Source organism: Enterobacter sp. BWH64, assembly GCF_001037645.1.
Lineage (GTDB): Bacteria > Pseudomonadota > Gammaproteobacteria > Enterobacterales > Enterobacteriaceae > Enterobacter > Enterobacter hormaechei_C.
In genome coordinates, this window is record NZ_KQ089922.1 from 1,433,694 (window position 1) to 1,548,528 (window position 114,835).

General features: G+C 54.8%; 110 protein-coding genes and 1 tRNA gene (2 of these 111 only partly in view). 70 read left to right on the top strand and 41 right to left on the bottom strand.

Annotated elements, in window-relative coordinates; genetic code table 11:
• A protein-coding gene (locus tag SK50_RS06785) for a gamma-glutamyltransferase family protein (RefSeq protein WP_017383118.1) crosses the window boundary here: on the top strand, nt 1–1,146 show its 3' portion. It extends 456 nt beyond the left edge of the window; 1,146 of the gene's 1,602 nt are visible here — the last part of the coding sequence; its start codon lies beyond the left edge, outside the window; it ends in the stop codon at nt 1,144–1,146.
• A gap of 85 nt (nt 1,147–1,231) precedes the next feature.
• Here SK50_RS06785 and SK50_RS06790 read toward each other — a convergent pair whose 3' ends face one another.
• Nucleotides 1,232–2,002 carry an amidohydrolase gene (locus SK50_RS06790; RefSeq protein ID WP_017383119.1) on the bottom strand — a complete coding sequence of 257 codons (771 nt, stop codon included), beginning with the start codon at nt 2,000–2,002 and terminating at the stop codon, nt 1,232–1,234.
• 107 nt (nt 2,003–2,109) lie between these two features.
• The gene (fadE, locus tag SK50_RS06795) at nt 2,110–4,554 is read right to left on the bottom strand and encodes an acyl-CoA dehydrogenase FadE (protein ID WP_023295961.1); all 2,445 of its coding nucleotides are present in this window, start codon (nt 4,552–4,554) and stop codon (nt 2,110–2,112) included.
• Nucleotides 4,555–4,793: 239 nt separating this feature from the next.
• On the opposite strand from fadE, the gene lpcA reads away from it, so the two are divergent.
• Together lpcA and SK50_RS06805 are read left to right on the top strand one after the other, a co-directional pair.
• Nucleotides 4,794–5,372, top strand: a complete 579-nt coding sequence (gene lpcA / locus SK50_RS06800; RefSeq protein WP_003863232.1) for a D-sedoheptulose 7-phosphate isomerase — start codon at nt 4,794–4,796, stop codon at nt 5,370–5,372.
• Nucleotides 5,373–5,420: 48 nt separating this feature from the next.
• Complete coding sequence (locus tag SK50_RS06805) at nt 5,421–6,188, top strand: class II glutamine amidotransferase (RefSeq protein ID WP_017383120.1); 768 nt, start codon at nt 5,421–5,423, stop codon at nt 6,186–6,188.
• On the opposite strand, the gene dpaA is transcribed toward SK50_RS06805, so the two are convergent.
• Nucleotides 6,159–6,899: a peptidoglycan meso-diaminopimelic acid protein amidase gene (dpaA, locus tag SK50_RS06810; protein ID WP_006810008.1), complete on the bottom strand. Its 741-nt coding sequence runs from the start codon at nt 6,897–6,899 to the stop codon at nt 6,159–6,161. The genes SK50_RS06805 and dpaA overlap by 30 nt on opposite strands.
• Nucleotides 6,900–7,199: 300 nt before the next feature.
• Between dpaA and SK50_RS06815 the strand changes: the two genes are divergently transcribed.
• The 8 genes from SK50_RS06815 to dinB all read left to right on the top strand — a co-directional run bounded on the left by SK50_RS06815 (nt 7,200) and on the right by dinB (nt 14,405).
• Entirely contained in the window at nt 7,200–8,543 is a 1,344-nt protein-coding gene (locus SK50_RS06815; protein ID WP_032647337.1) for a Na(+)-translocating NADH-quinone reductase subunit A, read from the top strand.
• Nucleotides 8,544–8,545: 2 nt separating this feature from the next.
• Nucleotides 8,546–9,781 (top strand): NADH:ubiquinone reductase (Na(+)-transporting) subunit B, encoded by a 1,236-nt coding sequence (locus SK50_RS06820; protein WP_023303122.1) that lies wholly within the window; start codon nt 8,546–8,548, stop codon nt 9,779–9,781.
• A complete protein-coding gene (locus SK50_RS06825; protein ID WP_017383124.1) occupies nt 9,774–10,568 on the top strand; it encodes a Na(+)-translocating NADH-quinone reductase subunit C in 795 nt (264 codons plus the stop codon). Before SK50_RS06820 ends, SK50_RS06825 begins: the two co-directional genes overlap by 8 nt.
• Nucleotides 10,561–11,199: an NADH:ubiquinone reductase (Na(+)-transporting) subunit D gene (locus SK50_RS06830; RefSeq protein ID WP_003863219.1), complete on the top strand. Its 639-nt coding sequence runs from the start codon at nt 10,561–10,563 to the stop codon at nt 11,197–11,199. Before SK50_RS06825 ends, SK50_RS06830 begins: the two co-directional genes overlap by 8 nt.
• Before the next feature lie 6 nt (nt 11,200–11,205).
• A complete protein-coding gene (gene nqrE, locus SK50_RS06835) occupies nt 11,206–11,802 on the top strand; it encodes an NADH:ubiquinone reductase (Na(+)-transporting) subunit E (protein WP_003863217.1) in 597 nt (198 codons plus the stop codon).
• A gap of 10 nt (nt 11,803–11,812) precedes the next feature.
• Nucleotides 11,813–13,036: an NADH:ubiquinone reductase (Na(+)-transporting) subunit F gene (gene nqrF / locus SK50_RS06840; RefSeq protein WP_015571374.1), complete on the top strand. Its 1,224-nt coding sequence runs from the start codon at nt 11,813–11,815 to the stop codon at nt 13,034–13,036.
• 2 nt (nt 13,037–13,038) lie between these two features.
• The gene (nqrM, locus tag SK50_RS06845) at nt 13,039–13,239 is read left to right on the top strand and encodes a (Na+)-NQR maturation NqrM (RefSeq protein WP_003863212.1); all 201 of its coding nucleotides are present in this window, start codon (nt 13,039–13,041) and stop codon (nt 13,237–13,239) included.
• Nucleotides 13,240–13,346: 107 nt separating this feature from the next.
• Nucleotides 13,347–14,405, top strand: coding sequence for a DNA polymerase IV (gene dinB, locus SK50_RS06850; RefSeq protein WP_032652654.1), 1,059 nt, complete (start codon nt 13,347–13,349; stop codon nt 14,403–14,405).
• Between the two features lie 55 nt (nt 14,406–14,460).
• Here dinB and pepD read toward each other — a convergent pair whose 3' ends face one another.
• On the bottom strand, nt 14,461–15,918 hold the full coding sequence (gene pepD / locus SK50_RS06855) for a cytosol nonspecific dipeptidase (RefSeq protein WP_048229221.1): 1,458 nt from the start codon (nt 15,916–15,918) through the stop codon (nt 14,461–14,463).
• 258 nt (nt 15,919–16,176) lie between these two features.
• Here pepD and gpt point away from each other — a divergent pair, with 258 nt between their 5' ends.
• The 3 genes from gpt to crl all read left to right on the top strand — a co-directional run bounded on the left by gpt (nt 16,177) and on the right by crl (nt 18,442).
• Nucleotides 16,177–16,635 (top strand): xanthine phosphoribosyltransferase, encoded by a 459-nt coding sequence (gene gpt / locus SK50_RS06860; RefSeq protein WP_003863205.1) that lies wholly within the window; start codon nt 16,177–16,179, stop codon nt 16,633–16,635.
• A gap of 104 nt (nt 16,636–16,739) precedes the next feature.
• Nucleotides 16,740–17,984, top strand: a complete 1,245-nt coding sequence (gene frsA / locus SK50_RS06865; RefSeq protein ID WP_017694464.1) for an esterase FrsA — start codon at nt 16,740–16,742, stop codon at nt 17,982–17,984.
• A gap of 56 nt (nt 17,985–18,040) precedes the next feature.
• Nucleotides 18,041–18,442 carry a sigma factor-binding protein Crl gene (gene crl, locus SK50_RS06870; protein ID WP_006809999.1) on the top strand — a complete coding sequence of 134 codons (402 nt, stop codon included), beginning with the start codon at nt 18,041–18,043 and terminating at the stop codon, nt 18,440–18,442.
• A gap of 131 nt (nt 18,443–18,573) precedes the next feature.
• Here the strand turns inward: crl and phoE are convergent, their stop codons facing one another.
• Nucleotides 18,574–19,626, bottom strand: coding sequence for a phosphoporin PhoE (phoE, locus tag SK50_RS06875; RefSeq protein WP_017383128.1), 1,053 nt, complete (start codon nt 19,624–19,626; stop codon nt 18,574–18,576).
• A gap of 305 nt (nt 19,627–19,931) precedes the next feature.
• Here phoE and proB point away from each other — a divergent pair, with 305 nt between their 5' ends.
• The 6 genes from proB to SK50_RS06905 all read left to right on the top strand — a co-directional run bounded on the left by proB (nt 19,932) and on the right by SK50_RS06905 (nt 26,329).
• A complete protein-coding gene (proB, locus tag SK50_RS06880; protein ID WP_015571369.1) occupies nt 19,932–21,035 on the top strand; it encodes a glutamate 5-kinase in 1,104 nt (367 codons plus the stop codon).
• Between the two features lie 11 nt (nt 21,036–21,046).
• Nucleotides 21,047–22,300 (top strand): glutamate-5-semialdehyde dehydrogenase, encoded by a 1,254-nt coding sequence (proA, locus tag SK50_RS06885; RefSeq protein WP_017694463.1) that lies wholly within the window; start codon nt 21,047–21,049, stop codon nt 22,298–22,300.
• 111 nt (nt 22,301–22,411) lie between these two features.
• Nucleotides 22,412–22,487: transfer RNA gene (locus tag SK50_RS06890), tRNA-Thr, on the top strand.
• A gap of 163 nt (nt 22,488–22,650) precedes the next feature.
• Complete coding sequence (locus SK50_RS06895) at nt 22,651–23,820, top strand: tyrosine-type recombinase/integrase (protein WP_048229222.1); 1,170 nt, start codon at nt 22,651–22,653, stop codon at nt 23,818–23,820.
• 141 nt (nt 23,821–23,961) lie between these two features.
• Nucleotides 23,962–25,398 carry an AAA family ATPase gene (locus tag SK50_RS06900; protein WP_048229223.1) on the top strand — a complete coding sequence of 479 codons (1,437 nt, stop codon included), beginning with the start codon at nt 23,962–23,964 and terminating at the stop codon, nt 25,396–25,398.
• A 7-nt stretch (nt 25,399–25,405) separates the two neighbouring features.
• Nucleotides 25,406–26,329, top strand: coding sequence for a DUF4435 domain-containing protein (locus SK50_RS06905; RefSeq protein ID WP_048229225.1), 924 nt, complete (start codon nt 25,406–25,408; stop codon nt 26,327–26,329).
• A gap of 483 nt (nt 26,330–26,812) precedes the next feature.
• Here the strand turns inward: SK50_RS06905 and SK50_RS06910 are convergent, their stop codons facing one another.
• From SK50_RS06910 to SK50_RS06920, 3 genes are read right to left on the bottom strand one after another with little or no spacing between them, the layout of a single operon-like run.
• Nucleotides 26,813–27,379, bottom strand: coding sequence for a phage polarity suppression protein (locus tag SK50_RS06910; RefSeq protein ID WP_048229227.1), 567 nt, complete (start codon nt 27,377–27,379; stop codon nt 26,813–26,815).
• Between the two features lie 18 nt (nt 27,380–27,397).
• Entirely contained in the window at nt 27,398–27,625 is a 228-nt protein-coding gene (locus SK50_RS06915) for an ogr/Delta-like zinc finger family protein (RefSeq protein WP_045141904.1), read from the bottom strand.
• Entirely contained in the window at nt 27,622–28,356 is a 735-nt protein-coding gene (locus SK50_RS06920; RefSeq protein ID WP_048229229.1) for a hypothetical protein, read from the bottom strand. The genes SK50_RS06915 and SK50_RS06920 overlap by 4 nt, the downstream gene beginning before the upstream one ends.
• 41 nt (nt 28,357–28,397) lie before the next feature.
• Here SK50_RS06920 and SK50_RS24000 point away from each other — a divergent pair, with 41 nt between their 5' ends.
• From SK50_RS24000 to SK50_RS06945, 6 genes are all read left to right on the top strand, one after another.
• Nucleotides 28,398–28,577, top strand: a complete 180-nt coding sequence (locus tag SK50_RS24000; protein WP_163373971.1) for a hypothetical protein — start codon at nt 28,398–28,400, stop codon at nt 28,575–28,577.
• Between the two features lie 341 nt (nt 28,578–28,918).
• Nucleotides 28,919–29,185 carry a helix-turn-helix transcriptional regulator gene (locus SK50_RS06925; protein ID WP_048229231.1) on the top strand — a complete coding sequence of 89 codons (267 nt, stop codon included), beginning with the start codon at nt 28,919–28,921 and terminating at the stop codon, nt 29,183–29,185.
• Nucleotides 29,182–29,733 (top strand): host cell division inhibitor Icd-like protein, encoded by a 552-nt coding sequence (locus SK50_RS23100; protein WP_082197596.1) that lies wholly within the window; start codon nt 29,182–29,184, stop codon nt 29,731–29,733. The genes SK50_RS06925 and SK50_RS23100 overlap by 4 nt, the downstream gene beginning before the upstream one ends.
• Nucleotides 29,730–29,957, top strand: coding sequence for a hypothetical protein (locus tag SK50_RS06935; RefSeq protein ID WP_048229235.1), 228 nt, complete (start codon nt 29,730–29,732; stop codon nt 29,955–29,957). Before SK50_RS23100 ends, SK50_RS06935 begins: the two co-directional genes overlap by 4 nt.
• The gene (locus SK50_RS06940) at nt 29,954–30,274 is read left to right on the top strand and encodes a DUF5375 domain-containing protein (RefSeq protein WP_048229237.1); all 321 of its coding nucleotides are present in this window, start codon (nt 29,954–29,956) and stop codon (nt 30,272–30,274) included. The genes SK50_RS06935 and SK50_RS06940 overlap by 4 nt, the downstream gene beginning before the upstream one ends.
• Nucleotides 30,275–30,288: 14 nt before the next feature.
• Nucleotides 30,289–32,622 carry a primase-helicase zinc-binding domain-containing protein gene (locus SK50_RS06945; RefSeq protein WP_048229239.1) on the top strand — a complete coding sequence of 778 codons (2,334 nt, stop codon included), beginning with the start codon at nt 30,289–30,291 and terminating at the stop codon, nt 32,620–32,622.
• Between the two features lie 59 nt (nt 32,623–32,681).
• On the opposite strand, the gene SK50_RS06950 is transcribed toward SK50_RS06945, so the two are convergent.
• From SK50_RS06950 to SK50_RS06980, 7 genes are all read right to left on the bottom strand, one after another.
• Nucleotides 32,682–33,140: a hypothetical protein gene (locus SK50_RS06950; protein ID WP_048229240.1), complete on the bottom strand. Its 459-nt coding sequence runs from the start codon at nt 33,138–33,140 to the stop codon at nt 32,682–32,684.
• Between the two features lie 781 nt (nt 33,141–33,921).
• Nucleotides 33,922–34,668 carry an SAM-dependent methyltransferase gene (locus SK50_RS06955; RefSeq protein WP_045344611.1) on the bottom strand — a complete coding sequence of 249 codons (747 nt, stop codon included), beginning with the start codon at nt 34,666–34,668 and terminating at the stop codon, nt 33,922–33,924.
• 10 nt (nt 34,669–34,678) lie between these two features.
• Nucleotides 34,679–34,936, bottom strand: a complete 258-nt coding sequence (locus tag SK50_RS06960) for a YjhX family toxin (protein ID WP_017694448.1) — start codon at nt 34,934–34,936, stop codon at nt 34,679–34,681.
• A 259-nt stretch (nt 34,937–35,195) separates the two neighbouring features.
• Complete coding sequence (locus SK50_RS06965) at nt 35,196–37,133, bottom strand: putative bifunctional diguanylate cyclase/phosphodiesterase (RefSeq protein ID WP_017383137.1); 1,938 nt, start codon at nt 37,131–37,133, stop codon at nt 35,196–35,198.
• A 17-nt stretch (nt 37,134–37,150) separates the two neighbouring features.
• Nucleotides 37,151–37,645, bottom strand: coding sequence for a putative pterin-binding protein (locus tag SK50_RS06970; RefSeq protein ID WP_023303170.1), 495 nt, complete (start codon nt 37,643–37,645; stop codon nt 37,151–37,153).
• A 383-nt stretch (nt 37,646–38,028) separates the two neighbouring features.
• A complete protein-coding gene (locus tag SK50_RS06975; protein ID WP_048229241.1) occupies nt 38,029–39,813 on the bottom strand; it encodes a diguanylate cyclase in 1,785 nt (594 codons plus the stop codon).
• A 114-nt stretch (nt 39,814–39,927) separates the two neighbouring features.
• Entirely contained in the window at nt 39,928–41,037 is a 1,110-nt protein-coding gene (locus SK50_RS06980) for an AI-2E family transporter (protein WP_017383139.1), read from the bottom strand.
• Nucleotides 41,038–41,194: 157 nt separating this feature from the next.
• Between SK50_RS06980 and mmuP the strand changes: the two genes are divergently transcribed.
• The 6 genes from mmuP (at nt 41,195) to tauD (ending at nt 47,149) form a co-directional block, all read left to right on the top strand.
• Nucleotides 41,195–42,595 carry an S-methylmethionine permease gene (gene mmuP / locus SK50_RS06985; RefSeq protein WP_023303171.1) on the top strand — a complete coding sequence of 467 codons (1,401 nt, stop codon included), beginning with the start codon at nt 41,195–41,197 and terminating at the stop codon, nt 42,593–42,595.
• Nucleotides 42,582–43,514, top strand: coding sequence for a homocysteine S-methyltransferase (mmuM, locus tag SK50_RS06990; protein ID WP_045344608.1), 933 nt, complete (start codon nt 42,582–42,584; stop codon nt 43,512–43,514). The genes mmuP and mmuM overlap by 14 nt, the downstream gene beginning before the upstream one ends.
• 222 nt (nt 43,515–43,736) lie before the next feature.
• A complete protein-coding gene (tauA, locus tag SK50_RS06995) occupies nt 43,737–44,699 on the top strand; it encodes a taurine ABC transporter substrate-binding protein (protein ID WP_017383142.1) in 963 nt (320 codons plus the stop codon).
• 10 nt (nt 44,700–44,709) lie between these two features.
• Entirely contained in the window at nt 44,710–45,477 is a 768-nt protein-coding gene (tauB, locus tag SK50_RS07000; protein ID WP_048229242.1) for a taurine ABC transporter ATP-binding subunit, read from the top strand.
• The gene (tauC, locus tag SK50_RS07005) at nt 45,474–46,301 is read left to right on the top strand and encodes a taurine ABC transporter permease TauC (RefSeq protein ID WP_045344606.1); all 828 of its coding nucleotides are present in this window, start codon (nt 45,474–45,476) and stop codon (nt 46,299–46,301) included. The genes tauB and tauC overlap by 4 nt, the downstream gene beginning before the upstream one ends.
• The gene (gene tauD, locus SK50_RS07010; RefSeq protein ID WP_017694443.1) at nt 46,298–47,149 is read left to right on the top strand and encodes a taurine dioxygenase; all 852 of its coding nucleotides are present in this window, start codon (nt 46,298–46,300) and stop codon (nt 47,147–47,149) included. The genes tauC and tauD overlap by 4 nt, the downstream gene beginning before the upstream one ends.
• A 79-nt stretch (nt 47,150–47,228) precedes the next feature.
• Here the strand turns inward: tauD and SK50_RS07015 are convergent, their stop codons facing one another.
• Nucleotides 47,229–48,929 (bottom strand): bifunctional ornithine lipid synthase OlsF, encoded by a 1,701-nt coding sequence (locus tag SK50_RS07015; protein WP_045344605.1) that lies wholly within the window; start codon nt 48,927–48,929, stop codon nt 47,229–47,231.
• Nucleotides 48,930–49,057: 128 nt separating this feature from the next.
• Nucleotides 49,058–50,032 (bottom strand): porphobilinogen synthase, encoded by a 975-nt coding sequence (gene hemB / locus SK50_RS07020; protein ID WP_015571323.1) that lies wholly within the window; start codon nt 50,030–50,032, stop codon nt 49,058–49,060.
• Between the two features lie 440 nt (nt 50,033–50,472).
• On the opposite strand from hemB, the gene SK50_RS07030 reads away from it, so the two are divergent.
• Both SK50_RS07030 and SK50_RS07035 read left to right on the top strand, forming a co-directional pair.
• Nucleotides 50,473–53,247, top strand: coding sequence for an autotransporter outer membrane beta-barrel domain-containing protein (locus SK50_RS07030; protein ID WP_032652677.1), 2,775 nt, complete (start codon nt 50,473–50,475; stop codon nt 53,245–53,247).
• 89 nt (nt 53,248–53,336) lie between these two features.
• Nucleotides 53,337–53,963: a helix-turn-helix domain-containing protein gene (locus SK50_RS07035; RefSeq protein WP_048229244.1), complete on the top strand. Its 627-nt coding sequence runs from the start codon at nt 53,337–53,339 to the stop codon at nt 53,961–53,963.
• Nucleotides 53,964–53,965: 2 nt separating this feature from the next.
• On the opposite strand, the gene ampH is transcribed toward SK50_RS07035, so the two are convergent.
• Complete coding sequence (gene ampH / locus SK50_RS07040; RefSeq protein ID WP_003859164.1) at nt 53,966–55,126, bottom strand: D-alanyl-D-alanine-carboxypeptidase/endopeptidase AmpH; 1,161 nt, start codon at nt 55,124–55,126, stop codon at nt 53,966–53,968.
• Nucleotides 55,127–55,477: 351 nt separating this feature from the next.
• Here ampH and sbmA point away from each other — a divergent pair, with 351 nt between their 5' ends.
• Complete coding sequence (gene sbmA, locus SK50_RS07045; protein WP_003859162.1) at nt 55,478–56,698, top strand: peptide antibiotic transporter SbmA; 1,221 nt, start codon at nt 55,478–55,480, stop codon at nt 56,696–56,698.
• Nucleotides 56,699–56,710: 12 nt separating this feature from the next.
• Nucleotides 56,711–57,808 (top strand): DUF1615 domain-containing protein, encoded by a 1,098-nt coding sequence (locus tag SK50_RS07050; RefSeq protein WP_017383149.1) that lies wholly within the window; start codon nt 56,711–56,713, stop codon nt 57,806–57,808.
• Here the strand turns inward: SK50_RS07050 and SK50_RS07055 are convergent, their stop codons facing one another.
• On the bottom strand, nt 57,809–58,111 hold the full coding sequence (locus SK50_RS07055) for a DUF2755 family protein (RefSeq protein ID WP_003859159.1): 303 nt from the start codon (nt 58,109–58,111) through the stop codon (nt 57,809–57,811).
• Between the two features lie 247 nt (nt 58,112–58,358).
• Between SK50_RS07055 and SK50_RS07060 the strand changes: the two genes are divergently transcribed.
• Nucleotides 58,359–58,580 (top strand): DUF2754 domain-containing protein, encoded by a 222-nt coding sequence (locus SK50_RS07060; RefSeq protein WP_015571318.1) that lies wholly within the window; start codon nt 58,359–58,361, stop codon nt 58,578–58,580.
• Nucleotides 58,581–58,583: 3 nt separating this feature from the next.
• Here the strand turns inward: SK50_RS07060 and ddlA are convergent, their stop codons facing one another.
• Nucleotides 58,584–59,681: a D-alanine--D-alanine ligase gene (gene ddlA / locus SK50_RS07065; protein ID WP_017383150.1), complete on the bottom strand. Its 1,098-nt coding sequence runs from the start codon at nt 59,679–59,681 to the stop codon at nt 58,584–58,586.
• A 103-nt stretch (nt 59,682–59,784) separates the two neighbouring features.
• On the opposite strand from ddlA, the gene SK50_RS07070 reads away from it, so the two are divergent.
• From SK50_RS07070 to adrA, 5 genes are all read left to right on the top strand, one after another.
• On the top strand, nt 59,785–60,468 hold the full coding sequence (locus SK50_RS07070) for an extensin-like domain-containing protein (RefSeq protein WP_017383151.1): 684 nt from the start codon (nt 59,785–59,787) through the stop codon (nt 60,466–60,468).
• Nucleotides 60,469–60,637: 169 nt separating this feature from the next.
• Nucleotides 60,638–61,852: a multidrug efflux MFS transporter gene (locus SK50_RS07075; protein WP_015571317.1), complete on the top strand. Its 1,215-nt coding sequence runs from the start codon at nt 60,638–60,640 to the stop codon at nt 61,850–61,852.
• 208 nt (nt 61,853–62,060) lie between these two features.
• On the top strand, nt 62,061–62,321 hold the full coding sequence (gene iraP, locus SK50_RS07080; RefSeq protein WP_003859148.1) for an anti-adapter protein IraP: 261 nt from the start codon (nt 62,061–62,063) through the stop codon (nt 62,319–62,321).
• A gap of 295 nt (nt 62,322–62,616) precedes the next feature.
• Nucleotides 62,617–62,937 carry a phosphate starvation-inducible protein PsiF gene (gene psiF, locus SK50_RS07085; RefSeq protein ID WP_015571316.1) on the top strand — a complete coding sequence of 107 codons (321 nt, stop codon included), beginning with the start codon at nt 62,617–62,619 and terminating at the stop codon, nt 62,935–62,937.
• Between the two features lie 102 nt (nt 62,938–63,039).
• A complete protein-coding gene (gene adrA / locus SK50_RS07090) occupies nt 63,040–64,143 on the top strand; it encodes a diguanylate cyclase AdrA (protein ID WP_023296005.1) in 1,104 nt (367 codons plus the stop codon).
• A gap of 16 nt (nt 64,144–64,159) precedes the next feature.
• Here adrA and proC read toward each other — a convergent pair whose 3' ends face one another.
• Nucleotides 64,160–64,969, bottom strand: a complete 810-nt coding sequence (gene proC, locus SK50_RS07095) for a pyrroline-5-carboxylate reductase (RefSeq protein ID WP_048229246.1) — start codon at nt 64,967–64,969, stop codon at nt 64,160–64,162.
• A 97-nt stretch (nt 64,970–65,066) separates the two neighbouring features.
• Here proC and SK50_RS07100 point away from each other — a divergent pair, with 97 nt between their 5' ends.
• The 5 genes from SK50_RS07100 (at nt 65,067) to ppnP (ending at nt 67,703) form a co-directional block, all read left to right on the top strand.
• The gene (locus SK50_RS07100) at nt 65,067–65,525 is read left to right on the top strand and encodes a YaiI/YqxD family protein (RefSeq protein WP_003859141.1); all 459 of its coding nucleotides are present in this window, start codon (nt 65,067–65,069) and stop codon (nt 65,523–65,525) included.
• Between the two features lie 144 nt (nt 65,526–65,669).
• Nucleotides 65,670–66,194 (top strand): shikimate kinase AroL, encoded by a 525-nt coding sequence (aroL, locus tag SK50_RS07105; RefSeq protein WP_017383154.1) that lies wholly within the window; start codon nt 65,670–65,672, stop codon nt 66,192–66,194.
• Between the two features lie 44 nt (nt 66,195–66,238).
• On the top strand, nt 66,239–66,430 hold the full coding sequence (gene yaiA, locus SK50_RS07110; protein WP_003859135.1) for a protein YaiA: 192 nt from the start codon (nt 66,239–66,241) through the stop codon (nt 66,428–66,430).
• A gap of 236 nt (nt 66,431–66,666) precedes the next feature.
• A complete protein-coding gene (locus tag SK50_RS07115) occupies nt 66,667–67,344 on the top strand; it encodes an AroM family protein (protein ID WP_045344604.1) in 678 nt (225 codons plus the stop codon).
• A 71-nt stretch (nt 67,345–67,415) separates the two neighbouring features.
• A complete protein-coding gene (ppnP, locus tag SK50_RS07120) occupies nt 67,416–67,703 on the top strand; it encodes a pyrimidine/purine nucleoside phosphorylase (protein WP_003859131.1) in 288 nt (95 codons plus the stop codon).
• 47 nt (nt 67,704–67,750) lie between these two features.
• Here ppnP and rdgC read toward each other — a convergent pair whose 3' ends face one another.
• Nucleotides 67,751–68,665: a recombination-associated protein RdgC gene (gene rdgC / locus SK50_RS07125; RefSeq protein WP_006809928.1), complete on the bottom strand. Its 915-nt coding sequence runs from the start codon at nt 68,663–68,665 to the stop codon at nt 67,751–67,753.
• Between the two features lie 123 nt (nt 68,666–68,788).
• Here rdgC and mak point away from each other — a divergent pair, with 123 nt between their 5' ends.
• Nucleotides 68,789–69,694, top strand: coding sequence for a fructokinase (mak, locus tag SK50_RS07130; protein ID WP_023303177.1), 906 nt, complete (start codon nt 68,789–68,791; stop codon nt 69,692–69,694).
• An 83-nt stretch (nt 69,695–69,777) separates the two neighbouring features.
• Here mak and sbcC read toward each other — a convergent pair whose 3' ends face one another.
• Both sbcC and sbcD read right to left on the bottom strand, forming a co-directional pair.
• A complete protein-coding gene (gene sbcC / locus SK50_RS07135; RefSeq protein ID WP_045331384.1) occupies nt 69,778–72,909 on the bottom strand; it encodes an exonuclease subunit SbcC in 3,132 nt (1,043 codons plus the stop codon).
• Nucleotides 72,906–74,111, bottom strand: coding sequence for an exonuclease subunit SbcD (sbcD, locus tag SK50_RS07140; protein ID WP_017694432.1), 1,206 nt, complete (start codon nt 74,109–74,111; stop codon nt 72,906–72,908). Before sbcD ends, sbcC begins: the two co-directional genes overlap by 4 nt.
• Nucleotides 74,112–74,298: 187 nt before the next feature.
• On the opposite strand from sbcD, the gene phoB reads away from it, so the two are divergent.
• From phoB to SK50_RS07175, 7 genes are all read left to right on the top strand, one after another.
• The gene (gene phoB / locus SK50_RS07145; RefSeq protein WP_023303179.1) at nt 74,299–74,988 is read left to right on the top strand and encodes a phosphate response regulator transcription factor PhoB; all 690 of its coding nucleotides are present in this window, start codon (nt 74,299–74,301) and stop codon (nt 74,986–74,988) included.
• A 21-nt stretch (nt 74,989–75,009) separates the two neighbouring features.
• Nucleotides 75,010–76,305, top strand: coding sequence for a phosphate regulon sensor histidine kinase PhoR (gene phoR, locus SK50_RS07150; protein WP_023303180.1), 1,296 nt, complete (start codon nt 75,010–75,012; stop codon nt 76,303–76,305).
• A gap of 409 nt (nt 76,306–76,714) precedes the next feature.
• Entirely contained in the window at nt 76,715–78,034 is a 1,320-nt protein-coding gene (gene brnQ / locus SK50_RS07155; protein ID WP_003859118.1) for a branched-chain amino acid transporter carrier protein BrnQ, read from the top strand.
• An 81-nt stretch (nt 78,035–78,115) separates the two neighbouring features.
• Nucleotides 78,116–79,489: a proline-specific permease ProY gene (gene proY, locus SK50_RS07160; RefSeq protein ID WP_017383160.1), complete on the top strand. Its 1,374-nt coding sequence runs from the start codon at nt 78,116–78,118 to the stop codon at nt 79,487–79,489.
• A 163-nt stretch (nt 79,490–79,652) separates the two neighbouring features.
• Nucleotides 79,653–81,470 carry a maltodextrin glucosidase gene (malZ, locus tag SK50_RS07165; protein WP_048229247.1) on the top strand — a complete coding sequence of 606 codons (1,818 nt, stop codon included), beginning with the start codon at nt 79,653–79,655 and terminating at the stop codon, nt 81,468–81,470.
• Between the two features lie 91 nt (nt 81,471–81,561).
• Nucleotides 81,562–84,171, top strand: coding sequence for a DUF2339 domain-containing protein (locus tag SK50_RS07170; RefSeq protein WP_048229249.1), 2,610 nt, complete (start codon nt 81,562–81,564; stop codon nt 84,169–84,171).
• Nucleotides 84,168–85,547: a DUF3999 domain-containing protein gene (locus SK50_RS07175; protein ID WP_040117263.1), complete on the top strand. Its 1,380-nt coding sequence runs from the start codon at nt 84,168–84,170 to the stop codon at nt 85,545–85,547. Before SK50_RS07170 ends, SK50_RS07175 begins: the two co-directional genes overlap by 4 nt.
• 49 nt (nt 85,548–85,596) lie before the next feature.
• Here SK50_RS07175 and SK50_RS07180 read toward each other — a convergent pair whose 3' ends face one another.
• Both SK50_RS07180 and acpH read right to left on the bottom strand, forming a co-directional pair.
• The gene (locus SK50_RS07180; RefSeq protein WP_003859113.1) at nt 85,597–86,199 is read right to left on the bottom strand and encodes a peroxiredoxin C; all 603 of its coding nucleotides are present in this window, start codon (nt 86,197–86,199) and stop codon (nt 85,597–85,599) included.
• Nucleotides 86,200–86,326: 127 nt separating this feature from the next.
• Nucleotides 86,327–86,908 (bottom strand): ACP phosphodiesterase, encoded by a 582-nt coding sequence (acpH, locus tag SK50_RS07185; protein WP_015571305.1) that lies wholly within the window; start codon nt 86,906–86,908, stop codon nt 86,327–86,329.
• Nucleotides 86,909–87,000: 92 nt separating this feature from the next.
• Between acpH and queA the strand changes: the two genes are divergently transcribed.
• The 7 genes from queA to SK50_RS07220 all read left to right on the top strand — a co-directional run bounded on the left by queA (nt 87,001) and on the right by SK50_RS07220 (nt 93,659).
• Nucleotides 87,001–88,071 (top strand): tRNA preQ1(34) S-adenosylmethionine ribosyltransferase-isomerase QueA, encoded by a 1,071-nt coding sequence (queA, locus tag SK50_RS07190; protein ID WP_006809916.1) that lies wholly within the window; start codon nt 87,001–87,003, stop codon nt 88,069–88,071.
• A gap of 53 nt (nt 88,072–88,124) precedes the next feature.
• Nucleotides 88,125–89,252, top strand: a complete 1,128-nt coding sequence (tgt, locus tag SK50_RS07195; protein WP_015571303.1) for a tRNA guanosine(34) transglycosylase Tgt — start codon at nt 88,125–88,127, stop codon at nt 89,250–89,252.
• A 22-nt stretch (nt 89,253–89,274) separates the two neighbouring features.
• Complete coding sequence (yajC, locus tag SK50_RS07200; protein WP_003859109.1) at nt 89,275–89,607, top strand: preprotein translocase subunit YajC; 333 nt, start codon at nt 89,275–89,277, stop codon at nt 89,605–89,607.
• A gap of 27 nt (nt 89,608–89,634) precedes the next feature.
• Nucleotides 89,635–91,482, top strand: a complete 1,848-nt coding sequence (gene secD, locus SK50_RS07205; RefSeq protein ID WP_017383164.1) for a protein translocase subunit SecD — start codon at nt 89,635–89,637, stop codon at nt 91,480–91,482.
• 10 nt (nt 91,483–91,492) lie between these two features.
• Nucleotides 91,493–92,464 (top strand): protein translocase subunit SecF, encoded by a 972-nt coding sequence (secF, locus tag SK50_RS07210; RefSeq protein WP_003859105.1) that lies wholly within the window; start codon nt 91,493–91,495, stop codon nt 92,462–92,464.
• 138 nt (nt 92,465–92,602) lie between these two features.
• Complete coding sequence (locus tag SK50_RS07215; RefSeq protein ID WP_017383165.1) at nt 92,603–92,968, top strand: VOC family protein; 366 nt, start codon at nt 92,603–92,605, stop codon at nt 92,966–92,968.
• A gap of 10 nt (nt 92,969–92,978) precedes the next feature.
• Nucleotides 92,979–93,659 carry a helix-turn-helix transcriptional regulator gene (locus SK50_RS07220; protein ID WP_045344601.1) on the top strand — a complete coding sequence of 227 codons (681 nt, stop codon included), beginning with the start codon at nt 92,979–92,981 and terminating at the stop codon, nt 93,657–93,659.
• Between the two features lie 88 nt (nt 93,660–93,747).
• On the opposite strand, the gene SK50_RS07225 is transcribed toward SK50_RS07220, so the two are convergent.
• Together SK50_RS07225 and SK50_RS07230 are read right to left on the bottom strand one after the other, a co-directional pair.
• Nucleotides 93,748–94,632: a nucleoside-specific channel-forming protein Tsx gene (locus SK50_RS07225; protein WP_026080602.1), complete on the bottom strand. Its 885-nt coding sequence runs from the start codon at nt 94,630–94,632 to the stop codon at nt 93,748–93,750.
• A 268-nt stretch (nt 94,633–94,900) separates the two neighbouring features.
• Nucleotides 94,901–95,440 carry a SadB/YajI family lipoprotein gene (locus SK50_RS07230; protein ID WP_003859100.1) on the bottom strand — a complete coding sequence of 180 codons (540 nt, stop codon included), beginning with the start codon at nt 95,438–95,440 and terminating at the stop codon, nt 94,901–94,903.
• Between the two features lie 152 nt (nt 95,441–95,592).
• On the opposite strand from SK50_RS07230, the gene nrdR reads away from it, so the two are divergent.
• The 5 genes from nrdR (at nt 95,593) to thiL (ending at nt 99,199) form a co-directional block, all read left to right on the top strand.
• Nucleotides 95,593–96,042 carry a transcriptional regulator NrdR gene (gene nrdR / locus SK50_RS07235; RefSeq protein WP_003859099.1) on the top strand — a complete coding sequence of 150 codons (450 nt, stop codon included), beginning with the start codon at nt 95,593–95,595 and terminating at the stop codon, nt 96,040–96,042.
• Nucleotides 96,043–96,046: 4 nt separating this feature from the next.
• Nucleotides 96,047–97,150: a bifunctional diaminohydroxyphosphoribosylaminopyrimidine deaminase/5-amino-6-(5-phosphoribosylamino)uracil reductase RibD gene (gene ribD, locus SK50_RS07240; RefSeq protein WP_032102871.1), complete on the top strand. Its 1,104-nt coding sequence runs from the start codon at nt 96,047–96,049 to the stop codon at nt 97,148–97,150.
• A gap of 87 nt (nt 97,151–97,237) precedes the next feature.
• Complete coding sequence (gene ribE / locus SK50_RS07245; RefSeq protein WP_003859098.1) at nt 97,238–97,708, top strand: 6,7-dimethyl-8-ribityllumazine synthase; 471 nt, start codon at nt 97,238–97,240, stop codon at nt 97,706–97,708.
• A 21-nt stretch (nt 97,709–97,729) separates the two neighbouring features.
• The gene (gene nusB, locus SK50_RS07250) at nt 97,730–98,149 is read left to right on the top strand and encodes a transcription antitermination factor NusB (protein WP_006809908.1); all 420 of its coding nucleotides are present in this window, start codon (nt 97,730–97,732) and stop codon (nt 98,147–98,149) included.
• 78 nt (nt 98,150–98,227) lie between these two features.
• A complete protein-coding gene (thiL, locus tag SK50_RS07255) occupies nt 98,228–99,199 on the top strand; it encodes a thiamine-phosphate kinase (RefSeq protein WP_015571296.1) in 972 nt (323 codons plus the stop codon).
• 90 nt (nt 99,200–99,289) lie between these two features.
• Here the strand turns inward: thiL and SK50_RS07260 are convergent, their stop codons facing one another.
• The 4 genes from SK50_RS07260 to xseB all read right to left on the bottom strand — a co-directional run bounded on the left by SK50_RS07260 (nt 99,290) and on the right by xseB (nt 103,356).
• Nucleotides 99,290–100,264 (bottom strand): aldo/keto reductase, encoded by a 975-nt coding sequence (locus SK50_RS07260; protein WP_048229250.1) that lies wholly within the window; start codon nt 100,262–100,264, stop codon nt 99,290–99,292.
• A 62-nt stretch (nt 100,265–100,326) separates the two neighbouring features.
• Nucleotides 100,327–102,189, bottom strand: a complete 1,863-nt coding sequence (gene dxs / locus SK50_RS07265; RefSeq protein ID WP_048229252.1) for a 1-deoxy-D-xylulose-5-phosphate synthase — start codon at nt 102,187–102,189, stop codon at nt 100,327–100,329.
• 24 nt (nt 102,190–102,213) lie between these two features.
• A complete protein-coding gene (gene ispA / locus SK50_RS07270) occupies nt 102,214–103,113 on the bottom strand; it encodes a (2E,6E)-farnesyl diphosphate synthase (RefSeq protein ID WP_017383172.1) in 900 nt (299 codons plus the stop codon).
• Complete coding sequence (gene xseB / locus SK50_RS07275; RefSeq protein ID WP_015571292.1) at nt 103,114–103,356, bottom strand: exodeoxyribonuclease VII small subunit; 243 nt, start codon at nt 103,354–103,356, stop codon at nt 103,114–103,116.
• Nucleotides 103,357–103,534: 178 nt separating this feature from the next.
• On the opposite strand from xseB, the gene thiI reads away from it, so the two are divergent.
• Both thiI and SK50_RS07285 read left to right on the top strand, forming a co-directional pair.
• Complete coding sequence (thiI, locus tag SK50_RS07280; RefSeq protein WP_006809903.1) at nt 103,535–104,983, top strand: tRNA uracil 4-sulfurtransferase ThiI; 1,449 nt, start codon at nt 103,535–103,537, stop codon at nt 104,981–104,983.
• Between the two features lie 69 nt (nt 104,984–105,052).
• The gene (locus SK50_RS07285; RefSeq protein ID WP_017383174.1) at nt 105,053–105,787 is read left to right on the top strand and encodes a GntR family transcriptional regulator; all 735 of its coding nucleotides are present in this window, start codon (nt 105,053–105,055) and stop codon (nt 105,785–105,787) included.
• Between the two features lie 26 nt (nt 105,788–105,813).
• On the opposite strand, the gene SK50_RS07290 is transcribed toward SK50_RS07285, so the two are convergent.
• The 5 genes from SK50_RS07290 to panE form a co-directional block, all read right to left on the bottom strand.
• Entirely contained in the window at nt 105,814–106,536 is a 723-nt protein-coding gene (locus SK50_RS07290) for a glucosamine-6-phosphate deaminase (RefSeq protein ID WP_017383175.1), read from the bottom strand.
• Nucleotides 106,533–107,858, bottom strand: a complete 1,326-nt coding sequence (locus SK50_RS07295) for a 6-phospho-beta-glucosidase (protein WP_048229255.1) — start codon at nt 107,856–107,858, stop codon at nt 106,533–106,535. The genes SK50_RS07290 and SK50_RS07295 overlap by 4 nt, the downstream gene beginning before the upstream one ends.
• A 12-nt stretch (nt 107,859–107,870) precedes the next feature.
• Nucleotides 107,871–109,139: a PTS sugar transporter subunit IIC gene (locus SK50_RS07300; protein ID WP_032670497.1), complete on the bottom strand. Its 1,269-nt coding sequence runs from the start codon at nt 109,137–109,139 to the stop codon at nt 107,871–107,873.
• 300 nt (nt 109,140–109,439) lie between these two features.
• The gene (yajL, locus tag SK50_RS07305; RefSeq protein ID WP_015571288.1) at nt 109,440–110,033 is read right to left on the bottom strand and encodes a protein deglycase YajL; all 594 of its coding nucleotides are present in this window, start codon (nt 110,031–110,033) and stop codon (nt 109,440–109,442) included.
• Nucleotides 109,996–110,907: a 2-dehydropantoate 2-reductase gene (gene panE, locus SK50_RS07310; RefSeq protein ID WP_045327572.1), complete on the bottom strand. Its 912-nt coding sequence runs from the start codon at nt 110,905–110,907 to the stop codon at nt 109,996–109,998. Before panE ends, yajL begins: the two co-directional genes overlap by 38 nt.
• A 125-nt stretch (nt 110,908–111,032) precedes the next feature.
• On the opposite strand from panE, the gene SK50_RS07315 reads away from it, so the two are divergent.
• On the top strand, nt 111,033–111,524 hold the full coding sequence (locus tag SK50_RS07315) for a YajQ family cyclic di-GMP-binding protein (protein WP_017383179.1): 492 nt from the start codon (nt 111,033–111,035) through the stop codon (nt 111,522–111,524).
• Between the two features lie 32 nt (nt 111,525–111,556).
• Here the strand turns inward: SK50_RS07315 and SK50_RS07320 are convergent, their stop codons facing one another.
• From SK50_RS07320 to SK50_RS07335, 4 genes are all read right to left on the bottom strand, one after another.
• Entirely contained in the window at nt 111,557–112,918 is a 1,362-nt protein-coding gene (locus SK50_RS07320; protein WP_045344600.1) for an MFS transporter, read from the bottom strand.
• A gap of 114 nt (nt 112,919–113,032) precedes the next feature.
• Nucleotides 113,033–113,680, bottom strand: coding sequence for an L-fuculose-phosphate aldolase (gene fucA, locus SK50_RS07325; protein ID WP_017383181.1), 648 nt, complete (start codon nt 113,678–113,680; stop codon nt 113,033–113,035).
• A 28-nt stretch (nt 113,681–113,708) separates the two neighbouring features.
• On the bottom strand, nt 113,709–114,704 hold the full coding sequence (locus SK50_RS07330; RefSeq protein ID WP_015571284.1) for a LacI family DNA-binding transcriptional regulator: 996 nt from the start codon (nt 114,702–114,704) through the stop codon (nt 113,709–113,711).
• 61 nt (nt 114,705–114,765) lie between these two features.
• On the bottom strand, nt 114,766–114,835 hold the 3' end of the coding sequence (locus SK50_RS07335; protein ID WP_017694416.1) for an FGGY-family carbohydrate kinase. The gene runs 1,520 nt beyond the window's last position; only the last 70 of its 1,590 coding nucleotides appear in the window; the start codon falls outside the window, past its right edge — the gene reads right to left on this strand; its stop codon occupies nt 114,766–114,768.

Here is a 114,835-nt window from a genome sequence, read left to right on the forward strand (position 1 = left end):
CTGATTGGTCATCTCTGGCAGCGAGGCTATAGCAAGCTGAAAGATCAGCCGGGCTTCAGCGCCTGCTTCGCGCCGGAAGGCCGCGCCCCGCGCGTGGGGGAAATCTTCCGTAACCCGGCGCAGGCGAACTCGCTGGAGCTGATTGCCAAAACTAACGGTGACGCGTTTTACCGCGGCGAGCTGGCGCAGAAAATCGCTGCTTTTGCCAAAGAACACGGTGCGCATCTGACGGCAGAGGATCTGGCAAACCACCGCGTGGACTGGGTTGACCTGCTGTCGCGCGACTTCGCGGGCGGTTCGGTGCAGGAGCTGCCGCCTAACGGTCAGGGGATCGCCACGCTGATTGCGCTCGGCATTCTTGAGCAGTGCGGCATTGAGAAGCATCACCCGGATTCCGTGCAGTCTCTGCACCTGTCCATTGAGGCGATGAAGCTGGCGCTGGCGGATCTCGACCGCTACGTTGCGGATGAAGAACACATGGCCTTCGCGGCGAAAGAGCTGCTGAGTGACCATTACCTGAAGTCGCGCGCGGCGCTTATTAACCACGATAGCGCCTCTGATTTTGTCTACGGTTCCCCGACGCAGAGCGGTACGGTTTACATCAGTACCGCGGACGCCAGCGGGATGATGGTCTCGTTTATTCAGTCCAACTATATGGGCTTCGGTTCAGGCATTGTGGTGCCGGATACCGGGATCAGCCTGCAAAACCGGGGCTGCGGCTTTGTGCTGGATCCTGCGCACCCGAACGCGCTGGCGGGCAGCAAGCGCCCGTTCCACACCATCATTCCGGGATTTGCGATGGACGGCAACGGCAAGCCGCTGATGTCCTTCGGCGTGATGGGCGGGCCGATGCAGGCGCAGGGGCACATGCAGATGGCGCTGCGCATTATGCTGCACGGGCAAAACCCGCAGGCGGCAATCGATGCCCCGCGCTGGCGCGTGGTGCAGGGCAGGGAGGTGATCGTCGAATCAACGTTCGATCGCAATACTATCGCGGCGCTGCGCGAGCGCGGGCATCAGATCGTGGTGGAAGATCCGCTTCAGGATTATAACTTCGGCGGTGCGCAGGTGATTTACCGTATGCCGGAAGGGCACTACGTGGCCGCGACGGAAAGCCGCAAAGACGGGCAGGCGCTGGTGAGTTAATTAACGCCCGGTGGCGCTGCGCTTACCGTGCCTACGCTGTGCTTTTTGTAGGCCGGGTAAGGCGCAGCCGTCACCCGGCTTTTTTTCAACCAATGCTAAACGGATCTGCATCCTGCCAGGCCGGAAACTTCTCCCGATACTCCTTTAACGCCGTTAACGAGATCTCAGCGTCAATTCGTGTTGCCTGATGCGGCTCGGCGGTGGCAATAATCTCACCCTGCGGACTTATCACCCGGCTGTCACCGCGATAGTGATGCCCGTTGCCGTCCGTTCCCACGCGGTTACAGCCAACGACATAAGCCTGATTTTCAATCGCGCGCGCGGTCAGTAAAGCCTGCCAGTGCAGGGAGCGTGGGGCGGGCCAGTTGGCGACGTACAACGCCAGGTCATAATCGTTGCGGTTGCGCGACCACACCGGGAAGCGCAGGTCATAGCAGACCAGCGGCAGAATACGCCAGCCGCGCCATTCAAATACCACGCGTTCGCTTCCGGCTTCATAATGTTGATGTTCGTCCGCCATGCGGAACAGGTGGCGCTTATCGTAGAAATGGACTTTTCCTTCCGGCTCAACCAGCAGGAAGCGGTTGACCGGTCCGCGCCCGGTCTGGAGTGCGACGCTACCGGCAATCAACGCATTTGTTTCCTGCGCCCTGGCGTGCATCCAGGCCACCACCTCGTCCTGCGGCATGGACTGTTTTGCTGCCTCCATCGCGAAACCTGTGGTAAACATCTCCGGCAGGACAATCACATCGCGTCCGGTAATCTCTTCCAGCTGGCGATCAAAATGGCGAAGGTTGGCGGGGCCGTCCATCCACACTAAAGGTTGCTGCAAAACAGAAATCTTTAAACCAGGCACGATACAGGCTCCTTAATAAACACTTTTTGACACTGTAGCACGTCATTACCAGAAAATGTGGCAATAAAAAACCCCGCGCGGGGCGGGGTTTGTGGGAGCAAAAGGCCTTATGCCGCTTCAGGTTTGCGGTGTTTCTCTGGCAGCTTTACCGGCTGTGTCGCCAGCTCTTCAGGTTCGAAATCATCCACATTAATACTGCGCAGACGGCTCTCTTCGGCTTTCACCAGAATCGCAGCTTCGCTGTTGTCGATGATGCCACCTGCCAGCGCCTGTTTTGCCAGCTCATCCAGTCGTGTAAACGGCAGGTTTTTGCCCAGCTGTTTGCAGATCTTCTGATGAATCGGGTCGGCGGCCATCACGTCAAGCAGCGCCTCTTCCAGCAAACCTACCGGGTTATGCGGGGTAGGTGCCAGATATTGACCCCGACCAATACGAGAGCGGGTTGCGCTCGGTACCTGGAGGATCTTCGCTACCTTGTGATCCAGCTTGTCGGACGGCGCCAGGTGATGACGACCGGTCGGGAAGATCACCACGCGCAGGGCACCCGCTACGAAGCGGTTCGGGAAGTTCGCCAGCAGATCGTCAATCGCCTGTTCGGCCTGATACATCGCATCCTGCACGCCCCAGTGCACCAGCGGCAGATCCGCTTCCTGACGGCCTTCATCGTCGTAGCGTTTCAGCACCGCAGAGGCCAGGAAGATCTGGCTCAGCACATCACCCAGACGGGCGGAGATGCGTTCGCGACGCTTCAAGCTACCGCCCAGCACCGCCATGGAAACGTCAGACAGCAGGGCCAGGTTGGCGCTCAGACGGTTCAGATGCTGGTAGTAACGTTTGGTCGCATCGCCGGTTGGCGTCGCGCTGGTCAGCCCGCGCGTCAGGCCCAGCCAGAAGCTGCGCACCTTGTTGCTACCGACGTGACCGATATGTTTGAACAGCAGTTTGTCGAAGGCATCCACATCATTATTCTGCGCGGCAGCCATCTCTTCCAGCACGTACGGATGGCAACGAATCGCACCCTGGCCGAAGATCATCATGCTGCGGGTCAGGATGTTTGCCCCTTCCACGGTGATGGCAATCGGCGCACCCTGATAGCCGCGCGCCAGGAAGTTGCCTTCGCCGAGCATGATACCTTTACCGCCTGCGATATCCATTGCATCAATAATTGACTGCTGTGCGCGGTGGGTACAGTGATACTTCACAATCGCCGACAGCACGGCGGGTTTTTCGCCCAGCATAATGCCGTAGGTAATCAGCGAGGCTGCGGCGTCCATCACGTAGGCATTGCCCGCAATACGCGCCAGCGGCTCTTCGATACCTTCCATCTTGCCGATGGAGATTTTGAACTGACGGCGGATATGCGCGTAAGCCCCAATCCCCATCGCCACCGATTTCAGACCGCCGGTTGAGTTCGACGGCAGGGTAATGCCGCGGCCCACAGACAGACATTCCACCAGCATACGCCAGCCCTGCCCGGCCATTTTCGGGCCACCGATGATGTAGTCAATCGGAACAAAGATATCCTGACCGCGGGTTGGACCGTTCTGGAAGGGTACGTTCAGCGGGAAGTGACGGCGACCAATTTCAACGCCCGGAGTCGAGGTTGGGATCAGCGCACAGGTAATACCCAGCTCTTCTTCACCGCCCAGCAGTTTTTCCGGGTCAGAGAGTTTGAACGCCAGGCCCAGCACCGTGGCGATAGGTGCGAGGGTGATATAACGTTTGTTCCAGGTCAGGCGCATGCCCAGCACCTGCTGGCCCTGCCATTCGCCCATGCAAACCACGCCGGTATCAGGAATTGCGCCGGCATCGGAGCCTGCCTCCGGGCTGGTCAGCGCGAAGCACGGAATTTCCTGACCACGCGCCAGACGCGGCAGGTAGTGATCTTTCTGCTCTTCTGTACCGTAATGCTGTAACAGCTCGCCCGGGCCTAAGGAGTTTGGCACGCCAACGGTGATCGCCAGGATCCCGGAGACACCCGCCAGTTTTTGCAGCACGCGAGCCTGAGCGTAAGCGGAGAATTCCAGACCGCCATACTCTTTCTTAATGATCATCGCGAAGAAGCGATGCTCTTTCAGGTATGCCCACAGCTCAGGCGGCAGGTCGGCCATTTCGTGAGTGATGGCAAAGTCGTTTGCCATGCGGCACGCTTCTTCTACCGGACCATCAATAAAGGCTTGTTCTTCGGCGGTCAGACGCGGCTGCGGATAGTTGTGAAGCTTTTTCCAGTCGGGGTTGCCCTGGAACAGATCGCCTTCCCACCAGGTTGTACCGGCGTCAATCGCTTCTTTCTCTGTACGCGACATCGGCGGCATCACTTTACGGAATCCCCTGAACACCGGCGCAGAGATCATTGACTTACGCATCGGCGTCAGGTTGAACGGCAGCAAAATGATGGCCAGGGGAACAAGGACCCAGATATTCCACAGGCCAGCGACGCCAAGTGCAGCCGTCCAGGCCAGAAGAATCAGGCTACTCAGGAATAAACTGACACGGTGATAGAACAACACACCGAGCAGCACAACGGTTGCGAAAATGCTCAAAATCATCATAAAGAAAAGCTCCCTTGCTTGTAGGAGGTCTGACCACTTGTGATGATATGGTTGTAGTTGATGTCATTTCCTTTAGCAATGTGCTTACAAAATAATTACAACCTGGTTCACATTGTTCGCGTTTTAGCCGGCACAAAAAATCAAAACGCCGGACGATTCGCATGGCTTTAGCTTCTCGCTTTTACTGCTATCCGGTACACTCCACTGTGTTATTTCATCAATACTGAAGGATTATCCTCATGTACCAGGATCTTATTCGTAACGAACTGAACGAAGCGGCGGAAACGCTGGCGAATTTTCTGAAAGATGATGCCAATATTCACGCTATTCAGCGCGCGGCGGTCCTGCTTGCCGACAGCTTCAAAGCCGGCGGTAAAGTGCTCTCCTGCGGTAACGGCGGTTCCCACTGTGACGCCATGCACTTCGCCGAAGAGCTGACCGGACGCTATCGCGAAAACCGTCCGGGCTACCCGGCGATTGCGATTTCCGACGTGAGCCACATCTCCTGTGTAGGCAACGACTTCGGTTACGACCATATCTTTTCCCGCTACGTTGAAGCCGTAGGCCGTGAAGGCGACGTGCTGCTGGGTATCTCCACGTCCGGTAACTCTGCTAACGTGATCAAAGCGATCGCCGCCGCGCGTGAGAAGGGCATGAAAGTGATCACCCTGACCGGGAAAGATGGCGGTAAGATGGACGGTACAGCGGACATTGAAATCCGTGTACCACACTTCGGTTATGCGGATCGCGTTCAGGAAATTCACATCAAAGTGATCCACATCCTGATCCAACTGATCGAAAAAGAGATGGTTAAGTAAGACTTCGCTGGGGGGCGCCGGTGCCCCCCGCTGTTGTGGAGGTGATCTATGTGCGAACTGCTCGGGATGAGCGCCAATGTGCCAACCGATATCTGCTTTAGTTTTACCGGGCTGGTTCAGCGCGGTGGAGGAACCGGGCCGCATAAAGACGGCTGGGGTATTACCTTCTACGAAGGCAAAGGATGTCGCACGTTTAAAGATCCACAACCCAGCTTTAACTCACCCATTGCCAGACTGGTGCAGGACTATCCTATTAAATCCTGTTCGGTGATCGCCCATATCCGCCAGGCAAATCGCGGCGAAGTGGCGCTGGAAAATACCCATCCGTTTACCCGTGAACTGTGGGGCCGTAACTGGACCTATGCGCACAACGGGCAGCTTTCGGGCTATAAGTCGCTGGAAACCGGCAATTTCCGTCCTGTCGGTGAAACGGACAGCGAAAAAGCATTTTGCTGGCTGCTGCACAAGCTGACCGAGCGCTACCCCCGTACGCCCGGCAACATGACCGCCGTTTTTAAGTACATAGCGTCACTGGCGTCTGAGTTACGCGAGAAGGGCGTCTTTAATATGCTGCTGTCTGACGGGCGCTACGTGATGGCGTTCTGCTCGACGAATCTGTTCTGGATCACCCGACGTGCGCCGTTTGGCGTCGCCACGCTGCTCGATCAGGATGTGGAAATTGATTTTCAGAAGGAGACCACACCGAACGATGTGGTCACTGTCATTGCAACGCAGCCGCTGACCGGCAACGAAACCTGGCAAAAGATTATGCCAGGCGAGTGGGCGCTATTTTGTCTCGGGGACCGCGTAATTTGACGCCAGCTGCGGCTGAACCACTTCATGGCTGAGCGGTTTACTCACCACGTAACGGCCATTGACGATGGACACCACCGGCGGCTTATGGGTCTGCTCGAAGTAGTCATAGCCCGGTTTTAGCTGTTTCCAGAAATCTGTGTAAACAGAGTATTTATGGCGCGCCATGTTCGCATCCGTCATACGGAACGGATAGATGCTGACCTGAACATTCGGCTGGCCGAAGACCAGTGCGCCCGTGACAAACTGGAAGATTTCATCAATGCCGGAATCCGTCATCGCATAACAACCGACAGACACGCAGGCACCGTGAATCATCAGGTATTTCCCTTCGTAACCGTGCGCACGGTCGAAGGCATTGGGGAAACCGATGTTAATCGCTTTATAGAAGCGGCTGTCCGGTTTTAGCTGGTTACGCTGAACGTTGTAAAACCCTTCCGGACTTTTGAAGTCACCCTGGCGCTGTTTCGGCCCCAGCCCGCCAGAATAGTTACAGATTTTGTAGCTATCGAGCAGCTGATACGTCTCGCCCATTTTGACAAACAGATCGAGTGTGCGCTCTTCCTTGAAGATTTGAATATAAACCGGGGATCCCATCAACTGCTGTTTATACTCTTTGCTGACCGGCGTCGTTGAACTATTACTGCCAAGCAGCCCGGCAAACGACATGCACGGTATCAGAAGCATCGCAATGAACAATGCGATTTTACGCATACTACTGGTTCCTTGATAAAACAATGACCAACTTGCCAGAACGGCAAAAGACACCCGAAATCAGACTAATCTGGACAGGAGCGCTCACATTAGCACCGATGGAGATTTTCGCAAGAGCCAACCTTTGCGTTTACAAATTAGTTTTACTTTATAACCCATTCATAATGTCCTGACTCCAGGAACTTTGCGCAATAGCTCGCATTTCGGCGCGCCAGACGGCGGATTTGCTGCCCCTGGCAGGGCCGAAAATGGTACACTCCGGCCTCTCTGGATTGTTGTTCATGGATACCTGCTAACCACATGTTTAGAATCAGAAAAGGACTCGATCTGCCAATCTCTGGCGTGCCTGAACAGCACGTCACCACCGGCGCCAGTATTCATCATGTCGCTATTGTAGGTGATGATTACGTGGGCATGCGTCCCGCGATGCTGGTACAGGAAGGCGATCGCGTAATAAAAGGTCAGGCGCTCTTCGAGGATAAAAAAAATCCTGGCGTTATGTTTACAGCCCCAGCCAGCGGCACCGTTGTCGCCATCCATCGTGGTGAGCGTCGCGTCCTGCAATCGGTTGTTATTCAAATTGAAGGCGATGAGAAACGCGAATTTGCGCGTTTTGACGCCGCCGATCTTGCCACCCTCAGCCACGACGCGGTGCAGACGCAACTGCTGGAGTCGGGACTGTGGACGGCGCTTCGCACGCGCCCCTATAGCAAAACGCCCGTGCCTGGCACTGTGCCGGCCGCTATCTTCGTCACGGCCATCGACACCAACCCGCTCAGCGCAGATCCGCAGCCTCTTATCCTGGCGGAACGAAACGCTTTCGATGCCGGCCTCACCGTGTTAACGCGCCTGACGCCGGGCAAAGTGCATGTCTGTCAGGCCAGCGGCGGTAAGCTGGGCGGGCATCCGCAAGGGCAGGTAGCCTTTAATGAATTTGCCGGCCCGCATCCGGCCGGGCTGGTGGGAACGCATATTCATTTCCTGGAGCCGGTAAGCCTGACGAAACAGGTCTGGCATCTTAATTATCAGGACGTGATCGCTATCGGTAAGCTGTTCACCACGGGTGAGCTGTGCGCAGAACGCATTATTGCCATCGGCGGCCCTCAGGCAACCCAACCGCGTCTGGTTCGCACGCTGCTTGGGGCAGACCTGACGGCGCTGTTGGCTGGCGAAACGAAAGAGGGTGAAAACCGTATTATTTCCGGTTCGGTGCTGAGCGGCAGGCACGCGACAGGCCCGATGGCCTGGCTGGGTCGTTTCCATCTTCAGGTGAGCGTTGTGCTTGAAGGACGCGAGAAAGAGCTGTTCGGCTGGGTGCTGCCTGGTGCAGAAAAATACTCGGTAACGCGCACCACGCTCGGCCACTTCCTGCGTCGTAAGCTGTTTAACTTCTCCACCAGCACCAACGGCGGTGAGCGCGCCATGGTTCCGATTGGCAACTACGAACGCGTGATGCCGCTGGATATTCTGCCCACCGTGCTGCTGCGCGATCTCCTGGCCGGCGATACCGACGGTGCCCAGGCGTTGGGCTGTCTGGAGCTGGACGAAGAAGATCTGGCGCTGTGTACCTATGTGTGTCCAGGTAAATACGAATATGGACCCGTATTGCGCGAGGTGTTAACCCGCATTGAGCAGGAAGGATAACCATGGGCTTGAAACACCTCTTTGAAAAAATTGAGCCGCACTTTACCGAAGGGAAGCTCAAAAAGTACTACCCGCTGTATGAAGCGACCACGACCATTTTCTACACGCCGGGTCTGGTGACGAAAGGCGCGGCGCACGTTCGCGACGCCATCGACCTCAAGCGAATGATGATTCTGGTCTGGTTTGCGGTCTTCCCGGCCATGTTCTGGGGGATGTATAACGTTGGGTTGCAAACTATTCCGGCGCTGCACCATATGCACGATGCAGAGCAGCTGGCGCAGGTGATTCAGTCTGACTGGCACTATCGTCTGGCGCAGTCGCTGGGGGTGAGCTTTGCGGCAGATGCCGGCTGGGTCAGCATGATGACGCTGGGCGCTGTCTTCTTCCTCCCTATCTATATGACTGTCTTTATCGTGGGCGGTTTCTGGGAGGTGCTGTTCGCTATTATTCGCAAACATGAGATCAACGAGGGCTTCTTTGTTACCTCTATTCTGTTTGCGCTGATTGTTCCGCCAACGCTGCCGCTCTGGCAGGCGGCGATGGGGATCAGCTTTGGCGTGGTGATTGCCAAGGAGATCTTCGGCGGGACCGGACGCAACTTCCTCAATCCGGCGCTGGCAGGGCGCGCGTTCCTGTTCTTTGCTTATCCGGCGCAAATCTCGGGCGACCTGGTGTGGACGGCAGCAGACGGATTCTCCGGCGCGACGCCACTTTCACAGTGGGCGGCTGGCGGCGGCGAAACGCTGGTCAATAATGCAACCGGACAGCCTGTCACCTGGTTTGATGCGTTTATCGGCAATATTCCGGGCTCCATCGGTGAAGTGTCTACCCTGATGATTTTGATCGGCGGGGCCATCATCCTCTTTGGCCGCGTGGCGTCCTGGCGCATTGTCGCAGGCGTCATGCTCGGGATGGTACTCACCGCCACGCTTTTCAACTTCATTGGTTCAGACACAAACCCGATGTTCTCCATGCCGTGGTACTGGCACCTTGTGCTGGGAGGCTTTGCGTTTGGCATGATGTTCATGGCCACCGATCCGGTCTCGGCTTCGTTTACCGACAGAGGTAAATGGTGTTACGGCGCGCTCATTGGGGTGATGTGTGTACTGATTCGCGTTGTCAACCCGGCTTATCCGGAAGGGATGATGTTGGCCATTCTGTTTGCCAATCTGTTTGCGCCGCTGTTCGACTACCTGGTCGTGCGCGCCAACATTAAGCGGAGGAAGGCGCGTGGCTGAGATCAAAAATAACGACAGCATCAGCAAAACGCTGCTGGTGGTGCTGGTACTGTGTCTGGTCTGTTCCATTGTCGTGGCCGGTTCTGCCGTAGGGTTAAAGCCGCTACAGCAGGAGCAACGAGCGCTGGATAAACAGCGTAACATCCTGGCCGTGGCCGGGCTGATGCAGGAAGGCATGACGAAGGATGACGTCGCAGCGGTGTTTGCCGAACGTATTACCGCACGGCTGGTGGATTTAAAAACCGGGGAGTTAATGGATAAAGACCCGGCGAAATACAACCAGGCGCTGGCGCTAAAAGATCCGCAGATGAGCACCACGCTTGACGCCTCGCAGGATCCGGCAGGCATTAAGCGCCGCAGCAATGTCGCGGAGATTTACCTCGTCCGTGACGAGCAAAAGCGCATCCAGGAAATCGTGTTGCCCATCTATGGCAACGGTTTATGGTCAATGATGTACGCCTTTGTGGCGTTGGAAACCGATGGTCGTACGGTCAAAGGCATTACTTATTACGATCAGGGCGAAACACCAGGGCTGGGAGGCGAAGTTGAGAACCCTAACTGGCGGGCACAGTTTGTTGGTAAAAAAGTGCTCGACGACAACGGCCAGCCTGCGCTGAAGGTGGTGAAAGGGGGCGCGCGTCCCGGCGATGAATTTGCCGTTGATGGCCTTTCCGGTGCCACGCTCACCTCTAACGGTGTGCAGCACAGCTTTGATTTCTGGATGGGTGAACTGGGCTTTGGTCCCTTCCTGAAGAATGTACGTGAAGGAGCGCTGAATAATGGCTGATACGGGTGAACTGAAAGAAGTTAAAAAGGTGCTGATTGGCCCGCTGTTAGCCAATAACCCGATAACGTTACAGGTGCTGGGGGTGTGCTCGGCGCTGGCGGTGACCACCAAGCTGGAAACGGCGGTGGTCATGACGCTGGCGGTAACGCTGGTGACAGCGTTTTCCAGCATGTTTATCTCAATGATCCGCCACCACATACCCAACAGCGTGAGGATCATCGTGCAGATGGCGATTATCGCCTCGCTGGTGATCGTGGTCGATCAGCTCCTGCGCGCCTTCGCCTATGAAACCTCGAAGCAGCTTTCGGTGTTTGTCGGTCTGATAATCACCAACTGCATCGTGATGGGGCGTGCTGAAGCCTATGCGATGAAAATGCCACCGCTGGCGAGCTTTATGGACGGTATTGGCAACGGCCTGGGTTACGGCGTGATCCTGTTGACGGTTGGTTTCCTGCGCGAACTTATTGGCAGCGGCAAGCTGTTTGGCATTCCGGTGCTGGATACGGTACAGAACGGCGGCTGGTATCTGCCGAACGGCCTGTTCCTGCTGGCCCCAAGCGCATTTTTCATTATCGGTTTGCTGATCTGGCTGATTCGTACGTTGAAGCCTGAACAGCAGGAAAAGGAGTAACCGACAATGGCTCATTACCTGAGTTTATTTGTGCGCGCGGTGTTTGTTGAAAACATGGCGCTCGCTTTCTTCCTGGGCATGTGTACGTTCCTTGCCGTTTCTAAAAAGGTATCGACGGCATTTGGTCTGGGCGTGGCAGTTACCGTTGTGCTGGGGCTTTCCGTTCCGATTAACAACCTGGTATTCAACTTCGTGCTGCGCGATGGCGCGCTGGTGGAGGGGGTTGATCTTAGCTTCCTGAACTTCATCACCTTTATCGGAGTGATTGCGGCGCTTGTTCAGATCCTGGAGATGATCCTCGATAAATACTTCCCGTCGCTGTACAACGCGCTGGGGATCTTCCTGCCGCTGATCGCCGTGAACTGCGCCATCTTCGGTGGCGTCTCGTTTATGGTTCAGCGCGATTACAACTTCAGTGAATCGGTTGTGTATGGCTTCGGTTCCGGTATCGGCTGGATGCTGGCGATTGTCACCATGGCGGGGATCCGTGAAAAAATGAAATATGCCAACGTACCTGCGGGGCTTCGTGGCTTAGGGATCACCTTTATCACCACCGGCCTGATGGCGTTGGGCTTTATGTCCTTCTCCGGTGTGCAGCTATAAGGGCTAACAGATGGAAATTATTCTTGGCGTGGTGATGTTCACGCTGATAGTACTGGTGCTGTCAGGGCTGATCCTGGCGGCGCGTGCGAAGCTGGTCAATTCCGGGGATGTGATCATTGATATCAATGACGATCCGCAGAATCAGATCCGTACCCCGGCAGGGGATAAGCTGCTTAACACGCTCTCCGGCAACGGGATTTTTGTCTCGTCTGCCTGTGGCGGCGGTGGCTCCTGTGGCCAGTGCCGTGTGACGGTCAAAGAGGGCGGCGGTGATATTCTGCCAACGGAACTGTCGCATATCACGAAGCGTGAAGCGAAAGAGGGATGCCGTCTGGCGTGCCAGGTCGCTGTGCGCCAGAACATGAAGATTGAGCTGCCGGAGGAGATCTTCGGCGTGAAAAAATGGGAGTGCGAAGTTATCTCTAACGATAACAAAGCCACGTTCATCAAAGAGCTCAAGCTGCGTGTCCCTGAAGGGGAGAGCGTCCCGTTCCGTGCGGGTGGGTATATCCAGATTGATTGTCCGGCACACACCGTCGCGTATGCTGACTTCGATGTGCCTGAGGAGTACCGGGCAGACTGGGATAAATTTAACCTCTTCCGCTTTGTTTCCGAGGTAAAAGAGCCCGCGCTTCGCGCCTATTCCATGGCTAACTATCCGGAAGAGAAGGGCATTATTATGCTCAACGTGCGTATCGCCACGCCGCCACCGAATGTGCCTGATGCCCCTCCTGGCGTCATGTCGTCGTATATCTGGTCCCTCAAGCCTGGCGACAAAGTAACGATTTCCGGCCCGTTCGGCGAATTCTTTGCCAAAGATACTGACGCGGAGATGGTCTTTATCGGCGGCGGTGCGGGTATGGCGCCGATGCGTTCGCATATTTTTGACCAGCTCAAACGACTTGGCAGCAAGCGTAAGATCAGCTTCTGGTACGGGGCGCGTTCACTGCGCGAAATGTTCTATGACGATGAGTTTGAACAACTGGCGCGTGATAACCCTAACTTTACCTTCCATGTGGCGCTATCCGATCCGCAGCCGGAAGATAACTGGACAGGCTATACGGGCTTCATCCACAACGTGCTGTATGAAAATTACCTCAAACAGCACCCGGCACCGGAAGACTGCGAGTTCTATATGTGTGGTCCACCAATGATGAACGCCGCCGTGATTAAGATGCTAAAAGATCTTGGCGTGGAAGATGAGAACATCATGCTTGATGATTTCGGAGGCTGATTATGCTGACTTTTCTGGCGACCTTTGCGGTGTTTGTGCTGGTGATCTTCGGCATGTCCTTAGGCTGGATCATCAAGCGTAAAAGCATTCAGGGCAGTTGCGGAGGCATCTCTTCCATCGGAATGGAAAAAGTGTGCGATTGTCCGGAACCGTGCGATGCGCGGAAAAAGCGGATGGCTCGCGAGCAGCAACGCATTATTTAGTCTTCCAGGTCGGGTAAGGCAACGCCGCCACCCGACAATTCCTGCGCGCACTTCTCAACCCTCATTTGTTTACTGTATACTTATCCAGTAATAAGTGAGGGCTTACTATGCGCAAAATAATCCATGTCGATATGGACTGCTTTTTTGCCGCAGTGGAGATGCGTGACAACCCGGCGCTGCGGGATATTCCGATCGCCATTGGCGGCAGCCGGGTTCAGCGCGGTGTCATCAGCACCGCCAACTATCCTGCTCGCAAATACGGTGTACGCAGCGCCATGCCGACAGCGATGGCGCTGAAACTGTGCCCGCATCTCACTCTTTTGCCCGGACGTTTTGATGCCTATAAAGAAGCATCGAGCCACATTCGGGAGATCTTCTCCCGCTACACCTCACTGATTGAACCGTTATCGCTGGATGAAGCCTATCTGGATGTCACCCACAGCGTGCACTGCCACGGCTCCGCCACCCTGATGGCGCAGGAGATCCGCCAGACTATTTTTAACGAGCTGAACCTGACGGCATCGGCAGGCGTCGCGCCGGTCAAATTTCTCGCCAAAATCGCCTCCGATTTAAATAAGCCCAACGGCCAGTACGTCATCACTCCGGAAGAGGTTCCGGCGTTTTTAAAGACGCTGCCGCTCAGCAAAATCCCCGGCGTGGGCAAAGTCTCCGCCGCGAAGCTGGAAAATATGGGGCTACGCACCTGCGAAGACGTTCAGCGCAGCGATCTGGCGCTGCTGCTTAAGCGTTTTGGCAAGTTTGGCCGCGTACTGTGGGAACGCAGTCAGGGCATTGATGACCGGGATGTGAACAACGAACGGCTGCGTAAATCGGTCGGCGTTGAACGCACGCTGAGCGAAGATATCCATGACTGGACCGAGTGTGAAACCATTATTACGGAACAGCTTTATCCTGAGCTTGAACGACGCTTACTGAAGGTCAAACCGGATCTGCTTATTGCCCGACAGGGCATCAAACTGAAATTTAACGATTTTCAGCAGACGACGCAGGAGCACGTCTGGCCACGCCTCAACAAAGAGGATCTTATCGCGACGGCGAAAAAGGCGTGGGAAGAACGGCGGGGCGGACGAGGGGTGAGGCTGGTGGGGCTGCACGTCACCTTGCTGGATCCGCAGCTGGAGCGTCAACTGGTGTTGGGACTGTAGATTACGCTAATCGTAGGCCCGGCAAGCGTAGCGCCACCGGGCATCAAACGGCTAATTACTTAACAGGAATTGCTTTCAGCAGCTCAGTCAGCAGCGTCCAGTAGTGACCGACGCTTTCAATGTGAACCTGCTCATCCGGGGAGTGTGGCCCGGTGATGGTTGGCCCGATGGAGACCATGTCCATATCCGGATACGGTTTCTTGAACAGACCACACTCCAGACCCGCATGAATAACCTGAATATTCGGGGTGCTGTTGAACAGACGCTGATAAGTTTCAAGCACCAGTGCCATGACCGGAGAACTTGCATCCGGCTGCCAGCCCGGGTAGCTGCCTTTTGCAGACGTTTTCGCGCCCGCCAGGGTACCCAGAGATTCCAGCATGCTCACAACGTACTCTTTACCGCTGTCGATCAGGGAACGGATCAGGCAGATGATCTCTGCGCTGTCGTCACCCATGGTCACCACGCCCACGTTCAGGGAGGTTTCCACCACGCCTTTCGCCACGTCAGAGTTGCGAATAACGCCGTTTGGCGTTGCGTTCAGCAGCTGGACGAACGTGTCACGAGACTGTGCGGTCAGCGCGGCTTTATCCGTCGTAACGGACTCCAGCACCACCGTCAGGTTTTTCTCTTTTGCAGACAGTTCGTTTTTCAGGATCTCCAGATACACGCTGGAGAGGTTTTTCAGCTCGTCCGCTTTCGACGCAGGCACCGCCACGGTAGCGAAGGCTTCGCGAGGGATCGCGTTACGCAGAGTACCGCCGTTGAAGTCCACCAGACGCAGATCCAGTTCAGCGGCATGGCCCGCCAGGAAACGCGCCAGCAGTTTGTTGGCGTTGCCCAGGCCCAGGTGAATATCACCGCCGGAGTGACCGCCTTTCAGCCCTTTCAGCGTCAGCTTAAAGGTCTCGAATCCGGCAGGGATCGCTTCGCGGGACAGCGGCAGGGTAGAGATAAAATCGATCCCGCCTGCGCAGCCCATGTAGATCTCACCCTCTTCTTCGGAGTCGGTGTTGATCAGAATGTCCGCTTGCAGCCAGTTTGCCTGGAGACCGAACGCGCCATCCATGCCCGCTTCTTCAGTCATGGTCAGCAGCACTTCCAGCGGACCGTGTTCAACGCTGTCGTCAGCCAGCACGGCCAGCGCGGAAGCCATACCAATGCCGTTATCTGCGCCCAGAGTCGTGCCGCGCGCCTTCACCCACTCACCGTCGATGTACGGCTGGATCGGGTCTTTTGTGAAGTCGTGAACGGTGTCGTTGTTTTTCTGCGGAACCATATCCAGGTGCGCCTGCAATACCACTGGCTTACGGTTTTCCATACCTGCGGTGGCAGGTTTGCGGATAAGAATATTGCCAACCTGGTCGCGCTCAGCGTGCAGACCTTTTTCCTTCGCCCAACCCATAATATGTTCGGCAAGCTGTTCTTCGTGATAGGAAGGGTGCGGAATGGAGCAGATTTTGGCAAAAATATCCCACAGCGGCTGTGGAGATAATTGAGACAGTTCAGACACGATAGGTCTCCTTGTCGTTGCGCTGCAAAACAATGTTGCAGGTCACAGGGTTAGCAGGTTAATCGTTACCACAAGTCAGGCTTGCGAGATGCAACTGAGAATACCACTTTCTCCCGTGGCTGGTAGCATTAAGCATGTAAAAACTCAGGCTCATGGCGCGTAACACTGGTTTTTAGTGCGTCAGATCTCTATAATCTCGCGCAACCTGGTTCACCCTCATTTTTTTAAGCCGTATATAAACAGGCTGGGACACTTCACATGAGCGAAAAATACGTCGTCACCTGGGACATGTTGCAGATTCACGCACGCAAACTGGCTGCGCGTCTGATGCCTTCCGAACAGTGGAAAGGCATTATTGCCGTCAGCCGTGGCGGTCTGGTACCGGGGGCGCTGCTGGCTCGTGAGCTGGGTATTCGTCATGTCGATACCGTATGTATCTCCAGCTACGATCACGACAACCAGCGCGAACTGAAAGTGCTGAAACGCGCGGAAGGCGACGGTGAAGGCTTTATCGTTATCGACGATCTGGTGGACACCGGCGGTACCGCGGTGGCTATCCGCGAAATGTATCCAAAAGCGCACTTCGTCACGATCTTCGCGAAACCAGCGGGTCGCCCACTGGTTGATGATTACGTCATTGATATCCCGCAGGATACCTGGATTGAACAGCCATGGGATATGGGCGTGGTCTTCGTACCGCCTATCTCTGGCCGTTAATTTCAGTACGTAACTTTACACGCCCGGTTATGCCGGGCGTTGTTCTTTTTACCCTGCCACGCGTTACAATGGTCTTCATATGACGTATCCATGGAGGCAACGCAATGACGCAGGCGAATCTTACCGAAACTCTCTTCAAACCCCGTTTCAAGCACCCTGAAACGTCGACGCTGGTGCGTCGGTTTAATCCGGGGACAATGCCTGCCGTTCAGTCAGCGTTAGACGGTAAGAACGTGCCCCACTGGTATCGAATGATTAACCGCCTGATGTGGATCTGGCGCGGCATCGATCCGCGTGAAATCCTCGACGTGCAGGCGCGTATCGTGATGAGTGAGTCCGAGCGTACCGACGGCGATCTCTACGATACGGTGGTGGGCTACCGTGGTGGAAACTGGATCTACGAATGGTCAAAGCAGGCCATGCTCTGGCAGCAAAAAGCGAGCCAGGAAGAAGACGCCACTCTCAGCGGAAAGCACTGGCTGCATGCGGCAAATCTGTACAGCATCGCTGCATATCCGCATCTTAAAGGCGACGAACTGGCAGAGCAGGCCCAGGCGCTGGCAAACCGGGCTTATGAAGAGGCCGCGCAGCGGTTGCCTGGCCGGATGCGTGAAATTGAGTTCGCCATTCCCGGTGGCAGCCCGGTGACCGGATTCCTGCATATGCCGGAGGGGGAAGGGCCGTTCCCGACGGTTCTGATGTGCGGTGGACTGGACTCGTTACAAATTGACTATTACAGCCTGTATGAGCGCTACTTTGCCCCAAACGGAATCGCCATGCTGACGCTTGATATGCCTTCCATTGGTTTTTCATCCAAATGGAAACTTACGCAAGACTCCAGCCTGCTGCACCAGCATGCTTTAAAAGCGCTGGAGAATATCCCTTGGGTTGACCACACCCGGGTTGGCGCGTTTGGCTTCCGCTTTGGCGCTAACGTCGCGGTACGGCTTGCCTACCTTGAATCTTCACGCCTGAAGGCCGTCGCCTGTCTTGGCCCGGTGGTGCATGCTCTGTTAAGCGATCCTGCGCGTCAGGGTAGCGTTCCTGAGATGTATCTGGACGTGCTGGCGAGCCGACTTGGCATGCATGATGCTTCAGACGAAGCGTTGCGCATTGAACTTAATCGTTATTCATTAAAAACGCAGGGCTTACTCGGCCGCCGCTGCCCAACCCCGATGATGTCCGGTTTCTGGAAGAACGATCCGTTTAGCCCGGAAGAGGAGTCACGCTTAATCACGTCGTCATCTTCTGATGGTAAATTGCTGGAGGTACCCTTCAGCCCGGTGTACCAGAATTTTGACAAAGCGCTGAAAGAGATCACACGCTGGATCACGCAGAGATTGTGTTAATAGTTTGCTAAATTTCGTTGGTTTGGTAAAACAGTGCTTCACAAAAGGAGATCGCAATGACGTTACCGAGTGGACACCCGAAAAGTAGACTGATTAAGAAGTTCATGGCTCTTGGCCCGTATATTCGAGAAGAGCAGTGTGAAGAGAATCGCTTTTTTTTCGACTGCCTGGCTGTTTGCGTCAACGTGAAGCCTGCACCCGAAAAACGTGAGTTCTGGGGCTGGTGGATGGAAATGGAAGCACAGGAAAACCGTTTTACCTATAGCTATCAGTTTGGCCTGTTTAATAAAGACGGGCACTGGCAGGCGACGAGCATCAAAGATCAGGAAGTGATCGATCGTCTGGAGCATACGCTAAAAGAATTTCACGGCAAAGCTCGTGACCTGCTGGCAACGCTGGATCTGAAGCTGGAGCCTGCGGACGATTTTTCCAGCGAAGCGGTGAAACTGAGAGCCTGATGATGTCACAGCGCCGGGTGGCGGCTACGCCTTACCCGGCATGAAAAATGTACTATCCCGTACGCCCGGTAAGCACAGCGTCACCGGGCACAAAAAAACCGGCACAGCGCCGGTTTTTTATTACCACAACATCAGAACTGGTAGGTCATGCCCAGCGCAACGATATCATCGCTGCTTACGCCCAGTTTATTATCGTCATCGATCTGGTTGATCTTATAATCAACAAACGCAGACATATTTTTGTTGAAATAATATGTCGCACCTACGTCGATGTATTTCACGATATCTTCATCGCCGATACCTTCGATATCTTTGCCTTTAGACTGCACGTAACCCAGAGATGGACGCAGACCAAAGTCAAATTGATATTGTGCGACCACTTCGAAGTTTTGCGCTTTATTTGCAAAGCCACCGGAAATAGGGGCCATATTGCGGGTTTCGGAATAGATAGTGGCCAGATAAATATCGTTGGCATCATATTTCAAACCGGTTGCCCAGCCTTCTGCTTTTTTACCTTCGCCGCGTGCCTGAAGGTTTTGATCGTTAGTGCGATCGGAGCTGGCATACGCACCAATCACAGAAAAATCGCTGCCGCCGAAGTCATAGCTCAGGGAGGTACCGAAGCCGTCACCGTTTTGCTTCTTCACGTCGCGGTTTTCATTTTTGCCCTGGTATTGCAGGGTCATGTTCAGGCCGTCAACCAGGCCAAAGAAATCGGTATTACGGTATGTGGCCAAACCGGAGGCGCGTTTCGTCATGAAGTTATCGGTCTGTGCCAGGCCGTCACCGCCGAACTCCGGGAACATATCGGTGTATGCGGCGACGTCATACAGCGCGCCCAGGTTACGGCCGTAATCCAGTGAGCCGAAGTCTTTCAGTTTCAGCCCGGCAAATGCCAGACGTGTTTTTTGAGAAGAGTCGCTCTCAGCTTTGTTACCTGCGAACTCAGCTTCCCAACGTCCGTAGCCCGTCAGCTGATCGTTAATCTGCGTTTCACCCTTAAAGCCGAAACGAACGTAAGTCTGGTCACCATCCTTAGCGTCATCATCACTGATGTAGTGCATTGCTTTTACTTTGCCGTACACGTCCAGTTTATTCCCGTTTTTATTATAAACTTCTGCTGCCTGAACAGATGCGGAAGCAACTACGCCCATTACCACTAATGCCAGAGTGCTCTTTTTCATTTTCAATCCTGATTTTATAAAAACGCGCTAATATTCGCTGAGTAATAAGATTCGACTTATTACCCCGTGAAAAACAGGAAGGGTTTTATCGTTCGTGGGTGAAAGTTTTATGACAAAGTAAGAATATGTCTAAAAAAGTATGTTTTAATTTTTCGGTAATAAAATTGTCAAAATCTGCCGCTACGCTTCCTGATCCCGCGCAACAAAGTGACGGGTCATGCGCTAAGGCAGTTGGCAACGGAGCTGACACCTGTTAAAACGTCTGACTGACATCATTTTCCCTTATTGTTGAACGGCAGAGAATCATGAGTGACAGCCAGACGCTGGTGGTAAAACTCGGTACCAGTGTGTTAACAGGCGGATCGCGCCGCCTGAATCGTGCCCATATCGTTGAGCTTGTACGTCAGTGCGCTCAGTTGCATGCCGCAGGGCATCGTATTGTTATTGTGACTTCCGGGGCGATTGCCGCCGGGCGTGAACACCTGGGGTACCCCGAACTCCCCGCGACGATCGCCTCCAAACAGCTGCTGGCCGCCGTGGGACAAAGCCGACTCATACAGCTCTGGGAACAACTGTTCTCCATCTACGGCATTCACGTCGGGCAGATGCTGCTGACGCGTGCGGATATGGAAGACAGAGAACGTTTCCTGAACGCCCGCGATACGCTGCGTGCGCTGCTGGATAACCATATCGTTCCGGTCATTAACGAAAACGACGCTGTTGCCACCGCTGAAATCAAAGTAGGCGACAACGATAACCTCTCTGCGCTGGCGGCGATCCTGGCAGGGGCCGATAAGCTGCTGCTTCTGACCGATCAGCAGGGGCTGTTTACCGCTGACCCGCGCTCTAATCCACAGGCTGAACTGATCAAAGACGTTCACGGCATTGACGATGCGCTGCGTGCCATTGCGGGTGACAGCGTTTCTGGTCTGGGGACCGGCGGCATGGGCACCAAGTTACAGGCCGCGGACGTGGCGTGCCGGGCCGGTATCGACACCATCATCGCCGCGGGCAGCCGTCCGGGTGTGATCGGTGATGTGATGGAAGGCATCTCTGTGGGCACACGCTTCCACGCCCAGGCGTCCCCGCTGGAAAACCGAAAACGCTGGATCTTTGGTGCGCCCCCGGCTGGCGAATTGACCGTGGATGAAGGCGCGACCGCCGCTATTCTGGAAAGAGGAAGCTCGTTACTTCCAAAAGGAATTAAAAGCGTGACAGGCAACTTCTCGCGTGGTGAAGTGATCCGAATCCGTAACCTTGAAGGTCGCGACATCGCTCATGGTGTAAGTCGTTATAACAGCGACGCGCTGCGTCGGATTGCTGGTCACCATTCCCAGCAGATCGACGCCATCCTGGGCTATGAATATGGCCCGGTTGCCGTGCATCGTGACGACATGATTATTCGTTAAGGAGCCAGAACATGCTGGAACAAATGGGCGCAGCCGCGAAAGCCGCCTCTTATAAACTGGCGCTCCTTTCCAGCCGCGAGAAAAATCGCGTGCTGGAAAAAATCGCTGATTATCTGGAATCTCAGTCGCAGGAAATTTTGCTCGCCAACGAGCAGGATCTGCTGGAAGCGCGTCGCAACGGCTTGAGTGAAGCGATGCTCGATCGTCTGGCGCTGACCCCGGCGCGTCTGAAAGGTATTGCCGACGACGTCCGTCAGGTGTGCAACCTCGCCGACCCGGTAGGGCAGGTGATTGACGGTGGGGTGCTCGACAGCGGATTACGCCTTGAGCGTCGCCGCGTGCCGCTTGGCGTCATTGGGGTGATTTACGAAGCGCGTCCAAACGTGACGGTGGATGTCGCCTCCCTGTGCCTGAAGACCGGTAATGCCGCGATCCTGCGTGGCGGGAAGGAGACCTGGCGCACCAACGCCGCGACGGTAAACGTCATTCAGCAGGCGCTGGAGGAGTGTGGTTTACCGGCGGGTGCCGTGCAGGCGATTGAAAGCCCCGACCGTGCGCTGGTCAACGAGATGCTGCGCATGGACAAATACATCGACATGCTGATTCCACGCGGCGGCGCGGGCTTGCACAAGCTGTGCCGTGAGCAATCTACCATTCCGGTGATCACCGGTGGTATTGGCGTATGCCATATCGTAGTGGATGACACCGCGGAGGTAGAACCTGCGCTGAAGATTATCGTCAACGCTAAAACACAGCGTCCAAGCACCTGTAATACGGTGGAAACGCTGCTGGTGCATCAGGGCATCGCCAGTACCTTCCTGCCAGCGCTGAGCAAGCAGATGGCGGAAAGTGGCGTCACGCTGCATGCGGATGAGAAGTCTCTCGCCCTGCTGAAAGACGGTCCGGCGAAGGTCGTTCCGGTTAACGCGGAGCAGTACGACGATGAGTATTTGTCGCTGGATCTGAACGTGAAGGTAGTTGCGGATCTTGATGACGCTATTGCACACATTCGTGAACACGGAACCCAGCATTCTGACGCGATCCTGACGCGCACCCTGCGCAATGCCGATCGGTTTGTGAATGAAGTGGATTCGTCTGCGGTTTATGTGAATGCCTCGACGCGCTTCACCGATGGCGGCCAGTTTGGTCTGGGCGCGGAGGTGGCTGTGAGCACTCAGAAGCTGCACGCCCGCGGTCCGATGGGGCTGGAAGCACTGACCACCTACAAGTGGATCGGCTACGGTGATGATACGATTCGTGGGTAAATAATCGCGGGTGATGCAAAAATAGCCGTTTGATTCAAAAGGGCATTGACGCATCACCCGGTTAGATCTACTCTTTTGCCCCGTGGTTACGCTCGTAACCGGCCTTTCAGGGCCGATATAGCTCAGTTGGTAGAGCAGCGCATTCGTAATGCGAAGGTCGTAGGTTCGACTCCTATTATCGGCACCATCTTAACTTCCTTAAGCGTCCGTATTCATCCATAAACGCCCTGATTTATAACGATTTTACTGCTTTTTAGTCCATCATCGTCCGTAACCATCCAGTAGAATCCGATACGGAATGTGTATAGGATTGTGTATATATTCCTGTTCGGTCTTGGATTTCTATACACATGCCTTTAAACGATATGCAGATTCGCCGCGCTAAGCCTGAAGATAAACCCTATACGCTTGCGGATGGGCAAGGCTTGTCATTGCTTATAGAACCTAATGGAAGCAAGAGCTGGCGTTTCCGCTATCGCTATGCCGGGAAACCCAAAATGATTTCGCTTGGGGTTTACCCAACGATCACCCTTGCCGATGCTCGCTTCCGTCGTGATGAAGCTCGAAAACTTGTGGCAGAAGGAAAGAACCCTAGTGAGGTTCGAAAAGACCAAAAGCTGGCTCTGCAAACAGAGTCAGAGAACGCCTTCGAAAAGATAGCCAGAGAGTGGCATCAACTGAAATCTGCCAAATGGTCTGCGGGATATGCATCAGACATCATGGAAGCGTTTAAGAACGACATTTTTCCTTATGTGGGAACAAGGCCAGTGGGAGAGATTAAACCGCTAGAGCTGCTGAACGTTCTGCGTAAAATTGAGAAACGTGGTGCGTTGGAGAAAATGCGCAAAGTGCGGCAGCGTTGCTCCGAAGTGTTTCGCTACGCAATTGCAACGGGCCGGGCGGAGTACAATCCTGCGTCTGATCTCTCCAGCGCTCTCGAAGTGCATCAATCAAATCATTTCCCGTTCCTAAAAGCTGATGAAATACCTGATTTTCTACGCGCTTTAAACGGTTACACCGGAAGTCGGCTTGTCTTGATTGCTACAAAATTACTTATGATTACGGGTGTTAGAACCATTGAATTACGTGCGGCCTTATGGTCGGAATTTGATCTGGATAACGCTATTTGGGAAATCCCAGCAGAAAGGATGAAAATGCGTAAGGCACATCTTGTGCCATTGTCTACTCAAGCGTTAGATTTACTCAATGAAATAAAGGTCATGACAGGGAGCTATCGTTATGTTTTTCCGGGGCGGAACGATCCGAACAAACCTATGAGTGAAGCCAGCATAAATCAACTAATCAAACGGATTGGGTATGCAGGGAGAGTGACGGGACATGGTTTTAGGCATACTTTATCTACAATATTGCATGAAAAAGGGTATGCGTCCGCATGGATTGAAACTCAGTTGGCACATACTGATAAGAACAAAATCCGTGGTACTTACAACCATGCCCAGTATGTTGATGATAGAAGGGATATGATGGATTGGTATTCGAGCTTCATTTTAAAATATTAACTGGATGGAATTTAAAAAATATGATAACCATAAGTGATAATTTTAATAATATTTATATACTTTTGAAAGGTACTTAACCAAAATAAAATGTTTTTGTTAGCTGTATTGATATAAATGTACACAATAGAAAGGAGTCTCACAATGATTGTTGAGTTAAAGAAATTTCAAATTAATAAACTGTATGGTTACAAAGATATCCAGTTGATTTTTAACGAAAAAAGCACCGTTATTATTGCTGAGAATGGGGCAGGAAAAACAACATTAATTAATGCCCTAAAATCAACCTTGAAAGGTGAACTTGATGAGCTTAGAAAAATAAAATGCGAAAGCATTGAAATTGAATTCACGGATAAAAAGTTTTCTCTGAATATTGCAGAGTTAAGTTATTCTGATTTTTTGAATAATGCCTTATTGCCATCACGCTTTCATGAGTTAACAAGAAAGTTGAAATCTAATCAAATTGAGGACTCATTAGCTTATCTTATCCATAAAAATATTAGGGATGCTCGGCAAACAGAATGGTACAAAAAAATGTATCATTCAAGTCCTTATAACTTTAGTGATATAGATTCTGTTTTATCTGAAGTTAAGGTATTATTGAAAAATTATTATTCCTCGTTTGATAAACCTGAGTTATTTTCAACCAGTAAACCTGAGAGATCAAAAACAATTCAAGCTATTGAAGAAATAAAGCAAAAAACTAAGGATATCGAGATTATTTATCTTCCAACCTATAGGCGTATTGAAAAGTCAACTTTGCGAGACAAATTTACAAGGGATGAGAATGAAAAGCTTGTGGTTCAAGATGGTGAGCTAATAAGGGTGAGGGAAGAGTCAGAGTTAGGTTCTAATATAGAGTTTGGATTATTTGATGTTGAGTCAAAATTAAAAGATTTGAGCTCGTCTATTGAACGACGATCTAGCTTAGGTTATAGAACCTTAAGTGCTACAATCATAGAAGATATGATGACTGGAAAAGCAAATGCGCCAACAAAGCCTAAGCTTCCATCTGTCTCAGAATTGTCACGATTTTTAGGTAGAGTCGTTAATAAAGATAAAGAAAGTAATAAAAGAATAATTCAAGAAGTCACAAATATAATGGAGAATAAAGAAGTATTAGCCTCAAATGATATGTTGAGTTATTTTTTATCCAAATTAAAGGCGGTTATAGACTCTACTAAAGAACTTGAGTTGAAAATAGAAAGTTTTGTTGTTATCTGTAATAAATATTTGCAATTATCCGATGATTCTAAATCACTAAATTTTGATATTGAAACTTTACAGGTTATCGTTAAAGATTTGCATACAAATAATACTATTGAATTAGAAGACCTATCTTCAGGTGAAAAGCAAATAATTTCGCTCATGGCTCATATGTATTTAGATCATACAAAGAAAAAAATTGTATTGATTGATGAACCGGAACTATCTCTGTCGCTTGAATGGCAAGAGCATGTATTAGTTGATATTGTTAATAGCCCATCAGTTACTCAAATGCTTGCAATAACTCATTCTCCGTTCGTTTTTAATAACGAACTGAAATCCCAGGTTAAATCATTGAAAGTTGTTAAGCATTGAGGGTGAAATGGACGATTCTCGTTTTAACATGATGATGGATGCAATCAAGAAGCCATGCGTCCTGAGGTTGAGATTAATAAAAAATAAAGAAGCTGAAAAGCCTCTTTTTGTCTTTGAAGGTGATGATGATTATGACTTTTATCATCATGCTTTGGTTATCTCTGGATATGATAAAGCTTATGCTCATATAAATGGAGCAGGAAAGGATCAATCTATTTCTTTATATAAAGAGCTTGATGAGGAAGGCGGTGAGTATTTAATGAATACTTATTTTTTTGTTGATCAAGATTATTCAAATTACTGTCATTGCAACAAAAATGTTTTCACTCTTCCATTTTATGCGATTGAAAATCCTTTATCCAATGAGAGAGTAATCAAACATTTCATTGTGTCAAACTTTAAATTTGATGAACGCCATAAAAAAATTATTGATAGTGTTATGAGCAATTATGAAAAAGCCAAGGCTAGTTTTTATCAAGAGATTAAAGAGATTTCAGTGCAATTGTACATGTCAAGAATACTTAAGTTGGGTGTAGAATTTCCAAAGAGTAGCGATATTTTTGATAAGATTGAAAAAGACAAGGTGATTCTAAAAGTTAAGGAGGTTAGTGTTATTTCTGAAAGGTTGCGTAATCTTTCAGATGACGAGAGGAAATACTATGAAGTTATAAAGACCTTAGATGATGATAAACTTATTCGAGGAAAATATGTCTATTATTTTGTTAGTGAGTGGTTGATGAGAATTAAAAAATACATTAACTCAAGAATCGATAGTTTAAATGCCGAGCAAAACTCTAATGATGATATTGCTCCAGCTAATGATAAGAAATTGTCTAAGCAGCAATATGACTATACTGATTTATCAATAGCAAGGCTCGTTCCAGCTTGTATGAAAATAAATCGTCTCGATGATTTCCTCAAGAATATTTGAATATCCTTACTACCAATTTAACTCTATCCCCACTTAGTATTCTGACTTCGTGGGGTGTTTTTAATTATTGAGTAAGGATAAACTCGGCTCACTACAAAAAATAAATACCATAGTTCAACTCCTTTGCAGAACAGTTTTATTGAGGGGGCCTCTTATTGCTAGTCCGGGCACCTTAGGAACTTTTATATTATTGAAAGCTACAACACTATGCAATATTTTGCATTTGAGTCCACGCAATATAGCAATCTGAACAGACGGTGAATGTAATAAACTCCTTTGCGCTTGCGCGCAATGCTCTCCCCGCCACGCCTGCCCGCTTAAGGGGCCTCTTTCAATGCAGGTGCAAGAGCAGCCTCAGACCGCACCAGAGCTGGCGCTGGCGGGGGAGGCCGGGACGTGAAAACGCATGCAAAACCATGCACCTTACGCATGCATGGCTTAATTCGGGAAAAATGGCGGGATTTACGGGGATTTTTTGACGGGCTACTGCGAGGCCAGTTCTGCGCGTTTATTCACGTAATTCTGGTTTTGTGCAGGTGTGAATTTCTCACGATTATCATCCCGCGAAGCCGCATCAGGCCTGAATCCGATGTCCGTTAAAATGTCATTATCCTGTGCGCAATAATTAATTTTTTCACCGGCGGCCAGCCACACCGACAGCGCCTCGCGCAGGTAATCGACGGAGTGCTGCATCGCGCAGTGTCTGACGGCGGGATTCTGGCTGTTATAGTCCATTAATTCAGGCGCAAGCGCGGCGGCCAGCTCTGCGCCGTGCGCCTGCATAAAATCATTCAGCCGGTCACGGATACTGATGCGCTGCACGCTCTCATGTGCGCGAATATAACGACCGGCCGCCTGATTAATTTCCCATTTTTTCACGTCGATAATATCGCGCAGGGTTTGCAGACTCCGGGTGCGGCTGTCATCACCGGTGGCGATGAGTTCCCGGTATTCCTGTTCGGTGTCGGCCAGCTCCTGTTTGCGGGTCAGCCAGGCGGTTTTAGTGTTCTGACAGACTTCAAAGGCCTGCTCCAGCGTTAAGGGTGTCATCAGGTGTCTCCGTATGGGTTACAGGCGTTGTTTTCGGGTTTTACCGGCCTGAGTGCAGATTAAATGGTCGTCTGTTTCTGTCGTGGCCGAGGGCGGCTGAATCACTTTGTCGACTGACTCCACCGTTCTGAACGTGGCGGAGCACAGGACGTTGGTGCACTGGTAATAAATCTGCTTGATCGTCCCGGACAGATAGCGGCTGGTACGGGTGTGCGCCGGGCACTGACAGAACGGGCAGTGCATCACTCCAGCAGTCCCCGCGCTTTCAGGTCAGCTTCACGCTCACGCAGTTTGTTAAAGAAGGCCTGACGCTGACCGTTGGTCACTGCCACGCCGTAATCCATATGGGGCAGCGTCTCAGCCGACAGCCCGGTTTTAAACAGCACCGGCTCATCCGCCAGACGGATATGACAGTCATTCACTGCACGCTTGAGCCACGCCTGCACCTCCTGCATGACGGCTTTATCCGGTTCGACATAACCCTGAATCCCGACGGTGTTTGCGAGCGGGTTCCCCAGCGTCAGCATTTTCAGTTTCATCGCCCGGACAAGGGCCCCGCACGTATCACGCAGCGCGTTATCCAGCTCTTTCCCGGCGTACTGGCTGAGCACGCTATGATGCGCCTGACGATAATCTCTGGCCGTGCCGTCACAGAGGGCTTTCAGCCGGTCGCTGTCATAGGCCAGAACCTCAGCCAGCCTGTCGCATTCCTGCACCAGCTCGCGGGAGGCCACGCGTGCCAGATGCTGTTGTTTCAGCTCATCCGTCAGCACTGCTCCACCGGCACGGAATGCCCTGCGCCATACGCTGGCATCGCTGCCGTTTTCCTTTTCAATCTCAGCTTTCTGTTCGGCGGTTCGGGCAATGGCCGTGGTGGTGTCATCCATCTGACGGGCGCTCTCGAGGTGGGCGGCTCTGGCCGCGTCCAGTTGTTGAAATGCGGGTGTCAGGTATTCAGGGATAGCGGTGGTGGTCATGGTGTGTCTCCTCAGTCATGTCAAGTTGAGGAGATTCTGCCGTGCGCCACACAACAACTCGACTCATTGCCGTTGTGGCAGGAATGGCACAGACGGGACTTTCAAAAGCAGGCTTGCCAGAGAAAGGTCGCAGGAAAATCACCCTCTCTGTTTGTTTTTTTACTGTTTACTATTCACCACTGTTCACCTTAAATAAAAATATAAGTAATACAGTATCTTAAATGGTGAACAGTTGATGGTCTGACTGTTCACCGTCTGTTCACCACTGTTCACCCTGAGCATTTATTGACCACTGACTGAGTTTCAGCTGGTTAGATTCATTCGGAATAAAAGTGTGTATATATATTTCATTTTTAACTTATCGACTTTGCCAACAATGGCCAATAAAGGCCAATAACGGCCAATATAGGCCAGCAGTGTTTACGGTATAAAATTCAGTCAGTTGTGTGGTGGGCTGATATGAAAAGACTTGTTGCCCTGAGAGAAAATATTCACAAAATAGAGAGCTACCCGAGGCCGGACGGACACGACCGGCACTGTATGGACTTTATGAGGTAGCCCGATGCACACCGCTTTTTCTTCCCCGTCTTCTGCGCCTGTCGCCCCGCCAATGCCGTTTTCTGACGCCGTTCAGGAGCGCTTTATTCGCCTGCCCGAAGTGATGCACCTGTGTGGCCTGTCCCGTTCGACGATTTATGACCTCATCAGCCGGGAGGCTTTCCCGAAACAGATCTCACTTGGCGGTAAAAACGTGGCGTGGGCGCAGTCAGAAATCGCCGCATGGATGGCCGAACGGATCGCCGATCGTAACCGGAGCTGTGACGCATGATGATGGCCGTTCTTCTGAAAGCCCCTTTTTCTGGCTTGCTTCCGTTCGCCGTTTCCAGGTATAGTTTTCCCGCTGTCGCAAAATCGACAGCCGGGCGTGGAAACCCGTGTTTAACTATGGCGACATTAGACGCGCCTTGCGTCTTTTTTTATGTCTGTGCCTTGATGCACCCGTTATCTGCGCAACGGTTTAGAAACCTGTGCGCTGTTATAATAATGGTGGCTCAGGCGGGGCCGACTTCGGTCGGGCCGGTTCCCATAGTTACCGGTATTTCCACCCCCGTCTGGGCTACCACCCATAAGTGTGGAAACTTCGGTGGTAGCTGTAACCAGCTAACTATGGAGGTTGCCCTTATGGCTACGATCCTCACCCCGTCACACCCGCAATTTGTCTTCCTGTTTGCCGCCGTTCGTCGCGCAGACCGTAAACCCCGTATCTGTATGCTTCGCACCGTGGCCGGTGACGAGCACGCCGCACGTCTTTCCCTTGTTCGCGATTACATCCTCTCGTTTGCTGGCCGTCTGCCGGTTGCAGAGGTGCGCGCATGAAACACACCACCCTCAGCATTAAAGAACTCGAATGCCTTGAGCACCTGCGCAACGTCGGCCACTTTGTCAGCGCGATGATGCAGGAGCAGGACTGCACCACCCTCCACCGCGACCCCGCGCAGCAGTCGCAGCTTAACTCCGTGATTTACCTGATGACCGCCCAGCTCGACGGCGTGGTCGAACGCTGCAATCAGCGCTGGCTGGCCGGGGAGGGTAGCGTATGAAAAAGCCGTTACCGCCGGTATTACGCGCCGCCCTGTATCGTCGTGCCGTGGCCTGTGCCTGGCTGACCCTGTGCGAACGTCAGCACCGCTACCCGCAACTCACCCTTGATGCGCTGGAAAGTGCTATTGCCGCCGAGCTGGAAGGGTTTTATCTGCGCCAGCATGGCGAGGAAAAAGGCCGTCAGATTGCCTGTGCGCTGCTGGAGGATTTGATGGAAGCCGGACCACTGAAAGCCGCGCCGTCGCTGTCCTTTCTGGGGCTTGCCGTAATGGATGAACTCTGCGCCCGTCATATCGACACGCCGGTTGTGCACTGAGGGAGAAAATAACGATGAAAATGAACGTAACGGAAACCGTAAAACAGGCATGCGGCCACTGGCCGCGCATTCTCCCGGCGCTGGGTGTGAAAGTGAGTAAAAACCAGCATCAGGCCTGCCCGGTGTGCGGCGGCTCTGACCGCTTCCGCTTCGATGATAAAGAGGGGCGCGGGACGTGGTTCTGCAACCAGTGCGGCGCGGGTGACGGACTTAAGCTGGTCGAAAAGGTGTTCGGCGTGTCGGCTTCCGAAGCCGCCGGGAAGGTGAGCGCCCTGACCGGCAGTCTGCCGCCGGTTGCTGAGGACATTATTACCGCCGCCGAGGCCGAAAGCGATGCCAGCCGGAGAGCCGCTGCCACGCTTGCCGCAAAGCTTCTGGAGAAAACCCGCCCGGGCACCGGCAACGCCTACCTGACCCGGAAGGGCTTTCCTGCGCTCGAATGCCTGACGCTGACCACCACACACAAGACCGGCGGCGTGACCTACCGCGCCGGTGATGTCATCGTGCCGCTGCAGGACGATACCGGCTCGGTGGTTAACGTTCAGCTTATTAATTCTGACGGCCTCAAACGCACCCTGAAAGGCGGAGCGGTAAAAGGGGCGTATCACCTTATCAAGGGGAAAAAAGAGGCGGGAAAACGCCTGTGGATAGCGGAGGGCTACGCGACCGCGCTCACCGTGCATCACCTGACCGGTGAAACCGTCATGGTGGCGCTCTCGTCCGTGAACCTCCTTTCTCTGGCGAGCCTTGCCCGTCAGAGGCACCCGGCCTGTCAGATTATCCTCGCCGCTGACCGTGACCTCAGCGGGAACGGCCAGATCAAAGCCGCAGAGGCCGCACAGGCCTGTGAGGGCACGGTTGCCCTCCCGCCGGTGTTCGGTGACTGGAATGATGCGTTTATGCAGCAGGGCGAGGACACCACACGCAAAGCGATTTACGATGCCATCCGGCCAGCGGCGCAAAGCCCGTTCGACACCATGAGCGAGGCGGAATTTACCGCCATGAGCACCAGTGAAAAGGCGATGCGGGTGCATGAGCATTACGGCGAAGCGCTGGCTGTGGATGCGAACGGCCAGCTCCTGTCCCGGTATGAAGCCGGGACATGGAAAATCATCCCGCCCTCAGACTTTGCGCGCGACGTGGCCGGGCTGTTCCAGCGCCTGCGTGCCCCGTTCTCATCGGGGAGAATTGCCTCGGTGGTCGATACCCTGAAACTCATTATTCCGCAGCAGGCCGCCCCGGCGCGTCGTCTGATTGGCTTTCGCAACGGTGTGCTCGATACCCTCACCGGCGTATTCAGTCCGCACAGCAAATCACACTGGCTGCGCACCCTGTGCGACGTGGACTTTACCCCTCCGGTGGAGGGTGAAACGCTGGAAACCCATGCGCCGAATTTCTGGCGCTGGCTCGACCGTGCGGCCAGTGGTAATTCGGCTAAACGTGACGTGATACTCGCCGCGCTGTTTATGGTGCTGGCGAACCGCTACGACTGGCAGCTTTTTCTCGAAGTCACCGGACCCGGCGGAAGCGGGAAAAGTATTCTGGCCGAAATTGCGACCCTGCTCGCCGGGGAGGACAACGCTACGTCAGCGACCATCGAGACGCTGGAATCACCACGTGAGCGTGCCGCGCTGATTGGCTTCTCGCTGATACGCCTGCCTGACCAGGAGAAATGGAGCGGGGACGGCGCAGGACTTAAGGCCATAACCGGCGGCGATGCCGTGTCAGTTGACCCAAAATACCGCGACGCCTATTCGGCCTATATCCCGGCGGTGATTCTGGCCGTGAACAATAACCCGATGCGCTTCACCGACCGCAGCGGCGGCGTGTCCCGTCGGCGGGTGATAATCCACTTCCCGGAGCAAATTGCCCCGGAGGAGCGTGACCCGCAGCTTAAGGACAAAATCGCGCAAGAGCTGGCCGTCATCGTGCGCCAGCTTATGCAGCAGTTCAGCGACCCGATGACGGCGCGTGCATTGCTCCAGTCACAGCAGAACTCTGACGAGGCACTCAGCATCAAACGCGACGCTGACCCGACGTTTGATTTTTGCGGCTATCTGGAAGCGCTGCCGCAGACGAACGGAATGTTTATGGGGAACGCCAATATCATCCCGCGACAGCCCCGTAACTATCTCTATCATGCCTATCTGGTTTATATGGAGGCCAACGGTTACAAGCATGTGCTGAGCCTGAAAATGTTCGGGCTGGGGCTGCCGATGATGCTGAAAGAGTACGGGATGAACTACGAGAAGCGGCACACCAAACAGGGGACGCAAACCAACCTGACGCTCAGGGAAGACAGCAACGGCGACTGGCTGCCGAAGTGCGATGAAACCGCAGCGACATAACCCACTCAGACCGGCAATCGCCGGTCTTTTTATCTAGAGCAATGGCACATGGTTCAGAATTAAGCCACCGTCTTTCGTAATATCCTTGGCTCCGAAATAATTTTATTCTCTCTTTTACCGTGGAAAGTAGCCATGCCAACCATTGTCGTACCATCGTTGTAGACAGTGAAAACATAGGTTCCTGTGTCAAAACCAACACCCCGTGCATCTTCGAAAACCAACGTTACCTGATTACCATTGATTAAACCGTGGTAATTGAATTTCCTATCTGAATTTTTACCATCACGAGTTTTGGTTCTTGAGCTTATGCCGGTTAGGCGGCATCCACGCTGTTTTAGCTCTAGCCTCCCAACTTTTAAAGATCTGCCACTACGCTCTTCCATCACATCCCACACACCTTCAACACGAACGCCTTTGTAGAGACATTTGTCAGTAAGATTTGGCCAAATAATTTTTAGGATGAAAACAACCACACCTGCGACAAGGCTCGCAAGAACCCCCAGAAGAAACTCACTCATATCTGATTAATATTCCGGTTAAGTTATGAATAATGTTACGTGGCCATTCACGGAGATAGATACATGATGCCAACTATTTGGACATTATCTCATTAAGTTCTGGGTCTTAACAAAATAATGAATTTTTTCCTCAGTGGCCGTAGGCGCGCGGTGAGCCTGCTGCAACTTCACTTTCCTCAGACCGGCAACGGCCGCTCTTTTTATACATAAATATCTTGTCGGAAGAACGATCGACTCTTCACTGTCTAATTGCCCAGTAACCAATTGAAATTATTATAAAATTAAACTTGAACAGAGTGAGCAGTAAAACCTAAATAAACTTTTTACCCCCGCGTAGCCTGACCCGGTGCATCCTGAGCGTACAAAATCATAAAGGTGAAGAGTCGACTGTTCACTCTTCACCAACTCATCACCACTTAACGTCATGATTTAAAATGGGAAATAATCGAGGTGAACAGTGTGAACAGTTAAATGCAAAAAAAGATTTTTTCTGACAGTTTTTCAGTATAAAAAATGAACGCTACCGCCAATGTGTATAGTGATGTGTATAGTTTTATTCTTCGATATTAAATTTTGTTTTAAAATCAGTGTCATGTATTCGTTTGTTGGTTCCTATTATCGCACCATCTAAATCAAATAGTTACCCTACATTCCAGTAAATCTCATTCTCAGATCATGGCAGCAAATGTTGCTAATGGCTGCACATTTTCGCGTCATCGTTTTGTACCTCAAAGAAGTTGATCGGCGGCATAACCCTAAAGGCTATACCGCCAGCGCCATGTTATCGCGCCATTAACGCAAACACTCCCCAGCCAAAGTACTCCCGCGTGTACGTCACATGACGTTCAGGCGCTATCGTCAGCTCCGCCCGAACTTCCTGCGCGAAGTCATCGTCTGGGTTTTCCTCCAGCCAGCGCCGCATGGTCATCCATTTTGCGGCTTCGTACCTGTCCCAGCCTTCCTGATCAGCCAGCACCATTTCAACCAGGTCATAGCCCTGTTGATCGAAAGACGCAACCAGACTGGGCAGAGTGAGAAAGTCTGCGATCGACGAGACGCCGCAGGCCTGGGCTGTCTCCTCCGTCGCAGGTACCTGACGCCAGTACGGTTCGCCGATGAGCATTATTCCCCCGGGCTTGAGGCTTTTTGCCAGCAGATCCATTGTCCCGGCTACGCCCCCCGCAATCCAGGTTGCGCCAACGCAGGCCGCCACGTCACATTTTTCATTCGCGACGTAGCCGGCCGCGTCGTTATGAATGAAATGGACGCGTTCGCTGACGCCGAGTTCCTCTGCGCGCCGCGTGGCCTGCGCGGTGAAGAGCGGGCTCATGTCGATGCCGGTACCGGTAATACCGTAATCACGTGCCCAGGTACAAAGCATCTCTCCCGAGCCGCTGCCGAGATCGAGAATGCGTGTGCCTGGCTTCATGCGTAACACGCGGCCCAGCGTCGCGTACTTCTCTGGTGTAAAGGGGTTATGAATGCGGTGTTTGCTTTCGCTAACAGTAAAAATACGTGGGATATCCATCATCCTCTCCTTAACGATTATCAGGCTGAGCGCGAACATTGTTCAGCCCCGTAGTGTTAATGCGGTAGGGCTGACCGTTAACGGATTTGATCAGCTTTTTGGTTTTGAGCTTTTTGAAAACGGCGAGCGTGCAGTCAGCCAGCAGTAGCCCTTCGCGGCTATAGCATTCAACGGCGGTGACGCGGCCAGAGTTATCGCGGACGTGCACAATACGGCCACCTTTGGCGAGAACGTGTAAGGTACGTTGTTCCTGACGGGATAAATTCATACTGGAAAACCTGTTTAATCATCATGTGCAAAACGTGCAAACACACAGTGGTGTCCGCATACGATTTCGGCGCATTGATAATCAGTCCGGCCTGGAAAGGTCGGGAAGCTGATTATCGGATGATTACATTCTCCAGCATCAAAGCCTCGGTTTGAGTTGATAGGTATTTACGGGGTGAATGATAACACCTGGTTATTGTCAGTGAATACCCAGGGGTGAAAAATGTGATCCCGGTTGGTATCGGGCTGAGGAGAGGGGATCATTCCTGGCCGCTCTTAATTTTGCTGTCGACCTGAGGCTGTGGTTTGCTGAAAAGATATCCCTGCACAAGCTCGCAACCCAGAGCCTGAAGCCGCTCAAGCTGCTCTTCGGTCTCAACGCCCTCGGCAATAACGCCCATATTAAGGCTTTTAGCCATACCGGTAATCAGCTTCACAATATTAAGCGCATCTTCCTGCGTAGATATCGGATTGACGAAAGATTTATCGATCTTGATTTTATCAAAATTCAGTTCGCTGAGTCTGGAGAGCGACGAATAACCCGTGCCAAAATCATCAATAGAAATTCTTACGCCCAGTGAGCGTAGTTTTTTGAGGATCGCAATGGGGTTATTTCTGTCACTGAAGAGGGAAGACTCTGTGACCTCTAACTCAAGACGGTTAGCCGGGAGCCCGGTCTCAGCCAGAACGGACTGCACCGTATTAATAAATGATTTGCTGCCTAACTGAACAGGCGAGACGTTGACGGAGATCCTGGCCGGAACAGCCCATGAGACCGCTTCCCTACAGGCCAGTTTAAGTACAGTTTTACCTATCTCGTTGATCATGCCTGTTTTTTCAGCGGCGAAAATAAAGCTATCAGGGGAGAGCATCCCCTTGACGGGGTGCATCCAGCGAATAAGCGCTTCATAGCCGTAAATTTCCTTGCTGACGGAATTCACAATAGGCTGGTAATAAACAATAAACTCATCATTCTCTATTGCTCTTGCCATATCATTTTCAAGGGTTCTGCTTTCCTGCAACTTCTGTAGCATTCGCTGGCGGAAGACTTTGATTTGCTGAGAACCTTCTTTCTTGGCTTCATAGAGCGCCAGATCGGCAAATTTATAAAGGTAATCTGAACGTCGTTCGTTATCCGATAAAACAATACCCACACAGGTGGCTATTTTGATGAGTTGATTATTAATTGTATAGGGCTTGCTGATGCTATCACTGATTTCTCGCGCGCGTGAAACGGCTGCGGCTTCGGTTAAGCCACTGGAGAGAAACGCAAATTCGTCGCCGCCCAAACGATAAAATGTCTCTGAAAAGCGGCTCAAAGCGTTAAGGCGCGTGGATACCTCACGTAACAGTAAATCGCCAGCATCATGACCGTAGGTATCATTCACCTCTTTGAACCGGTCTAAATCGAATAACATCACCGTGACCGAAATATGTTTTTCCTCAGCCTGTAGATTAAGTTTATTGAGATCATCCCAGAAGAAAAGACGGTTTTTCATGCCGGTAAGGGAGTCATGATAAACATCGTATTCCAGTTTTGTATTCTGGATTTGCAGGGTTTCTTTGGACAGCTGAAGTTCTTCAGCCAGCGTTTTAACCTGTGTATGTGCTTTGAGAATGTTTTTATTTTGATAGATAATCAAAAAGCCCAGTATGAAGCTTAAAATAACCAGTAACAGCGAAAGTGCTGAATAAATATAATACAGAACCTGTATTTTTAGGTTAGTTTCATTGATTGTATTAACATCTTTTGTTAAAGCCGTTGATGAAAGCTGGCTTAGCGGGGCATCCAGTGAATGCATATTTTTCAGATAGAGCTTTAACTCTGAACGGCTCATTTTCTCAAGATGACCATCCAGATAGTTCAGTATATTTTCCAGGCGTAAGGCGAGCACCTGATGCGCTTTCGCGCTGTTTATATAACGACCCAGGCCGCCCTCTTTCAATAAATCATTCTGGCTCAGCATGATTTCCAGGCGCATGCGAACCTGGTCTACCGTAACGTCATCAGTCTCGGTTGCGTACAGTCCAATCCATGATTCAAATCGGTAATATTCAGATACCAGTTGGGCTACAGACCAGGACTCAGTGTAGTGAGTCAATTTTTGCAACTCCTGCTGACGGTCGTAGACAAGAAAGGCTATATATCCCGTAGTGATAAAAAGAGAAAAAATGATACCAACCAGTATCCTGTTCATTATGTTCTCCTGAACTACTATTCAATCTTCATTTTGCTGACCTGCCAGGCCGATCGCGAGTAATAAATCTGATTATTGAGTTCAGGAAGACTGTCATAAGGGTAGACGATGAATGACGGACCTTTATCGCGGATGCGCATATATTCGCCATTGACCTTTAAAGCCAGGATGGCGTTGTATTTCTGGAAGTCGCTGAGAGGGATGACGGTCGTGTAATCATTGAGTGCAACCACATTCAGGACCGAACCCTTTGCACCCACATACTCCATGAGTTTGCGCATCGGGATACCCTCAAACTTCGTGCGGCCATTATACCAGGGAGAGGTCGTCTGGAAACTCACCATCCCCAGTTTTTCAAGGCTGGCAATATCAAAAACGGCTTTTCCATTTTCGTTCGTATTTTCTATATTACCGGTAATGGTTAAAATGGGTTTGCCCACAGGCTTTGGCAGTTCGCCAGCCCAGCTTAAACTTTGTACCAAAAAGCAGCACAGCATTAGGATTATTCGCATATTGGCCTCCTCTTTTTATCAGAAGTATAAGAATTATAAGTTAATTATCCTATAAGTTTGTCTATTTTGTTGAACGCCACGGCTTTTTGCAAACGATACTTCATTAAATGTATTAAAATCAAATGGATAATCGTTGTTTGCCCCGTGATTGCAGACCTCTGGCTGGAGCTTACGTTTTTTAAAACATATAAACTCAGTGTAATTAGCCACCCGGGTTTAAAAAATGATCGCTTTGATTTATTGATATATTTACGCACCCCCATTTTTTATCAATGGTGGCATCGTTAAGATTGATTTATTTGTACAAAGAATGATAACGCACCCTCAATGTGAGGGAATAAGAGAGTGCGCATACCTCTGACGTCGTTGGCAGGGATTTTCGGTTAACCCGTCTCCAGCATACTGAAACTGACGATCCGCGAGCGCCCCAGCTCTTTCGCCCGGTAAAGCGCCACATCTGCTGCGCGCAGCAGGTCGTCGCTTTGGGCGTGCTGCGGGTAACTGGCGATCCCGATCGACACATCCACTGGGCCAATCTCAGCAAGCCCATAGCGCAGCGACAGCGTATGGACGCCGTTATAAATCTCCGTTGCGCAGGCGTGAGCCGCTTCCTCATCCGCACCCGTTAGCAGCACCAGAAACTCTTCGCCACCAAAGCGGAAGGCCAGGCCGGCATCGTGCACGGCACGCTGAACAATTGTCGCCACGCTCTTAATCACATGATCGCCAGCCTCATGGCCGAAGCGATCGTTAATGCTTTTAAAGTGATCGATGTCGATCATCATGCAGCTCACCGGCTCATCATTGCGCATTGCCTGAGCTATCTGAGTGCGCAGGGTATCTTCCAGGTGGTGACGGTTACGCAAGCCGGTGAGCGGGTCGAATAGCGCTTTTTCCAGCAGGGCATCGCGCAGACGCTGGTTGGCCAGCGCCAGACCCAGGGCTTCCGCCATTAATTCGAGATATGCGCGGGACGGTGCCGTTTCAGGCGTGATGTTCTGAAACGACAGCAAACCAATGGCTTCCCCCTGCGCAATGAGCGGCACGCACAGTGAGCTGTCTTTTTGTGATTCAGGCAGATGCTGGCAACCGATATCCGGCTCGCCGTTGACCGGTGGGTGGCTCTGACCACGGCGTATGGCCCAGCATTGATCGGGGTGGAAAGCATTTTTTTCTCCCTGTGGAGATAACCATTCCGCCGCACAGCGCATCTTCCACGGGTTTCGATCCAGAATATACAGACGTCCGGCGATACCCGGCGCAATGTTGGGAGCAAACAGCTCTGCCACCTCAATCACGTCGCTGACGTTCTCGCACCCCTGCAAGCGCTGGGTCATTCGCGCGAGCAGCTCGCGGATGGCCCAGTCTGCGTCGCGTTCTTTTTCAAGCCGCTGCCTTGCCAGCCCGTTCTCGCGGAAAATGCGAATGGCCTGCGCCATATCGCCTATCTCATCGACCTGGTTGAAATTGGGCGTTTCGACGCCGTAATCCTGTGAGGCCAGGCGGTGAACCACATCGCTGAGGCGCACTACCGGCCGCAGCACGCGGTGCTTGAGAATAAAGCCCATCACGAATAAGAAGAGCAGGGCGGTCAGGCCGACCATCACCTCTGAGGCGGTACGCAGCGTTTTCGACGTGTTGGTCGCTGCCTGGACATCGGCAATAATGCGCTTATCCAGCAGCATACGAAAATGGTCAATCTTGCTCTGGGCGCGTTCCGTTTCAAGTTCGTAGCTTTTGCCGAAGAGTAACGCAATGGCCTGTTGTTCCTCACCCCGGGCGACGCTGGCAATTGCTGCCTGCTGTTCATCCTGTAGGCCATCAACAATCTTCAGCCCTTCATACAGCAGCGCCAGCTCTTCGCCCGTTGCGCCCGTATCTTTTAACTGTCCCACTTTGTGTTCAATATTCTTCAGTTCACCTTCTTTCGCCTGGTACGCTTTCAGCACATCGGGCTCTTTTTTGATGGCGTAAAGGCGCGCTAAATCGGAGAGCATCCAGGTTTCTGCTTCAATCTCTTCCGTAAGCTGGTCAAAAATTTGTCGTTGCTTAACAGCCTGACGCTCTACGTTGTCGGCATGGGAAGCCATCAGCATGACGATACCGGAGGCAATGGTCAGGCACACCGTGACACCATAGGCCCAGTTTGTGATCGTGGCGATTCGCACCTGTTGGATCCTTCTACGACAAATGTGGAAGAGCGTTCATTTCAGATTATAGAAAACCCCTGATTTATCGCGAAAAAAAAGGCGGCACAGGGCCGCCTGACAAAACGCGTTTCGTTAGAGATCCGGAGGGTTTTTTCCCTCTTCGATAAAGTCTGCGTCCAGCTCCTCGGCGTTGCCTGCGTGGTCGCGGCCGGAGAAGAGGTTCCAGCAGGCGATAAACAGGGCGGCAATCAGCGGCCCAATAACAAAACCATTAATGCCGTACAGCTCCATACCGCCGAGCGTGGTGATCAGTATCAGGTAGTCCGGCATTTTGGTGTCTTTGCCCACCAGCAGCGGACGTAAAAGGTTGTCCACCAGCCCGACGATAATGACAAAAAAGCCCACAATGAACAGACCCTGCCACAGCTGGTGAGTGGCAAACAGGAAGATCGCGGCGGGAACCCAGACGATAGCCGAGCCGACGGCGGGCACCAGGGAGAGGAACGCCATCAGCGCTCCCCACAGTACGCTACCGTCAATACCGACGATGGCAAAGGCGATACCGCCAAGCGTACCCTGAACCACTGCCACGACCGCCGTACCTTTTACCGTGGCTCGTGAGACGCCGACAAACTTAGCGAACAGGTGCTGTTTGGCGAAGTCAGACAGCGGCAGCGAGTCGAGGATCTGGCGCACCAGATAGGGCCCGTCTTTGAGCAGGAAAAACAGCAGGTACAGCATAATGCCGAAGCTAATAGCAAAGCCGAACGTCCCTTTACCAATCAGGAACGCGCTTCCCGCCAGATACTGTCCACCCTGTAACGCGACATCGGAAAGCTTTTTCTGAATCTGCGCGGCGTTGGTCAGGTTGTGATCCGCCAGGAAGCCGCTGGCCCAGTCCGGCAGTCGGTTGAAAATACCGGCGATGACTTCCGGGAACTGCGTGTTGTTCTGTTGCAGCTTGGTGTAAACCATGTTCAGTTCCACCGCGAGCGAGGAAAGGATCACCATCAACGGAATAAACACGATCAGGCAGATAATGCCGAGTGTAAGGAGGGAAGCCAGCCCGTTGCGATCGCCCAGCGCGGTACGCAATTTGTTTTTCACCGGGTTGAAAATGATGGTCAGGATCGCGGCCCACAGAATCGCCGAGAAATAGGGTGACAGCACGTCAAAGAAAGCCCAGGTAACAAGGGCCAGGATGAGAATAAAGAAACCTTTGGTCAGTCCGTTAAATCGCATAGTGAGTCCTGGTGAAGAAGAAACTGTGTCGACTATAGAACTGATTTAAAGATTTACCAATAATTGCGCCGAAGTCGTGCCGGGTGGCTTTTTGTTAACAATCGCGGTATAACACCCTTCTTTGGATGTTTAGATGTCCATACGTTTAGAAGGTAATATGCAAACAGAACAACAAAACGGGCAGCTTAAGCGCACCATGAAAACCCGTCACCTGATTATGCTCTCGCTGGGGGGCGTTATCGGCACAGGGTTATTCTTCAATACCGGATACATCATTTCGACAACCGGCGCGGCGGGCACGCTGCTGGCGTATCTTATTGGTGCGCTGGTGGTCTGGCTGGTTATGCAGTGTCTGGGCGAGCTTTCCGTAGCAATGCCGGAAACCGGCGCGTTCCACGTCTACGCCGCTCGTTATCTTGGCCCGGCGACAGGGTATACCGTGGCGTGGCTCTACTGGCTTACGTGGACAGTGGCGCTGGGATCGAGCTTTACCGCAGCCGGGTTCTGTATGCAGTACTGGTTCCCGCAGGTTCCCGTCTGGACGTGGTGCGTCGTCTTTTGCGTGGTGATTTTTGCTCTTAACGTCATTTCCACGCGCTTCTTCGCCGAAGGGGAATTCTGGTTCTCGCTGGTGAAAGTCATCACCATCATCGCCTTCATTATTCTCGGCGGGGCGGCGATCTTCGGTTTTATCCCGATGCAGGACGGTTCACCGGCGCCGGGCTTAAGCAACATTACTGCCGAAGGCTGGTTCCCGCACGGCGGTCTGCCGATCCTGATGACCATGGTGGCGGTCAACTTTGCCTTCTCCGGAACGGAGCTTATCGGCATCGCGGCAGGAGAAACGGAAAACCCACACAAGGTTATTCCGGTTGCTATTCGCACCACCATCGCCCGGCTCATCATCTTCTTTATTGGCACCGTGTTTGTGCTGGCGGCGCTGATCCCGATGCAGCAGGCTGGCGTGGAGAAAAGCCCGTTCGTGGTGGTGTTTGAAAAGGTCGGCATTCCGTATGCGGCGGATATCTTTAACTTCGTGATCCTGACGGCGATCCTCTCGGCGGCGAACTCGGGTCTGTACGCCTCTGGCCGTATGCTGTGGTCTCTGTCTAACGAGAAAACGCTGCCGCGCTGCTTTGCCCGCGTCAACAAAAACGGCGTGCCACTGACGGCGCTCTCCGTTTCCATGCTGGGTGGCGTGCTGGCGCTGTTCTCCAGCGTGGTCGCGCCGGATACGGTGTTTGTGGCCCTGTCAGCTATTTCCGGTTTTGCGGTGGTGGCGGTGTGGATCAGCATCTGCGCGTCACACTTCGTGTTTCGTCGCCGTCACGTGCAGTCCGGGCAGCCGCTTTCGGCGTTGCAGTATCGCGCGCCATGGTATCCGCTGGTGCCCGTGCTTGGCTTTATCCTCTGTCTGGTGGCCTGCGTCGGCCTGTGGTTTGACCCCAGCCAGCGTATTGCCCTTTATTGCGGGCTTCCGTTTGTCGCCCTGTGTTATGGTGCGTACTACCTGACCCGAAACCTGACCACGCAGGAGCCTGAACATGTCGCAGAATAATCCGCTTACCGGCCTCCTTGAAAACCAGCCGTTTGTCGTGCTGGATGGGGCGATGGCAACGGAGCTGGAAGCGCGCGGTTGTAACCTTGCCGACAGCCTCTGGTCGGCCAAAGTGCTGATGGAAAACCCGGAGCTGATCCGGGATGTGCACCTCGACTATTACCGCGCGGGGGCACAGGTGGCGATCACCGCCAGCTATCAGGCCACGCCTGCGGGCTTTGTCGCACGCGGGCTGGACGAGGCGCAATCCCGGGCGTTGATTGGCAAAAGCGTAGAGCTGGCACGCAAAGCGCGGGAAGCGTACCTGGCAGAGAATGCGCAGGCGGGCACGCTGCTGGTGGCGGGGTCGGTAGGGCCGTACGGCGCGTATCTTGCCGATGGATCTGAATATCGCGGAGATTATGTGCGTCGCGCTGAAGAGTTCACCGCGTTCCACCTTCCCCGCGTGGAGGCGCTGCTGGATGCGGGCGCGGATCTGCTGGCCTGTGAAACGCTGCCTTCTTTCCCGGAGATTAAGGCGCTGGCGGCGTTGCTGACGGCGTATCCTCGCGCCCGGGCATGGTTCTCATTTACCCTGCGTGACAGCGAGCATCTGAGTGACGGGACGCCGCTGCGGGATGTCGTTTCTGCGCTCGAAAGCTATCCACAGGTTGTCGCGCTGGGGATCAACTGTATCGCGCTGGAAAACACCACCGCGGCGCTGACGCATCTGCACAGCCTGACGTCGCTGCCGCTGGTGGTCTATCCGAATTCCGGCGAGCATTATGATGCGGTGAGCAAAACCTGGCATCACCATGGTGACGCCTGCGAGACGCTGGCGGGGTATTTACCGCAGTGGCTGGATGCCGGTGCGAAGCTGATTGGCGGCTGCTGTCGCACCACGCCGCAGGATATTGCTGCGCTGACGGTTCAGCGCTGAGGTCTTTGCCGGGTGGCGGCTGCGCCTTACCCGGCCTACAAATTGCACGAACCGTAGGCCGGGTAAGCGCAGCGCCACCCGGAGAAACAACCGCACAAAATTCACTATCCTTTCCCGCTTTTTTTCTAAAAACGAATCGTCATTAGCGATTCTTTTTTATTCCTTTATCAAAATTCTCGCGCCGGAAATACTGCCCTCATAACAACAAGAGGAGCAGACATTATGGCAATTTCATCGCGGATCACACTTCTCGGCGCACTGGCGCTGTGGGCATTTCAGGCGCAGGCGGTGGACGTCACCGTCGCGTATCAGACTTCCGCTGAGCCGGCGAAAGTTGCGCAGGCGGACAACACCTTTGCCAAAGCGAGCGGGGCGAACGTCGACTGGCGCAAGTTCGACAGCGGCGCGGCGATTGTGCGGGCGTTAGCCTCGGGCGACGTGCAGATTGGCAACCTGGGCTCCAGCCCGCTGGCGGTGGCCGCCAGCCAGCAGGTGCCGATTGAAGTCTTCCTGCTGGCGTCGCAGCTCGGAAATTCCGAAGCGCTGGTGGTGAAGAAAAGCATCACGAAACCCGAAGATTTGATCGGCAAACGCATCGCGGTGCCGTTTATCTCCACCACGCATTACAGCCTGCTGGCAGCGCTGAAACACTGGGGCATTAAGCCGGGCCAGGTGCAGATCATTAACCTGCAACCTCCGGCGATTATTGCCGCCTGGCAGCGTGGCGACATCGACGGAGCATACGTCTGGGCGCCCGCCGTCAACGAGCTGGAAAAAGAGGGCACCGTGCTGACCGACTCCGAAAAAGTGGGGCAGTGGGGCGCGCCAACCCTTGACGTCTGGGTCGTACGGAAGGACTTTGCCGAGAAACACCCTGAAGTGGTGAAAGCCTTCGCCAAAAGCGCCATCGACGCACAGCAGCCATACATCAGCAACCCGGATGAATGGCTGAAACATCCCGCCAACCTGGAGAAGCTCTCACGTCTGAGCGGCGTGCCGGAAGCTGACGTGCCGGGGCTGGTAAAAGGCAACACCTATCTGACGCCTGCGCAGCAGGTCCAGCAGTTGAACGGGCCGGTGAGCAAAGCGATTGTCGACACTGCCACGTTCCTGAAAGAGCAGGGCAAAGTGCCTGCGGTGGCGGCGGATTACAGCCAGTTCGTGACCGATCGCTTTGTGAAATAAGGGGGCTGCAATGCTGAACATTACAAACCTGTCTGCCGATTACGGCGGCAAATCCGCCCTGGAAGAGATCAACCTGACGCTGGACAGCGGTGAACTGCTGGTGGTGCTGGGACCGTCCGGCTGCGGGAAAACGACGCTGCTGAACCTGATCGCCGGGTTTGTACCGTATCAGCACGGCACGATCCAACTGGAAGGGAAACGGGTAACGGGGCCGGGCGCAGAGCGCGGCGTGGTCTTTCAGAATGAAGGACTACTCCCGTGGCGAAACGTGCAGGAAAACGTTGCATTTGGTCTGCAACTGGCCGGTGTAGCGCGTGAACAGCGCCTGAAAACGGCGCGCGATATGCTGAAAAAGGTCGGGCTGGAGGGGGCTGAAAAACGCTTTATCTGGCAGCTTTCAGGCGGGCAGCGTCAGCGCGTCGGGATCGCCCGTGCGCTGGCGGCTAACCCACAGCTGCTGTTGCTGGACGAACCTTTCGGGGCGCTGGATGCCTTCACCCGCGAGCAGATGCAAACCCTGCTGCTGCGCCTGTGGCACGAAACCGGCAAGCAGGTGCTGTTAATCACCCATGATATCGAAGAGGCCGTGTTTATGGCGACGGAGCTGGTGCTGCTCTCACCGGGGCCGGGACGCGTGCTGGAGCGCCTGCCGCTTGACTTTGCCCGCCGCTATGTGGCGGGAGAGCCGGTACGCAGCATCAAATCCGATCCGCTGTTTATTGAACAGCGTGAATACGTCTTAAGCCGCGTGTTTGAGCAACGGGAGGCGTTCTCATGAGCATTGTTTTCAGTGAAAAAACGCGGCGGACGCGCCTTGCATTACGCTGGCCGTTCTCTCGCCAGCTCTCCTTAAGCGTCGGCACGCTGGTGGTGTTGTTGGCGGTATGGTGGGCGGTTGCCGCGCAGCAGTGGATCAGCCCGCTGTTTCTGCCCCCGCCAGGTCAGGTTCTGGAAAAACTGATTACTATCGCCGGGCCGCAGGGCTTTATGGATGCCACGCTCTGGCAGCATTTAGGCGCCAGTCTGACGCGTATTCTGGTGGCGCTGCTGGCGGCGGTCATTATTGGCGTTCCGGTGGGGATCGCGATGGGACTGAGCCCGACGGTACGCGGCATTCTCGACCCGCTGATAGAGCTTTACCGTCCCGTCCCGCCGCTGGCTTACCTGCCCCTGATGGTGATCTGGTTTGGCATCGGCGAGACGTCAAAGATCTTACTGATATACCTGGCGATATTTGCGCCGGTAGCCATGTCGGCCCTGGCTGGCGTAAAGAGTGCGCAGCAGGTACGCATACGTGCGGCGCAGTCGCTCGGCGCCAGCCGCGTGCAGGTACTGCTGTTCGTCATTTTACCGGGCGCGCTGCCGGAGATATTGACCGGGCTGCGCATCGGCCTTGGGGTGGGCTGGTCTACGCTGGTGGCGGCAGAGCTGATAGCCGCCACGCGCGGCCTTGGGTTTATGGTGCAGTCGGCGGGAGAGTTCCTGGCGACTGACGTGGTACTGGCAGGGATCGCGGTGATCGCCGCGATTGCCTTTGGATTAGAACTGGGACTGCGCGCGCTACAGCGTCGCCTGACGCCCTGGCATGGAGAAATACAATGAGTGAACGACTGACCATTACCCCGCTGGGGCCGTATATTGGCGCGCAGGTGTCGGGCCTGGACGTAACCCGTCCGCTGAGCGATAACCAGTTTGAGCAGCTGTACCACGCGGTGCTGCGTCATCAGGTGGTGTTCCTGCGTGAACAGGCCATTACCCCGCAGCAGCAGCGCGCGCTGGCCCTGCGTTTTGGCGACCTGCATATCCACCCGGTCTACCCGCATGCGGAAGGGGTGGAGGAAATTATCGTGCTGGACACCCATAACGATAACCCGCCCGATAATGACAACTGGCACACGGACGTTACCTTTATCGACACACCGCCAGCCGGGGCGATTCTGGCAGCAAAACAGCTGCCGGAGACGGGGGGGGATACGCTGTGGGCCAGCGGGATCGCAGCGTTTGAGGCGCTCTCCGCGCCGCTCCAGACCCTGCTGAGCGGCCTGCGGGCGGAGCATGACTTCAAAAAATCGTTCCCGGAGTACAAGTACCGCAAAAGCGAAGAGGAGCACCAGCGCTGGCTGGATGCGGTCGCAAAACATCCCCCGCTGCTGCACCCGGTGGTGCGTACCCATCCGGTGACCGGAAAGCAGGCGCTGTTTGTGAATGAAGGGTTCACCACGCGCATCGTGGACGTAGCGGAAAAAGAGAGTGAGGCGCTGCTTGGCTTCCTGTTCGCGCACATCACCAAACCGGAGTTCCAGGTGCGCTGGCGCTGGCAGGAGAACGATCTGGCGATCTGGGATAACCGCGTCACGCAGCATTACGCCAATGCGGATTACCTGCCGCAGCGAAGGATTATGCAGCGGGCGACGATCCTGGGGGATAAGCCGTTTTACCGTGCGCCTTGATTGCCGGGTGGCGGCGTTGCCTTACCCGGCCTACGTTTAATTGTAGGGCCGGTAAGCGCAGCGCCACCGGGCAACGGAGCTAAAGGTGTGCCTCTATATACCGCTGATAGCGGTTTGCCTTCAGATAACACAGATCCACCAGCACCAGCCCGTCGATACAGTTATTGAACGCCGGATCGCTGCCGAAATCGATAAACTGCACGCCGCCGGGCTCGCATAGCTCGGAATACTGTTTGTAGAGCGGCGGGATGCCGCAACCCAGGTTGCCGAGCAGGGATTTCAGCTTTGTCAGGTCATCCACGTAATCCACCCCGCCAAATTGCGCCAGCACGTCCGGAAGTGAGGCCGGGTAGGGCTGACGCGAGGCGGCTAAAGGATGGCTGGCCGGAAACCAGAGACGATAAAACGCCACCAGCAGATCCCGTGCGGCAGGCGGTAAGCCGCCGGAGATGGAGACCGGGCCAAAGAGGTAGCGGTAATGGGGATAGCGTGCCAGATAGGCGCCAATACCTGACCACAGATAGTCCAGACCGCGACGCCCCCAGTAGCGCGGCTGTATAAAGCTGCGCCCCAGCTCAATACCGTGCTCCAGTATGTCCTGCATTTTTTCGTCGTAGTGGAACAGGCTGTAGCTGTACAACCCCTCGACGCCGCGCTTTTCCACCTGCATGGCCGTTGGCATAAAGCGGTACGCGCCGACAATCTCCAGGTCATCGTCATCCCACAGAATAAGGTGCAGATAGTCATCATCGTAGCTGTCGGTATCCCGGCGCTTCCCGCTGCCTTCCTCCACGGCACGAAAGGCAATCTCGCGCAGCCGCCCCAGCTCGCGCAGCAGAGGCGCCTCTTCCTGCCCGTTGCGCTGCCAAAGATAGATGGCCTTACCATCGCTGGTTTTGCCCAGACACTCGGCCTGCGCCAGTTCGCGCTTCAGCGTGGCCCTGTCTTCCGGGCGGGCAATGGCGCACTGGGTTTTAAAGACGCCAGGCAATCCCTTGCCAAGACGTATCACGTGCTGACGACACTGCTCGGCCATCTCACGCGATGAAAGGGTAGAACTAAACCGGTCATTCCAGGAAATCTGCTGGCCGATTTTGATCGGCAGCTGACTGTGACGGCGGCGAAACATCTGTTGCATCAGCAGCAGCATGGATATCGTTGGCGAGACCAGGGTACTGGCATAAAACAGCAGGCTGTTGTGCGCCTGGATATGTACCGGGAGTAGCGGCACCCGTAGTTTGCCGGCCAGCTTGATAAAGCCCGGATGCCATTTTTTATCGCGGATGCCTTTGCGCGTTGGGCGGGAAACTTCGCCCGCCGGAAAGAAGATCAGCACGCCGGCGTTTTGCAGGTGCTGCTCCATCTGTATCAGCGAGGATTTTGCGGTTCTGCCGCCCATATTATCTACGGGAATAAATAATGAACTGAGGGGCTCAAGGTGGGACAGCATCCTGTTGGTAACAACCCTGACGTCGCGGCGCACGCGGGAAACGGCATACAGCAGCGCCAGCCCATCCAGGGTGCCGGTCGGGTGGTTCGCTATCACAATGAGTGGGCCGTGTTCGGGGATTTGTTCGAGGTCGCGGGCGGAAACGGAGCAGTGAATATCAAGGTGTTCCAGAACCTGCTCCACCATATCCAGCCCTTTCAGGTGACGGTGGCTGGCGGCAAACTGCTGAAATTCGTCTTCGTGAAGCAGTCTTTTTAACAGACTTTTTTGCCAGGGTGCGGGCCTCGCCTGAGGCCAAAGGTCATCAAGAACGCTGTCGAGACTAAACATTGATCACTCCTCCTGCCGTCTTGCCCAGACAGTAGAAGGAGGAGATGTCGTTTGTATTGCAGTTTGGTGAAGATTAGCGCAGAGAGCAGGCCGGGTAAGGCGAAGTCGTTACCCGGCGCTAAAGCGGATTAACGCAGAATTTTCTTCTCAGCCAGATCCAGCGCGAAATAGCTGAAGATCAGATCCGCGCCCGCGCGTTTGATCGCCCCCAGGCTTTCGAGGATCACTTTCTCTTCGTCGATGGCACCCGCCTGCGCGGCGAATTTGATCATCGCGTACTCGCCGCTCACCTGGTAGGCGCCCAGCGGCAGTTCGGTGCGTTCGCGAATGTCGCGCAGGATATCCAGGTATGCGCCAGCTGGTTTCACCATCAGGCAGTCAGCGCCCTGGGCTTCATCCAGCAGAGACTCACGAATCGCTTCGCGGCGGTTCAGCGGGTTCATCTGATAGGTTTTACGATCGCCTTTCAGCGCCGTGCCGGCTGCTTCACGGAACGGACCGTAGAAAGAGGAGGCGAATTTGGTGGAATAGGACATGATGGCGGTGTCGGTGAAGCCCGCAGCGTCCAGCGCCTGACGGATCGCCTGTACCTGCCCATCCATTGCCGCAGAAGGCGCAATGAAATCCGCACCCGCAGCGGCGGCAACTACCGCCTGCTTGCCCAGATTCAGCAGGGTCGCATCGTTGTCCACGCCGTGATCGCACAGCACACCACAGTGGCCATGAGAGGTGTATTCGCAGAAGCAGGTATCGGACATGACGATCATCTCCGGCACACTCTCTTTGCAGATGCGCGACATGCGGGCGACGAGGCCGTCTTCTTTCCAGGCATCGCTGCCGGTCGCGTCAGTGTGGTGGGAGATACCGAACGTCATTACCGAGCGGATGCCCGCATTCGCAATGCGTTCGATCTCGCGGGCCAGATGCTTTTCAGGAATGCGCATCACGCCCGGCATCGCGTCGATGGCTTTGTAGTCATCGATCTCTTCTTCAACAAAAATCGGCAACACCAGATCGTTTAAGGTCAGTGTTGTCTCTTCAAACATGGCGCGCAGTGCGGGAGACTTGCGCAGGCGACGGGGACGTGCAATTAAATCGGTCATGGTATGCCTGATGTTTGTGGAACAAAGAGGTATAGTGTACCTGAAAGCAGGGAGCGGTGTTTTACTAAAGTTGTCTTTTAGATTTTCGAAATCGACTAATATTCGCTGTATGTATTTTGTCTATATTATAAAACTTATTCTGGTGTTTAATATTGGTGAGGTTTCTATATTGGTTCGGGATTATAAATATAAATGATTTATTGCTTTTTATTATATGTGCCGAAGCAACTAAAGTAGTTTGCAATCAGTTGAATTTATAATATTTATTCATAATGATTGATATTGTCCTGGGTTTACAAGCTTATTTGTCTGAATACGGACTTAATGGAATCATTCATTGAACCTTTTCGAACTGAAACTGCATAATTCCTTCCGCAATTTAATGTTGCTAAATGATTTGATGGACAAACTTGCTTACGTCCCTGAGGAGGGATGACCCAATGCAAACATGGAAAAAGAAACTGGTTGTATCACAACTTGCATTAGCCTGCACACTGGCTATCGCTTCTCAGGCCAATGCGAAAGATATATCCGGCACAACATATAATACTTTTGGCTATGACAATACCGCGTCCACGCCCTGGTATTATGGTTATGCTGACTGGGATTATTCAGATGCCACACATGATGGTGACATTTATCCAGTCATCAATAAATCAACCGTAAACGGAGTTATTTCGACATACTATCTGGATGATGGTGTCAATGGCCGTGCGAACGCGTTAAGTATTTCTAACAGCACCATTAACGGCATGATCACGTCAGAGTGTATGACCACGACGTGTGCAGATGGCGTGGATACTGACGGTACCACTCATACCCAGTATGATCGTTTTAGCCTGACTGTTGATAACTCCACCATCAACGATACCTACGAGCATTACGCCTACGATGTCGTCAATGGTGAAACCACTGAAACGCATTATCTGGACACCTATGGTCTGGGTAACGCGATCACGCTGGACGTTGAATCTGACATCGTTATTCAGAACAACTCCCATATCGCGGGCATCACGCTGACGCAGGGTTATCAGGAGCTGGATAACACGCCATACGACGGTGTTGAAGGCGTTGCTAACAGCAGCAATATCTTTACCGATACGCTGGTGGTGAAAGATTCTGTGCTGACCTCTGGTGCGTACAGCGATCTGGGTACCAGTGGCTTCTACGGTCAAACGGCGAAGCCGAGCGACTACGGTGAAACCAACGCCACGGCTGCGGATGATGCGGCGCTGATCGTTGTTGCTGGCGCGTCTGATAACGCTATGCAGACCACCGCTACCTTCGATCACTCTACCATTACCGGCGACATCCTTTTCGCCAGCACCTTTGATAACAACTTCTACGAGAATGGCGATCCGGCAACGGATACCACCGATGACGGCGTCTATAACCCAACTACCAACGGCTGGGATGATACCGACAAGCTGGATGTCACGCTGACCAACGGCAGTAAATGGGTGGGTGCCGCGCAGTCCAGCGTTGAAGCCATCGGCACGGCGCAGATGTATGGTGAAGGCTACAGCGATGTAGACTGGCACACGCTTTCTCCAAACAGCATCTGGCCTGATTCTACCTTTGACAGCAACGGTCATGTTGCAGGTGAAGAAGTTTATCAGAGCGGCCTGTTCAACGTGGCGCTGGATAACGGTTCCGAGTGGGATACCCGTAAGATCTCCAACATCGACGCGCTGACGGTGAACAACCAGTCTCAGGTCAATGTTGAAAACTCCGGCCTGCTGGCAGATTCCATCACCCTGACCAATGCGTCTAGCCTGAATATTGGCGACAGCGGTGGTGTGGCTACCGACAGCCTGTATCTGGATAGCTACAGCCGTGCTGCACTCACTGAAGAGACAGCTGAGCTGTATGCCAACACCATTACCGTGGACAACGGTGCAGAGCTGGCTCTGGGTCTGGGTCAGGTTGATACGCACAATATGGTGCTGACCGATGGCGGTGTGCTTAACGTTGCCAGCCGTGATTATGTGCTGAACAGCGACCTGAACAACGCACGCTATATCACCAACGATCGCTCTAAAGCGGACTACGACTATGGTGTTGTCGCGCTGAACTCTGACGGCCATCTGGCGGTGAACGGTGACGTTGCCGGTAACTATAAAGTGCGCATCGACGATGCGACCGGCGCAGGCTCCGTAGCTGACTACGAAAACAAAGAGATCGTTCGCGTCTATGACAATAACGCGGATACCGCAGCCAGCTTTACTGCCGCAAACAAAGCCGATTTAGGTGCTTATACCTATCAGGCGCAGCAGAAGGGCGACACCGTTGTTCTCCAGCAGGAAGAGCTGACTGACTACGCCAACATGGCGCTGAGCATTCCTTCTGCTAATACCAACATCTGGAATCTGCAACAGGATACCGTGGGTACCCGTCTGACCAACAGCCGTCATGGCCTGGCAGATAACGGCGGCGCATGGGTGAGCTATTTCGGCGGCAACTTTGACGCGGATAATGGCACCGTTAGCTACGATCAGGACGTAAGCGGCATTATGGTAGGTCTGGATACTCAGATCGACGGTAATAACGCGAAGTGGATTGTCGGTGGTGCGGCTGGTTTCGCGAAGGGTGATATCAGCGATCGTACTGGTCAGGTCGATCAGGACAGCCAGACTGCGATGATCTACGCGTCGGCGAAGTTCATGAACGACATCTTCCTCGACAGCTCCCTGAGCTACACCCGCTTCAACAACGACCTCTCTGCTACCATGAGCAACGGTCAGTATGTTGACGGTAATACCACGACTGACGCCGTTGGTTTCGGGATGAAACTGGGCTATGACTGGAAACCAAACCTGTCTGGCTACGTCACGCCTTACGCGGCGATCTCTGGCCTGTTCCAGTCCGGTGATGACTACCAGCTAAGCAACGACATGCGTATCGATGGTCAGTCTTACGACAGTATGCGTTATGAGCTCGGCGTGGATGCAGGTTATACCTTCAACTACGGCGGCGAGCAGGCATTAACGCCTTACTTCAAACTGGCTTACGTGTATGACGATGCCGACAACAATGCTGATATCAACAATGACAGCATTGATAACGGCGTGGAAGGCTCTGCGGTTCGCGTGGGACTGGGCACTCAGTTCAGCTTCACGAAAAACTTCAGTGCTTACACTGATGCGACTTATCTGGGCGGCGGCGACGTTGACCAGAACTGGGGAGCAAACCTGGGTGTGAAATATACCTGGTAATATAGAAAGCGCGGGGGATTTTTCCCCCGCTTTTTTATGTGTTTTAAAAATTATAAAGAACCGACAGATACAGATGACTTGAGGTATGCATGAACGTTAATGCGAAGCCACTTTCTGAATTAAGCCGGCTCATAAAGTGTATGGAAGTCGCCGGTACCCCATTTAAGATCGAACCACAACAATTAATAACTACCGGCAATAATGATGATGAACCATTGACCGTTGTCATACAATCCGGCCTGACGGCCGTCCACCGTAAATCAGACGAATTACTTATGGGTATTGCGCGGGCACCGTATATCCACGGTTTAAGCGCATGGATAAATGAAAACTATCTTGAATATTCTTTGATGGCACAGACGCCTTGTCCCGGATTTTATTTACCGGCATCTGACGCGTACCAGCTTATTCAGGACGCGCAACTTTGGCAAGAGGCTTTCTGCTGGCTGTCATGGCTTAACCATTTATTGGGAAAACGTGACATGCAATTGGTCGGAAATAATTCCTATAGCCAAATCCGGGCGATGCTGATCAATATGGCCGAGTGGGATGACACGCTACGTTCAAAAATTGGTGTTATGAATCATATTCAGCGTAGCACGCGTATTTCTCGTTCGGTCGTTGCTGAGGTTCTGGCGGCGCTGCGGCAGGGGAACTACATCAATATGAGCCGGGGCAAACTGATCAGTATCAACCGTTTGCCCACGGACTATTGAGATCAGTTAGAGGCCGTAAGCACCTGCGCTTTATTGGCGCTCAGCTCGGCCACCAGATTATTTACGCCATCACTCATATTCACGAAGCGTGTATTTGGCGACCGGGTGACCACCACAAAAGCGCCTACGTTTGATTGCGGAATCATCGCCATGTAGGTGATGAATCCGCCACCTCCACCGGTTTTTTGAATAATCCCAGGTCGGCCATCTTTTGGCGCCATATACACCCAGCCCATGCCGAGGGCATCGGCTTTACCTGGAACATCCATGCCAATGACGCGTCGTAGCTGAGCACGCTGGTAGATGAGCGTCTGCATTCGGTCGGCCTGATTGCTGCGCGCGTAAAAATCCGATGAGAGGAACTGCTGCATCCAGCGCATCATGTCGCCAGGCGTAGAGTAAACGCCACCGCTGCCAATGGCGGCCAGCGTGTTATTGCACGGGCTGGCCCCTTTTTCCGCCACCATCAGACGCTTGCACTGGTCCGGGGAAGGGGTGTACGTGGTATCTTTCATCCCGAGCGGACGCGTGATCTGCTCTTCAAACAGTTGAGGGTAAGGTTTACCCGACGCCGTCGCTAAAGCGTCGGCCAGCAGATCAAACGCCAGGTTAGAATAGCCGGCCTGCGAGCCCGGGGCCGATTTCAGGGTTGCTGTGCTCAGGTAGTTCCAGCGTTGCTCGCGGGTTGGCCAGACAAAGACAGGGCGATGCGCAGCGCCACCGGGCTGTTCTCGCGGCAGGGCGCTGGTATGGGTCGCCAGATTCACCAGTCTGATCGGCGTTCCCTGATATGTCGGAACGCGAGCGCCGGGCGGTGCATATTTGCTGAGCGGATCGTCGAGTTTCACCACGCCCTGATCGAGCAGTTTGACCAGCATTTCGCTGGTCATCAGCTTGGTTATCGATGCGACACGGATAACGGAATCCAGCTGCGGACGAACGTTATTTCCCGGTCGTGTTTCACCGAAGCTGCGAAACACCCGCTGGTTACCGTCGATCACGACCAGCGCCATTCCCGTCGCACCGCTGCCGTAATAAATAAGGTTCGCGTAGCGATCGGCAATGTCAGAGGCCAGAACCGGGGCCGTCAGAGGCTGTGCTGCCTGGGCGGTGGACAGGCTCACCGCACACAGCGCGGCGATAGAGAGCAGACAACGTTTCAACGAAAAGCATCCATCAAGTGAATAAGGAAAGTTACGGGTAGTTATACTACTAATCGGCGTCGGGCAATGGCCCGATTTGCATAACGATAGCGAGAAAAACGTAACCGTGGGTAAATTTGAACAATTTACTTGCGGCGTGGCTCCCATTTTGTGACATCGACCGTATGATAGACGCTACGATCGCTGTTGCGAATGAAACGCACCGAAACAATTCCTGAAAACTGTGAAGCGAACTAATAATTCACCCGCAGGTCTCACTTTTTTGCCTGAGCCGGGAGGCTGGCACAGGCAAGGTTTCGTGTGGCGATATGTTGAACACAGCAACAGCCATAACAACAAGAAGGAAGCACAATGTTTAAGTCTTTTTTCCCAAAGCCGGGGCCCTTTTTCCTGTCGGCATTTATTTGGGCACTGCTGGCTGTCATTTTCTGGCAGGCCGGTGGCGGCGCGTGGCTGACCCGTCTTACGGGGGCAACGGGCGATATTCCCATTAGCGCAGCGCGCTTCTGGTCCATGAGCTATCTGCTTTTCTACGCTTATTACGTGCTCTGCGTAGGGCTTTTTGCCATGTTCTGGTTTGTCTATTCTCCTCACCGCTGGCAATACTGGTCGATTCTCGGCACGTCGTTAATCATCTTTGTCACCTGGTTCCTGGTGGAAGTGGGCGTAGCGGTCAACGCCTGGTATGCGCCATTTTACGATCTGATCCAGACGGCGCTGAGTTCGCCGCATAAAGTGACCATTAACCAGTTCTACCATGAGGTGGGGATCTTCCTCGGCATCGCCCTTATCGCCGTGGTGATTGGCGTGATGAATAACTTTTTCGTCAGCCACTATGTGTTCCGCTGGCGTACCGCGATGAACGAACACTATATGGCACACTGGCAGCACCTGCGGCATATCGAAGGTGCCGCACAGCGTGTGCAGGAAGACACCATGCGTTTTGCCTCTACTCTGGAAGATATGGGCGTGAGCTTTATCAACGCCATCATGACGCTGATCGCCTTCCTGCCGGTGCTGGTGACGCTCTCGTCGCACGTTCCGGAGCTGCCGATTGTCGGCCATCTGCCATACGGCCTGGTGATTGCTGCGATTGTCTGGTCGCTGATGGGAACGGGGCTGCTGGCGGTGGTGGGGATCAAGCTGCCGGGGCTGGAGTTTAAAAACCAGCGCGTGGAAGCGGCCTACCGTAAAGAACTGGTGTATGGCGAAGACGATGCCAACCGTGCGTCACCGCCTACCGTGCGTGAGCTGTTTGGCGCCGTACGTCGTAACTATTTCCGCCTCTATTTCCATTACATGTATTTCAATATCGCGCGCATTCTTTATCTTCAGGTTGATAACGTTTTCGGGTTGTTCCTGCTGTTCCCGTCCATCGTTGCGGGTACGATTACGCTCGGTCTGATGACCCAAATCACCAACGTCTTTGGTCAGGTTCGCGGTTCGTTCCAGTATCTGATCAGCTCCTGGACTACGCTGGTGGAGCTGATGTCCATCTACAAACGTTTACGCAGTTTCGAGCGTGAGCTGGACGATAAGGACGTGCAGGAAGTCACCCATACATTAGGTTAAAAAGGAATTGCTATGCCATTTGCCGTACCACGTGCATTACCGCTGACGTTACTCGCCGCTTTTGTGCTGGCGGGCTGTGCCGAAAAAGGGGCTGCCCCGCTCAAAGAAGGGGAGAAGCCCGTTGATGTGGCGAGCGTGGTGCGGCAAAAGATGCCCGCCAGCGTGAAGGATCGCAGTGAGTGGGCTGACGCGCTGGCAGCGACCTTCAAAAGCCAGAAGATCGCGCCTACCGAGGAGAATATCTGCTCGGTGCTCGCGGTGGCGCAGCAGGAATCGATGTATCAGTCAGATCCTGTAGTGCCTGGCCTGAACAAAATCGCCTGGAAGGAGATCGACCGCCGGGCCGAATCGATGCATATCCCGGTTTTCCTGGTGCATACCGCCCTTAAAATCACCTCGCCAAACGGTAAAAGCTACAGTGAACGGCTGGATACGGTGAAAACCGAGAAACAGCTTAGCGCCATTTTCGATGATTTCATCAATATGGTGCCGATGGGGCAGAAGCTGTTTGGCTCGCTAAATCCGGTGCATACCGGCGGTCCGATGCAGGTCAGTATCGCATTTGCGGAAAAGCATACCGACGGCTATCCGTGGGATATCGACGGTACGGTACGTCAGGAGGTCTTCTCCCTGCGCGGTGGGCTGTGGTTTGGGACGTATCACCTGCTGAATTATCCGGCCAACTACGATAAACCGCTGTATCGCTTTGCCGACTTTAACGCGGGCTGGTATGCCAGCCGAAATGCAGCCTTCCAGAATGCGGTAAGCCGCGCCAGCGGTGTGAAGCTCGCTTTGGACGGCGATCTCATTGCTTACGGCAGCAGTGAGGCCGGGACCACCGAACGTGCGGTGCGAAAACTCTCGACGAAGCTGGAGATGAGCAACAGCGACATTCGCCGACAGCTGGAGAAGGGCGACAGCCTGGCGTTTGAGAAAACGGATCTGTATAAGCAGGTCTTTGCGCTGGCCGAGAAGAAAAGTGGAAAGGCATTACCCAGAGCCATTCTGCCAGGCATTCAGCTGGAAAGCCCGAAGATCACGCGTAACCTGACGACCGCCTGGTTCGCGAAACGCGTTGACGATCGTCGGGCACGCTGTATGGGACTGTAATCAGTGGCGGTTGCGCCAGCGCAGGACAAGGGCAATCACGCCCAGAACCATGCTGCCCGCGAGGAAGGGAATGAGTCCAAATACGGTGCTCACGCCTAAACCGATTTCAACGCGCGGGCGGCCTGTATCCTGCACCTGCATCAGATGCTCATACACGCCAGGGGCATGCACCAGCATATTCAGCAGTTGGGTTCCTGCCCAGAAACAAAACAGAACAAACAGGGCATAGGCAATATTCCCCGCCGTGGAGGTTTTTGGTTGTTTTCCGCCAAAAATCGGTTTCGACAATGTAAAGTCTGCCATAAGACCTCCCGAAAATATCACTCTGTTTAATACGCGTCGTACAGGGTGAGTGTGACAGGTCATAGCATTTGTCAATATCAGAATCGTGGGAAATTCGGCTCAGGATTTCTCCTGGATTGTCGATTTCTGCATCACGTCACAAATTGATAACATAAGTGAAACTGCGCTGCATTTCAGAATTTACGTATCCGCCACAGACGCCTTTATCGAACTGTGAGAGGATAGTTTTTTTTCTGCCGGAGTTGTCATGAAGCTCACTTCCAAATTACGCCGTGACTGGCATTACTACGCCTTTGCGATCGGGCTGATCTTTATTCTCAACGGTGTTGTCGGGCTGCTGGGATTTGAAGCGAAAGGCTGGCAAACCTATGCGGTTGGGCTGGTAACCTGGGTAATCAGTTTCTGGCTGGCGGGATTTATTATCCGCCGTCGTCCCGATGAGACGACGACGGCAGAGAAAGCTGACTAACCGTTAGTTAACGGAACTTTTCAGGGCGCTGTCAGCGGCGTGGCGCTCCAGTGCCAGTTCAATCAGGCGGGTGATCAGTTCCGGATAGCTTATCCCGCTGGCCTGCCACAGCTTCGGGTACATGCTGATATTGGTAAAGCCCGGCAGGGTGTTGATTTCGTTAATCACCACCTCGTTATCCGGCGTCAGAAACACGTCGACGCGCGCCATCCCACAGCATCCCAGCGCCTGATAGGCTTCAACGGCGATCGCCCGGATCTTGTCGTTAACGTCAGGATCGAGCGCGGCGGGAACCACAACCTGGGCACCTTTGTCGTCAATATATTTGGTGTCGTAGGAATAGAAGTCACTGTTCAGTACCACTTCACCACAGGTACTCGCCTGCGGGAAGTCGTTGCCCAGTACGGCGCACTCAATTTCACGACCGTTAATTCCCTGCTCAACCACCACCTTATGGTCAAACTCAAAGGCCAGACGAACGGCATCGTTAAACTGCGCTTCGCTGGTGACTTTGCTGACGCCGACGGACGAGCCCTGATTCGCCGGTTTCACAAACAGCGGCAGGCCGAGTTGCGCCTGGATCTGCGCGAAGCTGTGTTTATCGCGGTTGGCGCGAGTGAGCGTCACGAACGGCGCAATATTCAGACCGGCGTCGCGCAGGAGACGTTTTGTGACGTCTTTATCCATGCAGGCGGCAGAGCCCAGCACATCGGAACCGACAAACGGCAGGTTTGCCATCCGCAACATGCCTTGCAGGGAGCCGTCTTCGCCCAGCGTGCCGTGAACGATAGGGAACACTACGTCAATCTGTGCCAGCGCCTGCGCGTTCCCGGCATCGATAAGCTGTCCCTGTTCCACGCCTGGAACCGTTGCGACGCTGACATCAGAAGGATTAAGGGCAATGTGCGCCGGATCGTCAGCGTGTAACAGATACTGGCTGGCATCGTTAACATGCCACTGGCCCTGTTTATCAATGCCCAGCAGCACCACGTCAAAACGGCTTTTATCAATCGCATCAACGATATTTTTAGCCGATTGCAATGACACCTCGTGCTCTGCCGATTTTCCCCCAAAGACAATACCTACGCGCTGCTTTGCCATCTCACTCTCTTCCAGTCTGACGAAAAGCCCATAACATACCACGATGCCCGGCGGGTTTCGCGGCCTTCTGCCATAATGTTTTGGGGATGCTGAAGGGGGGCGCGTGAAAGGAAAAGGTCTGCTTATTCTTATTGTTATTGCCGGGATCGCCACGGTGGGCTACCGCTGGTTGCCGCCGTATTACAATCCTTTCGTGCCGCTTACGCTTGACGATCCGCCCGGAAAAATAACCCAGTTTAAACTTCGACGTTTAACACCGCAGGCATGCGAAAGCCTGTTAGCGCAGGCGAATCAACGCCAGCTTATCCGTACCCAGGCTGTCGCTGACAGCGCCGGTGAGTGTCCGCTGAGTAACGTGGTGCGCGTGCGCGATTTTGGCCCGGTGAGCCTGAACAGCAGCTTTCTGGCCAGTTGTCCGCTGGCGTTAAGTTCGGCGCTGTTTGTCAGCCAGCAGGCCCGACCGCTCACCAAAACCTGGACCGGAAGCGAGCTTACGCGTATTGAACATCTGGGCAGCTTCGCCTGCCGCAATATCTACAGCCGCCCGGATGCGCGGCGCAGCGAACATGCCACGGCGGATGCGCTGGATATCAGCGCTTTCAGGCTGGCAAATGGACAGCGCGTTACCGTCCTGAACGGCTGGAAAGCGGAAAAGACGCAGCCCTGGCTACAGGCCCTGCTCTCGGCAAGTTGTGGCTATTACGGTAACGGTCTGGGGCCGGACTATAATGCCGCCCATGCCAACCATTTCCATCTGGGGATGCGCGGCTATGGATTATGTCGATGAAGCATAATCTTCCGCCAAAAATTGGATAAATTGTGACTTATTTCACAAATATGATGACTGGGAAGATAAAACACCAAAGTCTGCAAGGCCGCATCTCTGGCGCTATGTCATTGCGCGTAACTTGCTAATCTGTCGGCGAATTCGCCTAAAAATGAAGACTATTTCTGTTATGGAATCCTGGAAAGTTAATCTCATTTCAGTCTGGTTCGGCTGCTTCTTCACCGGACTGGCTATCAGCCAGATATTGCCCTTCCTGCCGCTGTATGTGTCGCAGCTGGGAGTGACTTCCCATGAAGCGCTCTCGATGTGGTCCGGCCTGACGTTCAGCGTGACGTTTCTGGTCTCCGCCATTGTGTCGCCGATGTGGGGCAGCCTGGCGGATCGCAAGGGGCGCAAGTTGATGCTGCTCCGCGCCTCGCTGGGGATGGCGATAGCCATTTTGCTCCAGGCCTTCGCCACCAACGTCTGGCAGCTGTTTATTCTGCGGGCGATAATGGGGCTGACCTCCGGTTACATTCCGAATGCCATGGCGCTGGTGGCCTCACAGGTACCGCGTGAGCGAAGCGGCTGGGCGCTCAGCACGCTTTCCACCGCCCAGATCAGCGGGGTCATTGGCGGCCCGCTGCTCGGCGGCTTCCTGGCTGACCATGTCGGGCTGCGTGCGGTCTTTATCATTACCGCGATCCTGCTGACGATCAGCTTTCTGGTCACCCTTTTTCTGATTAAAGAGGGCGGGCGGCCTGTTGTCAGTAAATCCGAACGCCTGAGCGGAAAAGCGGTTTTCGCCTCGCTGCCTTATCCTGGCCTGATGATTAGCCTCTTTGTGACGACGATGGTGATCCAGCTCTGTAACGGCTCGGTGGGGCCGATTCTGGCGCTGTTTATCAAGTCGATGGCGCCGGACAGCAGCAACATTGCGTTTCTGAGCGGGATGATTGCCGCGGTGCCGGGCGTGTCGGCGCTGATGTCTGCTCCGCGTCTGGGGAAACTGGGCGACAGGATCGGTACGGCACGTATTCTGATGGCAACGCTCATCATTGCGGTGATCCTTTTCTTTGCCATGTCATTCGTCACCACACCTCTTCAGCTCGGCATCCTGCGCTTCCTGCTTGGCTTCGCAGATGGCGCCATGCTGCCCGCTGTTCAGACGCTGCTGGTGAAATATTCCAGTGACCAGGTAACCGGCCGCATTTTTGGCTACAACCAGTCGTTCATGTATTTAGGCAACGTAGCGGGCCCGCTTATCGGCGCCTCGGTCTCGGCGATGGCGGGTTTCCGCTGGGTATTTGCCGCGACGGCGGTGGTGGTCCTGCTGAATATTATTCAACTGGCCTTTGCCTTGCGACGCCGCAGGCGAATCGCTGAGGCAAAGTCGGCCCGGTAAACACGATAATATATTATTTATTCTTATGAACGCCGCATTTTTATATAACGAAATGCGGCGCCTTTCTTTCAGGAAAACGTTTCGCTTTCGCGCTGAAATATCTTTTTTGGCAGCGATGTCACTTTTGCATAAGATAAAGCCAATCCATGCTTTTCATTATTCAGAGAGGGTGTTAATTTCAGGGGAAATCACATAAGGAAATAGCACCATGAAAAATCTCATTGCTGAGTTGTTGGTTAAGCTTGCCCAAAAGGAAGAAGAGTCGAAAGAGCTGGTTGCCCAGGTCGAGGCGCTGGAAATCGTTGTGACGGCGCTGCTGCGACAGATGGCAAAACCGGAGCAGGAGGCGTTGATCGACAACGTTGAAGGCGCGCTGGAAAAAGCGCGTCCTGATTCCCAGGTGCCTGCGGAAGATGCGGAGCTGCTTCAGCAATACGTAAAGAAGCTTTTAAGGCATCCTCGCAGCTAACCTGCCTGAGGTGAAATGACGTGTCACAGAATTGTCATGCAGGATGCCTGGCGTCGCTCTGTTTTTATTTTTACACATTTATGCAGGGAAAATTAAATTGAGACAGAGCACACCTTTCACCGCATAATTTCTGTTATTAATTACCGCCTCCCCCCCCGGCGAAACCGGTTAATGAATATTGTGCCGATACAGGGCTGAAATAACCGCAGAGCCCGGCGAAAATCAGAGTCGCAGGGTGGTTTTTTTCCCGTAACGAGCCAGACTTAACGTGGAACTTCACATAAAGGATGGTGCAATGAAAACAACAATACTGGTTACCCTGCTCTCTGGCCTGTGTCTGATCGCCTCAGCACACGCGGAAGAGAAAACGTTAACGCCCCAGCAGCAGCGCATGACGACCTGTAACCAACAGGCGACATCGCAAAGCCTGAAAGGGGATGCCCGTAAAACGTACATGAGCGACTGCCTTAAAAATGGTGCGGCTAAACCCGGTGAAAAAAGCCTGACCCCACAGCAGCAAAAAATGCGTGAGTGCAACGCCCAGGCGACACAGCAGATGCTGAAAGGCGACGATCGCAGCAAGTTTATGAGCGCGTGCCTCAAAAAACAGGCGTAGTGCTAACGGGTGAGTCACGGCTGTGGCTCACCCAAAATTTCATACTTTCCCCGCTATCACCCTCTCTATAATTTGGGAAAATGTTTCAGAATATTCCCAAAAATGATGAATGATGAGTTTTATGACAATCACGAGAACATTCGGGAAGCGTGGCACCAGCAGCTTTCTCAGGATGATTCATACCGTTCCGGTCTGCGATTTGCCCGGCGAATACGGCTGGCACGCATCGTTGGTCTGGCGGCGCTATTTGTTCCGCTTGCCAGCGTTCTGGTGAGCCAGTTTCTTTCCGGCGTCTGGTGGTTATTGCTGGTGGGCTGGGTCTTTGTCTGGCCCCATCTGGCCTGGCAGCTGGCTTTTCGTTCGGCTGAACCCCACAGCAGTGAAATTGTTAATCTGAAAATCGATGCCATTATTGCCGGTGTCTGGATGGGGCTAACAGGGTTCAATGCGCTACCAACGGCGGCGCTGATCGTGATGATTGGCATGAATATGATGGGATCGGGGGGATGTCGGTTATTTCTGACAGGACTGGCGCTGCTTGCTCTGTCTGCTCTGCTCACCGTGCAATCCACGGGTACTCCTGTGGTATTGACCTCTGAACCGCTGGCGTTGTGGCTGACGCTCCCCGTGCTGGTGGTCTACCCCATACTGTTTGCCTGGCTCAGCCACCGCACGGCGATCCGTCTGGCAGAGCATAAGCGTCGGCTTGAGCTGATGAGTACCCGCGACGGAATGACCGGCGTATTCAATCGCCGTCACTGGGAAACGCTGCTGCGTAACGAATTTGAGGCCTGCCGTCGAAGCCATCGACAGGCGACGATACTGCTCATCGATATCGATCACTTCAAGACGATCAACGACACCTGGGGGCATGACGTGGGGGATGAAGCGATTGTCGCCATCACGCGCCAGCTTCAGCTGACCCTGCGCTCAGGCGATTATATTGGCCGTTTTGGCGGGGATGAGTTCGCGGTGATCATGTCCGGCACGCCTGCCGACAGCGCGATTGCTGCGATGTCGCGCGTCCACGAACGGCTGGTCAACATGCCGCTGCACGGAGCACCTATGGCGAGGTTGTGTATCAGCGTTGGGGTTGCCCCCTGGGGGGCGCAGTTCACCCACTATCGTGAATGGCTAAAGGCGGCGGACGTGGCCCTCTATAAAGCCAAAAATGCCGGACGGGGCCGCACCGAAGTGGCCGCCTGACGCCCGGCGTAGCGCATCAGGACTTACTGAGCTTCTCTGATTTTTCCATGCATTTTTCCATCGCCTCGATCACGGCGGAGCGGAACCCGCGATCTTCCAGCACGCGCACGGCTTCAATGGTTGTGCCCCCCGGTGAGCACACCATATCTTTCAGTTCGCCCGGATGTTTACCCGTTTCCAGCACCATTTTGGCCGAACCCATCACCGCCTGCGCTGCAAATTTGTAGGCCTGCGCGCGCGGCATTCCACCCAGTACGGCGGCATCGGCCATGGCTTCGATAAACATAAAGACATACGCCGGGGCAGAGCCGCTCACGCCGACTACCGGGTGGATCATCGGTTCGGCAATCACTTCCGCTTCGCCGAAGCAGCGGAAAATATTCAGTACATCCGCCACGTCTTCAGATGTGACCAGCGCGTTCGGGGTAACGGATGTCATACCGGCATTCACCAGCGACGGGGTGTTTGGCATGGCGCGAACAATCTTACGGTCGTGGCCCAGCGCGCGGGCGAGCTGATCGAGGGTCACGCCTGCGGCAATCGATACCACCAGGGTCTCTTTGTTAAGGCTGGAGGTGATCTCGCTCAGGACTTTAATCATGATATTCGGCTTAACGGCGCCAAAGACAATATCCGCCACCTGAGCCACGTCCTGTGCGCTTTCGGCAGCGTTGACACCATACTCATCACGCAGCGCCGCGACTTTATCCAGGGATGGGGTATAGACCCAAATCTGCCCCGGCAGCACCTGCCCGCTGGCAATCAGTCCGCCGAGGATAGCTTTGCCCATATTTCCGCAGCCGATAAACCCGATTTTCTTATCCATCACGTCTCTCCGTTATTATGCGTTGTTATCTCTCATTGATAGCTTAACAACGAAATGCAGGCGACAATAGTCACCAGAATCATAATGGGGAGAGACTATGGCGATTTGGGTTGATGCGGACGCGTGTCCGAATGTCATCAAAGAGATTTTATTTCGTGCTGCCGAGCGCGTGCAGATGCCGCTGACGCTGGTGGCGAACCAGAATATCCGCGTGCCGCCCTCCAGATACATCCGTTCTCTGCGCGTTCCGGCCGGGTTTGACGTGGCGGATAACGAGATAGTACGCCTGTGTGACGCAGGAGATCTGGTGATCACCGCGGATATCCCGCTGGCTGCCGATGTACTGGCGAAAGGGGCGGCGGCGCTGAACCCGCGCGGAGAACGCTATTCGCCGGCAACGATCCGGGAGAAGCTCACCATGCGTGATTTTATGGATACGCTTCGTTCCAGCGGCGTGCAAACCGGTGGGCCGGACAGCCTGTCGCAGCGCGATCGCCAGCAGTTTGCCGCCGAGCTGGATAAATGGCTGCTGGAAGTGAAGCGCCGCCCGGCGTAGCCCACCTCCGGGCGGTTTTGTGGTACAGTGTGGCTTCCACAGGCTTGTCATTCCGTACCGCTTTGCAGTAAAGTTAGCGCAACATCTACTGCAATCATTTCTTTACAGCCTTCAGTTATCCGGCAGCAAGGGGAACACCTGGTTATGAACCCACCCATCTTTTTAGTTGGCCCTCGCGGCTGTGGGAAAACCACCGTTGGTCTGGAGCTGGCGCGTCTGTGCCAGAGTCAGTTTGTCGATACTGACCATTGGCTCCAGGAGAATGCCGGTAAGACCATTGCCGATATCGTTGAGGATGAGGGTTGGGAGAGCTTTCGTGCGCGTGAAACAGCCACGCTGGAAGCGGTGACCGCGCCGTCAACCGTGATCGCGACCGGTGGGGGCATTATTCTGGCACCGTATAACCGCCAGTTTATGCGCGAAAAGGGTGTCGTGATCTACCTCTGTGCCCCGGTCTCTACGCTGGTGGGGCGGCTGGAGGCGTTTCCGGAAGAGGGACAGCGCCCGGCTCTGACCGCGAAACCGCTGAGTGAAGAGGTCAGCGACGTCCTCGCCGAACGCGATGCACTGTACCGCGAGGCGGCACACCACGTTGTGGATGCGTCAGCGTCACCCGAGAAAGTTGCGATTCAGATTATTACCGCCCTGCGTTTGGCTTGCGCCAGCTAACAGCCGTCTATACTCATAGCTCAGACATAAAAAAAGGATGAGCTATGCCAACCAGACCTCCCTATCCACGTGAAGCCCGCATCGTTACCGTTGAAAAAGGTAACGGCGATCAGACCGTAACCTGGTACCAGCTGCGTGCCGATCACCCTAAACCTGATTCGCTGATCAGCGAACATGAAACCGAACAGGAAGCGCTGGATGCGAAACGGCGCTATGAGGATCCTGAGAAGTCCTGACAGGAATCCGAATTCGTTACAACCGTGCCTGAATCACACTTTTAACATATCGCTGATGTTAAGCAGCAGTTAATATTTAGTTATTACAGGTGGATTCGGAAAGGCCAGTCGATCTTTACATTACGGTGTAGAGATCCCCTGCTACCCTTGGTGCTGTTTTGTTGAAAAAATGAACAGTGCAGCGTAGTGAGCCTGTACCTGTGTGGCAGTTGTGGTAGTAACGGAAGGCGATCAAAATGAAGGCGACGTTGGCGATCCTCACGATTGGTGTGGTGCCTGTAAGCGAAGTATTACCGCTCTTAACCGAGCATGTCTCTGAAAAACAAATTACGCATCTCAGTCTGTTAGGGAAGCTGAGTCGGGAAGAGGTCATGGAAGACTACGCGGTCGGAGAGGGGGAAGATCCCCTGGCAACGTTACTCAGTGACGGTAAACTGGCGCATGTGTCGCGCCAGAAAATCGAGCGCGCGCTACAGGGCGTGATCGAAGTGCTCGACAATCAGGACTATGACGTTATTTTGCTGATGAGCACGGCACCCGTTAAAGGACTCAGCGCGCGTAATGCCATTCTGCTCGAACCGATGCGGATTATCCCCCCGCTGGTGGCCTCAATTGTTGATGGTCATCAGGTTGGGGTCATCGTTCCCGTTGAGGAACTGCTGGATAACCAGACGGTGAAGTGGGCCGCGCTGGAGCACACCCCGCTTTACGCGCTGGCAAACCCGTTCTGGGACAGCGAAGCGAAGCTGATTGCGGCCGGGCAGGAGTTGATCGACAGAGGGGCGGATGTCCTGATGCTCGACTGCCTGGGCTTCCATCAGCGGCATCGTGATTTACTGCAAAAGGCGCTGGATGTTCCGGTGCTGCTCTCTAACGTCCTGATGGCGCGCCTGGCGTCAGAATTACTGGTGTAATGATTTTGCGTGACAGGTCATGAGCATGGCCCCTATAGTGGATTTTTCTCTATAAATATAAGGGCCAGTTCATGCTTCAAAGTAACGAATACTTTTCCGGTAAAGTGAAATCCATTGGTTTTACCAGCAGCAGCACTGGCCGCGCCAGTGTCGGCGTCATGGCGGAAGGGGAATACACCTTTGGCACCGCAGAAGCGGAAGAGATGACGGTGGTCAGCGGCGCGCTGAACGTCCTGCTGCCAGGTGAAACGGAGTGGAAAGTCTATAGTGCCGGGCAGGTCTTCAACGTGCCGGGCCACAGCGAGTTCCATTTACAGGTTGCAGAGCCAACCTCTTATCTGTGCCGCTATCTGAAATAAAAGCATGCCGGGTGGCGCATTCGCTTACCCGGCCTGCGTTTTGCCTGTTAGCGCTGCGCTTCGCCGCCGAGACCTTCCACCAGGTTCTGAATCAGCGCCGCCAGCTCGCCGGTCATCAGGATAAAGTCTGCGTCAAAGCGCTGAGCATAATCTTCGCGGTCGATATCTTCGTTCTGATCGCGCAGTTCATCGCAGAATTTCAGGCGCTTCACGGAGCCGTCATCACACATCACAAACTGAATGCGCTGCTGCCAGTCGAGTGCCAGTTTGGTCACCACTTTGCCCGCTTCAATGTGCACGGCGATTTCGTCGCTCACCAGATCCTGTTTCTTCGCGCGGATCACGCCGCCATCTTCCAGCAGCGCTTTCAGCTCTGCTTCATCAAGGATCTGGAAGCCCTGCGCGGCAGTCCCGCTGCGCACCCACTCGGTCAGGGTCAGCTCAATCGGCGTTTCCAGCGCCAGCGGTACCACCGGTAATGAGCCAAGGCTCTTACGCAGCAGCGCCAGCGTATCTTCCGCTTTTTTGGCGCTGGCGCAGTCCACCATGATCAGCCCGTTCACGGTGTCGATCCACATCATGGTCTGGCTAAAGCGGCTAAAGGCGCGCGGCAGCAGCGAGTGCAGCACTTCATCCTTCAGCGAATCTTTTTCGGTTTTTTTAAGCTTACGGCCCTGTTCAGCTTCCAGCTTGAAGATCTTCGCTTCGAGCGCTTGCTTAACCACGGGCGTCGGCAGGATCTTCTCTTCTTTACGGGCGCAAACGATGATTTGCCCCGTGCTGCTGGCGTGGGTCAGCGCATCGCTTTGAGAACCCATTGGCGGAACCCAGCCGGTTTTTGCCATATCCTGGCTACCGCAAGGGGTAAAGGAGTAAGCGGCTAACTGTTTTTCCATCTCTTCTGCACGCAGCGAAACGTCGCGGCTGAGACGGTAAACCATCAAATTTTTGAACCACAGCATGATAATTTCCACGGCCTTGTCGTTAAATCAGCGGGCATGATAACGAATTGTCGCATCGCTTGCATTGCTAATCGGGAAGCGGGCTTCTACTCTGTTGATAATCAAAATAATGAGGAGTGTCTTGTGCGTATTGGGATTGATTTGGGCGGCACCAAAACAGAAGTTATTGCGCTGAGCGAGCAGGGGGAGCAACTGTTTCGCCACCGTCTGCCTACGCCGCGCGATGATTATCACCAGACCATAGAGACGATTGCCCGTCTGGTCGATATGGCAGAGCAGGCAACGGGCGAGACGGGCACGGTCGGGATGGGGATCCCCGGCTCCATTTCGCCGTATACCGGCGTGGTGAAAAATGCCAACTCCACCTGGCTCAACGGTCAGCCGTTTGATAAAGACTTAAGCCAACGCCTGAACCGGGAGGTGCGTCTGGCGAATGATGCCAACTGCCTGGCGGTGTCTGAGGCCGTGGATGGCGCAGCGGCTGGCGCGCAGACCGTATTTGCGGTCATTATCGGCACCGGCTGCGGGGCGGGCGTGGCCTTCGGTGGGCGCTCGCATATTGGCAGCAACGGCACCGCGGGCGAGTGGGGACACAATCCGTTGCCGTGGATGGACGAAGATGAACTCAAATACCGCGCCGAAGTACCGTGCTACTGTGGCAAGCAGGGCTGTATTGAGACCTTTATTTCCGGCACGGGGTTTGCCACCGATTATCATCGTCTGAGCGGTCAGCCGCTGAAAGGTAACGAGATTATGCGTCTGGTTGAGGAGCAGGATCCGGTGGCTGAACTGGCGCTCAGCCGCTACGAAATGCGGCTGGCTAAGTCACTGGCGCATGTGATCAATATTCTTGATCCCGACGTGATTGTACTGGGCGGCGGCATGAGCAACGTCGACCGGCTGTACGCCACGGTGCCAACGCTGGTGAAACAGTGGGTATTTGGCGGCGAGTGCGAAACGCCGATCCGCAAAGCCGTCCACGGAGATTCCAGCGGAGTGCGCGGCGCGGCGTGGCTCTGGCCGGAATAAACGCAAAACCGTTTTTGATGTTTGTGCCCTCTCCCCGTGGGAGAGGGCCAGGGTGAGGGCACCAGAGCGCATCATCCCCCCATTTACTGCACCGCAAACTCCCTGTCCAGCCTGCTATATCCCAGCCCGTTGATCTTCTTCACTTTGATCTGCACCGGAATGCGCTCTTTCATTGCCTCTACGTGGCTGATCACGCCAATGGTTTTCCCGGTGGCGTTCAGCGCGTCGAGCGCGTCCAGCGCGGTGTCCAGCGTTTCGCTGTCGAGCGTGCCGAATCCTTCATCCAGGAACAGCGAGTCAATGCGCGTTTTGTGACTGACCAGATCGGAAAGCGCTAAAGCCAGCGCCAGACTGACCAGGAAACTCTCCCCGCCGGAAAGGGTACGGGTATCGCGTACCGCATCGGCCTGCCAGGTATCGACCACTTCCAGCTCCAGCGCGTCGCTGGCTTTACGCTGAAGCAGATAGCGGCCATGCAGACGGTTGAGCTGCTGGTTGGCAAGCCACACCAGATTATCCAGCGTCAGCCCCTGGGCGAATTTACGGAATTTATCGCCGGTGCTGGAGCCTATCAGCGCGTTGAGATAGCCCCAGTCGTCGGCCTGACGCGCCGCCTCCTCAATCTGCTGCATAAGCGCCTGCTGGTGCAGACGGTTATCGGCGTCCTGTTTGAGCTGCTGGCGGATCTCCCCCTGATGCGTGGTGTTGTCCCGAAGCTGTTGCGCCAGCTGGTGTAACTGCGCCTGAAGCGTTGCGGCATCGGTTTCCAGCCCCTCGGGGCGCTGTGCCTGATGCGCCTGAAGCTGCTGGCTTGCCTGCATCGAAAGCGCCGTGGCCTGCTGGAGCTGGTTTTCCAGCGTCTGCTTTTGTTGTTCAAGCTGGTGGATCGACGTTTCATCCAGCAGGGCGGAGAGAAATGCGTCCCGATCGGCAAAGCAGCTCGCGGTCAGCGCGGCGTTGAACTGAGCCTGTGATTGCTGGAGCCGTTCACGCTCAAGCGTCTCCTGTTGCTGTAGGGTGGTGAGCTGACTTTGCAGCGACACGCATTCGTCGTGGATGCCGCGCCAGTTCTCAGGGATAACCGCGTCGGCTTCTGCATCATTGGTAACCGGCAGCGTTTCCAGAATGGGCATCAGGGCGTTAATACCTTCCTGAATCGTACCGTGCTGGGCCTGTTTTTCCTGCCACAGGGTATATTCGCTTTCGCGCGCGCTCAGCCAGGCGCTTTCAGCCCCTTCATCGGGCACGCTAAGCGACAGCGATTGTAACGAGGCCGCCAGCGCCTGACGCGTCGCCGTCAGCTGCTGCTGGTACTGGCGCGCCTGACCTTCCTGTTCATTGAGCTGGTTTTGCAGCGTCAGACGCTGGCTGAGCTGATACAGCTGGCGTTCATACTGTTCCTGTTCGCTCATCCAGGGGGCTATATCATCCTGAATATTCAGCGCTATGTTCAGGGAGGCGCAGACCTCCAGCCACTCCTTAGTAAGTGCTTGCTCTTCCTCAGAGAGAGCCTGTGCTTCCTCTGTCTCGCGCTGGATCTGTTGGGTCAGCGCATTCACCTGCCCGAGCACCAGCAATCCTTCCTCTTTTAGCGCGGCAACCTCTTTCTCCAGCGCGTCGCGGCGGCGCTGATTGTCAGTCAGTTCAAGCGCCTGATACTGCACAACTGCCGGGTGTTCGCGTGAACCGCAGAGCGGGCAAGGCTTACCCGCTTCGAGCTGTGCACGATAGTTCTCAAGATCCTTGATTGTCGCCTCACGCTCACAGAGCGCTTTCAGGTCGGCATAGTGCTGATTTTTCTCTTTGAACTGCTGACGCCGCAGGATCAGCGTTTCATTGAACTTAGCCTGCTCAGCCTGCGCTTTCTGCACGCTTTCCGCATTCTGGCGCAGTCGTTTTTGCAGCGGCTGATAGCGAGCGTGAAGCGCTGTCAGACGCTGGCGGAGCGCCCGCGACTGTGCCTGTTGCTCCATTGCCGTCGCGAGATCCTCAGCCGTCAGCGTCAACCTACTTTCAGGCATCTCAGCCAGCTTCTGACGAAGCTCAGCCATGCGCGCTGACTGGGCAACAAGCTGATTTTTATCGCGACCCAGTTGCGTAAAATGCGCCCGCCAGCCGGCAATTTCCTGCCCCCACTGACGGAAACGATCGTGTTCGGTCAGCCACTGCGTCAGTACCTTGTGCTCTGTCTGCAACTGTTCACGGTTGCGCAGCGCACCGTTGCGAATACGCGAGCGCTGCACCGCTCTGTCGAGTAAGCGAGTATTTACTTCAACAATTCGCTCTGTTGTCTGCGCCAGGCGGGTGGTCTGCTCCTGCTGATACTCCCATAGCGGACGTAGCTGGGCGGCGGGCTGCGCCAGCTTGAGCTTCGCCAGTTGGGGCGCGGCGTCCGTCAGAGCCTGTTGCGCCTGCTGCTGCGAAGCGGCTGCACGCTGCTGCTCACGTATCAGTTCGTCGTTACGCGTAAGCCACTGAAAATCTTTCTGTTGGCTTTGCTGCTGTGCCAGCAGGACTTTTTCTTCGTCAGTAAGTGCCTGCAAACTTTGCTGCAAGTGCTGCTGCTGTTCCTCGCTCAGCAGCACAACCCCTGCGGCCTGCGCTTCGCACATCTCCAGCGCGTTACGTGCCGCTTTGTGTTTTTCAAAAACCATGGCGGAAATCTGGCCGTAAATTTCCGTGCCGGTCAGTTCTTCCAACAGCTCTGCGCGATCGCTCGGTTTAGCATTCAGGAAGGCGGCAAACTGCCCCTGAGAGAGCAACATCGAGCGGGTAAAGCGACCATAGTCCAGCCCGGTAAGCGCGGCGGTTTGTTCCAGCTTATCCGTGACTTTGTCGGCCAGAATTTTGCCGTCTTCGCAGCGGGCCAGCTCAACGCGCGGTGCCTGTAAGTTCCCGTCCGGCTGGTTGCGGGCGCGGTTCTGGCTCCAGAAAGCGCGATAAGCAACGCCTTTGACCTCAAATTCTACTTCCGCCAGGCATTCGGCGGTATCGCGCGTCATCAGGTCGTTTTGCGCCTGAGAGACCTTATTAAGACGCGGCGTTTCGTGGTAAAGCGCCAGGCAGATGGCATCCAGCAGCGTGGTTTTACCCGCGCCGGTTGCGCCGGTGATGGCAAACAGCCCGTTGCTGGCGAACGGCTCCGCGGTGAAATCAATTTTCCACTCACCCTTTAGCGAATTCAGATTTTTCAGACGCAGGCTCAGAATTTTCATGCGTTTTCGTCCTCGTCATGGAGGGAATGCAGGGTCTGGGCAAACAGCTCGTTAAGCCTGGTGCGTCTGGCCTCGTCCACCTCTTCATGCGCAAGCCGCCGCGCGAACACCTCTTCAACCCGAAGTTCGCTAAGCGTTTCACGCTGGGCGTTGAGCAGTATTTTCTCGCGCTGCTCGCGGCTGCGGCGTACCAGCAGCACCTCCACGGGAAGGTCTTCCGTCAGCGTCTGTATTTTACGCTGCATATCGTACAGGTAGTCGTCGGTGGTGATTTCGATATCGAGCCAGACGGGGGGATTAAGCGCTGCGCCGCGCCACTGCTCAAGCTGAGCGGTAATGGCGGCCAGATCGCCTTTCAGCACCGCCAGCGGCTGGGTGACCGGCACCTCAAGCGTCTCAACGGCGCTGAGTTTGCCTCCGGTGAAGCTCACCAGATGCACGGATTTGGCCTTGCCCGTTTCGTCAAAACTGAGCGAAATGGGCGAGCCGCAGTAGCGGATATGCTCGCAGCCGCCGATGATCTGCGCCCGGTGAATATGCCCGAGGGCAATGTAGTCGGCGGGGGGGAAGTTTTGCGCCGGAAACGCGTCCAGCGTACCGATATAGATCTCGCGCACCGCATCACTCTTACTGGCTCCGACGGTGGTGAGGTGCCCGGTGGCAATGATCGGAATGGCCTGATCGCCGCGCAGGGCGCAGGCTTCCGTATGTTGCTGGTGATAATAGCGGGTGATGGCCTGCAACAGATGCTGCTGTTTTTCGCTGCCGGACAGACCTGCCTGGCTTTGCACGATATCGCGCGGGCGTAAAAACGGAATTGGGCACAGCACTGCGCCCGGCGTGCCGTCGCGTTTTTTCAGGATCTGCGGCGCGTGTCCGGCGCTGGCCACCACGGTGGTATTGAGGAACGCCAGAATATCGCGGGATTCATTCAGCGTCGCCACCGAGTCATGGTTTCCGGCGACAATCACCAGGTGACAACCGGTTTGCTGGAGGTTGACCACAAAACGGTTGTACAGCTCACGCGCATAGCTCGGCGGCGATCCGGTATCAAAAATGTCGCCCGCCACAATAATCGCGTCCACCTCGTGAGCCTGAGCCGTCTCCAGCAGCCAGTTCAGGAACGCTTCATGTTCCGCGGCGCGGCTTTTGCTGTAAAAATTTTGACCCAGGTGCCAGTCTGAGGTGTGAAGTATGCGCATAAAAGATCCGTGGCAATAATAAGAAAGCAGGATTATAAACGTTCGGGGAACGGAAAATAACCGCTGTAATAAAACAACAGTTTGCTATTTATAGTGGTAATGTTTTTCATAAATCTGTCATAAATCTGACGCATAATGACGCCGCATTACAGACTTGTAACTTAAATACGATAAGACAGGGCAAAGTATGGCGAGACGTATTCTGGTCGTAGAAGATGAAGCTCCGATCCGTGAAATGGTGTGCTTCGTGCTTGAACAAAATGGCTTCCAGCCGGTTGAAGCGGAAGATTATGACAGCGCGGTGAACCAGCTGAATGAACCCTGGCCCGATCTGATCCTGCTGGACTGGATGCTGCCTGGCGGTTCCGGATTGCAGTTTATCAAGCATATCAAACGCGAGGCGATGACCCGCGATATCCCGGTGGTAATGCTGACGGCGCGCGGCGAGGAAGAGGATCGCGTGCGCGGTCTGGAAACCGGCGCGGACGATTACATCACTAAACCGTTCTCCCCGAAAGAGCTGGTGGCGCGTATCAAAGCCGTGATGCGCCGTATTTCACCGATGGCGGTGGAAGAGGTGATTGTGATGCAGGGGCTGAGCCTGGATCCTACCTCACACCGGGTCATGACCGGTGAAAATCCCCTCGATATGGGACCGACCGAATTTAAACTCCTGCACTTCTTTATGACCCACCCGGAGCGCGTTTACAGCCGCGAACAGTTGCTGAATAACGTCTGGGGAACTAACGTCTATGTCGAAGACCGAACGGTTGACGTCCATATTCGCCGCCTGCGTAAAGCACTGGAACTGAGCGGCCACGATCGCATGGTACAGACGGTCCGCGGCACGGGTTATCGCTTCTCGACCCGTTTCTGAACAATGACAGGAGTGTGACGCGTGCTGGAACGTCTGTCATGGAAAAGGCTCGTCTTTGAACTGATCTTATGCTGCATTCCGGCCCTCATTCTGGGGGCTATCTTTGGCTATCTGCCGTGGTTTTTACTGGTGGCCGTGACGGGATTGCTCGTCTGGCATTTCTGGAATTTACTGCGTCTCTCCTGGTGGCTGTGGGTCGACAGAAGTATGACACCCCCGCCGGGAAGCGGGAGCTGGGAACCGCTACTCTACGGCCTGCACCAGATGCAGATGCGTAACAAAAAGCGCCGTCGTGAGCTGGGAAGCCTGATCAAACGCTTTCGCAGCGGTGCGGAGTCGCTGCCGGACGCGGTGATCCTGACGACAGAAGAAGGGACAATCTTCTGGTGTAATGGCCTCGCGCAACAGCTACTGGGCCTGCGCTGGCCGGATGATAATGGTCAGAACATCCTGAACCTTCTGCGTTATCCCGAGTTCACGCTGTATCTGAAAAAGCGGGATTTTTCGCGCCCGCACAATCTGAAGCTCAATAACGGTCGCCATCTGGAAATCCGCGTGATGCCCTACAGCGATCGGCAGTGGCTGATGGTGGCGCGGGACGTTACCCAGATGCACCAGCTTGAGGGCGCGAGACGTAACTTCTTTGCCAACGTCAGCCACGAGCTGCGTACGCCGTTGACGGTGCTTCAGGGCTACCTGGAGATGATGCAGGAGCAAACGCTTGAGGGGCCGCCGCGTGAGAAAGCGCTGCATACCATGCGGGAGCAGACGTTCCGCATGGAAGGGCTGGTCAAACAGCTGCTGACGCTTTCAAAAATTGAGGCTGCCCCGTCGCTGGCGCTAAACGACATCATTGATGTGCCGATGATGTTGCGGGTGGTGGAGCGCGAAGCCCAAACGCTGAGTCATAATCAGCACACCCTGAGTTTTGACGTTGATAACACGCTGAAAGTGCTCGGCAGTGAAGATGAGCTGCGAAGCGCTATCTCAAACCTGGTCTATAACGCCGTGAATCATACTCCGAAAGGAACGCATATCGCGGTGCGCTGGCAGCATACCCCGGCGGGCGCTGAGTTTAGCGTCGAGGATAACGGACCGGGGATTGGGCCTGAACACCTCCCGCGTCTCACCGAACGGTTCTACCGGGTGGATAAGGCGCGCTCGCGGCAGACCGGCGGGAGCGGACTGGGGCTGGCAATTGTGAAGCATGCCGTCAGCCACCACGAAAGCCGGCTCAATATCGAAAGCACCCTCGGGAAGGGCACGCGCTTTAGCTTCGTGATTCCGGAACGATTAATTGCCAAAAAGAGCGCCTGACGGCAGATGTGTCAGGCTACCTTTCCACGGGCCAGCGAATGCTGGCCCGTTTGCTTTGCAGTCAAGCGAAACGCGGATGAATATTATACGGTTGGTGCTTTTTTGTTCGCATGATTAGCCATGAGTTTTTCTTATACATGGCATATTATGTTGGTCTGCATTTTCATGCTGGCATATTGTTCTGGTTTTACGATCCCTTCTTGCCTTTAAACGTTATAAGCGTTTAAATTGCCCCCCATATACTGTCAGACCGACTGTATTTGCGTGGTAAATCGAAAAACTATTCTTCGCCACGCCAGGACGGGAGCATATCCCGCTGAAATTGAGCAAATTTTCCGCTGTATCGTCCCGTGAGGGATGGCGAAAATCTCAACGTATTCAACACCACATCCACAGGCAGTAAGGTTTTATGACCCATCACTTGAAATCGCGTGACATTATCGCGCTGGGCTTTATGACATTTGCGCTGTTCGTTGGCGCAGGTAACATCATTTTTCCTCCAATGGTTGGCTTACAGGCGGGTGAACACGTCTGGACGGCTGCGTTTGGCTTCCTGCTTACTGCCGTGGGCCTGCCGGTACTGACCGTTATCGCGCTGGCGAAAGTCGGTGGCGGTGTGGACAGCCTCAGCACCCCGATTGGCAAAGTGGCTGGCGTTCTGCTGGCAACCGTCTGCTATCTGGCCGTTGGCCCGCTGTTCGCGACCCCGCGTACGGCGACCGTCTCCTTTGAAGTGGGTATCGCCCCGCTGACCGGTGACGGCGCGATGCCGCTGTTTATTTACAGCCTCATTTACTTCGCCATCGTGATACTGGTTTCTCTCTATCCCGGCAAACTGCTGGATACCGTGGGTAACTTCCTGGCACCGCTGAAAATTGTGGCGCTGATCGTGCTGGCGGTTGCGGCCATCGTCTGGCCTGCGGGGCCCATCAGCTCCGCGATGGACGCTTATCAGAACGCGGCGTTCTCAAACGGTTTTGTGAACGGCTATCTGACAATGGATACGCTGGGTGCGATGGTGTTTGGTATCGTTATCGTTAACGCCGCGCGTTCCCGCGGGGTGACCGAAGCGCGTCTGCTGACTCGCTACACCATCTGGGCTGGCCTGATGGCCGGTGTCGGCCTGACGCTGCTGTATCTGGCGCTGTTCCGTCTGGGTTCAGATAGCGCAACGCTGGTCGATCAGAGCGCAAACGGCGCGGCGATCCTGCATGCTTACGTGCAGCACACCTTTGGTGGTGCAGGCAGCATGCTGCTGGCGGCGCTGATTTTCCTGGCCTGTCTGGTGACGGCGGTGGGTCTGACCTGCGCCTGCGCGGAGTTCTTCGCCCAGTATCTGCCGCTCTCTTACCGCACGCTGGTGTTTATCCTCGGCATCTTCTCCATGGCGGTGTCAAACCTCGGTCTGAGCCACCTGATTCAGGTGTCAATTCCGGTGCTGACGGCGATCTATCCGCCATGTATCGTGCTGGTGGTGCTGAGCTTCACCCGCCCGTGGTGGCATAACTCGACGCGAATTATTGCGCCGGCCATGTTTATCAGCCTGATTTTTGGTATCCTTGACGGGATCAAAGCATCAGCATTTGCAGAAATCCTGCCAGCCTGGACACAGCGTCTGCCGCTGTCCGAGCAGGGCCTGGCCTGGCTGATGCCTTCCGTTGTAGCGCTGGTTCTGGCGATTATCTGGGACCGTGCGGCAGGGCGTCAGGTGACATCCAACGCCCATTAATCAACGGCAACAAATTGTTTAACCACGGGGCTTAAGGCCCCGTGGTTTTTTGTTTTTTTCGTGTTGAATGGCAAGATTTTAATGGAAAGCACTAACAAACTTAAACGTGGATTGAGCACCCGCCACATCCGCTTTATGGCGCTGGGCTCGGCTATCGGCACCGGTCTTTTTTATGGCTCGGCAGATGCCATCAAAATGGCCGGTCCAAGCGTTCTGCTGGCCTACATCATCGGCGGCGTGGCGGCCTATATCATCATGCGTGCGCTGGGGGAGATGTCGGTTCACAACCCGTCTGCCAGCTCGTTTTCACGCTATGCACAAGAAAACTTAGGCCCGCTGGCCGGGTTTATCACCGGCTGGACTTACTGCTTCGAAATTCTGATTGTCGCCATTGCCGATGTGACGGCGTTTGGCATCTATATGGGGGTCTGGTTCCCCGCCGTGCCGCACTGGATCTGGGTACTGAGCGTGGTGCTGATCATCTGCGCCGTCAACCTGATGAGCGTGAAGGTGTTTGGCGAGCTGGAGTTCTGGTTCTCCTTCTTCAAGGTCGCGACCATTATTATCATGATCCTCGCCGGTTTCGGCATCATCATCTGGGGTATCGGCAACGGTGGGCAGCCAACCGGCATCCATAACCTGTGGAGCAACGGCGGCTTCTTCAGCAACGGCTGGCTCGGGATGGTCATGTCGCTCCAGATGGTCATGTTCGCCTATGGCGGTATTGAGATTATCGGCATCACCGCCGGGGAAGCGAAAGATCCGGAGAAGTCCATTCCGCGCGCCATCAACTCGGTGCCGATGCGTATCCTGGTGTTCTACGTGGGCACGTTGTTTGTGATTATGTCCATCTACCCGTGGAACCAGGTGGGCACCAACGGCAGCCCGTTTGTCCTGACTTTCCAGCATATGGGCATTGCGTTTGCCGCCAGTATTCTCAACTTTGTGGTACTGACCGCCTCGCTGTCGGCCATCAACAGTGACGTGTTCGGCGTGGGTCGTATGCTGCACGGCATGGCGGAGCAGGGCAGTGCGCCGAAGGTGTTTGCCAAAACGTCGCGTCGCGGCACCCCGTGGGTAACGGTGCTGGTCATGACCGTGGCGCTGCTGTTCTCGGTTTACCTGAATTACATCATGCCGGAGAACGTCTTCCTGGTGATTGCGTCACTGGCGACCTTTGCGACGGTGTGGGTGTGGATCATGATCCTGCTGTCGCAGATTGCGTTCCGTCGCCGCCTGTCGCCAGAAGAGGCCAAAGCGCTGAAGTTTAAAGTGCCGGGCGGCGTGCCAACGACCATTGTCGGTCTCATCTTCCTGGTCTTCATCATTGGCCTGATTGGTTATCACCCGGATACCCGTATTTCCCTGTACGTGGGCTTCGCGTGGATCGTCCTGCTGCTGGTGGGCTGGATGTTTAAATGTCGCCGCGATCGTCAGCTGGCGGAAGCACAGTAAGGTAAAAATGCCGGGTGGCGCTGCGCTTACCCGGCCTACACTCCCTTTTGCCCTGGAAAAAATCTCCTCCTCCGTTCTCCTCCCCCAATAATCCCGAACACGATGAGCTATCTTTAATCACCCTGTGGCAAGGTGACGTCAATTTCATCAAAGGGGATTCGTGATGTTAAACGCCTGGCACCTTCCGGTTGCCCCATTTGTTAAGCAAAACAAAGACAACCTTGTGATTACGCTCTGGCTGGCAGGGGACAATCAGCCTGAACGTGTGACCCTGCGCGCCGAAGTGGATAACGAAGAAACGTCGCTGAAAATGCACAAAGTGCGCAGCCAGCCGCAGCCGGGCGTCACGGCGTGGCGGGCAAATATCGATTTGCGCAGCGGGCAGCCGCGTCGCCGCTACGGCTTCAAGCTGCTGTGGAACAACCGGCAGCTGTGGTTTACCCCGCAGGGCTTCAGCCGTTTTCCTCCGGCCCGGCTGGAGCAGTTTACCGTGGATCACCCGGATAACGGCCCGCAGTGGGTTAACGATCAGGTCTTTTACCAGATTTTCCCGGACCGCTTTGCGCGCAGCGAAAAGCGCAACGCCGATCAGGACAAGGTTTATTACCATCATGCGGTCGGTCACGACATTATTCTGAACAAATGGGACGAGCCGCTGACCGCCCAGGCGGGGGGATCGACCTTTTACGGCGGCGATCTCGACGGTATCAGCGAAAAACTGCCGTACCTGAAAACGCTCGGCGTCACGGCGCTGTACCTGAACCCGGTGTTTAAAGCGCCAAGCGTGCACAAATACGATACGCAGGATTATCGCCACGTTGACGAGCAGTTTGGCGGTGACGAGGCGCTGCTGCGGCTGCGGCACAACACGCAAAAAGAGGGTATGCGCCTGATCCTTGATGGCGTGTTCAATCACAGCAGTGATTCGCACGCGTGGTTTGACCGTCATAATCAGTCGATGAGCGGCGCATGCCATAATCCGGACTCACCGCAGCGTGACTGGTACAGTTTTGATGAGAATGGCCGCGCCCTGGACTGGCTGGGCTACCCGAGCCTGCCGAAGCTCGATTTCCAGTCGCCATCGCTGGTGAATGAGATCTACGGCGACGACGACAGCATCGTGCGCCACTGGCTGAAAGCGCCGTGGAACATGGACGGCTGGCGGCTGGACGTGGTGCATATGCTGGGTGAATCAGGCGGGGCGCGGAATAACCTTCAACATGTCGCCGCCATTACCCGGTCGGCAAAAGCGGCCCGGTCGGAAGCGTTCGTCTTCGGGGAGCACTTTGGCGACGCGCGTCAGTGGTTGCAGGCTGATGCAGAAGACGCGGCGATGAACTATCGCGGCTTCACCTTCCCGCTGTGGGGTTTCCTCGCTAACACCGATATCTCTTACGATCCGCAGCATATCGACGCCGAAACCTGCATGGCGTGGATGGAAAACTATCGCGCTGGCCTGTCGCATCAGCAGCAGCTGCGGATGTTTAACCAGCTCGACAGCCATGATACCGCGCGCTTTAAATCATTGCTGGGTAAAGATGTGGCGCGTCTGCCGCTGGCGGTGACCTGGCTCTTTACCTGGCCGGGCGTACCCTGCATCTACTATGGCGATGAAGTGGGGCTGGAGGGGAATAACGATCCGTTCTGCCGTAAAACCTTCCCGTGGGAGAGTGAAAAACAGGATCAGGATCTGCTCAGCCTGTACCAGCGTATGGCGACGCTGCGCAGGCAGAGTCAGGCCCTGCGCTACGGGGGCTGTCAGGTGATGTACGCCCACGATAACGTGGTGGTGTTTGTCCGCGTCTATAACCAGCAGCGTGTGCTGGTGGCGATCAACCGGGGCGAGGCGTGTGAAGTGGTGCTGGAAGATTCACCGCTGCTGGCCGGTAAAACGTGGAAGATCAAAGAGGGTAAAGCGACGTTCCAGGAGAGCGTGCTCACGCTGCCCGCGATTTCCGCTGCGGTCTGGTTCGGCAGCTAAGCGCAGGCAGAATGGTTTTCACCTTTTAAGATGGCGCAAATGCAACGATTTGTGTCAATCTTAGCGGATCGTTTACGGTGAAGGTGGAAACATGGACGAGCTTTACATCCTTGGCTGTTTGTTCCTGGTTTTTGCGCTGGTCGTGGCACCCGTGCTCGCGGTGATAGGTTTTAACCGAAGCACGGCGGCGCGGCAGGAGATCGCCCGGCTTCGCCAGCGCATTGAGGCGCTTGAGCAGCGCGGTGTCACTGAGAAAGCGCCGGAGCCGGTGCAGACCGCCGCGCCGGTGGAGACGCCAGCGTCGGTGGCAGAAGCCGTTACCCCACCTGTCGATCCCTGGCGTCCCGAACCGCCCGTCACTGAAGCAGAACCAGCGCTTGTACCGGCGGCAAAACGGCCTTCCGCCTTTGGCGGCATCCTGTCCTCGCTGACGCGCTGGTTTATGCAGGGCAATCCGCTGGCAAAACTGGGGATTGTACTGCTCTTCCTCGGCCTCTCTTTCCTGCTGCGCTATACCGTTGAACATTCACTGTTTCCGATTGAGCTGCGTCTTGCCGCCACGGCGCTGTTTGCCATGGTTCTGCTGGCCGTTGGATGGCGGCTGCGGCACAGGCAGCGGATCTACGCGCTGATCCTCCAGGGCGGGGCGACCGGCGTGCTTTATCTGACCGTCTTTGGCGCATTCCGGCTGTGGCAAATGCTGCCGATGACGCTGGCGTTTGCGCTGCTGGTGGTGATTTGCGCGGCGAGCGTCGGGCTGGCCGTGCTGCAAAAGGCGCTGAGCCTTGCCATGCTGGCGAGCCTCGGCGGATACCTTGCGCCGCTGCTGTTGTCTACCGGAGGCGGCAGCGTTGTGGCGCTGTTCTCCTTCTATCTCATGCTTTCCATCGGCATTCTCGCCATCAGCATCTGGCAGCACTGGCGCGAGCTCAACCTGCTCGGGCTGCTCTTCACGTTTGGCGTTGGCGGGGTATGGGGGCTGAGCGACTACCAGCCTGAAGACTATGCTATCTGTCAGCTGTTCCTGATTGCCAATACGCTTATTTTTGGCGTGTTTAGCGTGGCGCTGTCGCTGCGGGCGCAGGAAAAAGGCAAACAGATTATTGACGGCGCACTGCTGTTTGCTCCGCCGCTGATTGGTTTTGGGATGCAGTATGGCATGACGTCTCACTGGACGTACGGCCCGGCGCTCAGCGCGCTGGGCTATGGTGCGTTTTATCTCTCACTGGCGTTTCTCGCACTGCGACGCTATCCGTCTGTCGGGCGGCCACTGGTTATGGCGGCGCTGGCGATCGGCGGCGGGTTTGCCACGCTTGCCATACCGCTGGCGCTTTCAGCGCGCTGGACGGCGATGGCCTGGGCGCTGGAAGGGTTGGGTATTCTCTGGCTGGGCGTGCAACAGCAGCAGCGGCGCATGAGCTATAGCGGGACGGCGCTGCTGGTGCTGGCGCTCGGCAGCGCGATATGGGCGCAAATGGACGGCGTCACCTCGTTGAGCCTGCTGCTTATTTTCGCAGTGCTCAGTCTTTGCTGGCTGGCTGCGGCCTGGCTGTGGCAGAAAATCGCACAGCCGGGCAGTTGGGCATTGCTGGCCGGTGGGCTGCTGTTCTGGTTAGTGGCGCAGCTGGGCGCGTCGCAGCTGTTCCTGAAGCAGGAGTTATCGGTTCTGGAAGGCGTAATGGCGCTGACGGCGGCGTCGGCCTGGGGATGGCGGCAGGCTGCCGCTCGTCTGGCGTGGCGGGAGCTGGATGCCAGCAAATGGCTGCTGTGGCCGGTGATGCTGCTGATGGTGCTGTATCAGATCTGGCAACAGCAAATCCTGGCGGCCGGCTGGGCAAATCTGGCCTGGGCTATTGCGCTGCCTGCCGCCCTGATGCTGCTGCGGCGCGACGAAGATAAACTTCTGCCGCGCATCTCAATGGGACTGCATCTGTCGCTGGTGTGGATGATTTTACTCGCCATAGCCGCCGAGCTTTACTGGTTTGCCCGCTCCCTGCCGTGGGGCATGGCGGCCTGGGGAAGCGGCATTGCGATGGCTGTTGGCGGTGGGGTGATTATGGCGCTCTCCGCGGCCGTACGGCGTCGCGGGTGGCCGTTCCGGGTATGGCCTGCGCTCTACGCCTGCCTTGCCGCGATCCCTGTGGTTGTGGCGCTGGTGGTATTGCTGGTCGTGACCAATTTGCAGGACGGTGTGGTCTATCAACAGACATGGCTGCCGCTGGTGAACCCGCTTGAGGAAGGGGCGGCGTTCGCGCTGCTGGGGTTGGTGGTGTTTTATCGGGAAGTGGATCGCTACTATCCGGCATCGCTTGCGCAGTCCCGTCCGTGGCCCGCCGTTGTGCTGATGGCCCTGGGTTTCTGGTGGCTTAACGGCGCATTGCTGCGCGCGCTGGCGTGGTACGGCGAGGTGGCCTGGAATTGGGAGTCGTTGTGGCATTCGCGGCTTATTCAGACCACCTTTGCCCTGTTCTGGATGTTGTGCGCGCTGGTGGTCATGATCCGCGCCACCCGTCACGCCTCCCGTCAGCAGTGGCTTGGCGGTGCGGCGCTACTGGGGGTGGTCATGCTCAAACTGATGCTGGTGGACAGCGCGGGCGGTGGCGGCCTGGCGCGCGCCGTCGCGTTTATTGGCGTGGCGATCCTGGTCCTGATTGTGGGCTATTTCTCGCCGCTACCGCCTAAAGCAGGAGAAGAAAAATGAAATGGATGAACGCGGTTGTTTGTGCGGCACTGCTGGCCGTGGCCGGTCCGGCATTCTGCGAGGGCGCGCCAGCGGAATCCCCGCGGGATTATGCCTATGGCCTGTCCCTTGATACCTCTGCCTCTTCGCCGTGGTATCGGGTCATGCTGCCGCTGGCGGTTTATCAGCAGAGCACATCGCCCGATCTGCGCGACGTGCGCGTGTTTAATCAGTCGGGCGAGCCGGTACCGTTCAGCCTGGTTACCACGACGCGTCCGCAGCCGGCACCGACCACCACGGCGCTGCGCCTCTTTGCGCTTAACGCCTCGCCGGGCGGAGAAGAGGACAGCGGCGATAAAATTATGCTACGGGCCAGAAACGGCGTGGAAATTGTGCTGGAAGGGCAACACGCAGCGGCTGCCGGACAGCACTATCTGCTGACCCTGCCGGAAAACGCGACGGAGGTTCCGCTCTCTCAGCTCCAGCTTTTCTGGGACACGCCGCAGGGCTCGTGGCAGGGGACGGCATCGGTCTATTACAGCGAGGATCTGAAAAACTGGTATACCCTGCGCGAAGAGATGCCCCTGCTGGACGTGATGAGTGGACAGGATCGCCTGAAGCTCGACCGCATCGATACCGATCTGGTGTTATCGCCTGAGGCGAATCGTTATCTGCTGCTGGTGCTGAACACGGGGCGTTCTGCCCTGACGTTAACCGGCGTCAACGCGATTAACGCGACTGAACAGCCGGAATCTGAGCACATTAGCCTGGCGGGAGAGGGGGAGCGGTTATCCGAAAGCGAAGCCGTGTGGCGCTGGAAACATCCGCAGCCTCTGAGTGCGATCGGCTTCATGCTGAATGGCGACGGTGTTCTCCCGGCAGAAATAGCCTGGCGGGAGGCGGATAAGGATCGGTGGCATACGCTGAAAAAAGAGGTGATCTACCAGCTCGGCGGCAAAACGTCTGAACCTGTTCCGCTCCCTGGCGGACTGGTCGAGGCGGTAAAAATCAAGACCCTCAATGCGCGTTTGCCTGAGAACCTGCCTGGCGTGACCGGGCAACGCGTGCGCTACGATCTGGTGTTTAACGCGCAGGGGAAGGGGCCGTACCTGCTCGCGTGGGGGAACGGGGCTGCGAAACCGGCGAGCGTGGAGACGGATATGCTGATCCCGACCGAACTGCGTAAAACCTACGATCTGGCAGCCCTGCCGATGGCGGATACGCTGGAACCTGTCCCGCTGGGTGGCGAGGCGCGTTTAACCGCGACGTCTGCGGCTGAGCAGGAAAGCAGAATGAAAACGCTGATGGTCTGGGGCGTACTGATTGCGGGGGTGATGGTGCTTGCGGGTATGGCATGGCGCATCTGGCGCGAGGTAAAAAAAGACGGCGCAGCATAAGCCATAAAAAAACCCGCGTATTCGCGGGTTTTTTGGTAAACCGTGCCGATTAAAGGCTGGATACGTTCTCAGACAGGTATTTAGCTACGCCGTCTGGAGAAGCCGCCATACCTTCTTTACCTTTTTCCCACTGAGCCGGGCACACTTCACCGTGCTCTTCGTGGAACTGGAGCGCGTCAACCATGCGCAGCATTTCGTCGATGTTACGACCCAGCGGCAGATCGTTCACAACCTGGTGACGAACGATGCCGTTCGCGTCGATCAGGAAAGAACCACGCAGTGCAACGCCAGCGTCCGGATGTTCGATACCGTAAGCCTGCTGGATTTCGCGTTTGATGTCCGCAACCATCGCGTATTTCACTGCACCGATGCCGCCGTTTTCGACAGGGGTGTTACGCCATGCGTTGTGTACAAATTCAGAGTCGAAGGAGACGCCAACCACTTCCACGCCACGCTTCTGGAATTCTTCGTAACGTTTGTCGAACGCGATCAGCTCAGACGGGCAAACGAAAGTGAAGTCCATTGGCCAGAAGAACAGAACGGTCGCTTTACCGTTGGTGTGCTGTTTGAAGTTGAAGTTTTCAACGATTTCACCATTGCCCAGAACGGCGGCAGCTGTAAAATCCGGAGCCGGACGAGTTACCAGAACCATATGATTCTCCTGTAGATACTAAGGTTATTTGGAACGCAACGCGGGCCAGTATAGAGGCAGTACGGGAATAAGACAAAGAGGTGGTAACAATCGTTCCACCAGCTTTTACCTATCAATCGAACCGACTTCACAGTTCTTTATTTTTCGCCTGCGTCATCATACGCGGGTAGAACTGCCAGAAGCGGGTTTCCAGCGCATCATAATGTTCATCCAGGTCATGCCATGAGTCGCGCAGCGCGTCCAGACGCGGTCGACGGCTCGCCATGCCGTTCAGGACGTTCTGAATGAAATCCATCTCGCGGTATCGCTCCAGCCAGCGTTCAGACCAGAGATAGTTATTCAGATTCACAAAGCGCGGCGGGGAGTCCGGCAAAATGATCGACACCTGCGCGTGGGCGTAGCGCACAAACTCAGGCAGCGACATATCAGGCGACAGCCGGGACCAGTGGCGCGACAGGAAATGATCCCACATGACGTCGAGCGTGATCGGCGCCACGCGTCGGGTTTCGGGGCGGAACCAGGCTTTGGCTTCCGTCACTTCCGGCAGGTTATCGGTCAGCACGTCGATGCGGCGGTGCATAAAAATCCCGTCGACAACCTCAGGGGAGTACGCTTCCGCGGGGTTGCCACGTACAAAATCGGCCAGCAAATTGCCGGAGAGGGAGCTGTCCGCGAGATGAGCGAGATGCAGATGAGCGAGAAAATTCATGCGTTTTCGTTGTCCGGTGGCGGCTAGTTGTTGCAGCAAAAGGGTGTGAGCACTAGACTATGCCGCCTGTTTTTAAGTCACGAGTATACGTCATGCGCGTCGCCGATTTCTCCTTTGAACTACCTGAATCCCTGATTGCTCACTATCCCATGCCTGAGCGTAGCAGCTGTCGCTTGCTGTCACTGGACGGGCCAACGGGCGCGCTGACGCACGGTACTTTCACCGATCTTCTCGACAAGCTCAACCCTGGCGATCTGCTGGTCTTTAACAATACCCGCGTGATCCCGGCGCGTCTGTTTGGCCGTAAAGCCAGCGGCGGCAAGATCGAGGTGCTGGTCGAACGTATGCTCGATGATAAACGTATTCTGGCACATATTCGCGCCTCTAAAGCGCCGAAGCCGGGCGCTGAACTGCTGCTGGGGGATGACGAGAGCATCAAAGCGACCATGACCGCGCGTCACGACGCGCTATTTGAAGTGGAATTCAACGACGAGCGCACGGTGCTCGATATCCTCAACGCCATCGGCCACATGCCGCTGCCGCCGTATATTGAGCGCCCGGACGAAGAGGCCGACCGCGAGCTGTATCAGACCGTCTACAGCCAGAAGCCTGGCGCGGTGGCGGCGCCAACGGCGGGCCTGCACTTTGATGAACCGCTGCTGGAAAAGCTGCGCGCGAAAGGCATTGAGATGGCGTTCGTGACGCTGCACGTCGGCGCGGGGACCTTCCAGCCGGTGCGCGTGGACAGCATCGAAGACCACATCATGCACTCTGAGTATGCCGAAGTGCCGCAGGAGGTGGTGGATGCGGTGCTGGCGGCGAAAGCGCGCGGTAGTCGCGTCGTGGCCGTCGGTACAACGTCGGTACGTTCCCTTGAGAGCGCTGCGCAGGCCGCGAAAAGCGAGCTGATTGAGCCGTTCTTTGGCGATACGCAGATCTTTATCTACCCGGGCTATCAGTACAAAGTCATTGATGCGCTGGTGACCAACTTCCATCTGCCTGAATCGACGCTGATTATGCTGGTTTCCGCGTTTGCGGGGTATCAGCATACGATGAACGCCTACAAGTCTGCGGTAGAACAAAAATATCGCTTTTTTAGCTACGGTGACGCGATGTTTATCACGTACAATCCGCAGGCTTTGAATGAGCGTGTCGGGGAATAAGTCCGCGGCACCGTATTACAACGTTGGACTGTTTTTCTGACGTCGGAGAAAAAATGAAATTTGAACTCGATACCACCGATGGCCGCGCGCGTCGCGGTCGTCTGGTGTTTGATCGCGGCGTGGTAGAAACCCCCGCGTTTATGCCTGTGGGCACGTACGGCACCGTAAAAGGAATGACGCCGGAAGAAGTTGAAGCCACTGGCGCACAGATTATCCTCGGCAACACCTTCCACCTGTGGCTGCGTCCGGGCCAGGAGATTATGAAGCTCCACGGCGACCTGCACGATTTCATGCAGTGGAAAGGCCCGATCCTCACCGACTCCGGCGGTTTCCAGGTCTTCAGCCTGGGCGATATCCGTAAGATCACTGAGCAGGGCGTACACTTCCGTAACCCGATCAACGGCGATCCAATCTTCCTCGATCCGGAAAAGTCTATGGAGATTCAGTACGATCTCGGCTCCGATATCGTAATGATCTTCGACGAATGTACGCCATACCCGGCGGACTGGGACTACGCCAAGCGTTCCATGGAGATGTCCCTGCGTTGGGCGAAGCGTAGCCGCGACCGTTTTGACGCCCTGCAAAACAAAAATGCGCTGTTCGGCATTATTCAGGGCAGCGTTTACGAAGATTTACGCGATATCTCGGTTAAAGGTCTGGTAGAGATAGGCTTTGATGGCTACGCTGTCGGCGGTTTGGCTGTGGGTGAGCCGAAGGAAGACATGCACCGCATTCTGGAGCATGTCTGCCCGCAAATCCCGGCGGATAAACCACGATACCTGATGGGTGTGGGTAAACCAGAAGATCTGGTGGAAGGCGTACGTCGCGGCATTGATATGTTCGACTGCGTTATGCCAACCCGAAACGCGCGTAACGGTCATCTGTTCGTTACCGATGGCGTGGTGAAAATCCGTAACGCGAAGCATAAGAGTGACACCAGCCCGCTCGATTCCGAGTGCGATTGCTATACCTGTCGCAATTATTCTCGCGCGTATCTGCATCATCTCGATCGTTGCAACGAGATTTTGGGGGCGCGTCTCAATACCATTCATAATCTTCGTTATTATCAGCGCTTAATGGCTGGTTTACGTAAGGCTATCGAAGAGGGTAAATTAGAGAGCTTCGTGACCGATTTCTACCAACGTCAGGGGCGGGATGTTCCACCGTTGAACGTTGATTAATTTTAATAATGAGGGAATTTGAATGAGCTTTTTTATTTCTGATGCGGTAGCAGCAACGGGTGCACCAGCGCAGGGCAGCCCGATGTCTCTGATTCTGATGCTGGTTGTGTTCGGTCTGATCTTCTACTTCATGATCCTGCGTCCACAGCAGAAGCGTACTAAAGAGCACAAAAACCTGATGAACTCCATCGCGAAGGGCGATGAAGTCCTGACCAATGGTGGCCTGGTGGGTCGCGTAACCAAAGTAGCGGAAAACGGCTACATTGCTATCGCCCTCAACGACACCACTGAAGTGGTTATCAAACGTGACTTCGTAGCTGCCGTTCTGCCGAAAGGCACCATGAAGGCGCTGTAATCCCAACTTTTCCCAAAGGGAACTGCCGTGTTAAACCGTTATCCTTTGTGGAAGTACATCATGCTGGTCGTCGTGATTATCGTCGGCCTGCTGTACGCGCTTCCCAACCTGTATGGTGAGGATCCGGCCGTTCAAATCACTGGCGCGCGCGGTGTCGCCGCCAGTGAGCAAACGCTGATCCAGGTCCAGAAAACGTTACAAGAAGAAAAAATTACCGCTAAGTCTGTGGCACTGGAAGAGGGCGCAATTCTTGCTCGCTTCGACACCACCGACACGCAGCTCCGCGCACGTGAAGCGCTGATGGGCGTGCTGGGTGATAAATATGTCGTGGCGCTTAACCTTGCTCCTGCAACCCCACGCTGGCTGGCTGCGCTGAACGCAGAGCCAATGAAACTGGGTCTTGACCTGCGTGGCGGCGTTCACTTCCTGATGGAAGTGGATATGGATACCGCGCTCGGCAAGCTACAGGAACAGAATATCGACAGCCTGCGCAGCGATCTGCGCGATAAGGGCATTCCGTACACCACCGTACGTAAAGAAGATAACTACGGCCTGAGCATCACGTTCCGCGACAGCGCGGCACGCGATCAGGCTGTGACGTATCTGTCTCAGCGTCACCGCGATCTGGTGATCACCTCTCAGGGCAGCAACCAGCTGCGTGCGGTAATGACCGACGCGCGTCTGAGTGAAGCACGTGAATACGCCGTTCAGCAGAACATTAACATTCTGCGTAACCGTGTAAACCAGCTGGGCGTGGCTGAGCCACTGGTACAGCGTCAGGGTGCTGACCGTATCGTGGTCGAACTGCCGGGTATCCAGGATACCGCCCGTGCGAAAGAGATTCTGGGCGCGACGGCGACCCTGGAGTTCCGTCTGGTTAACTCCAATGTCGACCAGGCTGCTGCGGCTTCAGGCCGTGTGCCGGGCGATTCTGAAGTGAAACAGACCCGCGAAGGCCAGCCTGTTGTGCTGTACAAACGCGTGATCCTGACCGGTGACCATATCACCGACTCCACTTCAAGCCAGGATGAGTACAACCAGCCGCAGGTTAACATCTCGCTGGATAGCGCAGGCGGCAACATCATGTCTAACTTCACCAAGGACAACATCGGCAAGCCGATGGCGACCCTGTTCGTGGAGTACAAAGACAGCGGTAAGAAAGACGCCAATGGCCGTGCCGTGCTGGTGAAAGAGGAAGAGGTGATTAACATCGCCAACATCCAGTCTCGTCTGGGTAACAGCTTCCGTATTACCGGTATCAGCAACCCGAACGAAGCGCGTCAGCTCTCTCTGCTGCTGCGTGCCGGTGCGCTGATTGCGCCAATTCAGATTGTTGAAGAACGTACCATCGGTCCAACCCTGGGTATGCAGAACATCAAACAGGGTCTGGAAGCGTGTCTGGCCGGTCTGGCGGTGTCCATCATCTTCATGATCTTCTTCTATAAGAAGTTCGGCCTGATTGCGACCTCCGCGCTGATTGCCAACCTGGTGCTAATCATCGGTATCATGTCCCTGCTGCCGGGGGCGACGCTGACCATGCCGGGGATTGCGGGTATCGTTCTAACCCTTGCGGTGGCGGTCGACGCCAACGTATTGATAAACGAACGTATCAAAGAAGAGCTGAGCAACGGTCGTTCTGTACAGCAGGCGATTGAAGAAGGCTACAAAGGGGCGTTCAGCTCCATCTTCGATGCGAACGTAACAACACTGATTAAGGTTCTTATCCTGTATGCAGTGGGTACTGGCGCGATCAAAGGCTTTGCGATTACTACCGGTATCGGTGTCGCAACGTCGATGTTTACCGCTATTGTCGGCACCCGTGCCATCGTGAACCTGCTGTACGGCGGCAAGCGCGTCAAAAAGCTGTCTATCTGAGGAGTGCGTTGTGGCACAGGAATATACTGTTGAACAATTGAACCACGGCCGTAAAGTCTGGGACTTTATGCGCTGGGACTACTGGGCCTTCGGCATTTCAGGTTTTCTGCTGATCTTGTCCATCGTCATTATGGGCGTGAAAGGCTTTAACTGGGGTCTGGATTTCACCGGTGGTACGGTGATTGAAATTACCCTGGAAAAACCGGTCGATATGGACCAGATGCGTGAGTCTCTGCAAAAAGCGGGCTTTGAAGAGCCGCTGCTACAGAACTTCGGCAGCAGCCGCGACATCATGGTGCGTATGCCGCCGGTACACGATGCCAACGGCAGCCAGGAGCTGGGCAGCAAGGTCGTCCAGGTTATTAACGAAACGACCAGCCAGGATGCAACGGTTAAGCGTATTGAGTTTGTCGGCCCGAGCGTTGGTGCTGACCTGGCGCAGACCGGTGCGATGGCGCTGCTGGTGGCGCTGATCTCGATCCTGATTTACGTTGGTTTCCGCTTTGAGTGGCGACTGGCGGCAGGCGTGGTTATCGCCCTGGCGCACGACGTGGTGATCACCATGGGCATACTATCTCTGTTCCACATTGAGATTGACCTGACGATTGTGGCATCCCTGATGTCCGTTATCGGTTACTCACTGAACGACAGTATCGTGGTATCTGACCGTATTCGTGAAAACTTCCGTAAGATCCGTCGCGGCACGCCGTACGAAATCTTTAACGTGTCGTTGACCCAGACGCTGCACCGTACGTTGATCACCTCCGGCACCACCCTGATGGTGATCCTGATGCTGTTCCTGTTCGGTGGCCCGGTGCTGGAAGGCTTCTCGCTGACCATGCTGATCGGTGTGTCTATCGGTACGGCCTCGTCTATCTACGTCGCGTCCGCACTGGCGCTGAAGCTGGGCATGAAGCGCGAGCATCTGATCCAGCAGAAAGTCGAGAAAGAAGGGGCGGATCAGCCGTCCATTCTGCCGTAAGAGTCTTATGTAGTATCGAAATCCCGGCCTGTTGGCCGGGATTTTTTTTGTCTGCATCTCACAAACACTCCTGACAGTATGCTGTCAGGAGCCCTGTCGTAGACTCCTTCTGAACCCTAACAACAGGCAGGAGGACGTATGAAAAGTGTTATTAACTGGTTTGAAATTCCGGTCGCCGATATGGATCGCGCCATCAAATTTTATGAGTCGGTGATGCAGGTCGCGCTGCGGCGCGAGAAGATGGACGTGGCTGATCTGGCGATTTTCCCGCACGAGGATCCGGCCACCGGCGGCGCGCTGGCGAAATTTGACGGCGTTACACCGTCTTCGCAGGGCGCTATTATTTACCTGCATACTGACAATCTGGCGGCCACGCTCGATCGTATTGCTTCTGCGGGCGGTGAGTGCGTGTTTGGCCCGCTGGAACTGCCGCAAGGCATTGGCACTATAGCCCTGTTTACCGACAGCGAAGGTAATCGCGTCGGCCTCCATCAACCGGTATGAGAGTAAACCTATGACCCGACGCGCTGACCGTTTGTTCCAGATTGTGCAGATCCTTCGGGGCAGGCGTCTGACAACGGCAGCGCATCTGGCGGAAAGGCTTGGCGTGTCCGAGCGCACGGTGTACCGCGATATCCGCGACCTGTCGCTCTCCGGCGTGCCGGTGGAAGGCGAGGCGGGAAGCGGATATCGGCTGATGTCGGGTTTTGATTTACCCCCGCTGATGCTGACCAACAAAGAGTCCGAGGCGCTGATGGTGGCGATTCGCCTGCTCAAAACCTGGGGCGGGGAATCGCTGTCGCGCGAGCTGGAGTCGGCCCAGGAAAAAGTGCTGGCGATCCTGCCAGAAGTGAGCCGCCGCAAAGCTGAGCAGACGCGGATTTACGCGCCGGATATTGCCCTTCAGCCCCATTCCCGTAGTGGTTTCGACGTGATCCATCAGGCGATTTCCGCCCAGCGCGTGCTGGCGCTGCATTATCGTGATGAGGCCGGGCAGTTAACCTGGCGTGAGGTGCAGCCGCTTGGGCTGTTCTTCTGGGGGGAGCACTGGCTGTTGGCTGCGTGGTGCGAGCGACGCGATGACTACCGCTGTTTCCGGCTCGACCGATGCCTCAATATTGTGCAGACGGAGAGGCGGTTTAGCGAGAGTGCGGACAGGTCATTGGCAGATTTTTTGCGCAAGGTGAGGCAGTAAAAAGCCGGGGGGCGGCTACGCCTTACCCGGCCTACATTCGGATCGTAGGCCCGGTAAGCGTAGCGCCACCGGGCGGAATCCGCACTGATTAGAAGTTGTAACCCACGACCAGGTAACCACCCCAACCGGTAGAGCGAACGCTGAAGTCGCCGTTGCCAAAGTTCAGGCTGGCGTCGTCGTTCCACTGGCCACCGTTGTGCCAGTAACGCGCAACAACAGAGTAGTGCCAGTGATCGTAGTTCAGCGCCAGGATGTGGCTGGACGCGATGGAGTCGTTAGTGCGCGCTTTTCTGCCGTTCAGGTCGCGGAAATCGTTATCGCCCAGGTCTGAACCCCAGTCAAAGTTGGTGAAGCCGATATAGCTCAGGTTACCGCCCCACAGTTGGGTAATTGGCACGAAGTATTTCACTTTGAAACGGTAGCCGTCCCACTCGTTCTCGTTCGCGGCGCCGTAGTTCTGCCACTGGTATTTTGCGTAGACGTTCATGGACAGGCTCATCGGCAGGCCAGTCTCAATGTCTGTACCCAGACCCATGTACCAGGTGCTCTGGCGACCGGACTTGTTGCGACCCATGTCGTAGATGTAGTTGTTTGCGAAATACCACTCTTTGAACGGACCAAACGCCAGACTGGTACCGGTCAGTTTATCAATGGAGAAGCGGGGTTCGATCTCCATGAACAGTGGGGAACCGTGGTTCCAGATACCTTTCGCGTCGGTGTTACCGCCGAAGAATACCGGTGCGTCCATGTAGCCATAGAAATCAAACCAGTCTTTTTTAGCGAATGCTTCGTACTCGAGGTAGGTATCGTTACGGATCTGCGGTCCGAAACGGGTATGGTAGCTGCCTACAACGTTAACGCTCTGATGCCACCAGTCGGAAAGGTATTGTGGTTTGTCGTTTTCCGCTGCGTTAACAGTGAAAGAGGTGGAGAGTGCCAGAACTGCACCGGCTGCGAGTAATGTTTTTTTCATAATCATGCCACTGATTGAAATTCCCTTCCGGGAGTGAAAAATGCGCGAATTGCGTTTCTAAATATTTCGTATTTCTGCGGAGCCTATTATAGGAATCCTTGCTCACAAAAATATGTGTTGTTTCACATATCTCTCACATACGTAATCGATTGCGTTCACGTTTGCGTACTTTAGACGGGCGGGATTGTAGCGGCAATCATTTATGTTGCCAATCCATACGAAATGTAAATGTTAGCGGAGTGACATTTCACTCCGCTAGAAGGGCGGGTTATTGCGCGGCGGGTTGAATGTCGTGAATACGGATAAAGCCCAGCTGTTCTGGGGTCAGTCCGCTCAGCTGGAGCGGGATATCAACATCGCTCGGCGCCAGCGTGCTGGCGGGGGCGGTGAAGAGCTGATTCTTCACGTTCACTTCCTGATAGCTCTCCGTGGTGCCCTGAATCTGGCCCCACTCTACGGTGCCGCTGAACGCGGGAAGCGGATCGTTGGACTCACCCTGAATGCGTAATGTTGCGCGAGTACCATCGGCATTCGCTGCAACATTCACCAGAGACATCTTTAGGGTGCCAATCTGGCTGTTCAGACGCGCGGGCGTGTTTGCACCTGGCAATAAATAAACGCCATTGCTGGATTTGGCATTCAGCGCGTTCTGCTGGGTGATCTTCACGGTTTCTTTATTAAGTTTGTCCATCGCCACGTTAAGCGTATTCACGCTTTGTTTCATCTCGCGGACTTCGCTTTGCTGTGCGCAGGCGCTGAGCGTGAACAGGCTCCCCACCAGCACTATTTTCAGGTAACGTCTTGTCATTGCGTTTAATTCCTTGAAATCACAGATTGCTACAATGGTAGACAGGATAGTGCCGTCAGGCATAGATCCTTTGTCTCAAAAAGCTCTTCCTTTGTTGTCGGGCCAGTTCAGGGTAAAATAGAAATCAGTTAACCAGATAACAGGGACATCGTATGCATTGCCCATTTTGCTCCGCTGTGGATACCAAAGTCATCGACTCACGTCTTGTAGGCGAAGGGTCTTCCGTGCGTCGTCGTCGGCAGTGTCTGGTGTGCAACGAGCGTTTTACCACCTTCGAGGTGGCAGAGCTGGTAATGCCGCGCGTGGTAAAAAGTAACGATGTGCGCGAACCGTTCAATGAAGAGAAACTGCGTAGCGGGATGCTCAAGGCGCTGGAGAAACGGCCCGTCAGCTCCGATGACGTCGAAATGGCGTTAAACCATATTAAATCTTATCTGCGGGGGTTAGGTGAGCGCGAAGTGCCGAGCAAAATGATCGGCAATCTGGTGATGGAACAGCTGAAAAAGCTCGATAAAGTCGCCTATATCCGCTTTGCCTCCGTTTACCGCAGCTTCGAAGACATCAAAGAATTTGGCGAAGAGATCGCCCGCTTACAGGATTAAGCCCATGCACGACGAGATGTACATGGCGCGAGCCATGAAGCTGGCGCAGCGTGGTCGGTTTACCACTCACCCTAACCCCAATGTCGGGTGCGTCATTGTTAAAGATGGCGAGATCGTGGGGGAAGGTTTTCACTACTGCGCAGGCGAGCCGCATGCTGAAGTGCATGCCCTGCGCATGGCGGGTGAGAAAGCGCGTGGCGCGACGGCCTATGTGACGCTGGAGCCATGCAGTCATCACGGACGTACGCCGCCGTGCTGTGAAGCGCTGATTGCGGCGGGCGTCTCGCGCGTTGTCGCCGCCATGCAGGATCCTAATCCGCAGGTGGCGGGCCGCGGGCTGTATCGTCTGCAACAGGAAGGCATCGACGTCAGCCACGGCCTGATGATGCAGGATGCCGAAAACATCAACAAAGGCTTCCTGAAGCGTATGCGCACCGGCTTCCCGTTTATCCAGCTTAAGCTTGGCGCGTCACTGGATGGCCGCACGGCGATGGCGAACGGCGAGAGCCAGTGGATCACCTCGCCGCAGGCAAGGCGCGATGTGCAACGTCTGCGCGCGCAAAGCCATGCTATTCTCACCAGCAGTGAAACGGTACTGGCTGACGATCCGGCCATGACCGTGCGCTGGGAAGAGCTGAATGCGGATACGCAGGCGCTCTATCCGCAGGAGAACCTGCGTCAGCCGCTGCGCATTATTGTTGATAGCCAGAACCGCGTGACGCCGGAGCACCGCATCGTGCAGCAGCCGGGTGAAACCTGGATTGCCCGCACCAAAGAAGATACGCGCGAGTGGCCGGCAGGCGTGCGCAGCATTATGGTGCCGGAACATAACGGGCATCTCGATCTCGTGGTGCTGATGATGTTGCTCGGCAAACAGCAGGTCAACAGCATCTGGGTTGAAGCCGGTCCGACGCTCGCCGGCGCACTGCTTCAGGCGGGGCTGGTGGATGAGCTTCTCGTCTACGTTGCGCCTAAACTGTTAGGTAATGACGCGCGCGGCCTGTTTGTGCTGCCCGGCCTTGAAAAACTGGCCGATGCGCCGCAACTCTCATTCAGCGAGATTCGTCCGGTAGGCCCGGATGTCTGCCTCCATTTAACGACAGCGTAATTGCTCCTGAAATAGGGAAGCAGTGCGCAAAGTATTATGATAAAATCCGCCCCCCTGCGGGGCCAAATGAACCCGTAAAGGAAGAGTATGAACATTATTGAAGCTGCTGTAGCTACCCCGGACGCTCGCGTCGCCATCACCATTGCGCGTTTCAACAACTTCATCAACGATAGCCTGCTGGAAGGTGCGGTTGACGCCCTGAAACGTATCGGCCAGGTTAAAGATGACAACATTACCGTCGTTTGGGTACCAGGTGCTTACGAACTGCCACTGGCAGCGGGCGCGCTGGCGAAAACCGGTAAATACGACGCGGTGATTGCGCTGGGTACCGTTATTCGTGGCGGCACTGCGCACTTCGAATACGTTGCGGGCGGTGCAAGCAACGGTCTGGCACACGTTGCACAGGATGCTGAAATCCCTGTCGCGTTCGGCGTGCTGACCACCGAAAGTATTGAACAAGCCATCGAACGTGCTGGCACTAAAGCCGGTAACAAAGGTGCAGAAGCTGCACTGACCGCGCTTGAAATGATCAATGTATTGAAAGCCATCAAGGCCTGATTTTTTTGTAAGGGGAATTCCGTGAAACCTGCTGCTCGTCGCCGCGCCCGTGAATGTGCCGTCCAGGCACTTTACTCCTGGCAGTTGTCCCAGAACGACATCGCTGATGTTGAATACCAGTTCCTGTCAGAACAGGACGTGAAAGACGTTGACGTTCTGTACTTCCGTGAACTGCTGTCGGGAGTGGCGACTAATAGCGCGTATCTCGATGGTCTGATGAAGCCATACCTGTCCCGTCTGCTCGAAGAGCTGGGCCAGGTCGAAAAAGCAGTGTTGCGTATCGCGCTGTTTGAGCTGTCTAAACGTGATGATGTGCCGTACAAAGTGGCCATCAACGAAGCGATCGAACTGGCGAAAACCTTCGGCGCTGAAGACAGCCACAAGTTTGTTAACGGCGTGCTGGATAAAGCCGCACCTGCGATCCGTCCCCACAAAAAGTGATCCGCAAACCGGAGTCTTGCATTGCCTTTTTGGCAGTGCGGCTCCGGTTTTTTTATTTAATTTGCTGAGGCATAACGTATGGCATGCGGCGAATTCTCCCTGATTGCCCGTTATTTCGACCGTGTCAGAACCTCTCGTCTTGATGTTGAAACCGGCATTGGCGATGACTGCGCACTTCTCAATATTCCCGAAAAACAGACGCTGGCAATCAGCACCGACACCTTAGTGTGTGGGCGTCATTTCCTGCCGGATATCGATCCTGCCGATCTGGCGTATAAAGCGCTGGCGGTGAACGTCAGCGATCTGGCGGCAATGGGCGCCGACCCGGCCTGGCTGACGCTGGCTCTGACCCTGCCGGAGGTGGATGAAGCCTGGCTTGAAGCCTTCAGCGATGCCCTGTTTGAACAGCTGAATTATTACGATATGCAGCTGATTGGCGGTGATACCACCGCCGGTCCGCTGTCCATGACCCTGGCAATCCACGGCTATGTGCCTGCCGGGCGCGCGCTGAAGCGCTCGGGTGCAAAACCAGGCGACTGGCTCTACGTGACCGGTACGCCGGGCGACAGCGCCGCGGGGTTAGCTATCCTTCAGAATCGCTTAACGGTTGAAGAGGCTGACGATGCGGCGTATCTGGTGAAGCGCCATCTGCGGCCAACGCCGCGTATTCTGCACGGTCAGGCGCTGCGCGAGCGGGCCAGTTCGGCTATCGATTTGTCTGACGGGCTGATCTCCGATCTCGGCCATATCCTGAAGGCCAGCGGCGTGGGCGCACGCGTTGACCTGGATCTGTTCCCGCTGTCGGAGCAACTGCTTCGCCATGTCGAACCTGAACAGGCGCTGCGCTGGGCGTTATCCGGTGGAGAAGATTATGAGCTGTGCTTCACCGTGCCTGAGCTGAATCGCGGGACGCTGGATGTGGCGCTAGCGCATCTCGGCGCGAAATTTACCTGCATCGGGCAGGTGATGCCGGAAAGTGAAGGGTTGCTGTTTGTCCGCGACGGCGCCCCGGTTACGCTTGACTGGAAAGGGTACGATCACTTTGGGTGAGTGTTTTGCCGGGTGGCGGCTTCGCCTTACCCGGCCTACGATCGCACTTTATTTGTAGGCCGGGTAAGCGTAGCGCCACCCGGCAAGTGTTTACTTAAACCCTACCACCGGATGCTGCTGATACGGCGTCTCCAGCTCGGCAATCTGCTCCGGCGTCAACGATAAGTCCACCGCACTCAACAACTCATCCAGCTGTTCTTCCCGCGACGTGCCCACAATCGGCGCGGCGACACCGCGCTTGCTCAGCAGCCACGCCAGCGCCACCTGCGCGCTCGTTGCACCGATATCGTCGGCGATCCCGGCTAAGCGTTCGGCAATTAACGCATCGCTGGCTTCTGTATCGTCATACAGGTTTTTACCCACTTCATCCGATACCAGCCGGGCGGTAGTTTCCCCCCACGGACGGGTTAACCTTCCGCGTGCCAGCGGGCTCCACGGGATCACCGCCACGCCTTCCTGGTAGCAGAGCGGCAGCATCTCGCGCTCTTCTTCCCGGTAAATCAGGTTGTAGTGATCCTGCATGGTGACAAAGCGCGCCCAGCCGTGCTGCGCCTGGAGATCGAGCGCCTGGGCAAACTGTGAGGCATGCATGGACGATGCGCCGATGTAGCGCGCTTTACCGGCTTTCACAACGTCGTTTAACGCTTCAAGCGTCTCTTCGATCGGGGTGTTGTAATCCCAGCGGTGGATTTGCAGCAGGTCGACGTAATCCATGTTCAGGCGTCTGAGGCTGTCATCAATGGAACGCAGGATCTGCGCGCGAGAAAGGCCTTCCGCCAGATCGCCTGACGAGTAGTACACCTTAGTGGCGACCACAATGTCATCACGACGGGCAAAATCTCGCAGGGCGCGGCCGACAATCTCTTCGCTGCTGCCGTCTGAGTAGCTGTTGGCGGTATCGAAGAAGTTGATGCCGCTGTCAATGGCGCGCTTGATGATAGGGCGGCTGCTCTCTTCCGGCAGCGTCCAGGCATGATTTCCCCGGTCAGGCTCGCCAAACGTCATGCATCCCAGGCAAAGCCGGGACACCTTAAGGTCCGTTTTTCCTAATGTCGTGTATTGCATGGTTCCGCTCCTGCTGTTTAAACAATACGTTTAAGCATAGCAGGAGCAGAAAAGGGGAGGGATCAGGCCAGCCAGGTGCGGATTTTAGCTTCGATACCGGCGGCGTCCAGACTAATGTCGGCGCGCGCCTCATCCTGGGTGCCTTGCGGGATGAAGTGGTCAGGGAGGCCGAGATTAAGCACCGGAACGGCTTTACGGTTCGCCATCAGCACTTCGTTCACGCCGCTACCCGCGCCACCCATGATGGCGTTCTCTTCCAGCGTGACCAGCACGTCATGGCTTTCCGCCATGCTCAGAATCAGAGATTCATCGAGCGGCTTCACGAAGCGCATATCGACCAGCGTCGCATTCAGGTTTTCAGCGACTTTTGCCGCTTCCGGCATCAACGTACCAAAGTTCAGGATCGCCACTTTTTCACCACGGCGTTTCACCAGACCTTTACCGATATCCAGTTTTTCCAGCGGCTGTAATTCAACGCCAAGGGCATTACCGCGCGGGTAACGTACCGCGCAGGGGCCGTCCTGATAGTGGTAACCGGTATACAGCATCTGACGACACTCGTTTTCGTCGCTTGGCGTCATGATCACCATATCAGGGATGCAGCGCAGGAAGGAGAGATCAAACGCGCCCTGGTGCGTCTGGCCATCAGCCCCCACAATGCCCGCGCGATCGATAGCAAACAGCACCGGCAGCTTCTGAATGGCAACGTCATGGATAACCTGATCGTAGGCGCGTTGCAGGAAGGTAGAGTAGATCGCTACCACCGGCTTGTAGCCGCCAATCGCCAGGCCCGCAGCAAAAGTTACCGCGTGCTGCTCGGCGATAGCCACGTCGAAATACTGGTCCGGGTATTTTTTGGAAAACTCCACCATGCCGGAGCCTTCACGCATGGCAGGCGTCACCGCCATCAGCATGTTGTCTTTCGCCGCCGTTTCGCACAGCCAGTCGCCAAAGATTTTTGAGTAGCTTGGCATCCCGCCGCTGCTTTTCGGCAGACAACCGCTGGTATGGTCGAACTTAGGCACCGCGTGGAAGGTGATCGGATCTTTTTCCGCCGGTTCGTAACCACGCCCTTTTTTGGTCATGATATGCAGGAACTGCGGGCCTTTCAGGTCGCGCATGTTTTTAAGCGTCGTCACCAGGCCCAGCACATCGTGGCCGTCCACCGGGCCAATATAGTTAAAGCCCAGCTCTTCGAACAGCGTACCCGGCACGACCATGCCTTTGATGTGTTCTTCGGTACGCTTAAGCAGCTCTTTAATCGGCGGTACGCCGGAGAAGACTTTTTTACCGCCTTCACGCAGTGAGGAGTAAAGCTTGCCGGACAGCAGCTGCGCCAGATGGTTATTCAGCGCGCCGACGTTCTCGGAGATCGACATTTCGTTATCGTTGAGGATCACCAGCATGTCCGGTTTGATATCGCCCGCGTGGTTCATGGCCTCAAAGGCCATCCCGGCGGTGATCGCCCCGTCGCCAATCACGCAGACGGTGCGGCGTTGTTTATTCTCTTTTTCGGCGGCAACGGCAATACCAATGCCCGCAGAAATGGAGGTGGAAGAGTGGCCGACGCTTAACACATCATATTCACTCTCGCCGCGCCACGGGAACGGGTGCAGGCCCCCTTTCTGGCGAATGGTGCCAATTTTATCGCGACGTCCGGTCAGAATTTTGTGCGGATAGGCCTGGTGGCCTACATCCCAGATCAGCTGATCGAACGGCGTGTTATAGACGTAATGCAACGCCACGGTCAGCTCAACCGTGCCAAGTCCGGAGGCGAAGTGGCCGCTGGAGCGGCTAACGCTGTCGAGCAGGTAGCGACGCAGCTCGTCACACAGCTTCGGCAGACTCTCTTTCGGCAACAGACGTAACTCCTGAGTGGAGCCAACTAACGCCAGTGTCGGGTATTTGGCAATATCAAAACTCATCAAAGGCTCATCGAGATTTATAGTTTATTTATCACGCTGGATTATGTAGTCCGCTAGCGCTTCCAGTGCCGAGGTATCCAGCGATTGCGCGGCCAGCTCATTCAGCGACCGGCGGGCATCGTCTATCAGATCCCGGGCTTTACGTTGGGCATGCTCAAGGCCCAACAGGGCGGGGTAGGTACTTTTGCCAAGCTGCTGATCCGCACCCTGACGTTTTCCCAATGTTGCAGTATCGCCCACCACATCCAGAATGTCATCCTGAACCTGGAATGCCAGACCGATACTTTCTGCGTATCTGTCCAGAACCGGCAGGGCTTTACGCCCGCGTTCACCCGCGCTCAGCGCGCCCAGGCGAACGGCTGCACGAATCAGTGCGCCCGTTTTGTGACGGTGGATGCGCTCCAGCTGTTCCAGAGTAACCTGACGCCCTTCAGCCTCTAAATCCAGCGCCTGGCCGCCGCACATCCCGGCGACGCCGCTGGCCATTGCCAGTTCGGACACCATTGCCAGACGATCGCGATCGCTCACCTCAACCATCGGCGCATCGCTCAGAATGGAGAAGGCCAGGGTTTGCAGCGCATCCCCCGCCAGAATGGCATTCGCTTCGCCAAATTTGATATGGCAGGTTGGCTGACCGCGACGCAAATCGTCATCGTCCATGGCCGGCAAATCATCATGGATCAGCGAATAGGCGTGGATACACTCCACGGCGGCTGCCGGGGCGTCCAGCGTGTTATCGCTGATACCGAACATATTGCCCGTGGCATACACCAGGAACGGACGCAGGCGTTTACCCCCCAAGAGTGCGCCATAGTGCATGGCTTCAACCAGTGGAGTGTTCTGAAAAGGCTGCGGCTCAATGAATCGGCGCAGCGCATCGTTGGCGCGGATGACGCGCGCCTGAAGCGCGTTGGAAAAATCCATTTACTCGGCGTCCGGTGTGAATGGCGTGGTTTTAGCGTCTTCGCTGTCGGAAAGCAGGATCTGCACACGCTGCTCGGCCTGCTGGAGTTTTACCTGCCCCTGGCGCGCGAGCTGCACGCCGCGTTCAAATTCGTTGAGCGCGTCTTCCAGCGGGAGATCGCCGCTCTCAAGACGGATAACGATCTGCTCCAGTTCACTCAGCGCAGTTTCGAAACTGGCCGGTGCGTCGTTTTTCTTCGGCATAGTGAATTGACTCTTAAATTTTTCGCCCTGACATGGTAACGGACTCGGGGCAATTATCAAATAACGCGAGTGGCGCGATGGTGGTATACTTGCGCGCCTGGATGCAGCCACGGGTGTGGGCTGCTGTATCATTTTCCACTACAAGCCTTTATAAGCTTGCCTAAGAAACATTGCCGCCATGAAGTTTATCATTAAATTGTTCCCTGAAATCACCATCAAAAGCCAATCCGTGCGTTTGCGCTTTATTAAAATTCTCACCGGGAACATTCGTAACGTATTAAAACACTACGACGAAACGCTCGCCGTGGTGCGTCACTGGGACCACGTAGAAGTCCGCGCGAAAGACGAAAACAAACGTCTTGATATTCGCGACGCGCTGACCCGTATCCCGGGTATTCACCATATTCTGGAAGTGGAAGACGTTCCCTTCACCGATATGCACGATATCTTCGAAAAGGCGCTGGTGCAGTACCGCGACCAGATCGAAGGGAAAACGTTCTGCGTGCGCGTGAAGCGCCGGGGTAAGCATGAGTTTAGCTCTATTGAGGTTGAGCGCTACGTCGGTGGTGGTCTGAACCAGCACGTTGAAACGGCGCGCGTGCGCCTGACTAACCCGGACGTCACCGTTAATCTTGAGATCGAAAACGATCGCCTGCTGCTGGTCAAGGGCCGTTACGAAGGTATTGGCGGTTTCCCTATCGGCACTCAGGAAGATGTGCTGTCGCTGATCTCCGGCGGGTTCGACTCCGGCGTTTCCAGCTATATGCTGATGCGTCGTGGCTGCCGCGTGCACTACTGCTTCTTTAACCTGGGCGGCGCGGCGCATGAAATCGGCGTACGTCAGGTGGCGCATTACCTGTGGAACCGCTTCGGCAGCTCTCACCGCGTGCGTTTTGTGGCGATCAACTTTGAGCCGGTGGTCGGCGAAATCCTCGAAAAAGTGGACGACGGCCAGATGGGCGTGGTGCTGAAACGTATGATGGTGCGTGCGGCGTCCAAAGTGGCTGAGCGCTACGGCGTGCAGGCGCTGGTCACCGGTGAAGCGCTGGGGCAGGTCTCCAGCCAGACGCTGACTAACCTGCGTCTTATCGATAACGTGTCTGATACGCTGATCCTGCGTCCGCTGATCTCTCACGATAAAGAGCACATCATCGATCTGGCGCGTAAAATCGGTACTGAAGATTTTGCCCGCACCATGCCGGAATATTGCGGTGTGATCTCAAAAAGTCCAACCATCAAAGCGGTGAAGGCGAAGATCGAAGCGGAAGAAGAGAACTTCGATTTCAGCATCCTGGAAAAAGTGGTGGCGGAAGCGTCCAACATCGATATCCGTGAGATCGCTCAGCAGACCGAGCAGGAAGTGGTTGAGGTGGAGACGGTCAGCGGCTTCGGTGCTAACGATACGATTCTGGATATCCGTTCTGTTGATGAGCAGGATGACAAGCCGTTGCAGGTGGAAGGCGTCGAGGTGGTTTCGCTGCCGTTCTACAAGCTGAGCACCCAGTTTGGCGATCTCGACCAGAGCAAAACGTATCTGCTGTGGTGCGAACGTGGGGTCATGAGCCGTTTGCAGGCGCTGTATCTGCGTGAGCAGGGCTTCGCGAACGTGAAGGTGTATCGCCCGTAGTTTCTCGCCCGGTGGCGCGAGCGCTACCGGGCCTGCGATTCTATGCTCTTTTTGGCCGGGTAATCGACAATGGAAAAAAAACATAAGTACTGGGAAATCAAAGAGAGAATCAAAAAAGATATTCTCAATGAAGTCTACAAAAAGGGCGAAAGCATTCCGTCGGAGCGCGATCTTGCCGGTATTTATGACGTTACGCGCGTAACGGTTCAGAAAGCCATGGCGATGCTGGTACAGGAAGGGTATATCGAGCGTATCCACGGCAAGGGCATGTTTGTTTTAAAGAATACTGCCAGCAATATTTACATTCTGAATAATGAAAAGAGTGACAGTATTCTCGGGTTTTCCCGTGAATTTCAGGGGCGGGTCAACGTAACCAGCCGCTTGCTGACGTTGACGACCCTTCACGCCGACGCGGCGCTGGCACAGCACCTCGAAATTGCGCAGGGTGATGATGTCTGGTTTATTCGCCGTATCCGTTTACTGGACGGACAGCCGGTGTTAATTGAAGACAGCAATATTCCTCACAAGGTGGTTGCCACTGTTCCGCAGGCTATTCTCGAAGAGGGATCGCTGTATGGCTATATTGAAGACTTTACCGGTAAGAAAATCAGCGACGCCGATTCACTGATTGAAGCGGATCTTTTTGATGAGGAGCTGGCGGCCCATCTCAATATTCTGCCAGGCCAGCCGATGTTGAAAATTACCGAAGTCACGCGCCTCGATGACGGTAGAGCATTTAACTTCTCCATCAGCTACAACCGGGCAGATATTTTCCGCGTCAAGAATATGCATATCAAACGATAACAGGCGCATCAGCGCCTGTTTCTCTTTTACAGCTTAGCGGCTGCCGCTTTATCGACAATGATCCTTAACCGTGGGTGCGGCTTTAGCAGCGTCGCGGGAACCGCCGGGTCCGGTGCGGAATTGACGGTTGTTGCGATGATGTCGGCTTTTTTCTCGCCGCTTGCCATCAAAATAATGGCCCGTGAGGCCAGGATAGTCTTCATCCCCAGCGAAATGCCCTGACGGATATGACGCTGCTGGCCGAAGTATTTAACCGAAACGGCCTGCGTCACCGCATCCAGGTCCACGATGTGGCAACCGGTATCGAGGGCGGCGCCCGGTTCATTGAAGCCGATATGGCCGTTCATACCGATCCCCAACACAATGATGTCAGGCCCACCGTGGGCCGTAATAAAGTTATCCACACGCTGACACTCTTCCTCGGGGGATTGCGTCAGGCCATCAAAGAAACAGATCTGATCGTCGCGCAGGGCCAGGTGGCTGAAGAAATGGCCCCATACCATCTCCCGGCAGCTGCCTTTATCGGCCTGACCGAGCCCCAGCCACTCATCCAGGCCAACAAATGCCGCACGGGAAAAATCGACCCTACCCTGTTTGCTGGCGTGCACAAGCGCGGCAAAAACGCCCAGCGGCGTATCTCCACCCGCGATGCAAATCAGCGCATCGGGTTTTTGCGTAACGGTTTCAATGACCGCTTTCGCCACGGCGTCACTCAGCGCCGCATAATCGTCTGTCTGTTCTACGTTCATTGTGCGTCCTTACGTTTAGCATACTGGGGTAAATAACGGTGGTTGACCTCAAGATATTCATTAAGGATCTGTTCTGCCGCGGCGGCAGAAGGCACAAGGGGATTTACGCTCAGCGCCAGCAGCGCCGTGTCGTAATTTCCAGTGACAGCGGCCTCAACGGTGAGCTCTTCATAGGCCTTCACGCTCTGGATCAGGCCGCGAATCTTCACGGGCAGCCTGCCATAGGCGAGGGGATGCGCGCCGTTTCGGTCGATCATGGCGTTGGTTTCCAGCGTAACGTGATCCGGCAGATCGGGTGTTGTGACCCTGTTAGGAACATTTACGACGTGGATCTCTTTTTTATCGTTATAAATAGCGCTGATGATCGAGCATGCAGTATCGGAGTACCAGGCGCCTCCGCGCTGCTCCAGCTCTTTCGGCTTGTGCGCAAGATGGGGGTCCTGATAAAGCGTAAAAAGCCGTTGCTCAATTTCGCGCGTCTGCTCGCCGCGGGTTCCCTTAGTATTTGCATCGCGCAGCGCGGCGTCGGTCATCTCGCGGGTCAAAAAATAGTATTTGAGGTAGGAGATAGGGTACATGTGGAGTGCCCTGGCAAAGCGGGCACTAAACCCAATGTCCGGTATATTTTTCAGGGAGTTATTTGCGCTGCCCTCGGCCAGTTTTTCAATAAAGTCGTCGGTATAATCCTCTCCCTTGAGGAAAATTTGGTCGGCAAAAATAAGATGGTTCAGACCAATAATGCGTGCGTAAACGTCCGACTTCTGCACGCCGTAGGCTTTGGCGATGTCCATCATCATGCTGTTTGCGCCACTGCAAATGCCTATGGTCCGAATGGCCGAGTGGCGGGTGATTGCCTCGGTGACAATCCCGGCCGGGTTGGTGAAGTTAATCAGCCAGCCGTTCGGGCACCATCTTTCCATGTCCTTACAGATATCCAGCAGGACCGGGATCGTGCGTTGAGCTTTCATAAACCCGCCGGGACCTGTCGTCTCTTGCCCCAGAACGCCGTATTTTAGCGGGATTTTTTCATCGTTGATGCGGGCATCAAGAAAGCCGACACGCAGCTGCGTGGTGACAAAATCGGCATCTTTCAGCGCCTCTTCCCGATCGAGCGTCAGGTGGATATTCATTGGGAGCCCGGCTTCAGCTACCATGCGCTGGGCCAGCTTTCCGACAATCTCCAGCTTCTCTTTTCCCTCTTCAATATCCAGCAAATAATAATCGGTGACCGGCAGCTCTGCGTAGCGTTTGATAAAACCGTCGATCAATTCTGGCGTGTAGCTGGAGCCGCCGCCAATAGTGACAACCTTGAGCTTTTTCATCGTGGTTCCTTTTTACAAGATGGGGTCGGAAAGCGTGTCCGCGTTGCGGCGGGCATTTTCTTCGGCCGCTTCGGTTTCAAGTTGTTTGCGCTCGGCCAGTTTGAAAAACGGCAGCCAGACCAGGGCGGAAATAACCAGCGTGCAGATGGACCAGATCACGGCAGGGATATTGCCGCCGGTCACGAACCATGCGGCGAAAATCGGCGGCATGGTCCAGGGGATCTGTAAGACGGGGCGACCAATGATGTCGAAGTACATCAGCGACCAGGTTGAGATGCACAGGATCATCGGCGTCAGGGTAAACGGGATCATCAGCAGTGGGTTGAAGACTATCGGGCAACCGAAAATGACAGGTTCGTTAATACAAAATATCGCGGAGGGCAGGGAGAGCTTACCCACTGATTTGTACAGCCGACTGCGGGAACGCAGCATGGCAATGACCAGCCCCATGGTCGCGCCCGTTCCGCCCAGGCACATAAAGACGATATAAAACCCGTCGGCGGTAATATGGGGAATGGGCTGATGATGCAGATAGGCCTGAGTATTTTCAGCGATGTATTTCAGGAAAATGGGACTGGTGATGCCGGAAAGCACGTTGTCGCCATGTATGCCGCAGCACCACAGCAGCGAAATCAGAAAAATAAGCACCAGCATGCCCGGCAGCGAACCGAGGCCGGAGACGAGCGGGCTGAGCAGCAGGGTGAAGAAGTGGTTGATATCAAAATTCAGGATGACCCTAATCAGCCAGATCAGAGTGATTGCTACCGCGGCGGGGATCAGGCTCGCAAAAGATTGCGCCACGGCAGGAGGCACGCCCTCCGGCAGGGTGATCACGACGTTGTGCCGGATAAAAAATCGCACGATGTGCACCGTCAAAATCGCCAGGATGATGGCAGAAAACAGCCCCGCCGCACCAAGATTGTCAACGTTGAGCTGATAGCTGTCGTTGAGTTGCGCCAGTAAGAAAACCACCAGCGTGACTATGCAGCAGGTGATAGCGTTGAGGTTGTACTCCTTCGCGAGGTTGTAGCTGATACCCACCGCAGAAATCAGCCCTATTGCACCAAAGGTAACGCCCACCGGGGCGCTGAGCTTTTCGGCAAACGGGCCAAGCCATTCACTCCAGCCGGGTATCGGTAGATTGGCGAGAATGAGAAACAGGCTACCGGTGATGGTGAAGGGTAAGGTCAGCGCAATACCGTTGCGCACGGCGACCAGTATTTTATTTTCGCCTACGCGAATCAGTACAGGAATGACTCTGTGCTCAAGAAATGTAATCACATTGCTTACTCCAGAAGAGATTTCTGCTCTCCCGCCGCTGTTGATGTTATCAGGCTTTGCTGGCGGATTTTTAAACTGGTATATACCAGTTGAATGCAGTTTTTCACGGTTCTTTTAGCCTGTCAAACAGGTATGCAATGCGGTGCAGATTTGATTATTTGTCTGAAAATAAAGGGTTTTTGAAAGGGTAAAACGGTGGGGAGACGCTTCAGGGCAGGAAAATGAATCGCAGAACTGTGACGCTGGCTGCACTATTTCTGTAGGGCAGACGGGCCAGCGCGTTGCCAGCCCGGGAGGACATCAGGCTTCGTAGAAATTATAAATCCCCGCCGCCATCACCAGCGATGACGCCACTTCGTACGCTTTTTCGCGCCCAACCAGCAGGTCAATAATCTTCAGGCCAAAATCAATGGCGGTGCCCGGCCCCTGGCTGGTGAGCAGGTTAACGCGCGGATCCCAGACCACGCGTTTATCCACCCACTGGTCTTCCGGAATTGTGTCCTTCAGGCCAGGAAAGCCTGTCATATTGCCGATGGGGAAAATGTCGTGCGGAACCAGCACCGTACCCGCGGCCGCACAGATTGCCGCGACGATACGCCCGGAAAGATGAAACTGACGAACGGTTTCAACCAGCAGCGGGCTGTCGCGGAAACACTCTGCACCCTTCAGCCCACCCGGCAAAACGATCATGTCGTAATCACCGTCCGCCACCTGTACAAGCGGTGCATCCGCCAGGATCTTCACCCCACGCGAGCAGGTAATCGCCAGACTTCCGTCGCTGGCGACGCTGGCGGTAGTAACCTTAATACCACCACGCACCATCAAATCAATGGTGGTGACCGCTTCTGTCTCTTCGCTACCAGGGGCGAGGCATACCAGTGCCGATGCGCTCATACTCACTCTCCTTTCGTTTTACTAACTCAAACAGACGGCTGTTTTCCGCAACGGTAATACCGTGTGCCCGGGCGCGTTTTAACAGATAACCGGTAATGTAATCAATTTCGGTATGCCGCATAGCCCGGATATCCTGCAACATTGAGGAGATATTTTCTGCCGTACTCTCAATGACCTGGTCGACATAATAACGTAAATCGGACTCTGAGGTGTGGTAGCCTTCGCGTTCAATGACGGCGGCAACTTCCCGGCAAATCAGCGCTACCCGATCGGGATGCTTGCGCAGCTCACCGTTAGGGCAATCCAGCAGGGCGGTCAGCGGATTGATCGCGCAGTTGACTGCCAGTTTGCGCCACAGTTCCGCGCGAATGTTATTGTGCCAGGCGACGTCAGGCAGCGTGCTTTGCAGGGTATCCGCAAGATAGCTGTAATCGCCGGTCTGTTCACGCGCAGGACCGATATGGGTGATACCACTGGCAACATGGATAATGACGTTACCGTCGCGACGTGCCGCGTGGGTGGTTGTCCCCATCAGCAGCGGTTGCCGGACAGATTTAAGCTCTTCAATGGTACCCATACCGTTGTGAATCAGCAGGATTGGCGTGCGTTCAGGTAACTGGGCGGCCAGGCTTTTCACCGCATCGGAGACCTGCCAGGCCTTCAGCGTGACCAGCAGCAAATCACTGGTGGCGAGAAATTCCGGATCGTTTGCCGTCAAAGACTCGTTAAAAATTGAACCGTCTGTACCAATTACGTTCACACTGCAATAGGGCTGGGGAATTCGCAGCCAGCCCTGAACGTCGTGTCCCTGTTTGCATAGCGCTGTAAGCCAGAGTTGGCCAAGGGCTCCGCATCCAAGCACTGTTACTTTCATCGTTCCTCCTCACCTGCAACGACGCCAGGTGCTATGACGCTAAGTATAGCGCCATCAGCTAAGCTTCTCGTTATGCCTCGTTGCGGGTATTATGCAACGCAACAAAAATGAAGGGAGAAGAAAAGATGCCATCTTTCGATATTGTTTCTGAAGTTGATTTGCAGGAAGCGCGTAACGGCGTAGAAAATGCTGTCCGTGAGGTTGAGTCACGTTTCGATTTTCGTGGCGTTGAGGCGACCATTGAACTGAACGACGCGAACAAGACGATCAAAGTCCTGAGCGAGTCTGATTTCCAGGTCAACCAGTTGCTGGATATCCTGCGCGCCAAGCTGCTCAAGCGCGGCATTGAAGGGACCTCACTCGATGTACCGGAAGATTTTGTTCACAGCGGCAAAACCTGGTTTGTGGAAGCGAAGCTGAAGCAGGGGATTGAGAGCGCGGTACAGAAAAAAATCGTTAAGCTTATCAAAGACAGTAAGCTCAAAGTGCAGGCGCAGATCCAGGGTGAAGAGATCCGCGTGACCGGAAAATCCCGTGATGACCTGCAATCCGTGATGGCGCTGGTGCGTGGCGGCGATCTCGGTCAGCCATTCCAGTTTAAAAACTTCCGCGATTAAGACAATCATGCCCGGCTAAACCGGGCATTTTTTCAGGCCTTCAGCGCCTGCTCCACCTCAAAGCGGTTAGTCACTTTGCTGTCAATTTTGACATACGCACTGCGCTCTTCCGGGACAATCAGCACTTCGCTCACGCCCTCTGTCGCTTCCAGACGCTGTTTTAACGCGTCACCGATTGCCACGTCATCGGGAATTTCTACCCGCAGGCTACTTACATAGCGCGGCTCTTTCATGGAGCTGGCAACAAACAGCCAGAGCATCGCCAGCAGCGCACCGGCGAGGAAAACGGTCTGGGAGTCAAACAGACCGTCCACCCAGCCGCCGAGCGACCCGCCGATCGCCACGCCGAGAAACTGGCTGGTGGAGTAAATGCCCATCGCGGTGCCTTTGTATCCTGCCGGAGACTCTTTGCTGATAAGCGACGGCAGCAGGGCTTCCATCAGATTAAACGCCAGGAAGAACAGCTGTACGCCGGCGATCAGTTCCCAGAAATGCGGGCCAGCGCCCCACAGCACAATCTCGGCAATCAGCAATAACGCCACGCAGCCCATGAAGACGCGTTTCATTTTGCGCTTCACTTCGGCGTAAATAATGAAGGGCACAACGGAGACAAACGAGATCAGCATTGTGACCAGATAAATTTTCCAGTGCTCTGCCGCCGGGAAACCGGCTGCGGCAAGTTGACCGGGCAGGGCGACGAAGGTGGACATCAGCAGAATGTGCAGGCACATAATGCCGAAGTTCAGCTTAAGCAGGCGCGGCTCGGCGATGACTTTGCTGAAGCAGCCTTTCACCATCCCGGATTCACGGTTGAGGACGTGGTTTTTACTGTCAGGCACAACCCACAGCGTGAGTGCGATCCCAATGGTCGCCAGCACCGCAATCATCCAGAACAGGGCGTGCAGGCCGAGCGCATGAGTGATGACAGGCCCCAGCACCATGGCAATGGCAAACGTGACGCCGAAGCTGACGCCGATAAACGCCATGGCTTTGGTGCGGTTTTGCTCGCGGGTTAAGTCTGACAGCAGCGCCATCACGGCGGCGGCAATCGCCCCGGAACCTTGCAGGGCGCGCCCAAGAATAATTCCCCAGATGGAGTGGGAGAGGGCGGCGATGATGCTGCCAAGTACAAACACCAGCAGCCCGCCGACAATCAGCGGTTTGCGACCTACGCGGTCGGAGAGCAGGCCAAAGGGGATCTGGAATATCGCCTGCGCCAGGCCGTAGATACCAATCGCCAGACCAATCAGCGCTTCGCTGGCACCCTGTAACGCCATGCCATATGTGGTCAGAACGGGCAGGACCATAAACATGCCAAGCATCCGCAGCGAGAAAACAGTCCCTAAACCCCAGGTCGCACGCAGTTCGCCTGGCGTCATTTTATAATCGTTCATTACCACCTCTACCAAAAAGCAGGCCATAGTTTAGGCGGGGTGATAAGTGCGGTAAATAGGTGTTTGTTTAAGAGATATTACGAGGGTGTGATAAAAGCACCCCCGGATAAAAAATTACGCCTCGACGCGCAATCCGTAGCTTTTGAATTTCTCAAGAACAATGGCAATTTCATCGTCACTGAGTACAGGAACGGGATCTACTATCGCCAGCGTGGCCAGGTAGAGTTTTGCCAGCACCTCTACCTCCTGCGCCAGCCACAGTGCCTTTTCAAGATTTTCTTCGCAGGTTATCAGGCCGTGGTGCTGTAAGAGCGTCGCTTTGCGATCGCGTAATGCGACCGCGACATGCTCTGACAGCGCGCGCGTCCCGAAGGTCGCGTAAGGGGCGCAGGGAATGGAGTTTCCCCCGGCGGCGGCAATCATATAGTGAATAGCAGGAATGGGGCGGTTGAGTATCGAGACGGCGGTACAGTTAACCGCATGGTTATGGACGACGGCGTTAGCATCCGGGCGGGTCTGATACACAACCTGATGAAAACGCCATTCGCTGGAGGGCAGTTTATCTTCTTCGTGTCGCCCCTGTGCATCTACATAGACGATACTCTCTTCGGTCAGATGCTCGTAGGGAATTCCGGTCGGCGTAATCAGCATGCCGTCGCGATAGCGAACGCTGATATTGCCGGCGGTGCCCTGATTTAACCCCATGCGGGTCATCTCAAGGCAGGTGTCGATAATGTCTCTGGCTAATCGGGCTCGTTCCATTTTTTATTCTCCGGGTACAGTTTTATTTTTACTGGCGGGAACGTTTGACCAGCTTCATATCGACTTTCGCCGTCTCGTTAACCGCTTCGCCGTCGATGGCTCGCTGCATCAGTTCAAACGCTTTTTCCGCCCAGGTATCTTCATCCTGCTGCATGGACCAGACGCTGTTAGGCAGGAACCCCAGCATGGGGTGCTCATCGAAGGTGCCGATATTTATGTGTTGGGGCACGGTGCCGGTACGGGTCCGCAGGGCTTCAATTGCCCCTTCCAGAACGGGTAACGATGAGGCGATAAACGCCTGCGGAACACCCTGGCTGTCGATAAGCGAATCCATCAGGGCATATCCGCCCTCCGGCGTATTGTCCGGCCCTTCGATGACCCACTCGCGATGGTGAATACCGGCTGTTTTCAGGGCCTGTAAGTAGCCGTTCAGACGGTCCGTAATACTGGGCAGTGCGGTATCGCCCACAAGGAACCAGAGCGGCGTTTTTCTCTCTGCCAGCATGTTGCGGGCCAGTTCATCCCCCCCGGCCTCGTTATGACTCTCAACCAGCGCGTTGTCAGTAAAGCCAAAATCCCGGTCGAGGAGCACCAGTGGTTTTTGGATCTGCCGCAAATGATGCTGCTGGTTTTCCAGCGTCGAGGGAACGATAAACAAGCCGTCCACGTTGCGCGCCATCAGGGCTTTGACCAGCTTATTTTCGTAATCCACATCGTTGTAAGTACAGCTGATCATCAGCTGGTAGCCCGAACGGCGGCAGCGCAGTTCGAGTTTCTCGGCGAGCGTTGCAAAGAACACGTTCGAGATGTTGGGCACGATGAGTCCCAGCGTCTCGGTTTTGTTTAGCTTAAGACTGCGCGCCGAATGGTTGAGGGTATAGCCGAAGCGCTCGACGTGTTCATTAATTCGGGACTGTGTTTTCACGCTGATCCGATACTGTTCGGCTTTCCCGCTCAGTACCAGCCGCACGGTGGTGACGGATAAATTCAGATCCTTCGCTATCTGTTCAACTGTTTTGGCCATCGCTACGCCTCAATCCTTAACGTACGTAAAAAACTGCTGATAAAGCATACGCATCCTGCCATTACATTTCCTGTTGCATCAGGAGATTAAGCGCCTGCTGCTGGGTCCACAGCATCAGGTACGCCTCATAT

Excerpts from the sequence above, each read along its gene's own strand:
- fadE (WP_023295961.1), bottom strand. The coding sequence starts at position 4,554 with ATGATGATTTTGAGCATTTTCGCAACCGTTGTGCTGCTCGGTGTGTTG.
- lpcA (WP_003863232.1), top strand. The coding sequence starts at position 4,794 with ATGTACCAGGATCTTATTCGTAACGAACTGAACGAAGCGGCGGAAACG.
- SK50_RS06805 (WP_017383120.1), top strand. The coding sequence starts at position 5,421 with ATGTGCGAACTGCTCGGGATGAGCGCCAATGTGCCAACCGATATCTGC.
- dpaA (WP_006810008.1), bottom strand. The coding sequence starts at position 6,899 with ATGCGTAAAATCGCATTGTTCATTGCGATGCTTCTGATACCGTGCATG.
- SK50_RS06815 (WP_032647337.1), top strand. The coding sequence starts at position 7,200 with ATGTTTAGAATCAGAAAAGGACTCGATCTGCCAATCTCTGGCGTGCCT.
- SK50_RS06820 (WP_023303122.1), top strand. The coding sequence starts at position 8,546 with ATGGGCTTGAAACACCTCTTTGAAAAAATTGAGCCGCACTTTACCGAA.
- SK50_RS06830 (WP_003863219.1), top strand. The coding sequence starts at position 10,561 with ATGGCTGATACGGGTGAACTGAAAGAAGTTAAAAAGGTGCTGATTGGC.
- nqrE (WP_003863217.1), top strand. The coding sequence starts at position 11,206 with ATGGCTCATTACCTGAGTTTATTTGTGCGCGCGGTGTTTGTTGAAAAC.
- nqrF (WP_015571374.1), top strand. The coding sequence starts at position 11,813 with ATGGAAATTATTCTTGGCGTGGTGATGTTCACGCTGATAGTACTGGTG.
- nqrM (WP_003863212.1), top strand. The coding sequence starts at position 13,039 with ATGCTGACTTTTCTGGCGACCTTTGCGGTGTTTGTGCTGGTGATCTTC.
- dinB (WP_032652654.1), top strand. The coding sequence starts at position 13,347 with ATGCGCAAAATAATCCATGTCGATATGGACTGCTTTTTTGCCGCAGTG.
- gpt (WP_003863205.1), top strand. The coding sequence starts at position 16,177 with ATGAGCGAAAAATACGTCGTCACCTGGGACATGTTGCAGATTCACGCA.
- frsA (WP_017694464.1), top strand. The coding sequence starts at position 16,740 with ATGACGCAGGCGAATCTTACCGAAACTCTCTTCAAACCCCGTTTCAAG.
- crl (WP_006809999.1), top strand. The coding sequence starts at position 18,041 with ATGACGTTACCGAGTGGACACCCGAAAAGTAGACTGATTAAGAAGTTC.
- phoE (WP_017383128.1), bottom strand. The coding sequence starts at position 19,626 with ATGAAAAAGAGCACTCTGGCATTAGTGGTAATGGGCGTAGTTGCTTCC.
- proB (WP_015571369.1), top strand. The coding sequence starts at position 19,932 with ATGAGTGACAGCCAGACGCTGGTGGTAAAACTCGGTACCAGTGTGTTA.
- proA (WP_017694463.1), top strand. The coding sequence starts at position 21,047 with ATGCTGGAACAAATGGGCGCAGCCGCGAAAGCCGCCTCTTATAAACTG.
- SK50_RS06895 (WP_048229222.1), top strand. The coding sequence starts at position 22,651 with ATGCCTTTAAACGATATGCAGATTCGCCGCGCTAAGCCTGAAGATAAA.
- SK50_RS06900 (WP_048229223.1), top strand. The coding sequence starts at position 23,962 with ATGATTGTTGAGTTAAAGAAATTTCAAATTAATAAACTGTATGGTTAC.
- SK50_RS06905 (WP_048229225.1), top strand. The coding sequence starts at position 25,406 with ATGGACGATTCTCGTTTTAACATGATGATGGATGCAATCAAGAAGCCA.
- SK50_RS06910 (WP_048229227.1), bottom strand. The coding sequence starts at position 27,379 with ATGACACCCTTAACGCTGGAGCAGGCCTTTGAAGTCTGTCAGAACACT.
- SK50_RS06920 (WP_048229229.1), bottom strand. The coding sequence starts at position 28,356 with ATGACCACCACCGCTATCCCTGAATACCTGACACCCGCATTTCAACAA.
- SK50_RS06925 (WP_048229231.1), top strand. The coding sequence starts at position 28,919 with ATGCACACCGCTTTTTCTTCCCCGTCTTCTGCGCCTGTCGCCCCGCCA.
- SK50_RS23100 (WP_082197596.1), top strand. The coding sequence starts at position 29,182 with ATGATGATGGCCGTTCTTCTGAAAGCCCCTTTTTCTGGCTTGCTTCCG.
- SK50_RS06935 (WP_048229235.1), top strand. The coding sequence starts at position 29,730 with ATGAAACACACCACCCTCAGCATTAAAGAACTCGAATGCCTTGAGCAC.
- SK50_RS06940 (WP_048229237.1), top strand. The coding sequence starts at position 29,954 with ATGAAAAAGCCGTTACCGCCGGTATTACGCGCCGCCCTGTATCGTCGT.
- SK50_RS06945 (WP_048229239.1), top strand. The coding sequence starts at position 30,289 with ATGAAAATGAACGTAACGGAAACCGTAAAACAGGCATGCGGCCACTGG.
- SK50_RS06950 (WP_048229240.1), bottom strand. The coding sequence starts at position 33,140 with ATGAGTGAGTTTCTTCTGGGGGTTCTTGCGAGCCTTGTCGCAGGTGTG.
- SK50_RS06955 (WP_045344611.1), bottom strand. The coding sequence starts at position 34,668 with ATGGATATCCCACGTATTTTTACTGTTAGCGAAAGCAAACACCGCATT.
- SK50_RS06960 (WP_017694448.1), bottom strand. The coding sequence starts at position 34,936 with ATGAATTTATCCCGTCAGGAACAACGTACCTTACACGTTCTCGCCAAA.
- SK50_RS06965 (WP_017383137.1), bottom strand. The coding sequence starts at position 37,133 with ATGAACAGGATACTGGTTGGTATCATTTTTTCTCTTTTTATCACTACG.
- SK50_RS06970 (WP_023303170.1), bottom strand. The coding sequence starts at position 37,645 with ATGCGAATAATCCTAATGCTGTGCTGCTTTTTGGTACAAAGTTTAAGC.
- SK50_RS06980 (WP_017383139.1), bottom strand. The coding sequence starts at position 41,037 with ATGCGATTTAACGGACTGACCAAAGGTTTCTTTATTCTCATCCTGGCC.
- mmuP (WP_023303171.1), top strand. The coding sequence starts at position 41,195 with ATGCAAACAGAACAACAAAACGGGCAGCTTAAGCGCACCATGAAAACC.
- mmuM (WP_045344608.1), top strand. The coding sequence starts at position 42,582 with ATGTCGCAGAATAATCCGCTTACCGGCCTCCTTGAAAACCAGCCGTTT.
- tauA (WP_017383142.1), top strand. The coding sequence starts at position 43,737 with ATGGCAATTTCATCGCGGATCACACTTCTCGGCGCACTGGCGCTGTGG.
- tauB (WP_048229242.1), top strand. The coding sequence starts at position 44,710 with ATGCTGAACATTACAAACCTGTCTGCCGATTACGGCGGCAAATCCGCC.
- tauC (WP_045344606.1), top strand. The coding sequence starts at position 45,474 with ATGAGCATTGTTTTCAGTGAAAAAACGCGGCGGACGCGCCTTGCATTA.
- tauD (WP_017694443.1), top strand. The coding sequence starts at position 46,298 with ATGAGTGAACGACTGACCATTACCCCGCTGGGGCCGTATATTGGCGCG.
- SK50_RS07015 (WP_045344605.1), bottom strand. The coding sequence starts at position 48,929 with ATGTTTAGTCTCGACAGCGTTCTTGATGACCTTTGGCCTCAGGCGAGG.
- hemB (WP_015571323.1), bottom strand. The coding sequence starts at position 50,032 with ATGACCGATTTAATTGCACGTCCCCGTCGCCTGCGCAAGTCTCCCGCA.
- SK50_RS07030 (WP_032652677.1), top strand. The coding sequence starts at position 50,473 with ATGCAAACATGGAAAAAGAAACTGGTTGTATCACAACTTGCATTAGCC.
- SK50_RS07035 (WP_048229244.1), top strand. The coding sequence starts at position 53,337 with ATGAACGTTAATGCGAAGCCACTTTCTGAATTAAGCCGGCTCATAAAG.
- sbmA (WP_003859162.1), top strand. The coding sequence starts at position 55,478 with ATGTTTAAGTCTTTTTTCCCAAAGCCGGGGCCCTTTTTCCTGTCGGCA.
- SK50_RS07050 (WP_017383149.1), top strand. The coding sequence starts at position 56,711 with ATGCCATTTGCCGTACCACGTGCATTACCGCTGACGTTACTCGCCGCT.
- SK50_RS07055 (WP_003859159.1), bottom strand. The coding sequence starts at position 58,111 with ATGGCAGACTTTACATTGTCGAAACCGATTTTTGGCGGAAAACAACCA.
- SK50_RS07060 (WP_015571318.1), top strand. The coding sequence starts at position 58,359 with ATGAAGCTCACTTCCAAATTACGCCGTGACTGGCATTACTACGCCTTT.
- ddlA (WP_017383150.1), bottom strand. The coding sequence starts at position 59,681 with ATGGCAAAGCAGCGCGTAGGTATTGTCTTTGGGGGAAAATCGGCAGAG.
- SK50_RS07075 (WP_015571317.1), top strand. The coding sequence starts at position 60,638 with ATGGAATCCTGGAAAGTTAATCTCATTTCAGTCTGGTTCGGCTGCTTC.
- iraP (WP_003859148.1), top strand. The coding sequence starts at position 62,061 with ATGAAAAATCTCATTGCTGAGTTGTTGGTTAAGCTTGCCCAAAAGGAA.
- psiF (WP_015571316.1), top strand. The coding sequence starts at position 62,617 with ATGAAAACAACAATACTGGTTACCCTGCTCTCTGGCCTGTGTCTGATC.
- adrA (WP_023296005.1), top strand. The coding sequence starts at position 63,040 with ATGATGAATGATGAGTTTTATGACAATCACGAGAACATTCGGGAAGCG.
- proC (WP_048229246.1), bottom strand. The coding sequence starts at position 64,969 with ATGGATAAGAAAATCGGGTTTATCGGCTGCGGAAATATGGGCAAAGCT.
- SK50_RS07100 (WP_003859141.1), top strand. The coding sequence starts at position 65,067 with ATGGCGATTTGGGTTGATGCGGACGCGTGTCCGAATGTCATCAAAGAG.
- aroL (WP_017383154.1), top strand. The coding sequence starts at position 65,670 with ATGAACCCACCCATCTTTTTAGTTGGCCCTCGCGGCTGTGGGAAAACC.
- yaiA (WP_003859135.1), top strand. The coding sequence starts at position 66,239 with ATGCCAACCAGACCTCCCTATCCACGTGAAGCCCGCATCGTTACCGTT.
- SK50_RS07115 (WP_045344604.1), top strand. The coding sequence starts at position 66,667 with ATGAAGGCGACGTTGGCGATCCTCACGATTGGTGTGGTGCCTGTAAGC.
- ppnP (WP_003859131.1), top strand. The coding sequence starts at position 67,416 with ATGCTTCAAAGTAACGAATACTTTTCCGGTAAAGTGAAATCCATTGGT.
- rdgC (WP_006809928.1), bottom strand. The coding sequence starts at position 68,665 with ATGCTGTGGTTCAAAAATTTGATGGTTTACCGTCTCAGCCGCGACGTT.
- sbcC (WP_045331384.1), bottom strand. The coding sequence starts at position 72,909 with ATGAAAATTCTGAGCCTGCGTCTGAAAAATCTGAATTCGCTAAAGGGT.
- sbcD (WP_017694432.1), bottom strand. The coding sequence starts at position 74,111 with ATGCGCATACTTCACACCTCAGACTGGCACCTGGGTCAAAATTTTTAC.
- phoB (WP_023303179.1), top strand. The coding sequence starts at position 74,299 with ATGGCGAGACGTATTCTGGTCGTAGAAGATGAAGCTCCGATCCGTGAA.
- brnQ (WP_003859118.1), top strand. The coding sequence starts at position 76,715 with ATGACCCATCACTTGAAATCGCGTGACATTATCGCGCTGGGCTTTATG.
- proY (WP_017383160.1), top strand. The coding sequence starts at position 78,116 with ATGGAAAGCACTAACAAACTTAAACGTGGATTGAGCACCCGCCACATC.
- malZ (WP_048229247.1), top strand. The coding sequence starts at position 79,653 with ATGTTAAACGCCTGGCACCTTCCGGTTGCCCCATTTGTTAAGCAAAAC.
- SK50_RS07170 (WP_048229249.1), top strand. The coding sequence starts at position 81,562 with ATGGACGAGCTTTACATCCTTGGCTGTTTGTTCCTGGTTTTTGCGCTG.
- SK50_RS07175 (WP_040117263.1), top strand. The coding sequence starts at position 84,168 with ATGAAATGGATGAACGCGGTTGTTTGTGCGGCACTGCTGGCCGTGGCC.
- SK50_RS07180 (WP_003859113.1), bottom strand. The coding sequence starts at position 86,199 with ATGGTTCTGGTAACTCGTCCGGCTCCGGATTTTACAGCTGCCGCCGTT.
- acpH (WP_015571305.1), bottom strand. The coding sequence starts at position 86,908 with ATGAATTTTCTCGCTCATCTGCATCTCGCTCATCTCGCGGACAGCTCC.
- queA (WP_006809916.1), top strand. The coding sequence starts at position 87,001 with ATGCGCGTCGCCGATTTCTCCTTTGAACTACCTGAATCCCTGATTGCT.
- tgt (WP_015571303.1), top strand. The coding sequence starts at position 88,125 with ATGAAATTTGAACTCGATACCACCGATGGCCGCGCGCGTCGCGGTCGT.
- yajC (WP_003859109.1), top strand. The coding sequence starts at position 89,275 with ATGAGCTTTTTTATTTCTGATGCGGTAGCAGCAACGGGTGCACCAGCG.
- SK50_RS07215 (WP_017383165.1), top strand. The coding sequence starts at position 92,603 with ATGAAAAGTGTTATTAACTGGTTTGAAATTCCGGTCGCCGATATGGAT.
- SK50_RS07220 (WP_045344601.1), top strand. The coding sequence starts at position 92,979 with ATGACCCGACGCGCTGACCGTTTGTTCCAGATTGTGCAGATCCTTCGG.
- SK50_RS07225 (WP_026080602.1), bottom strand. The coding sequence starts at position 94,632 with ATGAAAAAAACATTACTCGCAGCCGGTGCAGTTCTGGCACTCTCCACC.
- SK50_RS07230 (WP_003859100.1), bottom strand. The coding sequence starts at position 95,440 with ATGACAAGACGTTACCTGAAAATAGTGCTGGTGGGGAGCCTGTTCACG.
- nrdR (WP_003859099.1), top strand. The coding sequence starts at position 95,593 with ATGCATTGCCCATTTTGCTCCGCTGTGGATACCAAAGTCATCGACTCA.
- ribD (WP_032102871.1), top strand. The coding sequence starts at position 96,047 with ATGCACGACGAGATGTACATGGCGCGAGCCATGAAGCTGGCGCAGCGT.
- ribE (WP_003859098.1), top strand. The coding sequence starts at position 97,238 with ATGAACATTATTGAAGCTGCTGTAGCTACCCCGGACGCTCGCGTCGCC.
- thiL (WP_015571296.1), top strand. The coding sequence starts at position 98,228 with ATGGCATGCGGCGAATTCTCCCTGATTGCCCGTTATTTCGACCGTGTC.
- SK50_RS07260 (WP_048229250.1), bottom strand. The coding sequence starts at position 100,264 with ATGCAATACACGACATTAGGAAAAACGGACCTTAAGGTGTCCCGGCTT.
- dxs (WP_048229252.1), bottom strand. The coding sequence starts at position 102,189 with ATGAGTTTTGATATTGCCAAATACCCGACACTGGCGTTAGTTGGCTCC.
- ispA (WP_017383172.1), bottom strand. The coding sequence starts at position 103,113 with ATGGATTTTTCCAACGCGCTTCAGGCGCGCGTCATCCGCGCCAACGAT.
- xseB (WP_015571292.1), bottom strand. The coding sequence starts at position 103,356 with ATGCCGAAGAAAAACGACGCACCGGCCAGTTTCGAAACTGCGCTGAGT.
- thiI (WP_006809903.1), top strand. The coding sequence starts at position 103,535 with ATGAAGTTTATCATTAAATTGTTCCCTGAAATCACCATCAAAAGCCAA.
- SK50_RS07285 (WP_017383174.1), top strand. The coding sequence starts at position 105,053 with ATGGAAAAAAAACATAAGTACTGGGAAATCAAAGAGAGAATCAAAAAA.
- SK50_RS07290 (WP_017383175.1), bottom strand. The coding sequence starts at position 106,536 with ATGAACGTAGAACAGACAGACGATTATGCGGCGCTGAGTGACGCCGTG.
- SK50_RS07295 (WP_048229255.1), bottom strand. The coding sequence starts at position 107,858 with ATGAAAAAGCTCAAGGTTGTCACTATTGGCGGCGGCTCCAGCTACACG.
- yajL (WP_015571288.1), bottom strand. The coding sequence starts at position 110,033 with ATGAGCGCATCGGCACTGGTATGCCTCGCCCCTGGTAGCGAAGAGACA.
- panE (WP_045327572.1), bottom strand. The coding sequence starts at position 110,907 with ATGAAAGTAACAGTGCTTGGATGCGGAGCCCTTGGCCAACTCTGGCTT.
- SK50_RS07315 (WP_017383179.1), top strand. The coding sequence starts at position 111,033 with ATGCCATCTTTCGATATTGTTTCTGAAGTTGATTTGCAGGAAGCGCGT.
- SK50_RS07320 (WP_045344600.1), bottom strand. The coding sequence starts at position 112,918 with ATGAACGATTATAAAATGACGCCAGGCGAACTGCGTGCGACCTGGGGT.
- fucA (WP_017383181.1), bottom strand. The coding sequence starts at position 113,680 with ATGGAACGAGCCCGATTAGCCAGAGACATTATCGACACCTGCCTTGAG.
- SK50_RS07330 (WP_015571284.1), bottom strand. The coding sequence starts at position 114,704 with ATGGCCAAAACAGTTGAACAGATAGCGAAGGATCTGAATTTATCCGTC.